The organism is Pseudarthrobacter sp. W1I19 (assembly GCF_030817835.1).
In the GTDB taxonomy this organism is placed as follows: Bacteria; Actinomycetota; Actinomycetes; order Actinomycetales; family Micrococcaceae; genus Arthrobacter.
On record NZ_JAUSZR010000001.1, the window covers coordinates 1,085,433 to 1,198,233 of the forward strand.

122 protein-coding genes and 3 tRNA genes (1 of these 125 running past the window's edge) are annotated in these 112,801 nt (G+C 63.2%); 76 read left to right on the forward strand and 49 right to left on the reverse strand.

All coding sequences use genetic code 11. From position 1 onward, the window contains the following. Together QF038_RS05055 and QF038_RS05060 are read right to left on the reverse strand one after the other, a co-directional pair. Positions 1-261, reverse strand: the 5' portion of a protein-coding gene (locus tag QF038_RS05055; protein WP_307609188.1) for a glutathionylspermidine synthase family protein. It extends 951 nt beyond the left edge of the window; the window shows 261 of its 1,212 coding nt (coding positions 1-261); it begins with the start codon at positions 259-261; the stop codon falls past the left edge of the window. Between the two features lie 2 nt (positions 262-263). Then, positions 264-917: a Tat pathway signal protein gene (locus QF038_RS05060; RefSeq protein WP_307609189.1), complete on the reverse strand. Its 654-nt coding sequence runs from the start codon at positions 915-917 to the stop codon at positions 264-266. Positions 918-1,112: 195 nt separating this feature from the next. On the opposite strand from QF038_RS05060, the gene QF038_RS05065 reads away from it, so the two are divergent. From QF038_RS05065 to QF038_RS05100, 8 genes are all read left to right on the forward strand, one after another. Then, positions 1,113-1,769 carry an MOSC domain-containing protein gene (locus QF038_RS05065; protein WP_307609190.1) on the forward strand — a complete coding sequence of 219 codons (657 nt, stop codon included), beginning with the start codon at positions 1,113-1,115 and terminating at the stop codon, positions 1,767-1,769. Between the two features lie 406 nt (positions 1,770-2,175). Then, a complete protein-coding gene (locus QF038_RS05070) occupies positions 2,176-4,317 on the forward strand; it encodes a DEAD/DEAH box helicase (RefSeq protein WP_307609191.1) in 2,142 nt (713 codons plus the stop codon). Positions 4,318-4,673: 356 nt separating this feature from the next. Continuing rightward, positions 4,674-4,745, forward strand: a tRNA-Thr gene (locus tag QF038_RS05075). Between the two features lie 61 nt (positions 4,746-4,806). Continuing rightward, a tRNA-Met gene (locus QF038_RS05080) sits at positions 4,807-4,880 on the forward strand. Positions 4,881-5,299: 419 nt separating this feature from the next. Continuing rightward, positions 5,300-7,570, forward strand: coding sequence for a phytase (locus QF038_RS05085; RefSeq protein WP_307609192.1), 2,271 nt, complete (start codon positions 5,300-5,302; stop codon positions 7,568-7,570). 182 nt (positions 7,571-7,752) lie between these two features. Continuing rightward, entirely contained in the window at positions 7,753-8,574 is an 822-nt protein-coding gene (yidC, locus tag QF038_RS05090) for a membrane protein insertase YidC (RefSeq protein ID WP_307609193.1), read from the forward strand. A 47-nt stretch (positions 8,575-8,621) separates the two neighbouring features. After that, entirely contained in the window at positions 8,622-9,179 is a 558-nt protein-coding gene (locus tag QF038_RS05095; protein ID WP_307609194.1) for a dihydrofolate reductase family protein, read from the forward strand. 17 nt (positions 9,180-9,196) lie between these two features. Further along, the gene (locus tag QF038_RS05100) at positions 9,197-9,853 is read left to right on the forward strand and encodes an SDR family oxidoreductase (RefSeq protein ID WP_307609195.1); all 657 of its coding nucleotides are present in this window, start codon (positions 9,197-9,199) and stop codon (positions 9,851-9,853) included. Here QF038_RS05100 and QF038_RS05105 read toward each other — a convergent pair. Next, positions 9,846-11,051, reverse strand: coding sequence for an ROK family protein (locus tag QF038_RS05105; RefSeq protein ID WP_307609196.1), 1,206 nt, complete (start codon positions 11,049-11,051; stop codon positions 9,846-9,848). The two genes, QF038_RS05100 and QF038_RS05105, sit on opposite strands and share 8 nt — an antisense overlap. A gap of 96 nt (positions 11,052-11,147) precedes the next feature. Between QF038_RS05105 and QF038_RS05110 the strand changes: the two genes are divergently transcribed. The 10 genes from QF038_RS05110 (at position 11,148) to QF038_RS05155 (ending at position 20,425) form a co-directional block, all read left to right on the forward strand. Continuing rightward, entirely contained in the window at positions 11,148-12,860 is a 1,713-nt protein-coding gene (locus QF038_RS05110) for a glycoside hydrolase family 13 protein (protein ID WP_307609197.1), read from the forward strand. 31 nt (positions 12,861-12,891) lie between these two features. Continuing rightward, positions 12,892-13,833, forward strand: a complete 942-nt coding sequence (locus QF038_RS05115) for an aldo/keto reductase family oxidoreductase (RefSeq protein WP_307609198.1) — start codon at positions 12,892-12,894, stop codon at positions 13,831-13,833. 166 nt (positions 13,834-13,999) lie between these two features. Then, positions 14,000-14,863: a CoA ester lyase gene (locus QF038_RS05120; protein WP_091414960.1), complete on the forward strand. Its 864-nt coding sequence runs from the start codon at positions 14,000-14,002 to the stop codon at positions 14,861-14,863. A gap of 30 nt (positions 14,864-14,893) precedes the next feature. Continuing rightward, the gene (locus QF038_RS05125; RefSeq protein WP_307609199.1) at positions 14,894-15,826 is read left to right on the forward strand and encodes a DUF2797 domain-containing protein; all 933 of its coding nucleotides are present in this window, start codon (positions 14,894-14,896) and stop codon (positions 15,824-15,826) included. Positions 15,827-15,846: 20 nt separating this feature from the next. Further along, positions 15,847-16,071 (forward strand): DUF3188 domain-containing protein, encoded by a 225-nt coding sequence (locus QF038_RS05130; RefSeq protein WP_307609200.1) that lies wholly within the window; start codon positions 15,847-15,849, stop codon positions 16,069-16,071. 57 nt (positions 16,072-16,128) lie between these two features. Beyond that, positions 16,129-16,590, forward strand: coding sequence for a MaoC family dehydratase N-terminal domain-containing protein (locus tag QF038_RS05135; RefSeq protein ID WP_307609201.1), 462 nt, complete (start codon positions 16,129-16,131; stop codon positions 16,588-16,590). 2 nt (positions 16,591-16,592) lie between these two features. Continuing rightward, positions 16,593-17,030 (forward strand): MaoC family dehydratase, encoded by a 438-nt coding sequence (locus QF038_RS05140; RefSeq protein ID WP_307609202.1) that lies wholly within the window; start codon positions 16,593-16,595, stop codon positions 17,028-17,030. Positions 17,031-17,070: 40 nt separating this feature from the next. Beyond that, a complete protein-coding gene (locus tag QF038_RS05145) occupies positions 17,071-18,138 on the forward strand; it encodes a UDP-N-acetylmuramate dehydrogenase (RefSeq protein ID WP_307609203.1) in 1,068 nt (355 codons plus the stop codon). Between the two features lie 26 nt (positions 18,139-18,164). After that, positions 18,165-19,295, forward strand: a complete 1,131-nt coding sequence (locus QF038_RS05150) for a winged helix DNA-binding domain-containing protein (protein ID WP_307609204.1) — start codon at positions 18,165-18,167, stop codon at positions 19,293-19,295. Positions 19,296-19,462: 167 nt separating this feature from the next. After that, the gene (locus QF038_RS05155) at positions 19,463-20,425 is read left to right on the forward strand and encodes a type IV toxin-antitoxin system AbiEi family antitoxin domain-containing protein (RefSeq protein WP_307609205.1); all 963 of its coding nucleotides are present in this window, start codon (positions 19,463-19,465) and stop codon (positions 20,423-20,425) included. 84 nt (positions 20,426-20,509) lie between these two features. On the opposite strand, the gene asd is transcribed toward QF038_RS05155, so the two are convergent. The 13 genes from asd to QF038_RS05220 all read right to left on the reverse strand — a co-directional run bounded on the left by asd (position 20,510) and on the right by QF038_RS05220 (position 32,965). Beyond that, positions 20,510-21,640, reverse strand: a complete 1,131-nt coding sequence (gene asd / locus QF038_RS05160) for an aspartate-semialdehyde dehydrogenase (RefSeq protein ID WP_307609206.1) — start codon at positions 21,638-21,640, stop codon at positions 20,510-20,512. A 107-nt stretch (positions 21,641-21,747) separates the two neighbouring features. After that, positions 21,748-21,978 carry a hypothetical protein gene (locus tag QF038_RS05165; RefSeq protein ID WP_307609207.1) on the reverse strand — a complete coding sequence of 77 codons (231 nt, stop codon included), beginning with the start codon at positions 21,976-21,978 and terminating at the stop codon, positions 21,748-21,750. A gap of 246 nt (positions 21,979-22,224) precedes the next feature. Beyond that, complete coding sequence (locus QF038_RS05170; RefSeq protein WP_307609208.1) at positions 22,225-22,485, reverse strand: hypothetical protein; 261 nt, start codon at positions 22,483-22,485, stop codon at positions 22,225-22,227. A 116-nt stretch (positions 22,486-22,601) separates the two neighbouring features. Further along, positions 22,602-23,252 carry a hypothetical protein gene (locus QF038_RS05175; RefSeq protein ID WP_307609209.1) on the reverse strand — a complete coding sequence of 217 codons (651 nt, stop codon included), beginning with the start codon at positions 23,250-23,252 and terminating at the stop codon, positions 22,602-22,604. Positions 23,253-23,284: 32 nt separating this feature from the next. Then, the gene (locus tag QF038_RS05180) at positions 23,285-24,223 is read right to left on the reverse strand and encodes a hypothetical protein (protein WP_307609210.1); all 939 of its coding nucleotides are present in this window, start codon (positions 24,221-24,223) and stop codon (positions 23,285-23,287) included. A gap of 125 nt (positions 24,224-24,348) precedes the next feature. Next, positions 24,349-24,567, reverse strand: coding sequence for an NF038396 family protein (locus QF038_RS05185; RefSeq protein ID WP_307609211.1), 219 nt, complete (start codon positions 24,565-24,567; stop codon positions 24,349-24,351). 2 nt (positions 24,568-24,569) lie between these two features. Further along, positions 24,570-25,154 carry a dihydrofolate reductase gene (locus QF038_RS05190; RefSeq protein WP_307609212.1) on the reverse strand — a complete coding sequence of 195 codons (585 nt, stop codon included), beginning with the start codon at positions 25,152-25,154 and terminating at the stop codon, positions 24,570-24,572. Then, a complete protein-coding gene (locus tag QF038_RS05195; protein WP_142060494.1) occupies positions 25,151-25,954 on the reverse strand; it encodes a thymidylate synthase in 804 nt (267 codons plus the stop codon). Before QF038_RS05195 ends, QF038_RS05190 begins: the two co-directional genes overlap by 4 nt. A 215-nt stretch (positions 25,955-26,169) precedes the next feature. Further along, entirely contained in the window at positions 26,170-27,807 is a 1,638-nt protein-coding gene (locus tag QF038_RS05200) for a hypothetical protein (protein WP_307609213.1), read from the reverse strand. Between the two features lie 82 nt (positions 27,808-27,889). Next, positions 27,890-28,858 carry an NUDIX hydrolase gene (locus QF038_RS05205; RefSeq protein ID WP_307609214.1) on the reverse strand — a complete coding sequence of 323 codons (969 nt, stop codon included), beginning with the start codon at positions 28,856-28,858 and terminating at the stop codon, positions 27,890-27,892. A 10-nt stretch (positions 28,859-28,868) separates the two neighbouring features. Beyond that, complete coding sequence (locus QF038_RS05210) at positions 28,869-31,118, reverse strand: RNA degradosome polyphosphate kinase (protein WP_307609215.1); 2,250 nt, start codon at positions 31,116-31,118, stop codon at positions 28,869-28,871. Positions 31,119-31,247: 129 nt separating this feature from the next. Next, positions 31,248-32,216, reverse strand: coding sequence for a mycothiol synthase (gene mshD / locus QF038_RS05215; RefSeq protein ID WP_307609216.1), 969 nt, complete (start codon positions 32,214-32,216; stop codon positions 31,248-31,250). Between the two features lie 50 nt (positions 32,217-32,266). After that, positions 32,267-32,965 carry a response regulator transcription factor gene (locus QF038_RS05220; protein WP_142060488.1) on the reverse strand — a complete coding sequence of 233 codons (699 nt, stop codon included), beginning with the start codon at positions 32,963-32,965 and terminating at the stop codon, positions 32,267-32,269. A 339-nt stretch (positions 32,966-33,304) separates the two neighbouring features. Here QF038_RS05220 and QF038_RS05225 point away from each other — a divergent pair, with 339 nt between their 5' ends. From QF038_RS05225 to QF038_RS05250, 6 genes are all read left to right on the forward strand, one after another. Beyond that, a complete protein-coding gene (locus QF038_RS05225) occupies positions 33,305-34,072 on the forward strand; it encodes a permease (protein ID WP_307609217.1) in 768 nt (255 codons plus the stop codon). Positions 34,073-34,240: 168 nt separating this feature from the next. Beyond that, positions 34,241-34,849: an FABP family protein gene (locus tag QF038_RS05230; protein WP_050054283.1), complete on the forward strand. Its 609-nt coding sequence runs from the start codon at positions 34,241-34,243 to the stop codon at positions 34,847-34,849. Between the two features lie 32 nt (positions 34,850-34,881). Beyond that, on the forward strand, positions 34,882-35,622 hold the full coding sequence (locus QF038_RS05235; protein WP_091415009.1) for a flavodoxin family protein: 741 nt from the start codon (positions 34,882-34,884) through the stop codon (positions 35,620-35,622). 133 nt (positions 35,623-35,755) lie between these two features. Continuing rightward, positions 35,756-36,838: a folate-binding protein YgfZ gene (locus QF038_RS05240; protein ID WP_307609218.1), complete on the forward strand. Its 1,083-nt coding sequence runs from the start codon at positions 35,756-35,758 to the stop codon at positions 36,836-36,838. Beyond that, on the forward strand, positions 36,838-37,293 hold the full coding sequence (locus QF038_RS05245) for an ankyrin repeat domain-containing protein (RefSeq protein ID WP_307609219.1): 456 nt from the start codon (positions 36,838-36,840) through the stop codon (positions 37,291-37,293). The genes QF038_RS05240 and QF038_RS05245 overlap by 1 nt, the downstream gene beginning before the upstream one ends. A gap of 48 nt (positions 37,294-37,341) precedes the next feature. Further along, positions 37,342-38,856, forward strand: coding sequence for a DHA2 family efflux MFS transporter permease subunit (locus tag QF038_RS05250; protein ID WP_307609220.1), 1,515 nt, complete (start codon positions 37,342-37,344; stop codon positions 38,854-38,856). On the opposite strand, the gene QF038_RS05255 is transcribed toward QF038_RS05250, so the two are convergent. The 5 genes from QF038_RS05255 to QF038_RS05275 all read right to left on the reverse strand — a co-directional run bounded on the left by QF038_RS05255 (position 38,818) and on the right by QF038_RS05275 (position 42,990). Further along, positions 38,818-39,534 (reverse strand): GNAT family N-acetyltransferase, encoded by a 717-nt coding sequence (locus QF038_RS05255; RefSeq protein WP_307609221.1) that lies wholly within the window; start codon positions 39,532-39,534, stop codon positions 38,818-38,820. The genes QF038_RS05250 and QF038_RS05255 overlap by 39 nt on opposite strands. A gap of 63 nt (positions 39,535-39,597) precedes the next feature. Next, entirely contained in the window at positions 39,598-40,623 is a 1,026-nt protein-coding gene (locus QF038_RS05260) for an ATP-dependent 6-phosphofructokinase (protein ID WP_091415021.1), read from the reverse strand. A 182-nt stretch (positions 40,624-40,805) separates the two neighbouring features. Further along, the gene (locus tag QF038_RS05265; protein WP_091415023.1) at positions 40,806-41,063 is read right to left on the reverse strand and encodes a PspC domain-containing protein; all 258 of its coding nucleotides are present in this window, start codon (positions 41,061-41,063) and stop codon (positions 40,806-40,808) included. Between the two features lie 3 nt (positions 41,064-41,066). Then, positions 41,067-41,366 (reverse strand): hypothetical protein, encoded by a 300-nt coding sequence (locus QF038_RS05270; RefSeq protein WP_170850644.1) that lies wholly within the window; start codon positions 41,364-41,366, stop codon positions 41,067-41,069. A gap of 1 nt (position 41,367) precedes the next feature. Continuing rightward, complete coding sequence (locus tag QF038_RS05275; RefSeq protein WP_307609222.1) at positions 41,368-42,990, reverse strand: PspC domain-containing protein; 1,623 nt, start codon at positions 42,988-42,990, stop codon at positions 41,368-41,370. Positions 42,991-43,114: 124 nt separating this feature from the next. On the opposite strand from QF038_RS05275, the gene QF038_RS05280 reads away from it, so the two are divergent. Then, the gene (locus QF038_RS05280; protein ID WP_307609223.1) at positions 43,115-44,572 is read left to right on the forward strand and encodes an ATP-binding protein; all 1,458 of its coding nucleotides are present in this window, start codon (positions 43,115-43,117) and stop codon (positions 44,570-44,572) included. Further along, a complete protein-coding gene (locus tag QF038_RS05285) occupies positions 44,569-45,258 on the forward strand; it encodes a response regulator transcription factor (protein ID WP_307609225.1) in 690 nt (229 codons plus the stop codon). Before QF038_RS05280 ends, QF038_RS05285 begins: the two co-directional genes overlap by 4 nt. An 81-nt stretch (positions 45,259-45,339) precedes the next feature. Here the strand turns inward: QF038_RS05285 and QF038_RS05290 are convergent, their stop codons facing one another. Further along, positions 45,340-46,557 (reverse strand): pyridoxal phosphate-dependent aminotransferase, encoded by a 1,218-nt coding sequence (locus QF038_RS05290; protein ID WP_307609226.1) that lies wholly within the window; start codon positions 46,555-46,557, stop codon positions 45,340-45,342. 278 nt (positions 46,558-46,835) lie between these two features. On the opposite strand from QF038_RS05290, the gene QF038_RS05295 reads away from it, so the two are divergent. The 9 genes from QF038_RS05295 (at position 46,836) to rplL (ending at position 53,413) form a co-directional block, all read left to right on the forward strand. Then, positions 46,836-46,908: transfer RNA gene (locus QF038_RS05295), tRNA-Trp, on the forward strand. A gap of 83 nt (positions 46,909-46,991) precedes the next feature. Next, entirely contained in the window at positions 46,992-47,276 is a 285-nt protein-coding gene (secE, locus tag QF038_RS05300; RefSeq protein ID WP_307609227.1) for a preprotein translocase subunit SecE, read from the forward strand. 114 nt (positions 47,277-47,390) lie between these two features. Next, positions 47,391-48,221: a transcription termination/antitermination protein NusG gene (gene nusG, locus QF038_RS05305; protein ID WP_307609228.1), complete on the forward strand. Its 831-nt coding sequence runs from the start codon at positions 47,391-47,393 to the stop codon at positions 48,219-48,221. A 128-nt stretch (positions 48,222-48,349) separates the two neighbouring features. After that, a complete protein-coding gene (rplK, locus tag QF038_RS05310) occupies positions 48,350-48,781 on the forward strand; it encodes a 50S ribosomal protein L11 (protein WP_003803853.1) in 432 nt (143 codons plus the stop codon). Positions 48,782-48,966: 185 nt separating this feature from the next. Further along, the gene (rplA, locus tag QF038_RS05315; RefSeq protein WP_307609229.1) at positions 48,967-49,674 is read left to right on the forward strand and encodes a 50S ribosomal protein L1; all 708 of its coding nucleotides are present in this window, start codon (positions 48,967-48,969) and stop codon (positions 49,672-49,674) included. Positions 49,675-49,820: 146 nt separating this feature from the next. Then, positions 49,821-50,954: a GNAT family N-acetyltransferase gene (locus tag QF038_RS05320; protein WP_307609230.1), complete on the forward strand. Its 1,134-nt coding sequence runs from the start codon at positions 49,821-49,823 to the stop codon at positions 50,952-50,954. A gap of 7 nt (positions 50,955-50,961) precedes the next feature. Next, complete coding sequence (locus QF038_RS05325) at positions 50,962-52,080, forward strand: GNAT family N-acetyltransferase (protein WP_307609231.1); 1,119 nt, start codon at positions 50,962-50,964, stop codon at positions 52,078-52,080. Positions 52,081-52,376: 296 nt separating this feature from the next. Further along, positions 52,377-52,958, forward strand: a complete 582-nt coding sequence (gene rplJ, locus QF038_RS05330) for a 50S ribosomal protein L10 (RefSeq protein WP_307609232.1) — start codon at positions 52,377-52,379, stop codon at positions 52,956-52,958. A gap of 77 nt (positions 52,959-53,035) precedes the next feature. Beyond that, entirely contained in the window at positions 53,036-53,413 is a 378-nt protein-coding gene (gene rplL, locus QF038_RS05335; protein ID WP_013601842.1) for a 50S ribosomal protein L7/L12, read from the forward strand. 130 nt (positions 53,414-53,543) lie between these two features. Here rplL and QF038_RS05340 read toward each other — a convergent pair whose 3' ends face one another. Continuing rightward, positions 53,544-54,029 (reverse strand): aminoacyl-tRNA deacylase, encoded by a 486-nt coding sequence (locus QF038_RS05340; protein WP_307609233.1) that lies wholly within the window; start codon positions 54,027-54,029, stop codon positions 53,544-53,546. Beyond that, entirely contained in the window at positions 54,029-55,228 is a 1,200-nt protein-coding gene (locus QF038_RS05345; RefSeq protein ID WP_307609234.1) for an acetyl-CoA C-acetyltransferase, read from the reverse strand. The genes QF038_RS05340 and QF038_RS05345 overlap by 1 nt, the downstream gene beginning before the upstream one ends. 487 nt (positions 55,229-55,715) lie before the next feature. On the opposite strand from QF038_RS05345, the gene rpoB reads away from it, so the two are divergent. The 7 genes from rpoB (at position 55,716) to QF038_RS05380 (ending at position 68,430) form a co-directional block, all read left to right on the forward strand. Beyond that, positions 55,716-59,225: a DNA-directed RNA polymerase subunit beta gene (gene rpoB, locus QF038_RS05350; protein ID WP_307609235.1), complete on the forward strand. Its 3,510-nt coding sequence runs from the start codon at positions 55,716-55,718 to the stop codon at positions 59,223-59,225. A 143-nt stretch (positions 59,226-59,368) separates the two neighbouring features. Further along, positions 59,369-63,268, forward strand: a complete 3,900-nt coding sequence (locus tag QF038_RS05355) for a DNA-directed RNA polymerase subunit beta' (RefSeq protein WP_091415054.1) — start codon at positions 59,369-59,371, stop codon at positions 63,266-63,268. Between the two features lie 455 nt (positions 63,269-63,723). After that, on the forward strand, positions 63,724-64,098 hold the full coding sequence (gene rpsL, locus QF038_RS05360; RefSeq protein WP_011692814.1) for a 30S ribosomal protein S12: 375 nt from the start codon (positions 63,724-63,726) through the stop codon (positions 64,096-64,098). 1 nt (position 64,099) lies between these two features. After that, positions 64,100-64,570 (forward strand): 30S ribosomal protein S7, encoded by a 471-nt coding sequence (gene rpsG, locus QF038_RS05365; protein WP_026531948.1) that lies wholly within the window; start codon positions 64,100-64,102, stop codon positions 64,568-64,570. Positions 64,571-64,639: 69 nt separating this feature from the next. Then, the gene (fusA, locus tag QF038_RS05370) at positions 64,640-66,754 is read left to right on the forward strand and encodes an elongation factor G (RefSeq protein WP_307609236.1); all 2,115 of its coding nucleotides are present in this window, start codon (positions 64,640-64,642) and stop codon (positions 66,752-66,754) included. A 261-nt stretch (positions 66,755-67,015) separates the two neighbouring features. Beyond that, positions 67,016-68,206: an elongation factor Tu gene (gene tuf, locus QF038_RS05375; protein ID WP_163161890.1), complete on the forward strand. Its 1,191-nt coding sequence runs from the start codon at positions 67,016-67,018 to the stop codon at positions 68,204-68,206. Positions 68,207-68,304: 98 nt separating this feature from the next. Beyond that, complete coding sequence (locus QF038_RS05380) at positions 68,305-68,430, forward strand: hypothetical protein (RefSeq protein ID WP_255470686.1); 126 nt, start codon at positions 68,305-68,307, stop codon at positions 68,428-68,430. Positions 68,431-68,443: 13 nt separating this feature from the next. Here the strand turns inward: QF038_RS05380 and QF038_RS05385 are convergent, their stop codons facing one another. Next, positions 68,444-69,880: a GH1 family beta-glucosidase gene (locus QF038_RS05385; protein WP_307609237.1), complete on the reverse strand. Its 1,437-nt coding sequence runs from the start codon at positions 69,878-69,880 to the stop codon at positions 68,444-68,446. A gap of 385 nt (positions 69,881-70,265) precedes the next feature. Between QF038_RS05385 and rpsJ the strand changes: the two genes are divergently transcribed. The 31 genes from rpsJ (at position 70,266) to QF038_RS05540 (ending at position 88,677) form a co-directional block, all read left to right on the forward strand. Then, entirely contained in the window at positions 70,266-70,574 is a 309-nt protein-coding gene (gene rpsJ / locus QF038_RS05390; protein ID WP_043119398.1) for a 30S ribosomal protein S10, read from the forward strand. A 17-nt stretch (positions 70,575-70,591) separates the two neighbouring features. Further along, positions 70,592-71,242: a 50S ribosomal protein L3 gene (gene rplC, locus QF038_RS05395; protein ID WP_013601833.1), complete on the forward strand. Its 651-nt coding sequence runs from the start codon at positions 70,592-70,594 to the stop codon at positions 71,240-71,242. Positions 71,243-71,246: 4 nt separating this feature from the next. Beyond that, a complete protein-coding gene (gene rplD / locus QF038_RS05400; RefSeq protein WP_307609238.1) occupies positions 71,247-71,870 on the forward strand; it encodes a 50S ribosomal protein L4 in 624 nt (207 codons plus the stop codon). Further along, positions 71,867-72,172: a 50S ribosomal protein L23 gene (rplW, locus tag QF038_RS05405; protein WP_102975110.1), complete on the forward strand. Its 306-nt coding sequence runs from the start codon at positions 71,867-71,869 to the stop codon at positions 72,170-72,172. Before rplD ends, rplW begins: the two co-directional genes overlap by 4 nt. A gap of 29 nt (positions 72,173-72,201) precedes the next feature. Then, positions 72,202-73,041, forward strand: a complete 840-nt coding sequence (gene rplB / locus QF038_RS05410; protein WP_009358305.1) for a 50S ribosomal protein L2 — start codon at positions 72,202-72,204, stop codon at positions 73,039-73,041. A gap of 12 nt (positions 73,042-73,053) precedes the next feature. Beyond that, positions 73,054-73,335: a 30S ribosomal protein S19 gene (gene rpsS, locus QF038_RS05415; RefSeq protein WP_003803803.1), complete on the forward strand. Its 282-nt coding sequence runs from the start codon at positions 73,054-73,056 to the stop codon at positions 73,333-73,335. Between the two features lie 38 nt (positions 73,336-73,373). Then, positions 73,374-73,739 (forward strand): 50S ribosomal protein L22, encoded by a 366-nt coding sequence (gene rplV / locus QF038_RS05420; protein ID WP_009358304.1) that lies wholly within the window; start codon positions 73,374-73,376, stop codon positions 73,737-73,739. After that, positions 73,740-74,573, forward strand: coding sequence for a 30S ribosomal protein S3 (gene rpsC / locus QF038_RS05425; protein ID WP_091415061.1), 834 nt, complete (start codon positions 73,740-73,742; stop codon positions 74,571-74,573). It abuts the gene before it with no gap. After that, positions 74,574-74,990 (forward strand): 50S ribosomal protein L16, encoded by a 417-nt coding sequence (gene rplP, locus QF038_RS05430; protein ID WP_050054315.1) that lies wholly within the window; start codon positions 74,574-74,576, stop codon positions 74,988-74,990. It begins immediately after the preceding gene. A gap of 2 nt (positions 74,991-74,992) precedes the next feature. Beyond that, on the forward strand, positions 74,993-75,322 hold the full coding sequence (rpmC, locus tag QF038_RS05435) for a 50S ribosomal protein L29 (RefSeq protein WP_018760452.1): 330 nt from the start codon (positions 74,993-74,995) through the stop codon (positions 75,320-75,322). Next, entirely contained in the window at positions 75,319-75,624 is a 306-nt protein-coding gene (gene rpsQ, locus QF038_RS05440) for a 30S ribosomal protein S17 (protein ID WP_091415064.1), read from the forward strand. Before rpmC ends, rpsQ begins: the two co-directional genes overlap by 4 nt. Positions 75,625-76,105: 481 nt before the next feature. After that, complete coding sequence (gene rplN / locus QF038_RS05445) at positions 76,106-76,474, forward strand: 50S ribosomal protein L14 (protein WP_009358299.1); 369 nt, start codon at positions 76,106-76,108, stop codon at positions 76,472-76,474. Between the two features lie 3 nt (positions 76,475-76,477). Further along, positions 76,478-76,840, forward strand: a complete 363-nt coding sequence (rplX, locus tag QF038_RS05450; RefSeq protein WP_013601824.1) for a 50S ribosomal protein L24 — start codon at positions 76,478-76,480, stop codon at positions 76,838-76,840. Continuing rightward, positions 76,840-77,421 (forward strand): 50S ribosomal protein L5, encoded by a 582-nt coding sequence (gene rplE, locus QF038_RS05455; protein ID WP_050054317.1) that lies wholly within the window; start codon positions 76,840-76,842, stop codon positions 77,419-77,421. The genes rplX and rplE overlap by 1 nt, the downstream gene beginning before the upstream one ends. A gap of 89 nt (positions 77,422-77,510) precedes the next feature. Then, on the forward strand, positions 77,511-77,909 hold the full coding sequence (gene rpsH / locus QF038_RS05460) for a 30S ribosomal protein S8 (protein WP_079596674.1): 399 nt from the start codon (positions 77,511-77,513) through the stop codon (positions 77,907-77,909). A gap of 18 nt (positions 77,910-77,927) precedes the next feature. Next, a complete protein-coding gene (gene rplF / locus QF038_RS05465; protein ID WP_050054319.1) occupies positions 77,928-78,464 on the forward strand; it encodes a 50S ribosomal protein L6 in 537 nt (178 codons plus the stop codon). Positions 78,465-78,466: 2 nt separating this feature from the next. Then, complete coding sequence (gene rplR / locus QF038_RS05470; protein WP_091415067.1) at positions 78,467-78,850, forward strand: 50S ribosomal protein L18; 384 nt, start codon at positions 78,467-78,469, stop codon at positions 78,848-78,850. Continuing rightward, positions 78,847-79,569, forward strand: a complete 723-nt coding sequence (gene rpsE, locus QF038_RS05475; RefSeq protein WP_307609239.1) for a 30S ribosomal protein S5 — start codon at positions 78,847-78,849, stop codon at positions 79,567-79,569. Before rplR ends, rpsE begins: the two co-directional genes overlap by 4 nt. A 2-nt stretch (positions 79,570-79,571) precedes the next feature. Then, positions 79,572-79,778 (forward strand): 50S ribosomal protein L30, encoded by a 207-nt coding sequence (gene rpmD / locus QF038_RS05480; protein WP_142038794.1) that lies wholly within the window; start codon positions 79,572-79,574, stop codon positions 79,776-79,778. 2 nt (positions 79,779-79,780) lie between these two features. Further along, on the forward strand, positions 79,781-80,272 hold the full coding sequence (gene rplO / locus QF038_RS05485) for a 50S ribosomal protein L15 (protein WP_307609240.1): 492 nt from the start codon (positions 79,781-79,783) through the stop codon (positions 80,270-80,272). Positions 80,273-80,486: 214 nt separating this feature from the next. Beyond that, positions 80,487-81,797: a preprotein translocase subunit SecY gene (gene secY, locus QF038_RS05490; RefSeq protein ID WP_307609241.1), complete on the forward strand. Its 1,311-nt coding sequence runs from the start codon at positions 80,487-80,489 to the stop codon at positions 81,795-81,797. A gap of 5 nt (positions 81,798-81,802) precedes the next feature. Next, complete coding sequence (locus tag QF038_RS05495; RefSeq protein WP_307609242.1) at positions 81,803-82,372, forward strand: adenylate kinase; 570 nt, start codon at positions 81,803-81,805, stop codon at positions 82,370-82,372. Between the two features lie 69 nt (positions 82,373-82,441). After that, the gene (gene map / locus QF038_RS05500) at positions 82,442-83,269 is read left to right on the forward strand and encodes a type I methionyl aminopeptidase (protein WP_142057507.1); all 828 of its coding nucleotides are present in this window, start codon (positions 82,442-82,444) and stop codon (positions 83,267-83,269) included. A 79-nt stretch (positions 83,270-83,348) separates the two neighbouring features. Next, positions 83,349-84,344 (forward strand): P1 family peptidase, encoded by a 996-nt coding sequence (locus tag QF038_RS05505; RefSeq protein WP_307609243.1) that lies wholly within the window; start codon positions 83,349-83,351, stop codon positions 84,342-84,344. A 172-nt stretch (positions 84,345-84,516) separates the two neighbouring features. Then, the gene (gene infA, locus QF038_RS05510; protein WP_009358723.1) at positions 84,517-84,738 is read left to right on the forward strand and encodes a translation initiation factor IF-1; all 222 of its coding nucleotides are present in this window, start codon (positions 84,517-84,519) and stop codon (positions 84,736-84,738) included. 70 nt (positions 84,739-84,808) lie between these two features. Continuing rightward, positions 84,809-84,922: a 50S ribosomal protein L36 gene (rpmJ, locus tag QF038_RS05515; protein ID WP_009358722.1), complete on the forward strand. Its 114-nt coding sequence runs from the start codon at positions 84,809-84,811 to the stop codon at positions 84,920-84,922. A gap of 174 nt (positions 84,923-85,096) precedes the next feature. After that, positions 85,097-85,471, forward strand: coding sequence for a 30S ribosomal protein S13 (gene rpsM / locus QF038_RS05520; RefSeq protein ID WP_003803743.1), 375 nt, complete (start codon positions 85,097-85,099; stop codon positions 85,469-85,471). 68 nt (positions 85,472-85,539) lie between these two features. Then, entirely contained in the window at positions 85,540-85,941 is a 402-nt protein-coding gene (gene rpsK / locus QF038_RS05525; protein ID WP_018760435.1) for a 30S ribosomal protein S11, read from the forward strand. Between the two features lie 131 nt (positions 85,942-86,072). Beyond that, on the forward strand, positions 86,073-87,083 hold the full coding sequence (locus QF038_RS05530) for a DNA-directed RNA polymerase subunit alpha (RefSeq protein ID WP_013601812.1): 1,011 nt from the start codon (positions 86,073-86,075) through the stop codon (positions 87,081-87,083). Between the two features lie 71 nt (positions 87,084-87,154). Beyond that, on the forward strand, positions 87,155-87,751 hold the full coding sequence (gene rplQ, locus QF038_RS05535; protein ID WP_307609244.1) for a 50S ribosomal protein L17: 597 nt from the start codon (positions 87,155-87,157) through the stop codon (positions 87,749-87,751). Between the two features lie 32 nt (positions 87,752-87,783). Continuing rightward, the gene (locus QF038_RS05540) at positions 87,784-88,677 is read left to right on the forward strand and encodes a tRNA pseudouridine(38-40) synthase TruA (protein ID WP_307609245.1); all 894 of its coding nucleotides are present in this window, start codon (positions 87,784-87,786) and stop codon (positions 88,675-88,677) included. Positions 88,678-88,740: 63 nt separating this feature from the next. Here the strand turns inward: QF038_RS05540 and QF038_RS05545 are convergent, their stop codons facing one another. Beyond that, complete coding sequence (locus QF038_RS05545) at positions 88,741-90,408, reverse strand: ATP-binding protein (protein ID WP_307609246.1); 1,668 nt, start codon at positions 90,406-90,408, stop codon at positions 88,741-88,743. Positions 90,409-90,663: 255 nt separating this feature from the next. On the opposite strand from QF038_RS05545, the gene QF038_RS05550 reads away from it, so the two are divergent. Beyond that, positions 90,664-91,455, forward strand: coding sequence for a response regulator transcription factor (locus QF038_RS05550; protein ID WP_307609247.1), 792 nt, complete (start codon positions 90,664-90,666; stop codon positions 91,453-91,455). An 11-nt stretch (positions 91,456-91,466) separates the two neighbouring features. Here QF038_RS05550 and QF038_RS05555 read toward each other — a convergent pair whose 3' ends face one another. From QF038_RS05555 to QF038_RS05650, 20 genes are all read right to left on the reverse strand, one after another. Next, complete coding sequence (locus tag QF038_RS05555; protein ID WP_307609248.1) at positions 91,467-91,931, reverse strand: Hpt domain-containing protein; 465 nt, start codon at positions 91,929-91,931, stop codon at positions 91,467-91,469. A gap of 93 nt (positions 91,932-92,024) precedes the next feature. Beyond that, positions 92,025-92,909, reverse strand: coding sequence for a type II secretion system F family protein (locus QF038_RS05560; RefSeq protein WP_307609249.1), 885 nt, complete (start codon positions 92,907-92,909; stop codon positions 92,025-92,027). A gap of 7 nt (positions 92,910-92,916) precedes the next feature. Then, the gene (locus QF038_RS05565) at positions 92,917-93,849 is read right to left on the reverse strand and encodes a type II secretion system F family protein (protein WP_307609250.1); all 933 of its coding nucleotides are present in this window, start codon (positions 93,847-93,849) and stop codon (positions 92,917-92,919) included. Positions 93,850-93,855: 6 nt separating this feature from the next. Then, complete coding sequence (locus tag QF038_RS05570; RefSeq protein WP_307609251.1) at positions 93,856-95,409, reverse strand: CpaF family protein; 1,554 nt, start codon at positions 95,407-95,409, stop codon at positions 93,856-93,858. Further along, entirely contained in the window at positions 95,409-96,605 is a 1,197-nt protein-coding gene (locus QF038_RS05575; protein ID WP_307609252.1) for an AAA family ATPase, read from the reverse strand. The genes QF038_RS05570 and QF038_RS05575 overlap by 1 nt, the downstream gene beginning before the upstream one ends. Further along, entirely contained in the window at positions 96,602-97,372 is a 771-nt protein-coding gene (locus QF038_RS05580; RefSeq protein WP_307609253.1) for a Flp pilus assembly protein CpaB, read from the reverse strand. The genes QF038_RS05575 and QF038_RS05580 overlap by 4 nt, the downstream gene beginning before the upstream one ends. A 41-nt stretch (positions 97,373-97,413) precedes the next feature. Next, entirely contained in the window at positions 97,414-98,448 is a 1,035-nt protein-coding gene (locus QF038_RS05585; RefSeq protein WP_307609254.1) for a pilus assembly protein TadG-related protein, read from the reverse strand. Continuing rightward, on the reverse strand, positions 98,436-98,825 hold the full coding sequence (locus QF038_RS05590) for a TadE family protein (protein WP_307609255.1): 390 nt from the start codon (positions 98,823-98,825) through the stop codon (positions 98,436-98,438). Before QF038_RS05590 ends, QF038_RS05585 begins: the two co-directional genes overlap by 13 nt. 108 nt (positions 98,826-98,933) lie before the next feature. Next, positions 98,934-99,173 carry a Flp family type IVb pilin gene (locus tag QF038_RS05595; protein ID WP_307609256.1) on the reverse strand — a complete coding sequence of 80 codons (240 nt, stop codon included), beginning with the start codon at positions 99,171-99,173 and terminating at the stop codon, positions 98,934-98,936. 264 nt (positions 99,174-99,437) lie between these two features. Next, the gene (locus QF038_RS05600; protein WP_307609257.1) at positions 99,438-99,650 is read right to left on the reverse strand and encodes a Flp family type IVb pilin; all 213 of its coding nucleotides are present in this window, start codon (positions 99,648-99,650) and stop codon (positions 99,438-99,440) included. An 8-nt stretch (positions 99,651-99,658) separates the two neighbouring features. After that, positions 99,659-100,465 (reverse strand): type II secretion system F family protein, encoded by an 807-nt coding sequence (locus QF038_RS05605; RefSeq protein ID WP_307609258.1) that lies wholly within the window; start codon positions 100,463-100,465, stop codon positions 99,659-99,661. A gap of 76 nt (positions 100,466-100,541) precedes the next feature. Beyond that, positions 100,542-101,414, reverse strand: coding sequence for a type II secretion system F family protein (locus QF038_RS05610; RefSeq protein ID WP_307609259.1), 873 nt, complete (start codon positions 101,412-101,414; stop codon positions 100,542-100,544). An 80-nt stretch (positions 101,415-101,494) separates the two neighbouring features. Continuing rightward, on the reverse strand, positions 101,495-102,901 hold the full coding sequence (locus tag QF038_RS05615) for a CpaF family protein (protein WP_373461518.1): 1,407 nt from the start codon (positions 102,899-102,901) through the stop codon (positions 101,495-101,497). 53 nt (positions 102,902-102,954) lie between these two features. Beyond that, a complete protein-coding gene (locus QF038_RS05620; RefSeq protein WP_307609260.1) occupies positions 102,955-104,154 on the reverse strand; it encodes an AAA family ATPase in 1,200 nt (399 codons plus the stop codon). Beyond that, positions 104,151-104,912, reverse strand: a complete 762-nt coding sequence (locus QF038_RS05625; RefSeq protein ID WP_307609261.1) for a Flp pilus assembly protein CpaB — start codon at positions 104,910-104,912, stop codon at positions 104,151-104,153. Before QF038_RS05625 ends, QF038_RS05620 begins: the two co-directional genes overlap by 4 nt. Positions 104,913-104,932: 20 nt before the next feature. Further along, a complete protein-coding gene (locus QF038_RS05630) occupies positions 104,933-105,934 on the reverse strand; it encodes a TadE/TadG family type IV pilus assembly protein (protein WP_307609262.1) in 1,002 nt (333 codons plus the stop codon). Next, positions 105,922-106,320 (reverse strand): TadE/TadG family type IV pilus assembly protein, encoded by a 399-nt coding sequence (locus QF038_RS05635; protein ID WP_307609263.1) that lies wholly within the window; start codon positions 106,318-106,320, stop codon positions 105,922-105,924. Before QF038_RS05635 ends, QF038_RS05630 begins: the two co-directional genes overlap by 13 nt. 82 nt (positions 106,321-106,402) lie before the next feature. Continuing rightward, the gene (locus tag QF038_RS05640) at positions 106,403-106,603 is read right to left on the reverse strand and encodes a Flp family type IVb pilin (protein WP_307609264.1); all 201 of its coding nucleotides are present in this window, start codon (positions 106,601-106,603) and stop codon (positions 106,403-106,405) included. Positions 106,604-106,631: 28 nt separating this feature from the next. Further along, a complete protein-coding gene (locus QF038_RS05645; protein ID WP_307609265.1) occupies positions 106,632-106,832 on the reverse strand; it encodes a Flp family type IVb pilin in 201 nt (66 codons plus the stop codon). Positions 106,833-107,110: 278 nt separating this feature from the next. Beyond that, positions 107,111-107,776, reverse strand: coding sequence for an A24 family peptidase (locus tag QF038_RS05650; RefSeq protein ID WP_307609266.1), 666 nt, complete (start codon positions 107,774-107,776; stop codon positions 107,111-107,113). Between the two features lie 292 nt (positions 107,777-108,068). Between QF038_RS05650 and rplM the strand changes: the two genes are divergently transcribed. Continuing rightward, positions 108,069-108,512 carry a 50S ribosomal protein L13 gene (gene rplM, locus QF038_RS05655; RefSeq protein ID WP_015937805.1) on the forward strand — a complete coding sequence of 148 codons (444 nt, stop codon included), beginning with the start codon at positions 108,069-108,071 and terminating at the stop codon, positions 108,510-108,512. Positions 108,513-108,550: 38 nt separating this feature from the next. Continuing rightward, positions 108,551-109,054 (forward strand): 30S ribosomal protein S9, encoded by a 504-nt coding sequence (gene rpsI / locus QF038_RS05660; RefSeq protein ID WP_307609267.1) that lies wholly within the window; start codon positions 108,551-108,553, stop codon positions 109,052-109,054. Positions 109,055-109,158: 104 nt separating this feature from the next. Here the strand turns inward: rpsI and QF038_RS05665 are convergent, their stop codons facing one another. From QF038_RS05665 to QF038_RS05675, 3 genes are read right to left on the reverse strand one after another with little or no spacing between them, the layout of a single operon-like run. After that, positions 109,159-111,153: a glycosyltransferase family 39 protein gene (locus tag QF038_RS05665; RefSeq protein WP_307609268.1), complete on the reverse strand. Its 1,995-nt coding sequence runs from the start codon at positions 111,151-111,153 to the stop codon at positions 109,159-109,161. Further along, positions 111,128-111,307 carry a hypothetical protein gene (locus QF038_RS05670; protein ID WP_307609269.1) on the reverse strand — a complete coding sequence of 60 codons (180 nt, stop codon included), beginning with the start codon at positions 111,305-111,307 and terminating at the stop codon, positions 111,128-111,130. Before QF038_RS05670 ends, QF038_RS05665 begins: the two co-directional genes overlap by 26 nt. Next, positions 111,304-112,542, reverse strand: a complete 1,239-nt coding sequence (locus tag QF038_RS05675; RefSeq protein ID WP_307609271.1) for a bifunctional glycosyltransferase family 2/GtrA family protein — start codon at positions 112,540-112,542, stop codon at positions 111,304-111,306. Before QF038_RS05675 ends, QF038_RS05670 begins: the two co-directional genes overlap by 4 nt. Positions 112,543-112,801: the final 259 nt, after the last annotated feature.

The window sequence follows — 112,801 nt, forward strand, 5'->3', positions numbered from 1 at the left end:
TTCCAGGGCCTGCGGGCCGATCCCAATGTCCCCCATGGCCCCGGTGGCCAGGAACCGCGCAGCCTCCAGGCACATTTTGTGCATCTCTTCGGCGGTTAGCTCGAGGGCTTCCACCTCGTCCATGGTGAACTCGTAGTACGCGGACTCGTTCCAGTACTCGATCTTCCGCCCGTCGTCCATGGTGGTGGTGGAGAACACCAGGCCCTGTTCCTCGATCCTTTGCTTCCACCCGGGCCTGGGCTCGGACAACTTCCGCTTCACGCCTAACCCCCCGAGACTTTGCCGCCGCCGCCACTGGTTCCGCTTTTCGCGGTAGTGCCGAATCCGCCCCGGCTCACAGTGCCGCCCTGGGTGCTGTACCCCGTGGACGCCTTCGCGCCGCTGGGCACCGTCCTGGTGTAGTTGGGCGAGGTGGAGCGGTTCTGCCCCAGGGACGGGACATAGGCGCCGCGGGAGAAGAAGTACCAGGCGTAGATCCCGCCGCCCCTCCCTGCGGAGCTGTTGCAGTTGGTGTCCTCAACGCGCTCGCCGGTTTCGTCGTTGAAGCAGACCTGCGCGTATTCGGGGTCGTCCTGGTTGCTGGCCACGACGGCCGTGAGGGTTCCGGCGAGCAGTGCCGTGACGCCGAGTCCCACCACCACGGTCCGCCGCTGGGAGCGCTTCTTCCGTGCGGCGGTCTCGTTGAGCTGCTTTTCGCGGTCCCGGGCGAACGGGTCCACCGGGGTGACGGGCTGGTTCAGGAGGTCGGGACGCAGTTCAGGCTTGGGAACCTGCCAGGGGGGAGGCTTGGGCGCGCCCTCGCCGGGAGCATCGCTCGGCTGGCCCGCCGCTTTGCCCGGACCTGCACCGCCGCCGCCGTCCGCGCCTTTGCCGGCGTGGCGTTGCGGCTCGTGCTCCGGATCTTTGTTCGGGTCCATGGCGTCCCCCTCAGTAGTCCACGTGAATTGGGCACAGCGCTGCACCCCCAATTGCAATCCTCGAATCAGCGTAATCCCTGGCGGCCCCGGCTGACCCAACCGGCTCGCAATTAACGTCGCAACGCCCGTTTCGCAGCGTTAAATGCGGGTCACTTGGGTGGAGGGACCCGGCGTCTGCACCCCTACACTGGTGCCATGGAAACCGCCTCAGTACTTGCCGTCTGCCGTGTCCACCAGCTTGTCCCGGACTCTTCGAACGTGGGAGTCACGGCTATCGACAAGCGTGCGGTGGACGGGCCGGTGAAGGTGCACAGGCTGGGCCTCCAGGGCGACATCCAGGCCAACCGCGTCCATCACGGCGGACCAGACCAGGCAATCTACGCCTACTCCCAGGCCGACGCCGACTACTGGGCCGCGGAACTGCAGCGCGAGCTCCCGCCCGGGATCTTCGGCGAGAACCTCCGTGTGGACGGGATCAATCCCACCCACGCTGTCATAGGGGAACTCTGGAAGATCGGTCTGGACGTGGAGGTTGAGGTCACCTCGCCGCGCACGCCCTGCGCGACGTTCCAGCGGCGGATGGCGGAGCCGCAGTTCGTCAAGCGGTTCACTGGCGAAGGACGCGTGGGCGCCTACCTTCGCGTTATCAAGGTGGGCACCATTAGGGCGGGCGACCACATCCACAAGCTGTACGTTCCGAAGCACGGGGTTACGGTGGGCAAGTGGTTCAGCGAGCCGGACCTTGAGTCCATGGAGGCGTTGAAGGACGCCGACGCCGACGGCGAGATCCGCCTTCAGCAGCCCGAGTTCAGGAAGAAATTCGAAGCATTGGAGCGGCAGCTGGCGCGGTAGGCGCCCGTCGCCGCGGCCGGACGGTGAGGCATGTGCGCAAGCTCACCGCCCGCCGTCGTACACTCAATTTCCGCTGCGGCACCTGCGTACCTTACACTTGAAACATCCCCCACTCCGGAAATCCCTTATTCCTGCCCAATTTTTGAGGCAGGACTGGCAAGTGTTGGGGCCCGCAACTGTGATGCGGGCATTTTCATAGGGAGAGCCGGCTAAAGAAAACGCTGTACAGACTGCTGGGATAGCAGCCAAGAGATGCAGCGCGAAGTCCTGCCACGGGATTGCGAAAGCGCCGGACTTCTGTGACCGGCCGGTCAACGTTTGCCCGGCATCCACGGCACACGTACTGCGGCTCCGCTCACCTCGGGTAGTGCCGCCTGGCCCCCTATGGATGAGGAATATCTTCCCTATGCCCGAAAATCAAAACGAAACCATCGACGCCCGGAACACCGGCGTCGAGACCGCAGCCGTCGAATTCACCGAGGCCGCTATCCCCGCTGCAGAGCCTGTTGAGCCCGCAGCCGAGGCTCCGGCAGCTGAAACTTCCGCAGTGGAAACTCCGGCAGCCGAGGCTCCCGCCGCTAAGGCGGAGGAATCCGAAGAGGACGGCGTACGCTTCGCCGATCTCGGCATCGACGGCCGCGTCCTGGCAGCCCTGCAGGATGTTGGCTACGAGAAGCCCTCGCCCATCCAGGCGGCCACCATCCCGCTGCTGCTCGAAGGCCGCGACGTGGTGGGCCTGGCCCAGACCGGCACCGGTAAGACTGCAGCATTCGCAGTACCGGCACTGTCCCGCCTGGCCGAACTCCACGATCTCAATGGCCCGTCCCGCAAGACGCAGGCCCTGGTGCTGGCCCCCACCCGTGAGCTCGCGCTCCAGGTGGCCGAGGCCTTCACCTCCTACGCCAAGCACATCGATGACTTCACCGTCCTGCCCGTGTACGGCGGCTCCGCTTACGGCCCGCAGCTGGCCGGCCTGCGACGCGGCGCCCAGGTGGTTGTTGGTACCCCCGGCCGCGTGATCGACCACATCTCCAAGGGTTCGCTGGACCTGTCCGAGCTCCAGTACCTGGTGCTGGACGAGGCCGACGAGATGCTGCGCATGGGCTTCGCTGAAGACGTGGAGCAGATCTTCCAGCAGACCCCGTCTGATCGCCAGGTTGCGCTGTTCTCGGCCACCATGCCGAGCCAGATCCGCCGGATGTCCAAGCAGTACCTGAACAACCCGGCCGAGATCTCGGTGAAGTCCAAGACCACCACCGGTGCCAACACCCGCCAGCGGTACCTGCAGGTCATGGGCCCGCACAAGCTGGACGCGATGACCCGCATCCTCGAGGTGGAAGAGTTCGACGGCGTTATCGCCTTCGTGCGCACCAAGATGGCCACCGAGGACCTGGCTGACAAGCTGAAGTCCCGCGGTTTCCAGGCTGCAGCGATCAACGGTGACATTCCGCAGCAGCAGCGTGAACGCACTGTGGACGCGCTGAAGGAAGGCCGCATCGACATCCTCGTGGCCACCGACGTCGCCGCCCGTGGCCTGGACGTGGAGCGCATCAGCCACGTGATCAACTACGACATCCCGCACGACACGGAGTCCTACGTCCACCGCATTGGCCGCACCGGCCGTGCAGGCCGTTCGGGTGACGCCATCCTCTTTATGACGCCGCGGGAGAAGTACCTGCTGCGTTCCATTGAGAAGGCCACCCGCCAGCCGGTGGAGCAGATGCACCTGCCGACGGCCGAGACCGTGAACACGCTGCGCCTGGGCAAGTTCGCCGAGCGCATCACGGAGACCCTGGCTTCCGAGGACGTCGCCCCGTTCCGCGACCTCATCGCCTCCTACGAGGAAGAGCACAACGTTCCCGCTGCGGAGATTGCTGCTGCCCTGGCGGTTATGGCGCAGGGCGGCCAGCCGCTCCTGGTCAAGGAACTGCCGGCAGCTCCCGAGTTCCAGAAGCGCGAGCGCTCCAAGGACGGCTTCGGTTCCCGTGGGCCTACCCGTACGCTCACCGAGGGCAATGCCACCTACCGGATCGCCGTGGGGCGCCGCCAGCGCGTTATGCCCGGTTCCATCGTGGGCGCCATCGCCAACGAGGGCGGCATCTCCTCCGCGCAGATCGGCGGCATCGACATCCGCTCGGACCACTCCCTGGTGGAGTTGCCGGCGGACCTCAGCCCAGAGCAGCTGCGTGCCCTGTCCCGCACCCGGATTGGCGGCGAGCTGATCCACCTCGAGCTGGACAACGGCCGCAAGCCTTCCGGTGACCGCAGTGCCTACCAGGGCAACCGCGGCGGTGACCGGGGCGGCAACTTCAAGGGCAGCGGCGGGTTCAAGAAGGAATTCCGGAAGAACGACGGCGAGCGCGGCTCCGCGGACCGCGGCGGCCGCTCGTACAGCGAGCGTTCGGAGCGCAGCTTTGGTGCCGACAGCGGTGCCAGCCGCGGCCAGGCCAGCGACTCCCGTTTCGGCGGCCATGGAGACGGCTCCCGCAAGCCCCGCCACGGCAACGAGGGCGGCCAGCGCGACTTCAACCGCAAGGGCAAGTGGTAAACCCGTCAGCCTCTGACTGACGCGTTCCCCTGGTGGGCCGGCTTTCGAGCCGGCCCATCGGCGTTTAACGGGCTTGGAGTTTTTGTCCAGATATGGAGACTTCCGCGCGACGGAAACCTGCATATCTGGACAAAAACTCCGGGCGGGTGTGGGACTGGACACATCGGGGCCTTCGAACGGCGCCACAACCTGCCGCAGCCCTGGTCCCCGCGCCTCCCAGCCCGCCCGTGGATCCCAGCAACGGCGCGGAAAATGAAGGACATCGCGTGGCGAAAAGCAAGTGTTGCACCCCTCCGGAACCGCGCCGGAGCCCGATTTGTTGGTGGTGAAATCTTCCGGTAGAGTATTTACTCGTTGCCCCCCTAGCTCAGTGGTAGAGCGCGTTCTTGGTAAGAACGAGGTCACCGGATCGATTCCGGTGGGGGGCTCTGGATGAGGGCCTGTGTCAAGGCGGTTTTGACCGGCTTGATGCAGGTTTTTCTCATTCGTGGCGGTGTAGCTCAGTTGGTTAGAGCGCACGACTCATAATCGTGAGGTCGGGAGATCGAGCCTCCCCACCGCTACAGGCTAAGCCCCCGGAATCCCCCGAGATTCCGGGGGTTTTCCTGTTTGTAGGCAAGCCCCCTCCCACACACTCGTTTTGCCCTAATGCCCGTATTGTGCGCTTTGCCATGCCCCCTAAATCAAGTGAGGACCTTACCCTTGGCTTGCCCGGGTACTAGCATTCGAACTGTCGCCCCGCCAGTCGTTAGTTAGAGGGGCGTACGACACTGCCAACAGACCTCGAGGCCCGTTCATCAGCACAGCAATGGTCGCTGTGCCTCCCGCCCGGCAAGTTCCCGGCGCACCTGGCTCATTTGAGATTTCTAGACATCGGAACGCGATGAATCCGCTGAAAACAACGACGAAGCAACAGAATTCCCCAACGGACCGGCGCCGCGGCCGAATGTTCGGCGGCCGGCCATGGCAACTCCCAGGCTTGATGCTCACGTCGAAGTTTGCTGCCGTGCTGGCGGTGGCCGGGCTGATCGTCGGGCTCACCGCTCCGATCGCGAATGCGGCCGTAGTCCAGGTGGCTGCAACGGTCGAAACGGCCCCGATACCCGGAACGCCGGACGCCGCGGACGACCCGGCCATCTGGATCCATCCCACCGACCCGTCGAAGAGCACCATCATCGGCACGGACAAGAGCAGGGACGGGCACGGTCTCGTCGTCTATGACCTGTCCGGACGGCAGTTGTTCTACTATCCCGACGGGCGGATGAACAACGTTGATGTCCGCTACAACTTCCCTCTCGGCAGCAGCCGCGTAGGCCTGGTCGGTGTCTCGAACCGGGAACGGAGCCTTGACTTTTACAAAGTCAACGATTCGGACGGCTCGCTGACCAAGGCCGGCAGCTTCTTGCCCACCGCCAGCATTGCGACACCCCGTGGGTTCTCCTTCTACCACTCCCCGGACACCGGCAAGTACTTCGCCTTTGTCACGGATGTCGGCAAGGTGGAGCAGTGGGAACTTGACGGGTCCACGGGATCAGTCAAAGGCCGGCTCGTGCGCAGCTGGACGGTGAGCGGTCCTGCCCACACCGAGGGCCTGGTGGCCGATGACGAGATGAAGCGGATCTACATTGCGCAGGAGGACATCGGCGGAATCTGGCGCTACGGAGCAGAACCCGGGGACCCGACCGCCGGAACGAGAGTTGTCAGCACCACCGAGAACGGCGGCGACATCATCCAGGACATTAAGGGCATCAGCATTTACTACGGAGGCGGGGGCGCCGGCTACCTGCTGGCGGCCAGCCAGGGCTCCAACCGATTCCACATCTATAGCCGCGATGACAACCGACCGCTAGGGGCGTTCGCCATCCCCGCCGGGAACGGGATCGATGCTGTCACCGGTATGGACGGGATAGACGTCACCAACTTCGGCGTCGGCGGTCCCTTCCCTCAGGGCTTCTTCGTCACCCAGGACACTGCCAACGAACAACGCCAGAACTTCAAAGCGGTGCCGTGGCAGTCCATCGCGGCCGCCTACTCACCTGCTCTGCTCGTTGATGCGGCTTACGATCCGCGCAAAATTGGAGCCGGAACCGCAACGCCCACTCCGCCTGACACCACCATCACGAGCAAGCCGGCCAACCCGACGACCTCAACATCGGCCCAATTCAGCTTCACCTCGACATCGGCCAGCGCGACCTTCGCCTGCGCGCTCGACACCACATCGTTCACAAATTGCGTAACTCCGGTCTCCTACTCCGGGTTGGCGAGTGGCACGCATACCTTCCAGGTTCGTGCCTCTGACCAGAACGGCGTTGACGCGACCCCCGCGGCCTATACATGGACCGTGGGCACCACGCCTCCGCCTACAGACACCACGCCCCCTGAGACGGCGATTAGTTCAGGACCACCTGCAACAACGACATCGACCAGCGCCTCCTTCGCCTTCACCTCGAGTGAAGCCAATTCGACCTTCCAGTGCAGCCTCGACGGTGCTCCGAGCGCGGCATGCACCTCGCCCCAGACCTACACTGGCTTGTCCACCGCATCCCACACATTCGCTGTCGCGGCTACCGATGCAGCCGGTAACGCCGATGCCACACCGGCGATTCAGACCTGGACCGTCGCACCCAGTGACCCCGGCGGCAGTAGCGGCATCGTCCGGGAGTCGGTGAGTCAGTCGGTGAACACCACGGCAACCACCACACTCACGGTTCCCAAGCCGGCCAATGTCGCCCAAGGTGATCTGCTCGTCAGCTGTCTCGCACTGAATGGCGGCACAGTCGCAGCGACCGGTGTGCCTGCCGGCTGGACACGGATAGCAGCCGTGACCGCCATCGCAAACCCGAAAGTCTACGGCTACTTCAAGGTGGCCACGGCGTCCGAGCCTGCGAGCTATTCCTGGATGACAACTTCGACGACGAGCGGCGCGGGTATCGCGAGATACTCCGGCGCCTCAGGGCTCGACGGGGTCGCCACGTCGGCGTCAGGCGCTGCAGCATCCTCGGGAACCGTCCCAGCGGTAACAACCACGGCCGCCAACGCGATGCTCGTCGGATGCGTAAGTGTCAACTCCAGCTCCGTGACCCTCACTTCACCAGCCGGGATGTCCCAGGCAGTCGAGGCCGGTGCCCGCCGCTTCGAAGTTGCCGACGGCATCCAGGCTACTGCCGGACCAAGCGGGGCGAAGACGTGGGCCTTCAGTGCCGCCCGGGAGTGGGCCGGCTGGATGGTGGCGCTTCGACCCAAGACGCCGTAACTGCAGTTGGCCCCCTGGAATTCACTAAATTCCAGGGGGCTTTCTGTTTCTACGCATGCTCAAAGCAGCAACCAATAGACTTCCGGGACAGCCGGGGCGGAAAATTCTGCCCGGGCCAGCACCTGCGTGACAAGCTCCCCGTTTCGCCGTAGCTTTGCGGCATCTGAGGGATGGGGAAACGTATGGGCTTTCTTGACGAAATCATGGTTCCGTTCCGGTGGCTGGTGTCCGCCATCATGGTTGGGTTCCATGACGGGCTGGGCGCCTTGGGCATGCCGGCGGCCAGCGGCTGGACGTGGACCCTGTCCATCATCGGGCTGGTACTGGTGATCCGCGCCGCCTTGATTCCGATTTTCCTGCAGCAGGTGAAAGCCCAGCGCCGGATGCGGCTGCTGCAGCCGGACCTGATGAAGCTGCAGGAAAAGTACCAGGGCAAAACAGACGCGGTCTCCCGCCAGGCACTGGCCCAGGAACAGATGGCACTGTACAAGAAGCACGGGACCAACCCCTTCTCGGCGTGCCTGCCCCTGCTGATCCAGCTGCCCTTCTTCCTCGCGCTGTTCCAGGTCCTGTCCGGCATCAGCACACTTGCCCGCCAGGGCCAGGGGATTGGTGCCATGAGCCGGGACCTGGTGGTGCAGTTCGACCAGTCCGGCATCTTCGGCGCCCCGCTCACTGCATCGGTACTGCACGGCGGCGGGGACCAGGCCGCCGTCGTGATCCTGACCGTCCTGATGATCCTTGCCATGACCGCGGCGCAGTTCCTCACCCAGAGGCTGATCCTCGCCCGGAATGCGTCCACGGGCACCCCGGAACCGCCCTTTATGCGGCAGCAGAAGATCCTGCTCTACAGCCTGCCGCTGGTGTTCGGCCTGGGCGGCATCCTCTTCCCCATCGGCGTCCTGATCTACTGGACCGTTACAAATATCTGGACCCTGGCCCAGCAGTTCTTAGTCCGCGAGCGGCAGCCCGCCGCCGGTGACGGCCGGCCGGACGCATCCTAGGGAGCCCGGCCCTTACGCAAAGCCACCCGCACCGGCAGAATGGGCGGATGGGCCAGCTCATCTACTCCGGCATCACCTCTTTGGACGGCTACCTCGCGGACAGCCAGGGCAACTTTGACTGGAGCGCGCCGGACGAGGAAGTCCACGCCTTCGTGAACGACCTGGAGCGCGGCGCCGGCACGTACCTGTTCGGGCGGCGCATGTACGAGGTCATGTCCGTATGGGACACGATGGGCGTGCCCGAGGATCCGCCGGTCATCCAGGATTTCGCCCGGATCTGGCGCGGGGCAGACAAGGTTGTCTACTCCTCTTCGCTCGCCGATGCCACCACCGCCCGTACCCGGGTGGAGCGCAGCTTCAACCCTGATGCCGTTAGGGAGATGAAGGCCGGCACGGACCGCAATATCGGCATTGGCGGTGCCACCCTCGCAGCCGCCGCGCTCCGTGCCGGGCTGGTGGACGAATGCCAGATCTTCGTCAACCCGGTGGCGGTGGGAGGCGGGTTGCGGTACCTGCCCGACGGAGTCAACCTGCGGCTCGACCTCCTCGACGAGCACCGGTTCGGCAACGGCGTGGTGTACCTCCGCTACCGCTGCCTGGGCTAAAGGGCAGAATGGGGGACATGACACGCATCGCAATCATCGGCGGCCACGGCAAAGTGGCCCTCCATCTGTCCACCCTGCTGGCGGAAGAAGGCCACGCCGTCACCTCATTCATCCGCAACCCGGACCATGCCACCGACGTTACGGAAACGGGCGCCACGCCGGCGGTCCTTGACGTGGAGAATTCGACGACGACGGCCCTCGCCGACGCGCTGCAGGGCCACGACGCCGTGGTCTGGTCCGCCGGTGCAGGCGGCGGGAACCCGGAAAGGACGTACGCCGTGGACCGGGATGCGGCCATCCGCTCCATGGACGCGGCAGGGCAGGCCGGCGTCAACCGCTACGTGATGGTGTCCTACCTGGGCGCCCGCAAGGACCACGGCGTGCCGGCGGACCACGGCTTTTTCGCCTACGCCGAGGCCAAGGCAGCGGCGGACGAATACCTCCGCGGCACCGGCCTTGCCTGGACCATCCTGGGTCCGGGTGCACTCACGGACAAGCCGGGCACAGGCATGATCACTGTAGACCCTGATCCTGCGGGGGAGCGGGCAACGTCGCGCAGCAACACTGCCATCGTGGCGGCAGCGGTGCTGGACCTGCCGCAGACGGCAGGGAAGACCATTGAGTTCTGCGACGGTTCGCTGCCTGTGGCCGCGGCGCTGGAGTCGCTTAGCTGAGCGGTGCCGCCAGTGCCAGGTCCAGGGAGTGCTTCTCCACGTAGTCGAGGGCGGCGCGGACAGCACCCACGGTGACAATCGAGTCGCCCAGCGGTGAGACCGCCACCCTCGGGGGTGTGGCTGTGAGCTCAGTCAGCCGCCGGCCGATCGGTTCCAGCAGCACGCCGGCGGAGTTGGCCACTGCGCCGCCGATCACCACCAGCTCCGGGTTCAGCAACGTGGATACCGCACCAATGATGCGGGCCATCCTGTCCGCCAGGCGGTCCAGGATGCCCAGTGCCACTCCATCGCCGGCAGCGGCGGCAGCGAACACCTGCTCTGCCTCGGCCCCGCCGGGGGCAAACGAGCGAAGGGACGTCCTGGCGTTGCCGGCCAGCGCCTCGGCGGCCCAGGTTCTGGCAAGGCTCGCGATCCCGAAGGTGTCGCCCACGCCTTGGACGTGCTCGAGGAACGCGAGTTCGCCGGCGCCGCCGCGGCTGCCGTGCAGCAGCCGCCCGCCGTCGACCACTCCCGCACCGAATCGTTCGCTGGCAAGGATTACCACGACGTCGTCGATTCCCGCGGCCGCGCCCTGCCACCGCTCGCCCAGGGCGGCAAGGTTGGCGTCGTTTTCCAGCAGCACCGTCCAGCCGTGGCGGTCCCGCAGCGCCGACTTCAGCCCGACGTCGAACAATCCCCAGAAGTGCTGGGCGGCCAGCACGTCCCCGTTGCGGTCCACCGGCGCGGCGATGCCGGCGCAGGCGGCGAGCACGGCTTCGGGGGAGGCGCCCACCTGGTCCAAGGCCGCAAGGGCGGCCCGATCTATGACTGAGATGCGCTCTTCGGCGGAGATTTCCGCTTCCGCAAACGGCTGGCTTGACCGGCCGAGCGTTTTCCCCCGAAGGTCGGATACCACCACTGTTGCCTTGGACACGCCCACGTCCATCCCGAGGACGTAGCCGGCGCGCTCGTTGAGCTCGAACCGCCTGGCCGGGCGCCCCTTCTGGTATTCGCCGAAGGCGCGCTGGTTCTCCAGTTCCCGGATCCAGCCCCGATCCTTAAGGTCTTCGCAGACGGCGATAGCGGTGGCCCGCGTCAGACCGGTTGCTTCCATGACCTCGGTGACCGTGACCACGGTGGCGGAGCGCATGAATTCCAGGACTGCCCCGGCGCTCACCCGGCGCAACAACTGCGGGGTGGCAGTGGTGGTTTCAGCCATGCTGTTGACCTTTCTGCGGATTGCGCCAGATAATACTTGGGCAACTAAATTTAGATTCAAAATAAATATAGTCGACAAGAAGCAAAGGATCACCCCTTGTCCACCACCGCCACCCTGGCAACCCTGTCCGATTCCGACCGCCTGGCCGATCCGAACTGGTGGCGCCAGGCTTCCGTCTACCAGATCTATCCGCGCAGCTTCGCCGACTCCAACGGTGACGGCATCGGCGACCTCAAGGGCATCACCTCCAAGGTGCCCTACCTGAAATCGCTCGGGATCGACGCCGTCTGGCTGAGCCCGTTCTACCCCTCGGCATTGGCTGATGGCGGCTACGACGTGGACGACTACCGCGACGTGGACCCCAAGCTGGGAACCCTGGCGGACTTTGACGAGATGGCCAAGGCGCTGCACGACGCCGGCATCAAGCTGATCGCGGACATCGTGCCCAACCACTCCTCGAACAGGCACCAGTGGTTCCAGGAGGCCCTCGCCTCACCCAAGGGTTCGCCCGCCCGCGACCGCTACATCTTCCGCGACGGGAAGGGCCCCAACGGCGAGTTCCCGCCGTCGGACTGGGACTCAGTGTTCGGCGGACCGGCCTGGGAACGGATTACCGAACCCGACGGCACCCCAGGGCAGTGGTACATGCACATCTTCGCCAAGGAGCAGCCGGACCTGAACTGGTCCAACCGGGAAATCCGTGCGGACTTCCTCAAGACCCTGCGCTTCTGGTCCGACCGCGGCGTGGACGGCTTCCGCGTGGACGTGGCGCACGCCCTCACCAAGGACCTCACCGAACCGCTGCTCTCCAAGCTGGAACTGAGCGCCGCGAACACCGGCGTGGACGGGTTCGACGACGGCACGCACCCCTTCTGGGACCGGGACGAAGTCCATGAAATCTACGCCGAGTGGCGCGAGGTGTTCAACGAGTACAACCCGCCGCGCACCGCCGTCGCTGAAGCATGGGTCCACGCCACCCGCCGGGCCCGCTACGCCAGCCCGCAGGGACTCGGCCAGGCCTTCAATTTCGACCTCCTGCAGGCCGACTTCGACGCCGCCGAGTACAAGGAAATCATCACCCGCAACCTCGCCGAGGCCGCCGCCACCGGAGCCTCCTCCACCTGGGTGTTCTCCAACCACGACGTGGTCCGCCACGCCACTCGCTACGGCCTGCCCCAGGTCTCCAAAGGCAAGGCCGGCAGCAAAGGCCAGGACGGCAAGGACTGGCTGCTCGCCGGCGGGCCCAAGGAGGAGCTGGATGTGGAGCTCGGTGAACGCCGTGCCCGCGCAGCCACACTGCTGATGCTCGCCGTGCCGGGCTCGGCCTACCTGTACCAGGGCGAGGAACTGGGCCTGCAGGAAGTCGCCGAGATCCCCGAGTCCGAGCGGCAGGACCCTTCCTTCTTCCGCAACAAGGGCGTGGAGATCGGCCGCGACGGCTGCCGCGTCCCGCTGCCCTGGAAGGTTGAGGGAACCTCCTTCGGCTTCGGCGACGGCGGTGCGCACCTGCCCCAGCCCGACTGGTTCAGCAAGTATGCCGTGGAAGCGCAGGACGGGACCCAAGGCTCCACGCTGGAGCTCTACCGCAAGGCCCTGAAGCTCCGCCGCGAACTGCTGACCGGCGAGGAGCTGGAATGGGTGGAGACCGGCAGCCCTGACGTCCTGCACTTCCGCCGCTCCAATGGCTGGCAGTCCGTCACCAACTTCGGGAACACCGCCGTCGGCCTGCCTGCCGGCCAGGTCCTGATCACCAGCGCGCCGCTTGAAGACGGCAAGCTGCCCGCCAACACCACTGCATGGCTGCGCTGATGTCCGGCAGGCGCAAGGGGCGGCCCGCCTGATGCAGGAACTCATCTATGGCTGCATGGGCCTGGGCGGCAGCTGGTCCAACGAGCCGCATGCCGGTGAGCACGTGGACGAGGCCGCTGCCGCCATCGAGGCGGCCCTGGACGCCGGGATCACGCTGTTCGACCACGCGGACATCTACCGCAGCGGCAAGTCCGAGGCCGTCTTCGGCGAGGTGCTGTCCGCCACGTCCGGGCTCCGGGACAGGATCCGGCTGCAGACCAAGTGTGGAATCAGGCTGAACGAACGCGGCCTGCAAACGCACTACGACCTCAGCCGCGAATCCATCCTGGAGCGGGTAAACGAAAGCCTGAAGCGGCTGCGGACGGACTACGTGGACATCCTCCTGCTGCACCGCCCGGACCCCCTGGCGGACCCCGCGGAGGTTGCCGCCGCCGTCGGACAACTGATGGTCGAAGGCAAGGTCCGGCAGCTGGGCGTATCCAACATGTCCGGGGCGCAGATTGAGGCGCTGCAGGACCGGCTGGAAACCCCGGTGGTGGCGAACCAGCTGGAAATGAGCCTGCTCAAGCGGGCCTGGCTGGAAAGCCAGGTGCTGGTAAACCATGCCGAGCACCTGGACTACAGCTTCCCGCACGGCACGCTGGAGTACTGCGTCCGCAACTCAATAACCCTGCAGGCCTACGGCTCCCTGGCGAGGGGCCTCTACACGGGCGCGGATCCTGACAGCCAGACGTCCGACGAGGCGGCCACGGCCGGGCTGGTGGCCGAACTGGCGGGGGAGTACGGCAGCTCCGGGGAGTCGGTGCTGCTGGGGTGGCTGATGAAGCACCCTGCCGGCATTGCGCCGGTGATCGGAACGGTCAACCCTGGGCGCATCCGTGCTTGTGCCGATGCGGCCCGCGTGGCTCAGGCCATGAGCCGGGCGGACTGGTACAGACTCTGGGTCACTGCGCGGGGCAGCAACATCCCCTGACCACCCCCAATTGAGTAGCAGCAGGTGCCGTTATGCAGCCTCATAACGGCACCTGCTGCCAGCGGCATCCGCAGAGGCACTGTCATATCCCGTTTAGTTCGTATTGATCCTCACAAGCGGGCCATTTTCAGGGGCATCACCGTTGCGGGCCGGATACGGTAGATACATGACGTCTACCATCGCCACCGAGACCGTAAGGCCGGAACGCAATATCCCAGCAGAGATCGCCCGCTCCTGGCTCCTCGTGAATGCCATGAAGACCGAGCTGTTTGACCAGTCGGCCGTTTCCCGCGCTGACTCCATCATCCTGGATATTGAAGATGCCGTGGACCCCTCGCAGAAGGACCACGCCCGCAACAACGTCATCGATTGGCTGACCTCCGGAGGCAAAGCCTGGGTCCGCATCAATGACGCCACCAGCCCCTTCTGGGCTGACGACCTCGCGGGCCTCCGCGGCACCCCGGGCCTGCTCGGCGTGATGCTCGCCAAGACCGAATCCGCGGACCAGGTCACCGAGTCCTACCACCGCATGGATGGCAAAACCCCCGTCATTCCGCTGGTGGAGTCCGCCGTAGGCATTGAGGAAGCCAACAACATCGCCAAGGCCCAGGGTGCTTTCCGCCTCGCCTTCGGCTCCGGTGACTTCCGCCGCGACACGGGCATGGCCGCCACCGCCGAGGCCATGGCCTACCCCCGCGCCAAGCTCGTCGTGGCCAGCCGGGTGGGCAACCTCCCGGGCCCCATCGACGGCCCCACCGTCGGTACCAACCACCCCATCCTGCGCGAGCAGACCGGCATCACCGTGATGATGGGCATGACCGGCAAGCTGTGCCTGGCCATCGACCAGACCCCGGTCATCAACGAGGTCATCAGCCCCACGCCGTCCGACGTCGCCTGGGCCACCGACTTCATGGCCGATTTCGAGGCCAACGGACGGGTCATCCGTGACGGCTCAGACCTGCCCCGCCTGGGCCGCGCCGAGAAGATCATGAAGCTCGCGGTAGCCTTTGGGGTGCAGCCCGCGCTCTAGCACCCGCAGATTTTGTTTTCAGGAGACCCCGTGACCGATACGCCCTATCTGGTCCACGGGGTCTTTTGGCCTGCGGCCGAAGATTCCGCCAGGGGCGCGCCTCCTGTCCTGCGGCTGCAAACCCAGGACGGCACCTTCCGTGAAACAGCGCTCGACGACGGCACCCGGCTGGGTTTCCGGCTCGCCGCGGAGGGGAAGTCCTGCCTCGGGCACCACCGCGTGCACGGACCCGGCCTCCGAGACCACGTGCTGTGCAGGAACCAGTCGCCGTCTGCCCGCGGTCACCAGTGCGAGCGGTGCTTTGTAGCGGACGACTTCCGGCTGATGCACGACTTTCACCGTGGCGGCGGCGTTCCGCCCGGGCTGCGAAGCTACCTCATGCAGCCACATTGGCTGTATGTGGCCACTTTCGCGAACGGGGCCAGCAAGGTGGGGACAGCGTCGGACCTGCGCAAGTGGCAGCGGCTCGCCGAGCAGGGCGCCGTGGCCGCCAGTTACATTGCCCGCGCTGCCGACGGGCGGGTGGTGCGGATCCTGGAGGACCTGGTCACGCGCGACGGCGGCCTGCCGCAGCAGGTGCGCTCAGCCGCCAAGGCTGCCGCCCTGGCCGCACCGGCGCCCCCAGAACAGCTCACCGCCCACAACACGGCATTGGCGGACGAAGCCCGCCGGCTGCTGTCCCGGGCGGATGAAGACGGCTTTGAGGTGGTCGCAGAAACCTGGAACAGGCCGCAGCTGGCGGGAAGGTTGTGTTCCGAATCCGCCCGCCACACGTACCCTCACGCACTGAATGCCGGCGCGCATGGCTTCACGGTCCGGTCCGTCTGCGGCAGTTTTGTGCTTGCCGCCCTTGATGACAGCGGCCTCGAGTTCGTGCTGGACCTGGGACAGCTGAAGGGCCGCACCATCGAACCGGGTGAGCACACCTCCGAGGTCCCGGCGGTCCAGGAAGCGCTGTTCTGAGGCCCCGGTAGACTGGCAACGTGCTGAACGAATTCTGGGCCACCGCGCCAACCCGCTACAAAGTCCTGGTTTTCAGCGCCATGGGACTGATCGCCGTCGGCATCATTTTGAACCTCATTGGCAACACCAGCGGCAACCAGGCGCTGGCCATGGCCTCGCTCCCGCTGATCGGGCTGGGACTTGTCCTGCACATCGCCGGCATCGTGGTCCGCGGCCAGGCCATCCGGAAGAATCTCCGCCGGTAACCATTCGGGCCGGACCCCTTTTCTGCCGCCCAACAGCCGGACGATAGGCTTGAGCCCATGACTATCAATCCGGACCTGCAGGGCAGAAGCTACCCTGCCGCAGAGGTGTACGACGTCGGCCGCGAGAAGATCCGCGAGTTTGCCCGCGCCGTAAAAGCAACCCACGCTGCACACTTCGATGTGGACGCCGCCAAGGCACTGGGCCACGCCGACCTTGTTGCCCCGCCGACGTTCGCCATCATCATTGCCCAGCGCGCCGACGCCCAGCTCATCGAGGACCCGGAAGCCGGGATCGACTTCTCGCGCGTCGTCCATGCCGACCAGCGCTTCACCCACCACCGCCCCATCTTCGCCGGCGACCGGCTGGTCGCCGAACTGCACGTGGACGGTGTCCGGGCCATGGGCGGGGGAGCGATGATCACCACCCGCTCCGAAATCTTCACCCTCGGCGCGGACGAATCCCGCGAGCCGGTCACCACCACCACGTCATCCATCCTGGTCCGCGGAGAGGGACAGTAACCATGAGCCTCAGCATCCACGAACTCAGCCCCGGTCAGGAGATCGGCAGCCGCACTGTCGAGGTCACCCGCACCGACCTGGTCAAGTACGCCGGCGCTTCCGGTGACTTCAACCCGATCCACTGGAACGAATCCTTCGCCACCGGGGTTGAATTGCCCGGCGTCATCGCCCACGGCATGTTCACCATGGGCTCCGCCGTGCAGCTGGTCACCGACTGGGCGGGTGACCCGGCCGCCGTCGTGGATTTCCAGACCCGCTTCACCAAGCCCGTCCTGGTCACCGACACCACGGGCACCGACCAGCCCGGCGCCACCATCGAGGTCAGCGGCCTGATCGGAAAGCTCGACGCCGAGGCGAACACGGCCCGTATCGACCTCACAGTTGTTTCGGCAGGCCAGAAGGTCCTGATGAAGGCCCAGGCCGTCGTCAAGCTCAGCTGAGCCGGAAAGCGGGGCACACTTTCGGCGATAGGGTTGTCTGGTGACTTCCACCCTGCTTTCCCAGCTCACCACGGCCGCTGTCGGAGGCCCCGCCGGCACCTTCATCGAGGCCCGGACCGAGGCTGACATCATCGATGCCGTCCGTACAGCGGACGCGGCGGGGGAGCCGCTGCTCATTATCAGCGGCGGCTCCAACCTGCTGATTTCCGACGACGGATTCCTTGGCACCGTCGTCAGGATCGCCTCAGAGGGATTCACCGTCAACGCCGAGGACTCCTGTGGCGGGGTGGCCGTGGTGGTGCAGGCGGGCCACAACTGGGACAAGCTCGTGGAGCACGCCGTCCTTCACGCCTGGTCCGGCATCGAGGCGCTGGCGGGCATCCCGGGCTCCACCGGGGCGACTCCCGTGCAGAACGTGGGCGCCTATGGTTCGGACGTTTCGCGGACCATTGCCGCCGTGCGGACCTGGGACCGCGAGCGGAATGCCGTCAAAACCTTCACTAACTCGGAGTTGAAGTTCGGCTACCGGGACTCCATCCTGAAGCAGACCACCATCAACGGCTCACCCCGCTACGTGGTGCTGACGGTGGAGTTCCAGCTGCCGATCGGGCGCATGAGTGCTCCCATCCGGTACGCGGAGCTTGCCCGCTCGCTGGGGGTGGAACAGGGAAAGCGTGCCTACGCCACCGACGTCCGCCGGGAAGTGCTGCGGCTGCGTGCTTCCAAAGGCATGGTGCTGGATCCGGCAGACCGCGACACCTATTCCACCGGTTCGTTCTTCACCAACCCAATTGTCCCGGCGGAGGTGGCCGAGGCTCTGCCGGAGGGCGCGCCGCGTTATCCTGCCGGCCAGGACGGGCTGGTGAAGCTTTCCGCCGCCTGGCTGATAGACCAGGCCGGCTTTGGCAAAGGCTTTGGGCTGGAGCCTGGCAGCGTCAGCGGCGGCCGGGCGTCCCTGTCCACCAAGCACACCCTGGCCATCACCAACCGCGGCTCAGCCAAGGCAGCTGATGTGGTGGCGGTGGCCCGCGAGGTGCGTGCCGGCGTCGAACGTCGTTTTGGCATTGAACTCCACCCGGAACCGCTGCTGATCGGGCTGGAGCTGTAGCCCGGGCCTGGCCATAGGATGGGGCCATGGCTGCGAAGGTGGGGTTCCGTCTTGACGATCGAACGCTGGGCAGGCTTCGGCTGGTGTCCCAACGGCTGCTCCCGCTCCCGGGTGTTCCCCGGCAACCGCATAACCCTGATTCAATAGCTGACACGGTCCGCTGGATGACAGCCATGCAGGCCCAGGACCTGCAGGCGGCACTCTGGGCTGTGGGCGCCAGGGTTCCCGGGGCGGGTGTGGCCGATGTCCGTTCCGCCCTTGATTCCGGTGCTGTGGTCCGCTCGTGGCCCATGCGCGGAACACTGCACCTGGTGGCGCCGGAGGACCTGCACTGGATGCTGGACCTTACGGCGGAGCGGCTCACCAAAGGCATTGCGGGCCGGCATCGCGAATTGGGCATTTCCTGGGCTGACGTCGAAAAGTGCCGCGACCTGGCGCTGGAGTACATCGCTGCAGGTGGTCCTGCCGGCCGGGCTGCCCTTTTCGAGGTTTTCGACGCCGCCGGGCAGCCTACCCAGGGCCAGCGTGGCATCCACATCCTGGGGACACTGTGCCGGCATGCCTGGCTGGTGCTCGGGCCGCTGGCGGGAAACCAGCAGTTGTTTGCCTCCTTCGATCAATGGATCCCGGACTCGCGCCGGATGGAACGGCTTGAGGCCATCGCCGAGTTCGCGCTGCGGTATTTCCAAAGCCATGGCCCCGCCACCATCCGGGACTTCGCCTGGTGGACGCAAATCCCGCTGACCGAGGTCCGGGCGGCTTTTGAGGGCATTAAGGACAAGCTGGTCAATTTGGAGTTCGGGGGCACCAGCTACTGGCTGTCCCCGGAGACAGCGTCATTGCTCGACGGCGGCGTGCCCGGACAGCGGTCCGTCCTCCTGCTTCCGGGCTTCGACGAGTTTGTGCTGGGTTACCAGGACCGCAGCCTTGTCCTGGCCCCCGAGCACGCCGACAAAATCGTCCCCGGCGGCAACGGCGTCTTCAAGAAAACGCTGGTGGCCGGGGGAGAGGTGATAGGCACGTGGGCGCGGGCAGGCACGGGCGCGGGAGCCGCCGTCGTGCCTGAACTCTTTGATGACGGCAAGCCTCTGGGGCCTTCTGCCCAGGCCGCCTTCGCCCGTGCAGCCCAACGCTACCTCGCGTTCCTGGGGACCTAAGTCAAAAGAGGCGCCAACCCGCGCGCGGCCCTGGGCCGCATAAACGGTGCTGGGCAGGACCGCTTGAGCGGGGCACCGCCGCTGCTGCACATTTACGGGTACAAAAGTTGTCCACACCCGGCAGCCCGCGGGTTCCTTACGGGCGGACCACATCGAAGTATTGGTCCATGAAGCCCGAGCAAACCCGGCAATTGATAGAGGACCGCTGGCCGTCAAAGCCCCTGGCGTCCACCACGCAGCTCAAGGAAGCCGGCATCGGGGACCGGCTCCTGACTGCAGCGGTGCGGCACGGAGTGGTAATTCGAGTGCGTCGTGGCGCCTACGCCCGGAGCTTGTACTGGAATGGGCTGAAGCCGTGGGCACGGGACGGACTGCTCGTCCATGCCCACCACCTCTCCACCGGCGGGACTGCGCTGTATAGCCACGTGAGTGCAGCGCGGCTGCATGAGTGTCAGGTGTGGAATGCGGGACCACTGATCCACGTCACCACCAGCTACGCGAATTCCCGGGCAAGCGCAGGAACGGACGTCAGGACGCACCGGGCGGGGCCCCGCGAGAGCGACACCACCACATTCTTGGCTCCCTACGGAAGAATAATCAGGGCAACCAGCCTGGAAAGGACTGTGCTGGACTGCGCGCGGATCCTGCCGCTCGAACAGGCGGCCGTGATCGGTGATCATGCACTGCGAAAGGGGGCCAAACTCGCTGAAATCCAGCGGCTTCTCAACATCGGTCCGGAAAAGCGAGGGAGCCGGAAGGCCCGTATCCTGCTGGACGCGCTGGACGGACGGTCCGAATCTGCAGGGGAGACCCGGACGAGGCTTCTGCTTCATGCCTTAGCTATTCGCAGCTTCATGCCCCAATGTGAAATTCGAACTGCTTCCGGGCTGTTCCGAGCAGACTTCGCTGATCCTAAGGCGAGGACCATCATCGAGTTTGACGGCGCCGGAAAGTATACGGAGTACCGGCCCACGGAAGAAGTCCTCCCTGCCGAACGCCGGCGGGAGAACGCGCTGATTGAAGACGGCTGGCTGGTACTTCGGCTGCAGTGGCATCACCTTGACCGGCCTGCGGAGTTGAAGCTCCGCCTGCAGGCTATAACGGAGCGCTCCCGCCGGATGTCCGCCTGACACAAGAGCGGCCCCGCCCCGCATAACCGGTGCCGGGCAGCAACGGTTGTGCGGGTCAGGGCCGCTCGTAGGGAACCTTGAGGACTACAGGTTCCCCGTGGCGATGTTGAGCATGCGGCGCAGCGGCTCGGCGGCGCCCCAAAGAAGCTGGTCGCCCACGGTAAAGGCGCTGATGTACTGCGGGCCCATCTCCATCTTGCGGATGCGGCCCACGGGGATATCCAGGGTGCCGGAGGCGGCGACGGGGGTGAGGCCGGCCATGGAGGCTTCCTTGGTGTTGGGAACCACCTTGGCCCACTGGTTGTCCTCGTCCAGCAGCTTTTCGATCTCAGCGACGGACAGGTCCTCGCGCAGCTTGAGGGTCAGTGCCTGGGAGTGGGAGCGCATGGCGCCGATGCGGACGCAGAGGCCGTCCATGATGACGTGGTTCTCGTCTGAGGTGCCCAGGATCTTGTTGGTCTCAACCCCGGCCTTCCACTCTTCCTTGGACTGCCCGTTGCCCAGGTCAGCGTCGATCCAGGGGATCAGGGAGCCGGCCAGTGGGACACCGAACTGGGTGGCATCGATGTCTGTGCGCTGGTGGGCCAGGACCTTGCGGTCGATGTCCAGGATGGCCGACGCCGGGTCGTCCAGTTCCGTGCTGACTTCGGCGTTGAGCGTGCCGAACTGGCTGAGCAGCTCGCGCATGTGCCGGGCGCCGCCGCCGGAAGCAGCCTGGTAGGTCATGGAGGTGCCCCACTCCACGAGGTTGTTCTTGAACAGGCCGCCAAGGCCCATCAGCATGCAGGAGACAGTGCAGTTGCCGCCGATGAAGTCCTTGGTGCCGTTGACCAGGCCCTTGTCGATGACGTCGCGGTTGATCGGGTCCAGGACGATGATCGAGTCGCCGTTCATGCGCAGGGTGGAGGCGGCATCAATCCAGAGGCCGTCCCAGCCCCGGCTGCGCAGCTCGCCGTGGACCTGCTTGGTGTAATCGCCGCCCTGTGCGGTGACGATAATAGGCAGCTTGGCCAGCGTTTCGACGTCGAACGCGTTTTCGAGCTTGCCGGCGCCATCGGCAAAGGAGGGCGCGGCACCTCCCGCGTTGGAGGTGGAGAAGAACACCGGGTTGATGTTGGCGAAGTCGCCCTCGTCCTGCATGCGCTGCATAAGGACGGAACCGACCATGCCGCGCCATCCGACCAGGCCGACGGAAGGGGTAGCTGCTGTAGTCATTCGTACAGTTTAGACTTCGGAACCGGCACGGCGCAGTCGGTTACGTCACGCCTGGATGGAACTGACGACCCGGGCGGCCATGACTGCTTGCCCGTGCCCGGCCGGCGTCACTGTGAAACGTGCCCCGCCCCTGGCTCGGGTGCACCCCGTTCTCGCCGCAGCTTCTTGGCCCGGTATTCGTACCTTGCCATGCCAAAGGTGTACCAGGCGCCGAATCCACCCAGCGCGATAGGAAACAACGCACCCCATTCGAGACCGTCATCGTGCGCCAACGGCATAAAGAGCATCACCGCAGAGCCCAGGAATACCAGCGCCATAAAAGCAGAAACGATCCCCATGCCCCACCATGTTCTGACTTGGGCTTGGCCCCGGCCCGGTGAGAACCCGATCTCATCAGGAGGATAGCTGTGGAGTTCACCGGTGTCGGTCCTGCGGAGCACCCGCTTTTCGCCCCGGGCGGGCGCTTCCTTGTTCGGCGTATACGGCGTCGTTGTGACGCTCCCGCTGGAGGTCGTGGCTCAGTCTCGACTCCTATCAAATTTCCCTAGTTCTGGTACTGCTAAAAGTCCGGCCTCGAAGCGTGATCAGGACTTTTTCGTATGGACCTGACCTCGGGCTTTTTCTGCCCGTTCGCGCAGCCAGCGCCGGCGACGGCCGGCAATAATGAACGCCCAGATGGCGCCCCCCAGAACAAGTACCGCCATGATGCCGGAATAAACGGACGCGTCGGGCTCTGATTCTGCGGCCGCCACGGCCAGGAAGACCATAAGTCCTGACAGGATTACCAAGACCACTCCAACGGCGGTGATAGCCCCCGGACTTTGCAGCGGCGTTACGGCAGCCATCGAGTACCCTTCAGGCACACCCCCCGGCCCGTACTCTTCCTCGTACTGGCGCACATTGAAGCGGCTGGGATCATATGGAGTTCCGTCAGGCCGGCGGAACGGGGGGCGGTCAGGGTTCATCGGTTTTCCTCTCCCAGGAGTTTTTCGGCCAGCAGAGTTTCCACCTCGGGCATGCTCAGGGTCCCAGGCAAGGGGACAGCGCGTTCGTCGCCACTACTTAAAGCGGCCTCCCATCTTTCCCCGGAGGCCCGGAGAACAACATTCCGTGCAACGACGTGGTCTGTAACGGACGAGATCACAACTTTTGCGTTTTTGGAGCGGGAGCAGTGTTCGGCAGCGGCCAGGGCCAAGGTTGCTGCAGCGCTGTGATTCGCCATCTGAACCTGCGCGAACCAGCCGCCGAGTCCGCGCGGCTGGAGGAACGCCCCCAAGTCTGGCGCATGCACGAAGACTGCGGCCTGGGGTGCCTCGTCAGAAAGGAATGACATGTTGGTCCATCGGTAGGCGTGGCCAAATGCGTAAGACACAGCAAGCGCCAGCCCGGTAGGTACCAGTTCGTCATCCCTAAGCTTCAGCTGCTGGCGCGCCAGCAGCGACGATGTGCCCGCCAGCCGCATGTCGTCGCTCGTAGAGGGCCATGGCAGCATCAGTGCGTCGGCAGATTTTTGGGTGCTGCTGGTGTCATAGCAGCCCAACAGGTACAACAACTCGGCAATCCCGTAGCCTGCCGGCAAAAGGCTGGCGTCCTCTATCGTCCCAGTGCTCATGTATCACTTTCCCCTAACGCCGCTAGTTGTACTCACCAATTCCACGGAAGGATTTTGGCCGGATCCTTTATGACAGCGCTGGCACCTTCACCGACCTTGTCAGCGACCCACCCCACGCCGTCAGCTATTTTTTCCCTGTTTTCCCAAACCGCAACTCCCACGTTGGCAGCGATCAGGAATGGCTGCTGAGGGCCAGGGAACATAGCAGCTACCCCCAGTGCAGCCTTCGTGGTGCTCCATGCCGCATCGCCGTAGTCGCCTTTGACCGCACTATTGATGGCGCTGCCGGCATCAATAGCTGCGCCCACTCCGCCTAAAACGTTTCCGAAAGTCTTGAGGCCCTTGAGAGCCGCAAATACCTTATCGCCGCCTTCGGCAAGGTCCGCGGCTTTATCAAGCGCCGTAGCTGCCTTCGTGAACAATGGAGAATTGAGCGCGTCCCAGTACTTGTTGCTGGTGCCGGCGAAATTGAAGGCGTTATGCCAACTTGCAAGCTCGGTACCGCCCTGAAACGGCAGGCTCACCGTTCGAAGCGTATCCGGCACGACCTTGTAAACGTCCCACGGCTTCGACACGTACGAATCCCACCAGGTGTCATCTTCCTCGTGCTCCCAGAAATACGGGTCCCGTTCGGAGCTGACGGTCGATGGTGAAACTGCTGGTGCTGCAACGAGGTGTGGCCCAACAGGAGCGCTTACAGACACGCTTCCGGCGTCGCTCGCCGTCTCCTGCTGGCTGGCGTTCTCCAGGAGCTTTTTCGACTCCTGCTTCAGCGCGAAGGCAGCCTGCTGGAGCATCGCCCGGTGGCTGCCGTTCCAGTCGGACCGGAACGCAACGGCGTCCTGGCCCTTCCACGACGTGGTGCTGTTGATGTGGCTTGTCAGCTGCGTGGATTGTTGCAGCAGCAGATCCGCCGTCCTGCCGAACTGCTGCGCCAGCGTCCGCAACTCGGTAACGTCCGCGCCCCACAAATTTCCTGCCACCCGGCAATCCCCCCGATATTCGACCAGCGTCTTTCAAGCCGGAACCCAGCCCAGCCTAGTAGCAACACGCTGCGGCTGCGATGGGGTGTCCTCCCCATGTGCAGCACCAGGTGCTAGCCGCGCTCGGAATCCTCCAGCACGGCTGCCTTGCGGGCCCGCAGCGCGAAGAAGGCGCCGAAGGCGAACACCTGTGTCACCACCACCAGCACGATGGCCCCGGCGATTTTGTTGCCGCCCAGGATCATGGTGAATCCTACGATGGCGGACAGCAGCGCCAGCAGGGGCAGCAGCATGTAGCCCAGCACAAAGAGGGTTTCGGGTTTCTTTAACATTCCTAGCCCTCAGTCCGTGACCATTTGGTGAATCGGTAGCGGGTGCCGTTGGCGGCGGTCAGCCAGCCGTCCGGCGGGACGGATGCGGAAGCCTCCCACCCAGTGCCAAGCTCGGGGGCGAAAGTGTCGCCGTCGGCATTGACGTCGATGGTGGTGACCACCGCGACGTTCGCAAGTTCGGTGGATTGGCGGAAAATTTCTCCGCCGCCCAGGATCCAGACGGTCCCGCCGCCGTCCACAAACTGGGACTCAAGCAGCGCGTCATCAAGGGAAGGAACCACGACGGCGCCCTCCGCCTCAGGGGTCCCGGCCCAGCTTTTTTGCCGGGTGATCACGATGTTGGTGCGGCCGGGCAGCGGACGGAACTTGTCCGGGAAGGAAAGCCACGTCTTGCGGCCCATCACCACCGGGTGGCCCATGGTGAGCCGGTTGAAGTGCTTCAGGTCCTCGGGCAGGTGCCAGGGCATGTCGCCGTCCTTGCCGATGACGCCGTCGGGCGTCTGCGCCCAGACCAGGCCCACGCCGGTCACCGAGGCGGCCAGCTCTTCCGTGAAGGACTGCGGATCAGTGGCTTTCTCCGCGCTCATACGGCGATCGGAGCCTTGATCGTGGGGTGGTGCTGGTAGCCCACCACTTCGAAGTCCTCCAGCGTGTAGTCGAAGATCGAAGCCGGCTTGCGCGTGATCTTGAGCTGCGGGTACTCGTACGGCTCCCGTTCCAGCTGCTTGAGGACCTGGTCCATGTGGTTCTCGTAGATGTGCACGTCGCCGCCGGTCCAGACGAATTCGCCGGGCTCCAGTCCCACCTGCTGGGCCACCATGCAGGTGAGCAGCGCGTAGGAGGCGATGTTGAACGGGACGCCCAGGAACATGTCCGCGGAGCGCTGGTACAGCTGGCAGGACAGTTTGCCGTCCGCCACGTAGAACTGGAAGAACGCGTGGCACGGGGGCAGCGCCATGTCGTGGAGTTCGGAGACGTTCCACGCGGACACGATGTGCCGCCGCGAGTCCGGGTTGGATTTCAGGTTCTCCACCAGTTCGGCGATCTGGTCGATGTGGCCGCCATCGGGTGTGGGCCAGCTGCGCCACTGCACGCCATAGACAGGGCCGAGATCGCCGTCGGCGTCTGCCCATTCATTCCAGATGGTGACGCCCTGGTCCTGCATCCACTTGATGTTGGTTTCGCCGCGCAGGAACCACAAAAGCTCCACCGCCACGGACTTGAAGTGGACCCGCTTGGTGGTGATCAGCGGGAAGCTTTTTGAGAGGTCAAAACGCATTTGGCGCCCGAAAACGCTGGTGGTTCCGGTCCCGGTACGGTCCGATTTGTGCGTGCCGGAAGCCAGGACTTCGCGCAGGAGGTCTTCATAAGGCGTTGGGATGCTCACGCCACAAGTCTACTTTGGATGATGCGAAGAGCAGCCCAGGCAGCACGGCGCCGCTCAGCTGCCCTGCCCGGCCCGCCCTCAACGTGACGCTCGACGACGTCCGTTGCCGCACGAGGGGACGTCGGCCCGGTCCGGGCTCACGGGCGGGGGCGAGATCACGTCGCCTTCCCGCCGTCGTCCCCCAACCAGGCGCACAGGGACTGGGACCGCCGCGCTCATGTGACCGGTTCCCGGACCGCTTGCCTACCTGCGGCAGGGGTGCGGGCAAAGCTGCGGACGGGGATGACGGCGATCACCACGCCTGTTGCTGTGAGCAGGGCGCCCACTGCCCCGGATGCCTCCCAGAACCAGCTCCACGGGACCGGCTCCAGGCTGACTGCCCTTCGAACAGCCGGTCCAGCGAACAGCAGCAGCACGCCTGCCTGCACTGTGAAGCAGGCCGCAAGCGCGCGGACCATCCGGTGTATGGTGATGGCGCGGAGGGCAGCATCGAGCCCCGGAACCACGGCCGGAATTCCCCGGCGCAGCCGCGCAGCCGCCAGGGGCAGCAGGGACACCGCGCACACCGCTGCCCCTGCCCAGGCGGTCCCGGGCCACGCGGGCGCCACGTCTGCTGCTGCCTCGGCGGTGGCGGTCAACACAACCGCCACAACGAGCACCGCGAATGCCCCGACTGCGGTGCTGAGCAGTGCCGGGCTGACTGATTGCAGCGGCCACGTGCGGGGCGCATCAGGCGCTCCATGATTGCGCTGAAGGAGCAGTTCTCCTGCTGCTGTGGCAACCAGGACTGACGACGCCGATACCGCCACAGCGAGGGCGGGGTGCCCTGTGGCGATTCCCGGGATCATCAGCACGAGCGCCGCCGGAACCAGGGCCGCCAGTCCCAGCGCTGCTCCAAGCGATACCAAGAGCCGGGTGGCGGGATGGGTTGCCGCTTCCGGGGCACCCCGCGGGTCCAGGCCATTGCCGGCCCGGGCAGCGGGAAGCTTGGGTGGTGCCCACCACCACATGGCCAGCAGGATGCCCAGCCCGACCACGCCGGCGGCGTTCGTCCAGCTCCCGGAAACGCTGGAAGGATCCGGCCGGGCGGCGTGGTTGCCTGCAATGGCCGCCAGGCCCGCCGCCACGGTGGCGACAGTGCGAAGAAGCCGGTTCATGGCTATGGTGCGCAGGAGGTCATTGTCTTCGGAGGGCAGCGACTCAAGCTGCCGTCGTCGCGAGATCAGCGTCAGGACGGCCAGGGTTCCCATAGCAAGGATGATCAACGCAACGCCCAGACAGGCCGCGAGTTCGAAACCGGGAATGCGGCCATCTCCGCCATAGGGGATACATCCATTGGGGCCATCGGGGCGTGACCCCCACTGGACCGGTGCGAACCCTGGCAGTGCGGCCGTCCAGCTAATCTGTGCTGCCGCCAAGGCGAAGACCACCAGAACAGTCCAGGCGAGCCGCCGTGGGAGGAAATCCCGCATCTTCCGCACCTCCAGCGTCACCGGCTGCTGCGGCAGCCTTGGCCGTGGGTAACTCAGTTGGCCGATGGCGTGAACAGCCAGGCAGCCCAGGACGGGCCACGCCAATGCCTGGATGATGTCGGCCGGGCCGGTGAGCGGCCGGGCTGCAGAACCTACGGGAAGGATTCCGGCGTTTCCCGCCGGCTGCAGCGAGCTGGCCAGCCAGCCCAGGACCCCTACCCATAAGGCATGCCGGGAAGCTGTAGCAGCAGAGACTTGATTGCCGTGTTCGCGGACCACCCAGCGAAGCAGAAAATAAACCCCGGTTGCCAGAAGGAGCGGCCAGAGGAGGGCCAGGGGCGGGACGTTGCTGAAGACGGCAACCACCTCTGAACCAGGCACATTTCCCCCAAAATCGTGCATCAATCTACTGAGTGTTTGATACAAACCGTCCGGGGTCAAGCGCGGCTCTCAGCGCCGCCGGTCAGTCGTCGAAAGGCCTGAACTGCTCGACGGCGACAATCCGGTTTGTGGCGCCCGGCGCCACATGGCACACCACCAGTTCGCCGGGGGACAGGTATGGTTCGCTGGCCGGCAGGAGTGCGGCCAGTTGCTGCGGCATGTGTTGGGCCAGCTGCCCGAACACGGTGGGCAGCGCCGGGCGGTGGGTGCAGACAACCACCGGCCGCTGCTTATCAAACAGGGCCTCGACCACGGCAGCGGTTTTCTTCGGGTTCCGCTGATGCCGCTGTTCCGTCAGGGCTTCCGACAGCTTCACTTTGGGACTGGCCACCTTGGCGTAGGGCGCTATGGTTGCCACACAGCGGAGCCACGGGCTGGTGACCACCCGCGGTGGCTTCCACGCCTGGAGAAGCCGGCCCACGGCCTGCGCCTGACGGGTTCCGGTGGCGGCCAACGGGCGCTCACCTTCCGCCTTGGACCAGGACGAGCGGGGTTTCGCCTTGGCGTGGCGGAGCACCAGGAGCGGCCAGGTGTTCAGCTCGCCGCGCCCATGGGCGTCCTGCAAGTATTCGAGCGGTGCGACGTCGGAGGGGTTGGACAACAGCCGGGCCGCCTTCTCCGGGGCGCACCACATCACACTGTCCACCTCCTTGCCGTCGGGAACCAGTTTGTCGCCGTTGACCCTGACGGCCCAGTAGTGGACCACCTTCAGGCCGGACGCCACGTGGTAGTGGATCGGGGGCAGCGGTATGCCCAGTGAGGCGGACAGGCCAATCTCTTCCCACACCTCACGGATGGCGCACTCAGGGATGGTCTCGCCGTCGTCTATCTTGCCTTTGGGCCAGGACCAGTCGTCATAGCGCGGGCGGTGGATGAGGAGGACCTCAAGCTGGTCTTTGTTCAGCCGCCAAGGCAGCGCACCGGCAGCCGTGACGGCTACCGGTTCGCCTGGGTGGTCTGTCTGGTCTGCTACGAGTGCGTCGCTCGACAAAACCGCGCCCTTACCGTCGGCTCAGGCTGCGTTGCCGTGGCCGCGATGCCAGCAGGAAGGACTGGACGTCCTCAAGGGGCCTGCCATCGTCGCCCAGATGGTGGCGCGTCCACCTGCCCTCGTTGTCCAGATGCCAGCTGGCGGTTTCGGGCGCCATATAGCGCTTCATCAGGTCCAGGACATACTGGATGTCATCAGCGCTGGCCAGCTGGACCAGGGCCTCCACCCGGCGGTCCAGGTTGCGGTGCATCATGTCCGCCGAACCGATGTACACCACCGGATCCCCGCCGTTCACGAAGGCAAACACACGGGAGTGCTCGAGGAACCTGCCCAGGATGGAGCGGACCGTGATGTTATCGCTGAGCCCCGGCACGCCCGGGCGCAGCGAACAGATGCCGCGCACCACAACATCCACCTTCACCCCGGCCTGCGAGGCCCGGTACAGCGAGTCGATAATAGCCTCGTCCACCATGGAGTTGACCTTGATCTGGACGCGGCCCGGCAGCCCGGCACGGGCGTTGCGGATCTCGGTCTCAATCCTGTCGATCAGCCCGGAGCGAACCGAACGCGGGGCGACCAGAAGGCGCTTGAAGGTCGACTTGGGCGCATAGCCGGAGAGCTGGTTGAACAGCTTGGACAGGTCCTCGCCCACCTGGTCATTGGCCGTCAGAAGGCCGAGGTCCTCGTAATAGCGGGCCGTCCGCGGGTGGTAGTTGCCGGTTCCGATGTGGCAGTAGCGGCGCAGCCCGTCCACTTCCTGGCGCACCACCAGGGAGAGCTTGCAGTGCGTTTTCAGGCCCACGATGCCGTACACCACGTGCACGCCTGCCTGCTCCAGCTTGCGGGCCCAGGAGATGTTCGCCTGCTCGTCAAACCGGGCCTTGATCTCAACCAGCGCGAGGACCTGCTTGCCGGCCTCGGCCGCATCAATCAGGGCGTCCACGATGGGGGAATCGCCAGAGGTGCGGTACAGGGTCTGCTTGATGGCCTGCACCTTGGGATCCGCTGCCGCCTGCTCCAGGAACGCCTGCACAGAGGTGGAAAACGAGTCGTAGGGGTGGTGGAGCAGGATGTCCCGGCGGCGCATGGCCGCGAAAACGTTGGCCGCCTTGGACGTCTCGGACTCGTTGAGGTACCGGGAGGTATGCGGGACGTGCTTGGGGTAATGCAGGTCCGCGCGGTCAATGCCGGCAATGACGGACAGGCCGCGAAGGTCCAGCGGGGCGGGGACCGAGTAGACCTCGGACTCTTCAACGCCCAGCTCACGGATCAGCAGCGCCCGGATGTTGGGGTTGATGTCGTTGGTGACCTCAAGACGGACAGGAGGGCCGAAGCGCCGGCGCAGGAGCTCCTTTTCCAGTGCCTGCAGGAGGTTCTCGGCGTCGTCCTCTTCGACCTCCACGTCCTCGTTCCGGGTCACCCGGAAGGTGTGGTGCTCCAGGACCTCCATCCCGGCAAACAGCTTGTCCAGGTGGACGGCAATAACTTCTTCAAGCGCGATGAAGCGGGCCACCCGGCCAGCCACGGCCCCGGCCCGCGGGCCGTCAATGGAGATCAACCGCGGCAGCTGGTCCGGGACCTTCACGCGGGCGAAGAGCTCTTTGTCGCTCACAGGGTTCCGGACCACCACGGCGAGGTTCAGTGAAAGGCCGGAAATGTAGGGGAACGGGTGCGCCGGGTCCACGGCCAGGGGCGTGAGGATGGGGAACACTTTTTCGGCGAACATCTGGCTGAGCTGCTGCTTGGCGGCATCGTCGAGTTCATCCCAGTGCATGAGGTGGATGTGCTCATAGGCCAGGGCCGGGCGGATCTGCTCCGCGAAGACCTGGGCGTGGCGCTGCTGGAGCCGGTGTGCTTCCTCACCGATCTTTTCCAGCACCTCCACCGGGCTCAGGCCAGCGGGGGAGGGGACGGCCAGTCCCGTGGCGATGCGACGTTTCAGTCCCGCCACACGGACCATAAAGAACTCGTCCAGGTTGGAGGCGAAGATGGAGAGGAAGCTGACGCGTTCCAGCAGGTGCAGCGTAGGGTCCTCGGCCAGTTCCAGGACGCGGGAGTTGAAGCTGAGCCAGCTCAGTTCACGGTCCAGGAAACGGTCCGGCCGGATATCCCCGTCGGGCTCCAGGTTGGGTGCAAAGTCGGGGATGTCTATCCGGTCCTGCGTGGCCCGCGCTGCAGGAACCTCCGAGGAGCCGAAGCGCGCGCGCACCGGAACTGGAGTCTCTTGGGACGTGGCTGCTCCGGAAGGTTCCGGGTTCATGGCATCTCCTTTACCTGGCGCTTGATGCTGCCGTTTCCGGCCGGCGCGGTTCTGTTTCAACCTTACAAGCATTCAATGCGGGAAGGCCCTTGATTTAGCGTCCCAGGACCCCGGGGTCAGGCGATTGGACTAACCGGCCGCCGGGCCGTACATCACGTCCATGTCCCAGCGGGTAAAGCCCAGCCGCCGGTACAGGGCAACCGCCGGCGCGTTATCGGCGTCGACGTACAGCATGACGGCGTGCAGCCCCAAGGACTGCAGGTGCTTGATGCCCGCCACCGTGAGGGCCTTGCCCAAACCCGATCCCTGGGCTTCCGGGGTCACGCCCACCACGTAGATCTCGCCCACGGCGGGGTGGGTTCCGTGCCGGGGATGGACCTTGGTCCAGTGGTAACCCAGCAGCCGGCCGTCCCGGCCAACCGCCAGGAGGAAGCCCGCCGGATCGAACCAGGATTCGGCCATGCGGGCATCAAGGTCCGCCCGGGTGAGGCTGCCCTGCTCCGGGTGGTGCGCGAAGGCGGCGCGGTTGGCCGCCAGCCAGGCCTCCTCATCCTGCCCCGGCACAAACGCGCGGATGCGCACCCCGTCCGGGAGGACGACGTCGGGAAGGTCCGCCGCCGTCGTCGTCATCCGCATCTTCCACAGTTCACGCACGGGCACGTAGCCGTAGCGGGCGGCAAGATCCGCGGCCGCCTCGTGGTTGCCGTGGGACCAGGCCCTCAACCCGGCGAACCCCCGCCGGTCGCGCAGCACGCCTACCAGGCGGTCCGCCACGCCCTGGTTGCGGTAACTGGGATGTACCGCGATCTCCACCACCCCGGTTCCATCCGGCTCTTCCACCACAGCGGCGAACCCGGCCAGGTCCTGGCCGGAGGAGGGATCCGAGTCTTCATCCGGGGCGTACAGGGCCAGGGTCAGCACGTTGTGTTCGTTGGAATCCGCGGCGCGCATGCTGATCAGGGTCTGTTCGGAAATGGACGGGTTACCGTCCGACTCTTCCGCCGCTGCCAGGAGGTTGCGGCAGTCTTTGAGCAGCTGCTGGTCAACCCCGCCTTGGACTGCATGGACGGGCCACTTCTCAGGGTGTGCTGGAGTCATGAAGCAAGGCTATACGCCGATGGCCGCAGACGGACTGCCGTGGAGCCGGTTCAGGCTTCCGTCAGCTCGTCTTCCTGCTGCCGTACCAGGGTGAGCCGGTAGCCGACGTTGCGGACAGTGCTGATGAGGTTTTCGTGGTCGGCGCCCAGCTTGGCCCGCAGGCGCCGGACATGGACGTCCACCGTGCGGGTACCGCCATAGTAGTCGTAGCCCCACACCTCGGTGAGGAGCTGCTGGCGCGTGAACACGCGGCCCGGGTGCTGCGCCAAGTACTTCAGGAGCTCGAACTCCTTGAACGTCAGGTTCAGCGGCGCGCCGTTCACCCGGGCGGTGTAGCTCGCTTCGTCGATGACCACCCCTGCAGCCCGGATCTCTGACGGCGCGTCCTCCTGGTCCGGGACGGCCCGGGCGACGGAGAGCCGGATACGGGCCTCCACTTCGGCGGGGCCGGCGGACTCGAGCACGATGTCGTCAACGGCCCAGGCAGAGGAAACGGCGGCCATGCCGCCTTCAGTCAGGATCAGCACGAGCGGTGCACTGAGGCCGGTGGCCTTCAGGAGCTGGGTGAGGGACCGGGCACCCACAAGGTCCTTGCGGGCATCGAGCAGTACGATGTCGCAGGGATCGGTCTCCAGCAGTGCTGTGGGCTCGGCGGGGAGGATGTGCACCCTGTGGTTCAGCAATTCCAAGGCAGGCAGGATGTCCACCGAAGAACCGGTGCTGTTCGTCAATAACAGGATGTGCGACATTGTTCCTCCAAGGGCCGTCCGCGCATCGTTGGGCGACTGAACCGGATTCTCACCGGCCGGTACTGGCTCCCCGCCCCGGTTTTGGGCCACTGCCATCCGCAATGATCCGGCTACCCCGGCAGGGAACTTAGCTGAGCCTTGAGTATACCCGGCGGGTCCGCCAGCGGCATGGATTGGCTTCGGACCACGGTACGTTTTGCGACATATCCGGTTCATATAAGGCAGGATTGGGGCAGGGCTGGATGCCCTGGCACTGAGGGCGGGCGCCGCCTTCCAACGTCAACGCAGGATGGGATGCAGCGCAGTGAGTGCACAGACTAAGCCCCGGCCGGGATCCGAATGACGGCGGAACTTCAGGCACCCGCGCGCTCCCTGGGTTCATGGACCATTGGCGTGGCGGGCCTTGCCGGACTGGCAGCGATCGTTGGCGGGGTCTATGCGTCCCGGGAGGCCCTTGTGGCCGTTGCAGTGGCCATCGCAGCCGGTGTTGGCATCGGCTGGCCGCATTTCCTCCGGATTCCCGCCAAGAAGACCCTCGCCGCCGTGATTGGCCTGGCCGGCGCCGGATCCGCTGTGGCCGCCGCCTACGCGCCCGCTCCCGGGTTCCTGGATTGGACGCCGCCCTTTATTGCGCTCGGAATCATGGCGGTGTTTGTAGTGCAGCTCATCCGCGGGACCGGTCAGGCGCAGCGGCTGGAGTCCACCCTCGGATGTTCCGTGGGAGTGCTGCTGTCCTGTTTGGGCGGCGGGTGGATCGCCGGTGCAAGGTTCAACGGGGTCCGCGAGATGCTGCTCGTGGCGGCCATCAGCGCGGCGGTTGCCCTGCTGGCGGGGCTGATCCGCTGGCCGGACAGCATCGTGGCTCCCCTGGGGATTGTCCTGGCCGGACTTGCCGGGCCGCTTGCCGGACTGGTTCTTTCCGACATCGCCGTGCTCCCGGCCGCGATTTTCGGTGTGGTGGTGGGTGCTGTGCTCGTGAGCTTCCGCCGTCTTGTTACCCTGCGGGGGGCGCCCCTAAATGTTCCTGCTGCCCTTAGCATGGGGCTGGCGCCTGTTTCGGCAGTAGGTTCTCTGGCCTACTTCATAGACAAACTACTCATCTACTAACGGTTAGGATGGCATCATGTCCGTACTTGCTTTTGAAATTTTCTTCCTTGTCCTGCTCGGCATCGCCAGCCTGTCCATGGCGTGGTTTGCCGGCTTTGTGGTCTACCGCCTCTTCAAAGGCCAGAAGTAGACCCTTTCCGGAGCTAGCCGTTTTCCGAGGTAATTGCTGTGCCGATTGATATTCCCACAGATCTGACTCCAGAACTTGTCCCGCTTTCCTGGCTCATTGGTGAGTGGGAGGGCCGCGGCCGGCTGGGCAGCGGGGACGAGGACTCGGAGCACTTCCTGCAGCACGTGTCGTTCACGCACAACGGGCTGCCGTACCTGCAGTACCGTGCGGAGAGCTGGCTGACGGACGACGACGGCACGCGGCTGCGGCCGCTGACGGTCGAGACCGGCTTCTGGGCACTTGAGCGCAAACAGCTGGATGCCGACGGCGGCCCCGGCCTCATTCCGGCAGACATTGTGCCGGCGCTGAAGAGCGCAGACGAAGTGGAAGCCCTGCGCAACAGCGAGGGCGGCTTCGACATCTCCGTGTCCATTTCGCACCCTGGGGGCATCTCGGAGCTGTACTACGGGCAGATCAAGGGTCCGCAGATCCAGCTCACCACGGATATGGTGATGCGCGGAAGCCATTCCAAGGACTACAGTGCTGCCACGCGGATCTTCGGACTGGTGGACGGAAACCTGCTCTGGCGCTGGGATGTGGCGGTTGGCGGCAAGGAAGGCAAAGGGCTTGAAGCCCATGCGTCTGCCTTCCTCAAAAAAGTATCCTGACCACCCCAGAGGAACGAAGGAAGGGCGCGGCAATGGAGGATCCCGGGAACCTGCAGGCGCCGCGGCACGGGCGGGATTACAGCGACCTGAAGGCCGTTTTCTTCAACGGGACCCTCAAGAGATCACCGCAGACCTCCAACACTGACGGCCTGATCACCATCAGCCGTCTGATCATGGAAAAGCAGGGCGTCAGCACACGCGTGATCCGCACCGTGGACCATGACATCGCCAGCGGCGTGTACCCGGACATGACCCAGTACGGCTGGCCCACGGACGAATGGCCCCAGCTGTATCCGGCGGTGCAGGAAGCGGACATCGTGGTGGTGGCCGGGCCCATTTGGCTCGGCGACAACTCCTCCCAGACCAAGAAGCTCATCGAACGCCTTTACGCCCACTCCGGCGAACTCAACAGCAAGGGCCAGTGGGCGTTCTACCCGAAGGCGGGCGGCTGCCTGATCACGGGCAACGAGGACGGCATCAAGCACTGCGCCATGAATGTCCTGTACAGCCTGCAGCACATTGGCTTCAGCATTCCACCGCAGGCGGATGCCGGCTGGATCGGGCCTGTTGGTCCGGGCCCGAGCTACCTTGACGAGGGCTCCGGCGGTCCCGAAACCGACTTCACCAACCGGAACGCCACGTTTATGACCTGGAACCTCCTGCACCTGGCCCGGATCCTCAAGGACGCCGGCGGATACCCGGACTACGGCAATCTCCCCAAGGAATGGGCCGCCGGAACACGCTTCGATTTTGAAAACCCGGAATACCGCTAGCCACTCCGGCCGGTGGTTGGGCGGCCGCAGGCCGTCCGGTGGTTGAGCTTGTCGAAACCTCTGGATCTTCACACGCTCGATCAGCGCCAAGCCAACCCGGAATACTCCCTGACTAAAGGACGTTGCCCCCAGTATGACTACTCCCAGCCCCCTGTTGTCGCGCCCCGGAGCCGTTGAGGCGGCCGGTGCGGATGCCGGCGTCGCGGCCCACTATGGCGAGCCGCTGCGCGAGCAGCGCGCCCTCGCAGCCGGTACCGCCGTCGTCGACCTCTCCTCCCGCGGCGTGGTGACGGTCACCGGGCCGGACCGCCTGAGCTGGCTCAACACTCTGTCCTCCCAGCAGGTCAGCGGCCTGCAGCCGGGAGAGTCCAGCGAGCTGCTCCTCCTGAGCGTGCAGGGCAGGATTGACTTCGACGCCCGGGTGATTGACGACGGCGGGTCCACCTGGCTGATCGTGGAGGGCTCCGAAGCTGCCCCGCTGGCGGAGTTCCTCAACAGGATGAAATTCATGCTGCGGGTGGAGATCGCCGACGTCTCGGCCGACTGGGCCGTAGTGGGGAGCACCAGGGCTGTTCCCGAGTGGTCGGAACGGCTTGTCTGGCAGGACCCGTGGCCCCATGTATCCGCAGGCGGGTACTCCTACGCAACGGTTGCAGAGGAAAACCATCCCGGGCTCGAGCGCCCGTGGTTTGAATACCTGGTTCCTGCCGCCGGGCTGGAAGATGCTTTGGACGGGCGCGCCCTGGCCGGGGTCCTCGCCGCCGAAGCCCTGCGCGTGGCTGCCTGGCGTCCCCGCATCGGTGCCGAAACGGACGACAAGACCATCCCGCACGAACTGGATCTCCTCCGCACCGCAGTCCACCTGGCCAAGGGCTGCTACAAGGGCCAGGAAACCATCGCGCGCGTGCACAACCTGGGACACCCGCCGCGGCGGCTCGTGTTCCTCCAGCTCGACGGCTCACAGCACACGCTGCCCGAGGCCGGCAGCCCGGTCCTGGTGGGGGAGCGGAAGGTGGGAGCGGTGACGTCCGTGGCGCAGCATTACGAGATGGGCCCGGTTGCCCTGGCAGTCATAAAGCGTTCAGTGGCGGCGGATGAAATACTGACGGTCCTGGACGGGGACGAGCCGTACCCTGCCGCCCAGGAACTGATCGTTGCCCCGGACGCCGGCCAGGTGGTGGGGCGCCAAACCGGATTCCTCAAGGGGCCACGCTGATGACTGACAACGCCGCTGTACCGTCCAACCCTGCACCGTCCAACCCTGTACCGTCCAACTCTCCCGGGGCCAGCGGTGGTCCCGACGATGAAACGCTTGCCTTGGCGCACACGCTCTTCCAGGCAGCCAGGGAGGGGGACTCGGCTTTGCTGGGCGCGTATCTCGACGCCGGCGCTCCCGCCACCTTGACCAACGAGGCTGGCGATTCCCTGTTGATGCTCGCCGCCTACCACGGCCACGCAGAGACTGTTCAGCTGATCCTGAAACACGGCGCCGAGGCGAATACCGCCAACGACCGGGGACAGACCCCGCTGGCCGGAGCCGCGTTCAAGGGCTACACCGATGTTGCCCGTGTCCTGCTGGACGCCGGCGCAGACCCGGACGCGGGATCACCGTCGGCCCGAGCCGCCGCCCAAATGTTCGCCCGCACGGAGATCCTGAATCTCCTGGGCTAGGATCACCGGGTCCCGCCCGGCCGCAACACCCTGACGAAAGATGCCCGAGTGGAAAACGTAGCAAAGCCCTGGCCGGCCCTGTGGTCCCTGGTGATCGGGTTCTTTATGATCCTGATCGACAGCACCATCGTGTCCGTGGCCAACCCGCGGATCATGGAAAGCCTGGATGCGGACATCAATGCGGTCATCTGGGTGACCAGCGCCTACCTGCTGGCCTACGCAGTCCCGCTGCTGATCACGGGCAGGCTCGGCGACCGGTTCGGGCCCAAGAAGCTCTATCTTCTGGGCCTTGTGGTGTTTACGCTGGCCTCGCTGTGGTGCGGACTGTCCGCCAATGTCGAGACCCTCATTGCGGCACGGGTGCTGCAGGGCCTTGGTGCGGCAATTATGACTCCGCAGACCATGGCCGTCATCACGCGGATCTTTCCGCCGGACAGGCGCGGGGCGGCAATGTCCATCTGGGGAGCAACCGCCGGTATGGCCACGCTTGTGGGGCCGATCCTGGGCGGCGTCCTGGTGGACGGCCTTGGCTGGGAATGGATCTTCTTTATCAACGTCCCGGTCGGCGTAGTGGGCTTTATCCTCGCCTGGCGCAACGTCCCCGCCCTCAGCACCCATCCGCACCGGTTCGATATCCCCGGCGTCCTGCTCAGCGCCGTCGGACTCTTCCTGCTGGTTTTCGGCATCCAGGAAGGCGAGACATACAACTGGGGCACCATCACAGGGCCTGTGAGCGTATGGGGCCTGATCATCGCGGGCATCGCCGTCCTGGTCCTGTTTGTCCTGTGGCAACGCTTCAATAAGGGCGAACCGCTGTTGCCGCTGGCCCTCTTCCGGGACCGGAACTTTTCCCTTGCCAACCTTGGAATCACCCTGGTGGGCTTTACGGTGACTGCCTTCACCCTGCCGCTGATTTTCTATTACCAACTGGTCCGTGGCCTCACGCCCACCCAGTCAGCCCTCCTGATGGTGCCCATGGCGCTGATCTCCGGTGGTCTGGCGCCCGTGGTGGGGAAGATCGTGGACCGGGTCAACCCGAAGTATCTCGCCGCTGGCGGTTTGACCCTGATGGCTGTGTCGCTGATCTGGAACTCGGTCCTGATGCAGCCGGACACGCCCATTTTGATGTTCCTGCTGCCCAGCGCCGTCCTGGGACTTGCCAATGCGGGCATTTGGGCGCCATTGAGCACCACCGCCACCCGCAACCTGCCACCGCGCCAGGCCGGTGCCGGTTCGGGGGTCTACAACACCACACGCCAGTTCGGGGCGGTTCTGGGCAGCGCTGCTATCGCCGTGCTGATCCAGTCCCGGCTGGCTGCCGAGCTTCCCACGGGCGGACCGGGCGGAGCTGCCGGCGAGGGCATGGCGTTTTCGGGCAGCCTGCCGGAGGCCCTCCACAGCGGATTCGCGACGGCGATGGGCCAGTCCATCCTGCTGCCCGCCGGAGTGATCCTGGTCGGGGCAGCAGTGGCACTGTTCTTTGCCAAGCCGCAGCCGGTTCAGGGCTGGGGCAGCGCCACCCCGTCAGCCAAGGTGGACGCTGGTCTGGATTCCGCCGGCTGACAGGCCGAGCTTCCGGGCCAGCGCCAGGGATCCGGTGTTGCTCACGTCGGTGCGCCACTGCAGCGTCAGCCCTGCTGCCAGGGCTTCATGGGCGGCAATGGACACCGCGAGCGAGCCCAGGCCGCGGCGCCGCCACTCCGGGTCCACCAGGACCCCGAGGTGCGCCAGCAGGCCCACCCACTCAGAGTAGGCGCCGCAGGCGAGGGGCACGCGGCGGCCTTCCTCCTCATGGACGATGGTGTAGCGGTTCTCGAGGTCCGAAAGGCCCACCTCGTTCACATCGTCCGGCGGGCAGCGGCCCTCCAGCTCAATCGCTTCCGGATTGCCGTGCGAGACGGTCATTTCTTCCGAGGGCTGCTTGAGCGGCAGGTCATCCGCGAAAAACAGCGCCGCCGCACCCAGTCCGTGGCCGCCGTGGGAGCGGGTGAGCGTCAGCAGCGTGACGTGCTGGGCCATCTCCTCATCCGGGATGCCTGCGGCAGCGTCAATGATCCACTGCGGACCAACCAGCGCCGAACTGCCAAAGAGCCGGACGAACTCGACGGTCCGGGCTGATTCGTCGGCGCGGACAATCCGCTCGCCGGAGGCCAGGGCAGAACTGAAAGCGTCGTCGTCCAGTCCCAGGCGCCGTGCCCACGCAAGCTGGATGATGGCGGCGGAACCGGGGTCAAGTGTCATAACCCCAGCCTAGGGCGGTCACGCGGCGCCGCCGGGCAGGACACCTCAGCTGAACAGGACACCTCAGCCGAAGAGGACAGCAGCTTCGTCGTAGCGCTTCTGCGGAACGGTCTTCAGCTGGCCCAGGGCCTCCTGGAAGCCCACATGCTCGATGTCCGTGCCCTTCAGTGCCACCATGGTGCCCCAGTAGCCTTCGACCACGGAATCGATGGCTGCCATGCCCAGCCGGGTGGCGAGAACCCGGTCGAAGGCCGACGGCACGCCGCCACGCTGGATGTGGCCCAGGATGGTGGCGCGGGTTTCGATGCCGGTACGGGCTTCGAGCTCAGGCGCGAGCTGGTCCGCGATGCCGCCCAGCCGGGGCCGGCCGAAGGTATCCAGGCCCCGTTCGGAGTGCGGGGTTTCCATGTGCTCGGGCACGAAGCCTTCAGCGACCACTACCAGCGGTGCGCGGCCACGGGCGTGGGCTTCATTCACCCATTCGGTGATCTGCTCGATGCTGACCTTCTGCTCCGGGATGAGGATGGCGTGCGCGCCCGCTGCCATGCCGGCGTGAAGGGCGATCCACCCCACGTGCCGGCCCATCACCTCGGCAATCATGCAGCGGTGGTGTGATTCGCCCGTGGTCCGCAGCCGGTCGATGGCCTCGGTGGCGATCTGTACAGCGGTGTCGAAGCCGAAGGTGTAATCGGTGGCGTCGAGGTCGTTGTCCACAGTCTTGGGGACGCCCACGATCTTCAGCCCTGCGTCAGTCAGGCGCTTGGCCGCGGCCAGCGTTCCCTCACCGCCGATAGCAATGATCGCGTCGATGCCGAGGCGGTCCATGTGCTCCTTGATGACCTCGGGCCCGCCGCCGTTTTCAAAGGGATTGGTGCGGGAAGTGCCCAAAATGGTGCCGCCCTGCTTGGCGATGCCGCGGACCATGGTGCGGGGGATATCGATGATGTCGCCCTCCACTACGCCGCGCCAGCCGTCAAGGAAACCCACGAATTCGTGACCGTGGATGGCAATGCCTTTGAGGACGGCTCCGCGGATCACGGCGTTCAGTCCGGGGCAGTCGCCACCGCTGGTGAGGATTCCAATTTTCATGTCTCTGGCTCAAATCCTGGGGAGAAGGTGTACAGGCAGAGCGCCACGCTGAGCTCACATAGAGTCTAGTGGGGGGTGTGGGGTACGACACAAACCGGTTACATTGCCGCCGCCGCGCGAAGTCCCAGGGAACGCAAGAGGCTCCCGCTCCAAAAGAGGAGCGGGAGCCTTTGCCTGTGTCGCTACGGACGGTTGATGGACCGCCGCTCAAGGAATGTCTGGAGCGGGATGACGTTGCGCTGGTCCGGCAGGACCACCCAGGCCAGGAGGTAGAAGATGACGGCGGGTCCGGGGAGCAGGCAGAAGACCAGGAAAGCGATCCGTACGAAGGCCACGTCCACGTTCAGCTTGGCTGCGACTCCTCCCAGTACCCCTCCGAGCCAGCGTTCCGGTCCGCGTTTCAGGCCAAGGCCCCTGACGATGCTGAAAAACTTGTCCATGGGTCAAGACTTCCGTGTTGAGGAGCTGTTGTCACGTTTCCGGGCGGAGAGGAGGCCGCCCACCACCAGGGCCGCGCCGGCGCCTATCATCAGGCCGATCAGGACGTAGGTCCAGTTCAGGGTGACGATGCCGAGCTGGGCGATGATGATCAGGGCGGCGAGGGCCAGGACGATCAGGCCCCACACCACGGTGCCCACTCTCGCCCCTGCTGCCGGGGCACCAGAGGCGCCTGCCGCCGTCGTGCTTCCCGGGACGTATGGATCCGGAACATACGGGTCCGGGGCCGGATTGTTGGTGCTCATCTCAGTTGCCTTCCTCGATGGTGATGTTGCTGAAGGCGCCGTCGATCTCGATGATCAGGTGGCTGCCGGGCTGGTCGCTGTTGTAGCTGCTTTCCCTGGTGGTGACACCGCCACGGTTGCCGCCGCTTTCATGGATGTTCCCCATGGCCATGTCCGCCTTGATGTCCACGGGCATTTTGTCAGGGATGACGATGGTCACGTTGCTTGCCGCGATGTCGAGCGGAACCACCACGTCGGACGCCAGCGGGGCCTTGCCGTCCAGCTGGGTGAGGTCGACGGTGCCGCGGCTGCCCGCGACGTCAAGGCCGTTGCGGGCATCTTCGATGCTCGACGGGCTCCAGTTCAGTTGCTGGAACCGCATCCGGTCGCCGTTGTTGCCCACCACGTTGAAGATGCCGCCGACGATGAGCGCTGCCACCGCGAAGAACGAGAGGATACCGGATGTCCTGCCGCGCAGGCCCATCATGAGGATCCCGAGGCCGAGGACTGCTGCCGCGCTGGCCCAGGCGATGGCGTTGGCGGAGTCGCCCAGGTTGATGATGCGGGTGACATCCAGCGCCTTGAGTCCGGCACCTACCAGCAGGGCGCTGCCGGCAACGATCGCGACGGCGGGAGCACCGGGACCAGCGGGACGCACCTTGGGTGCCGGCGGTGGGCCCTGGGGCGGCCGCGTGTTGTCCCAGCCGCTGCCGCCGGAACCGCTGCCGCCGGAACCGCTGCCACCGTAAGCACCGCTGCCGTACCCGCTGCCGTTATAGCCGCTGCCGGACGGGGTGCCGGTGGACGTGCCGGAGGAACTGCCGCCGTAGGGGCTGCCGGTGAAGGGACCGGTGCCCGCGACGTCGGAGTAGGGAGGAGTTGTTGCGGTGGGGAAACCCGCCGCGTATGCATTAGTGCCTGCCGCTGCTGCGCCGGCCGGGACGCCGGCTGCTGCCTTGTTCCGCCGAACCAGGTAATAGATCAGGTAGATGGCGCCGCCCACCCAGAAGATGGTCCAGAGGAAGGCGCCGAATCCATGGTTGCCCCAGCCCCAGAAGCCGCCGCCCAGCCCGCTGAAGCCGAGGATGGTGGCGATCAGGGAACCCGTCATGCCGCTGGTCCAGCGCCCGGCGCCGGCTTCCTGGACGTGGATCCGGCCGTCGGGCTCAGGCAGGAATGCCCACGCCAGGCCATAGAGGAGGACGCCGATCCCGGCGAAGAGCGTCAGGACGATGAAGACGCCGCGGATGATCAGCGGGTCGATGCCCAGGCGATGGGCAATGCCGCTGGAGACGCCGCCGATCCAGCGGTCCTGGCCACGGCTGATGCCGTGGCCGCGGACCCAGCCGAAGAAGTCTCCCTGCTGGTCCGGCATTCCGGCATATGCGTAGCTCCCGGAGGTCGGGGCGGAATACGGGCCGGCCGAGGGGCCGGTGTAGGGGCCGCTGGAGGTGTCCTGGGTGGATCCGCTGGTGGACGCGCGGCCGGGTTCGCCCGTGGATTCATTAGCTGATTCCTGCACCGGCTCCTGGCCCTGCGAGGAAGAGGAAGCCGCTGGCAGTGGCTCTGTGGGGTGTGTGTTGTCCCGTTCGGGAAGGGGCTCCGTCGGTTGGCCGTCATCAGGGGTGGGGGTTTGCGAGTTCATACCTCGATCCTTCCGTCTGCGGCGATTCCGCTCTACTGGGGGACACCCTGAACGGTCCCTGAGTGGCCCCCGGTTCAGGCCGGAACTGGGTCCGGGCAACCCTGATCCGTGTTTGGATTGATCCATGACAACCGCCCCCATCCGGCCCCCGCTGGTCCGGCGCAGCGACCGCTTTATCGCGGGCGTCTGTTCCGGCCTTGCCGCGCACCTGGGCTGGCCGGTCCGCAATGTGCGGGTGGGCATGGCCCTGGCGACACTGGCGGGCGGCGCCGGCCTGGTCTTTTACGCGTGGCTGTGGATCATGGTGCCCACGGCGGATGAAAGCGCCCGGCGGCAGGCCCGCCGCCCGGCGTCGCCCATTGCTCCGGCCGTGAGCCAGGATCATGTCCATGCCCCTGGCCGGACCGACGTTCCGCACAGCGTCCCCGGTTCGGTCTGGGCGGCCGGGCCGGGCCTTCCACCTCTTGGTAGTGTCCCGACGGCCGGCCCCGACACGTTGCCACTTTCCCCGGGCGACCCGTCCTACGCCGGGCTGGGGGACAAGGTGGCGAACGCGCATCACGCAGCGCGGCCCTGGTTCCGGGACATGCGGTACGGCAAGGAAATCCTGCTCGGCGTCGGGCTGCTGCTCGTCGCGGGCATCCTGATCGCCCAGATCCTCGGCGTGGATGTTCCGCTGGGCACCCTGATTCCGGCGGCGGCGGTACTTGGCGGGGCCTCCATCGCCTGGATGCAGCTGGATGAGACCCGGCGCGCGGGCCTCGTGGACAAAACCAAAGCCGACCAGGCCGGTGGCTGGGCCCGGCTCGCCGCAGGATTGGCGCTGGTGGTGGCCGGCGTCCTGGTGATGGTGTCCGGCTCCGGCTCCTGGGAACAGACCTGGCTGGCGTTGCTGGCCTCGGTGGCTGTCCTTGGCGGCGTGGTGCTGGTACTGCTTCCCTGGGCGCTGAAATTCTGGCGCGACCTTGAGACGGAGCGTGCAGGCCGGATCCGGGAAACCGAGCGGGCGGAGATCGCGGCCCACCTCCATGACTCCGTGCTCCAGACCCTGGCCCTGATCCAGCGGCGGGCGTCCAACGAGCACGACGTCGTCCGGCTGGCACGTGCCCAGGAGCGTGAGCTGCGGGGCTGGCTGTTTGCCGATCCGGAGAAGGATGCCGGGCAGCTCTCGGACCGGATCAAGGCAGTTGCTGCGGAGGTGGAGGACCTGCTGGGCAATGCGGTGGAGGTGGTGACCGTGGGGGACACCGAAGTCACTGAGGGCCATGAGGCCCTGATCCAGGCCAGCCGTGAGGCAATGCTCAACGCCTCCCGGCACGGCGGCGGGACCGTCTCGGTTTACCTGGAGGTTTCGGGCGGCCGCGCCGAGGTGTTCATCAAGGACCGTGGCCCGGGCTTCGAACTGCAGCGCGTGCCTGAGGACCGGCTGGGCGTCCGGGAATCCATCATTGGCCGGATGAACCGCCATGGCGGCACTGCCACCATCACCAGCACTACAGACGGCACCGAAGTGCGGCTCGCCTATCCGGCAGCCGCCCCGCAGGCCGAGAAGCAATCCTCGAGCACGGAAGGCAAACCATGAACACCACGCAGGGAGCCGGAACGGGGCCCGTCCGGCCGGCCACACCAGTCCGGGTAGTGATCGTCGACGATCACGCGATCTTCCGCTCGGGCCTGAAGGCGGACCTTGATCCGAGTATCCACGTGGTGGGGGAAGCAGCAACGGTGGAGCAGGCCATTGCCGTGATCGCCCGGGAGCGGCCGGAGGTGGTGCTGCTGGACGTCCACCTGCCCGGCGGCCTCGGCGGTGGAGGACGGGAAGTCATCGCCGGCTCCGCCGCGCTGCTGTCCAGCACCAGGTTTCTTGCGCTCAGCGTTTCAGACGCCGCGGAGGATGTTGTGGCCGTGATCCGGGCGGGAGCCCGGGGTTATGTCACCAAGACCATCTCCGGGAAGGAAATCACCGATGCCGTATACCGGGTGGCCGGAGGAGACGCCGTCTTCTCCCCGCGCCTTGCAGGCTTCGTTCTTGACGCCTTCGGCACCGCCCCGGCAGACATCGCCGACGACGAACTGGACAGGCTCTCAGCCCGCGAACTCGAGGTCATGCGGCTGATAGCCCGCGGCTACAGCTACAAGGAAGTGGCCAAAGAACTTTTCATCAGCATCAAGACGGTGGAAACCCATGTTTCCGCAGTGCTCCGCAAACTCCAGCTCTCCAGCCGCCACGAGCTCACCAAGTGGGCCGCCGAGCGCCGCCTCCTCTAAAACCAAAGATGCGCTATCACTTTTGGTCCTCAACCGCGCTGGATAGCGACCAAAAGTGATAGCGCATCGGGTGGAAGCGTCCTACTGGGCCTTGCCCAGGAAGTCCTGCAGCCGCTGCACACCGGTAGCGAGGTCTTCATCGCCCAAGGCATAGGAAAGGCGGAGGTAGCCCGAGGGCCCGAACGCCTCACCCGGAACCACTGCCACCTCAACCTCGTCCAGGATCAAGGCAGCCAGCTCGGCGGAGGTCTGCGGTGTGGAGGTGCCGGACGCCGTCGGGAATTCCTTACCCAGCAGCGCGCGGACGTCCGCGTACACGTAGAAGGCACCTGTCGGCGTCGGGCATTCCACGCCTTCGATGGCGTTGAGCCCGGCAACGATGGCCTTGCGGCGGCGGTCGAAGGCCACCTTCATCTCATCCACGGCGGTCAGCGGCCCGGACACGGCCGCGAGGGCGGCGATCTGCATGATGTTCGAAACGTTGGACGTGGCGTGCGACTGGAGGTTGGTGGCGGCCTTGATGACGTCTGCCGGGCCGATCATCCAGCCCACGCGCCAGCCGGTCATGGCGTAGGTCTTGGCCACTCCGTTCAGGATGACCACCTTGTCGCCCAGTTCCGGTGCGGCGGTAGCGATGGAGGTGAAGGGAACGCCGTCGTAGGTCAGGTGCTCGTAGATCTCGTCCGTGACAACCCACAGGCCCTTGGCGGCGGCCCACTTGCCGATCTCCGCCACCTGCTCCGGCGAGTAGACCGAGCCGGTGGGGTTGGACGGCGAGACGAACAGCAGGATCTTCGTTTTGTCGGTGACCGCGGACTCAAGCTGCTCGACGGTCACCAGGTAGTCCTGCTCGGGGCCGGCGAAAACCTCAACGGGCACACCACCGGCGAGCCGGATTGCTTCCGGGTAGGTAGTCCAGAACGGGGTGGGGACGATCACCTCATCGCCCGGATCCACCAGCGTGGCGAACGTGTTGTAGACGGCCTGCTTGCCGCCGTTGGTCACCAGGACCTGGGAAGGGTCGACGGCGTAGCCTGAGTCGCGCAGGGTCTTCTCGGCGATGGCTTTCTTCAGCTCGGGCAGCCCGCTGGCGGGGGAGTAGCGGTGGTACTTCGGCTGGCCCGCCGCTTCGATGGCCGCCTGGACGATGTAGTCCGGGGTGGGGAAGTCCGGCTCGCCGGCGCCGAATCCAATAACCGGCCGGCCTGCTGCCTTCAGCGCCTTCGCCTTGGCATCAACAGCAAGGGTGGCGGATTCGGCAATTGCGGATATGCGCTTGGAAACGCGGGCGGCAGACATGGCAGGTCCGTTCTTCGCTTGCAGCCCGGAGGCTGGAATGTGGGATTCGACGAGTTCTACTCTATGCTGTTCACCGGACCCTCCGGGTTGCCGGTTTTGAATGTGACTGCCTTGCAGCCCGCTTCAGGCAAAGGCGTCGGGAAGGGCCGGAAATGGGCCGGTTCGACGAACGCGAAGTTGTTGCGTAGACTGGTTCACCGGTGTTGAAAACACGGATGATGACGTGCGCCCCAGTGCAAGCTGGCGGTTCGTTGTGGTCAGGGTGAGATTCACTCCATAGGGTAGTGGCGCAATTGGTAGCGCAGCGGTCTCCAAAACCGCAGGTTGCAGGTTCGAGTCCTGTCTGCCCTGCGCAAGCTGTCCCGGGCGAAAAGCCCGGGGCAAGCGCAGCAACCATGGTTCTGATCAGGGCCGGGTAATCCAACATTGCAAAGATGAGCGAGGACCAGGTGACCGAAACAGCTGCCAGCAGCTCCAAGGGCCGCCCAGCTAAGAAGGACGCCAAGGCAAACTTTTTCGCCCGCATTGCACTCTTTGTCCGCCAGATCATCGGCGAACTGAAGAAGGTTGTTGCACCAACCCGCAAGGAACTGATCAATTACACGCTCGTGGTGCTGGTGTTCGTGGCCATCATGATGGTCATCGTCAGCCTGCTGGACATCGGTTTCGGAACTGCTGTCGGTTGGATCTTCGGCGGTACCGGCCCCACGGACAGCTAAGGCTGAACCATCCGCAGCTGCGTGTTCCATCCGGGAAAACCGGAGGGAAACACCGGTGTGCGGAATTGAGCCATTTAAATAGGCATGTTAGGCAATGAGGAAGCAGGAGACCAAGTGTCTGAGCAGGAGCTCGAGGTAACCGAGACTGAGCTGGAAGAGTCCGCGGACATCACGGCAGAAGCCGGTGACGAGTCTGAGGTTGATTCCTCCGCGCCCGAAGCCAGCGACGCCGATTCCGACGACGACGCCGACTCTGATGACTTTGACGCAGAGTCCGATGACGAGGCCGGCTCTGAGGAAGAGTCCGCCGACGCCCTCGCCGCTGCCGCAGCCAAGGCCGACGTTGACCCCGCCGAGGAGTTCAAGGCCAAGCTGCGCCGTCAGGAGGGTGACTGGTACGTCATCCACTCCTACGCAGGTTACGAAAACCGCGTGAAGGCCAACCTGGAGACCCGCATCCAGACCCTGGACATGGAAGATTACATCTTCGAAATCCAGGTGCCCATGGAAGAAGTCGTTGAGATCAAGAACGCCCAGCGCAAGGTCATCAACCGCGTCCGCATCCCCGGTTACGTCCTGGTCCGCATGGACCTGACGGACGCCTCCTGGGGCGCCGTCCGGCACACCCCCGGTGTTACCGGCTTCGTGGGCAACGCCCACAACCCGGTCCCGCTGCGCCTGGACGAGGTCTTCTCCATGCTCGCCCCGGTCTTCGAAGAAGAGCAGGCCGAGAAGGGCAAGCCGGTCAACAAGCAGAACCAGGCTCCGGTGGACGTGGACTTCGAAGTTGGCGAGTCCGTCATCGTCAAGGAAGGTCCCTTCGAGACCCTTCCCGCCACCATCTCCGAGATCAAGGTCGAGTCCCAGACCCTCGTGGTCCTGGTTTCCATCTTCGAGCGCGAAACGCCTGTCACCCTGGCGTTCAACCAGGTCACCAAGATCTGATGTCCCAAGAATTCGTTCCGGCGCTGCCCGCTTAGCAGCGCCGGAACGGCCGGCCGCCTTGCCATGGCGGCCAAAAACCTGAGGCACGCTCCTGTGTCCCAGGACGTTATTGAGAGAAGGACCCTACATTGGCTCCCAAGAAGAAGGTCACCGGCCTCATCAAGCTGCAGATCCAGGCAGGTGCCGCTAACCCGGCTCCGCCGATCGGTCCTGCGCTTGGCCAGCACGGTGTCAACATCATGGAATTCTGCAAGGCGTACAACGCTGCGACGGAAGCCCAGCGCGGAAACGTCATCCCCGTGGAAATCACGGTCTACGAGGACCGTTCCTTCACGTTCATCACCAAGACCCCGCCGGCTGCAGAGCTCATCAAAAAGGCTGCAGGCGTCGCCAAGGGTTCAGCTACCCCGCACACCGTCAAGGTTGCCAAGCTGACCCAGGCCCAGGTCAACGAGATCGCCTCCACGAAGATGGAAGACCTCAACGCCACCAGCCTGGAAGGCGCAGCAAAGATCATCGCCGGCACCGCCCGCTCCATGGGCATCACGGTCGAGGGTTAGTCGTACCCGTAGCCTCTGAACCGGGCTCGGGAAACCGATCACGACGACGGGCGGCACCGCCGGGACACCGGCACCACCAAAATTGAAATGTTGGACATCCGGCACGGATAACGGGTCGGAGCACCAACTGTGGCAGGGCCCAGCGCGGTCCGCAGACCACAACTGCACAAGGAGAAACAAGCAGCATGGCAAAGCGCAGCAAAGCATATGAGGCAGCAGCCGCCAAGATCGACGCGGAGAAGTTCTACGCACCGTTCGAGGCAGTGACGCTGGCCAAGGACACCAACCCGTCCAAGTTCGACGCCACCGTTGAGGTTGCATTCCGCCTCGGCGTGGACCCCCGCAAGGCTGACCAGATGGTCCGCGGCACGGTCAACCTGCCCCACGGCACCGGTAAGACCGCCCGCGTCCTGGTTTTCGCCACGGGTGACAAGGCTGAGGCAGCAATCGCTGCCGGCGCCGACTTCGTTGGTTCCGATGACCTGATCGAAAAGATCGCCGGCGGCTGGACCGACTTCGACGCCGCCGTCGCCACCCCTGACCTCATGGGCAAGGTTGGCCGCCTCGGTAAGGTCCTGGGTCCGCGTAACCTGATGCCGAACCCGAAGACGGGCACCGTGACCCCCGATGTCACCAAGGCCGTCAACGACATCAAGGGTGGAAAGATCGACTTCCGCGTCGACAAGCACTCCAACCTGCACTTCATCATCGGCAAGGTGTCCTTCGACGCCATCAAGCTGGCTGAGAACTACGCGGCAGCTCTGGAAGAGGTGCTTCGCCTGAAGCCGTCCGCTTCCAAGGGCCGCTACATCCAGAAGGCCACGGTTGCCACCACGTTCGGTCCCGGCATCTCCGTCGACCCGAACGTCACCAAGGTTCTCGTCGAGGCCTAAATCCTCGTCTGAAGCTCCTGCCGCGGATTTCTGCGGCAAACAAAACCGCCCGGCACCTGCCGGGCGGTTCTTGTTTTAACTGGCGGTTTCATGTTGCCCGTGGGAACGTATCCAGACGGGGCGGGTTCGACGCCTAAGCTATGGAAATGGGCGAACCGGATCCGCACCCATCCGCAGCGGAAAACGCAGCACTGACCATAGCCGCCGTCGAGGTGCCGCCGGCTGCCGGGTCTGAACCCGGGGGAGCACAACCCAGTGCCGGGTTCCAGGCGTGCCACGCACTGCGGGTGGCCCACGAACTGGCCCTCTGGGGCAACCTTGACCGCTGCCCCACCTTGCCTGAGGCATTGGAGTACTGGCGTGGCAACGACTACGAGGAACGGCACCTCTACCTGGCCCGGCTTGGATCTAAAACCGTGGGGCTGTGTTCGGTGACGCTTCCGTTGCGCGAGAACACCCACACCGCCGGAATTGACGTCCTTATCGCCCCTGCCCATCGCCGCCAGGGCCTGGGCCGTGCTCTCCTGGCCCACGCCGAAGCCGTTGCCAGGGCACGGGGCAGGACCTCCCTGGATGCCTATCATGAGGTACCGCTGCAGGGTCCTGACGGCGGCTCCCTGCTTCCGGCCAAATCAGGGGTGGGCAACCTGCCCGTGAATGATCCGGCCGTCGCCTTCGCTGTTGCCACCGGTTATGAACTGGAGCAGGTGGAACGCTCCAGCCGCCTGGAGCTGCCCGTGCCGCCAGAGGTGCTGGACCGGTTGGAAACCGGGGCCTCAGCGAAGGCCGGGGAGTACACCTTGACCGGCTGGGATGACACCTGCCCCGAGGACCTGGTGCAGGCCTATGCCCGGCTCAAGGCAACCATGAGCACAGACGTTCCCATTGCCGGTCTGGACTGGGAACGCGAGGAGTGGGATACGGCAAGGGTCCATGAGGAGGAGCAGACGCTTCTACGCGGCGGGGTCCAGTCCGCCGTCACTGCTGCAGTGCACCGGACCACGGGAGAACTGGTGGCCTACACCGTCCTGAACTGGCGCCCCGGAGTCCCGGATTCCGTAGCGCAGCAGGACACCCTGGTGACCAAGGAACACCGCGGCCGGCGCCTGGGCATGCTGGTGAAAATAGCAAACCTGCGGCGGGCACAAGCGAGATGGCCGTCGGCGCGTTCGGTCCTGACATGGAATGCCAACGAAAACCAACATATGCTGGCCATAAATATCGCACTTGGATTCAAACCTGCAGGTTATGAAGGCGAGTGGCAGAAACGGCTGGGATGATGCGCCTATGGCAAGAGACGTAAAGATCGAGCAGCTTTGGATTCCCGACTCACTGGACGCGCCGGACGCAGCTGACTTCCTGGCCGCCGTCGAGGTGGGCCGGAAAGTCCGCATGCAGACCTGGGGGAGCGATGACCTCGCCTACGGCCCTTTGGAGAAGCTGCTTGAGTTCCAGGACCCCTACGAGCGGCAGCTCATTCTCGTGGCCAAGGTGGACGGGGAGATAGTGGGCACTGTCGATATTGCCCTGCCCCTCACTGACAACCTGGACCTGGCGGAGTTCACCCTTGACATCCTCCCCGAGTTCCAGCGCCAGGGTGTGGGCCGGCGGCTGCTGCAGGCAGCTGAACAGCTGGCCCGCGAGGAGGGCCGCACCATGATCCTGGTGGACACCAACCACCCGGGCGCGTCCCTGCATGAATTTGAACGTGCCCAGCTGGTCCCCGGCACAGGGCAGGGCTTCGTACCGCTGGAAAGCCGCGAAGTGGAGTTCGCCCAGCGCACCGGTTACACGCTGCAGCACATCGAGCAGTTCAGCTCCTGCACGTTGCCGCTGGACACCAAGCTTGTGGCCGACCTGCAGGCGGAAGCGGATGAGGCCAACAACGGGCGGTACCGGCTGCACCACTGGACGGACCGCTGCCCGGAGCAGTGGCTGGAAGCCGTCGCGGCCTTGGAGAACCTGGCCGGGGCCGACGTCGATCCCGCCTTGGATGCGCCCGTCGAGCAGGAGATGGTGTTCGACGGCGCCATCCTCCGGGAGGCCGAAGAAGTCGCCATTGCCCAGGGCAGGCGGACCGTGGTCACCGCCGTCGAACACCTCGCCACCGGAACCTTGGTGGGCCTGACCACCATCACCGTGCTGGCGCACCGCGCCGACGTCGTCTTCCAGGACGACACCCTTGTCCTGCAGGAACACCGCGGCAACAAGCTGGGCCTGTTGATCAAGGTGGCCAACATGGAGCGGCTCACCGAGCAGTTCCCGGACGCGCGGGTCATCTACACCTGGAACGCCCCGGAGAACCGGTACCTCCTGACGGTGAACAAGCAGCTTGGCTTCCAGACAGCCGGCGTGACCGGCATCTGGCAGAAGGAGCTTCCGCACCTGCACACCAGCACCAGCTGACGCCCCGATTTGGCGCTCTCGTGGCTCTCCCGTAGACTGGGATGACCAAAGACCGTCGGTTGTTGGAAATCCACTCTCTCGAGCATTGCTCAACTCTGCAGTTGTGCGCGGGAGAAGCAGTGGGTTTCTGGACGAAGGACCCTCAACGCAGGGCGGCCGGCGCAGGTGAACGAAGCAAAGCTCCATGGACTGATCCGTGTTGAGCCAAGCCCCGTGCATCTGCGCGGGGCGTTTTTAGTTTTAGCTCTCTTGAGCGGGGACCGTCGCATACCGGCACTATCCCCGGAAGGAGGGTTATGGCAACGCCTACCAAGGTTTCAGCAGTAGCTGAGATCACTAACGATTTCAAGGAATCGAACGCCGCTGTCCTGACCGAATACCGCGGGCTCACCGTTGCACAGCTCAAGCAGCTGCGTGTTTCTCTCGGCCAGGACACCAAGTTCGCGGTCGTCAAGAACACCCTGACCGCCATTGCAGCCAAGGAAGCCGGTGTTGAAGCATTCAACGACCAGCTCTCCGGCCCCACTGCAATCGCGTTCATCAAGGGTGACGCAGTTGCCGCTGCCAAGAGCCTGACGGATTTTGCCAAGACCAACAAGCAGCTTGTCATCAAGACCGGCTACTTCGAGGGCAAGGCTCTGAACGCCAGCGAGGTTGCTGCCCTGGCAGCACTCGAGTCCCGCGAGCTGCAGCTCGCCAAGGTTGCAGGCGTCCTCAAGGCCCCCGCTGCCGCAGCTGCACGCATCATCGACGCACTGCGCCTCAAGCTTGAAGAAGAGAACGGTGCACCGGCAGCTGCCGAGGCGCCCGCCGCTGAAGAAGCACCTGCCGCAGAAGCTGAGGCCCCGGCCGAAGCTCCCGCAGCTGAAGAGAACTAAGACTCTTCACCCCACCAGACTCCGGTGTGATGCCCGGCCCCGCGCCGCAGAACACCACAACAGGAAGGACGCCTACCATGGCGAAGCTCAGCAACGAAGAGCTCATTGAAGCTTTCAAGGAACTGACCATCATCGAGCTCTCCGAGTTCGTCAAGCTCTTCGAAGAGACCTTCGAAGTTACCGCTGCTGCTGTTGCAGTTGCCGGCCCCGCCGGTGGCGCAGCTGCTGAAGAGGTTGAAGAGAAGACCGACTTCGACGTCGTCCTCGAAGCAGCCGGCGACAAGAAGATCGCAGTGATCAAGGAAGTTCGCGCCATCACTTCCCTGGGCCTGAAGGAAGCAAAGGACCTGGTTGACAGCGCTCCCAAGGCTGTCCTCGAAGGTGCTACCAAGGAAGCTGCCGAGAAGGCCAAGGAGCAGCTCGAGGCTGCAGGCGCCACCGTTACCCTCAAGTAACAACGCCTTTTCCTGGGAAAGCCCCGTCCACGTTTGTGGGCGGGGCTTTCCTGCTTTTCCCCACTGAGTCGCCGTTGACGGCGTGAAAAAACGCGGTTTGACGACGCTAACTGTCAGTCAGTTGGGCGGCTCAGGCAGGGTCGCTGATATCCGCGACCACAGCGCCCAGCGCACCGGTGAGGGCATCCGCGTCCACAAAAGCGCTGTAGCCGTGCGCTCCGGCGCCCATCGAGATCCTCCGGCCGGTGATGGTGGCGTCCGCATAGACCGGCCAGCTGTTGGTGCTGCCCAGCGGGGTGATGGTGCCGCGTTCGTAGCCGGTGGCATCCAGCGCCACATCAGCCGGAGGCAGGGAGAGCTTGTTGACGCCCACGAGGGTGCGCAGCTTGGGCCAGGAAATCTGGCGGTCGCCTGGAATCAGCGCGAACAGGAACGAGCCGTCCTTGTGCTTGACTACCAGGGACTTCACAATGTCCGACGGCGTGATCCCCAGGATGCCGGCTGCCTCCTCCAGGCTTTTGGCGGCGGGCCTTTCCACAACCTCGACCTGCAGGCCGCGGGCCTCGGCGTCGGCAAGGAACCTGTCCGTGCCGGTGCCGGGTGCTGTGTTTCCCATCAGTCGCGGTACAGCAGGAGCGCCTCGCCCTGCCCGCCGCCGCCGCACAGCGACACCGCGGCCTTGCCCTTTCCGCGGCGCTTGAGTTCGTGTGCGGCATGGCCTGCCAGGCGCGCGCCGGATGCTCCGATGGGGTGGCCCAGGGCGATGGCCCCGCCATGGATATTGCACTGCTCCAGGGGGTAGTCCAGGTCCTTCAGTGACTGGACCGCCACGGAACCGAAGGCTTCGTTGATTTCGATGAAGTCCAGCTCTGACGTGCTCCAGCCCGCACGCCCCAAAGCGTTCTGGATGGCGTTGGACGGCTGGGAGTGCAATGAATTGTCCGGGCCTGCAACCTGCCCGGGCTTGCCCACAACCGCCAGGTATTCCAGCCCGTGTTCTTCCGCATAGGCCCGGGAGGAGAGGACCAGGGCGGCAGCACCATCTGACAGGGGAGAGGAGTTGCCGGCGGTAATGGTGCCGTCGGTGACGAAGGCCGCGCGGAGTCCGGCCAGCGATTCCACCGAGGTGTTGGGGCGGACGCCCTCGTCGGTGGAGACCACCAGTGGATCCCCCTTGCGCTGCTTGACGCTGATGGGCGCGATTTCGTCGTCGAACGTTCCGTTCTTGGCTGCCAATGCTGCCCTCTGGTGGGACTGTGCGGCCACGTTGTCCTGGGAGGTCCTGTCGATGCCGAGCGTGAGGTTGCGGGTTTCGGTGGACAAGCCCATGGATTGGCCGTCGAACGCATCGGTCAATCCGTCATGGGCCGCCGCGTCCAGTGCCTGGATGGAACCGTATGTCCAGCCCTGCCTGGACCCAGGCAGTAGATGCGGTGCCCGGGTCATGGATTCCTGTCCGCCGGCCACCACCACAGAGGCCTCTCCACCACGGATCATCCGGGCGGCGTCGATGACGGCCGTCAGCCCCGAAAGGCACACCTTGTTCACGGTCACCGCCGGAACGTCCCAGCCGATGCCGGCGCCAATGGAGCTTTGCCGCGCCGGATTCTGCCCGGCACCGGCCTGCAGCACCTGGCCCATGATGACCGCCTCCACCTGGCCGGCGTCCACGCCGCTGGCCTTGAGCGCCGCCTTGATGGCATGCGCCCCGAGGTCGACGGCGGTGAAGCTCGCCAGTTGCCCGTTAATCCGGCCCTGCGGTGTGCGTACTGCTGCGAGAATGACAACATCAGTGTTGTCCGCGGAGTTGCCCATGTTTATCTCTCCCGATCTGATTCCGGTGGTAGGCCACCAAGGCTACCGTGACGCTGCTCACCCAACTATTCAAACGCCCGGGCCAGCACAAGCATTCCTAAGGATGGTTGCTGCGTCCTGCAGCTGGCAGCCGGACCATTGGGCCGCCGTCGTCCTTCTTAGAAGCGGCAGAGGCAAGGCACTGCCGCAGCACCCACTCCGGAGCCGGGAAAACCAGTGCTTGCAATCGGGCCGGATGTGGGGTAGACATGTAGGTTGTTTTGCCGTATCGTAGATATTTGCGTCTTCCCTGTTTACCTTCAGCCTTCATATAGCGGTGGGCTTTCGCCTGGCAGCTGGCAATCAACGTGCCGTCAACAACGTCACAGGATTATCGGCACCGGCCCCGGGTCATATAGCGGAACCGGATGGTAGCACTGCGGAGTCATTCCGCAGGGTGCAGCGGGGGAGATCTGAAAACGCCTGAAGGTCTGTGGAAGGATCCCTCTTGGTCGCCTCGAGCACCTCTAATAACGAAACCGCTAACACCGCCGACAGCACTGATGGTGCCACTCGCCGGCTCTCATTCGCAAAGATTCACGAACCTCTTGACGTTCCGAATCTGCTTGCCCTCCAGACGGACAGCTTCGACTGGCTGGTCGGGAACGAACGCTGGCAGGCACGCGTAGCCAAAGCTGTCGAAGAAAACGATCTCAGCGTCGCCACCACGTCCGGCCTCTCGGACATCTTCGAAGAGATCTCCCCGATCGAGGACTTCCAGGGCACCATGTCCCTGAGCTTCTCCGATCCGGAGTTCGCTGACCCCAAGTACACCATGGCCGAATGCAAGGACCGGGACGCTACGTACTCGGCTCCGCTGTACGTCAAGGCCGAGTTCATGAACAACAACACGGGCGAAATCAAGCAGCAGACCGTGTTCATGGGCGACTTCCCGCTGATGACCGAGAAGGGTACCTTCGTGGTCAACGGCACCGAGCGTGTCGTCGTCTCCCAGCTGGTCCGTTCCCCGGGCGCCTACTTCGAACGCGCCGCTGACAAGACCAGCGACAAGGACATCTTCACCGCGAAGATCATCCCGTCCCGCGGCGCCTGGTTCGAGCTTGAGATCGACAAGCGCGACCAGGTCGGCGTCCGCCTTGACCGCAAGCGCAAGCAGTCCGTCACCGTGCTGCTGAAGGCCCTCGGCTGGACCGAAGGCCAGATCCTCGAAGAGTTCGGCCAGTACGACTCCATGCGGGCAACCCTGGAGAAGGACGCCACCGAGACCCGCGAAGACGCGTTGCTGGACATCTACCGGAAGCTGCGCCCGGGCGAGCCGCCCACCGTCGAGGCTGCCCAGTCCCTGCTGGACAACCTGTACTTCAACTCCAAGCGCTACGATCTGGCCAAGGTTGGCCGTTACAAGATCAACCGCAAGCTTGGCATCGACCGTTCCCTTGGCGACAAGGAAGCTTCGGTCCTGCACGTTGAAGACATCGTTGCCATGATCAAGTTCCTCGTTGCGCTGCACGCCGGCGAGAAGACCATCAAGGGCACCCGCGACGGCCAGGAAGTGGACCTGCGCGTCGAAATCGACGACATCGACCACTTCGGCAACCGCCGCATCCGCGCCGTCGGCGAGCTCATCGAGAACCAGGTCCGCACCGGCCTGTCCCGCATGGAGCGCGTTGTCCGCGAGCGTATGACCACCCAGGACGTCGAGGCCATCACGCCGCAGACCCTGATCAACATCCGCCCCGTGGTGGCAGCCATCAAGGAGTTCTTCGGAACCTCCCAGCTGTCGCAGTTCATGGACCAGAACAACCCGCTCTCGGGCCTGACCCACAAGCGCCGCCTGTCCGCGCTTGGCCCCGGTGGTCTGTCCCGTGACCGCGCCGGCATGGAAGTCCGTGACGTGCACCCGTCCCACTACGGACGCATGTGCCCCATCGAAACCCCTGAAGGCCCGAACATTGGCCTGATCGGTTCGCTGGCATCCTACGGACGCATCAACCCGTTCGGCTTCATCGAGACCCCGTACCGCCTGGTCAAGAACGGCGTCGTTTCCGACGACGTCCAGTACCTGACGGCCGACGACGAGGCTGAGGTGCTGATCGCCCAGGCCAACGCGCCGCTGGACGAGAACAAGAAGTTCGCCGAGGACACCGTCCTGGTCCGTGCCCGTGGTGGTGGAGGCGAGCCCGTCCTCGTTCCGGCCGAGGACGTCGAGTTCATGGACGTTTCCCCGCGCCAGATGGTGTCCGTGGCAACCGCCCTGATCCCGTTCCTCGAGCACGACGACGCCAACCGCGCACTCATGGGTGCCAACATGCAGCGCCAGGCCGTGCCGCTGGTCCGTTCCGAGGCTCCCTTCGTGGGCACCGGCATGGAGCGCGCAGCCGCCGTCGATGCCGGTGACGTTGTCATCGCGAAGAAGGCCGGTGTGGTCACCGAGGTTTCCGCCGAGCTCGTCATCATGCTCAACGACGACGGCACCGAGACCAACTACCGCATCAACAAGTTCGCCCGCTCCAACCAGGGCAACTGCTACAACCACCGTGTCCTGGTGAACGAAGGCCAGCGCCTGGAAGTTGGCGGCATCATCGCCGACGGCCCGGCAACGGACCAGGGCGAGCTCGCCCTCGGCAAGAACCTGCTCGTGGCATTCATGTCATGGGAAGGCCACAACTTCGAGGACGCCATCATCCTCTCGCAGCGCATTGTTGCCGAGGACGTTCTTTCCTCCATCCACATCGAGGAGCACGAGATCGATGCCCGCGACACCAAGCTTGGTGCCGAGGAAATCACCCGTGACATCCCCAACGTGTCCGAGGAAGTCCTGGCAGGCCTGGACGAGCGCGGCATCATCCACATCGGTGCCGAGGTTGAAGCAGGAGACATCCTGGTCGGAAAGGTCACCCCGAAGGGTGAAACCGAACTGACCCCGGAAGAGCGCCTGCTGCGCGCTATCTTCGGTGAGAAGTCCCGCGAAGTCCGCGACACCTCCCTGAAGGTGCCCCACGGCGAGTCCGGCACGGTCATCGGCGTACGCGTCTTCGACCGCGACAACGACGACGAGCTGCCCCCGGGCGTGAACCAGCTGGTCCGCGTCTACGTGGCTGCCAAGCGCAAGATCACCGACGGCGACAAGCTCGCCGGCCGCCACGGCAACAAGGGTGTTATCTCCAAGATCCTCCCCGTTGAGGACATGCCCTTCCTTGCCGACGGCACCCCCGTTGATATCGTCCTGAACCCGCTGGGTGTCCCGGGCCGTATGAACGTGGGACAGGTGCTCGAAACGCACCTCGGCTGGGTTGCCAAGACCGGCTGGAAGATCGAAGGCGAGCCCGAGTGGGTCAAGCAGCTGCCGAACCTGCCGCGCGAGAGTGGCCAGACCACTGTTGCAACGCCGGTGTTCGACGGCGCCCGCGAAGAGGAAATCACGGGCCTGCTGGACTCCACCAACGTGACCCGCGACGGCGAACGCCTGATCAACTCCTCCGGCAAGACCCGCCTGTTCGACGGCCGCTCCGGTGAGCCGTTCCCGGATCCGATCTCGGTCGGCTACATGTACATCCTGAAGCTCCACCACCTGGTGGATGACAAGATCCACGCGCGCTCCACCGGCCCGTACTCCATGATCACGCAGCAGCCGCTGGGTGGTAAGGCACAGTTCGGTGGCCAGCGCTTCGGTGAAATGGAAGTGTGGGCGCTCGAAGCTTACGGCGCGGCCTACACGCTCCAGGAACTCCTCACCATCAAGTCCGATGACATCCATGGCCGCGTGAAGGTCTACGAAGCCATCGTCAAGGGCGAGAACATCCCCGAGCCGGGCGTTCCCGAGTCCTTCAAGGTCTTGATCAAGGAAATGCAGTCGCTGTGCCTGAACGTGGAAGTCCTCTCCACGGACGGAACCACAATTGAAATGCGTGACTCTGATGACGCAGTCTTCACGGCTGCGGAGGAACTGGGTATCGATCTGTCCCGTGCAGAGCCCAGTTCCGTAGAAGAGGTCTAGCAGGTGAGGTACGACGCCGGGTGACCGCCCGCCGTCGTACCTTGCCTCCCTCTTTCCGTAACCAAGGGTGCCTGGTGGTTGAGCTTGTCGAAACCCCGCACCAAGACTTCAGAATTTAGAGAACAAGAGAGAACAGGGACCATATGTCCAGCGAATCCTCCTTCGGCCTCATGCAGATCGGCCTCGCCACCGCGGAAGACATCCGCGGCTGGTCTTACGGCGAGGTTAAGAAGCCGGAAACCATCAACTACCGCACGCTCAAGCCCGAGAAGGACGGCCTCTTCTGCGAGAAGATCTTCGGCCCGTCCCGGGACTGGGAATGCTACTGCGGCAAGTACAAGCGCGTGCGCTTCAAGGGCATCATCTGCGAGCGTTGTGGCGTTGAGGTCACCCGCGCAAAGGTCCGCCGTGAGCGCATGGGCCACATCGAGCTCGCCGCTCCCGTCACGCACATCTGGTACTTCAAGGGTGTTCCGTCCCGCCTGGGCTACCTCCTTGACCTGGCACCGAAGGACCTCGAAAAGGTCATCTACTTCGCCGCCTACATGATCACCAGCGTTGACGAGGCTGCCCGCCACGAGGAACTGCCCAACCTTCAGGTTGAGCACGACATCGAGAAGAAGCAGCTCATCGACAACCGCGACTCCGATATCGCGGCGATCGCCCGCGACCTCGAAGGCGAGATTGCCCGCCTCGAGGGTGAAGGCGCGAAGGCTGCCGACAAGAAGAAGGCCCGCGACTCCGCCGACCGCCAGATGGCGAACGTGCGCAAGCGTGCCGACGCCGACATCGAGCGCCTCGAGCAGGTCTGGGACCGTTTCAAGAACCTGAAGGTCGCCGACCTCGAAGGTGACGAAGGCCTGTACCGCGAGCTGCGCGACCGCTACGGCATGTACTTCGAAGGCTCCATGGGTGCCGAAGCCATCAAGAAGCGCCTTGAAAGCTTCGACATGCAGGCCGAGTCCGACCTGCTGCGCGACATCATTGCCAACGGCAAGGGCCAGCGCAAGACCCGTGCCCTCAAGCGCCTTAAGGTGGTCAACGCGTTCCTGACCACCAACAACAGCCCGCTTGGCATGGTCCTTGACGCCGTCCCGGTGATCCCGCCGGAACTGCGCCCCATGGTCCAGCTGGACGGTGGCCGCTTCGCGACCTCCGACCTCAACGACCTCTACCGCCGCGTGATCAACCGCAACAACCGCCTCAAGCGCCTGCTTGACCTGGGTGCTCCGGAGATCATCGTCAACAACGAGAAGCGCATGCTTCAGGAAGCTGTTGACAGCCTCTTCGACAACGGCCGCCGCGGCCGTCCGGTCACCGGACCGGGTAACCGTCCGCTGAAGTCCCTGAGCGACATGCTCAAGGGCAAGCAGGGCCGTTTCCGCCAGAACCTCCTCGGCAAGCGCGTGGACTACTCCGGCCGTTCGGTCATCGTCGTCGGCCCGCAGCTGAAGCTGCACCAGTGCGGCCTGCCCAAGCAGATGGCGCTGGAGCTCTTCAAGCCGTTCGTGATGAAGCGCCTGGTTGACCTCAACCACGCCCAGAACATCAAGTCGGCCAAGCGCATGGTGGAGCGTTACCGTCCGCAGGTCTGGGACGTGCTCGAAGAGATCATCACCGAACACCCGGTGCTGCTCAACCGTGCACCTACCCTGCACCGCCTCGGCATCCAGGCGTTCGAACCGCAGCTTGTTGAAGGCAAGGCCATCCAGCTTCACCCCCTGGTGTGTGGCGCCTTCAACGCTGACTTCGACGGCGACCAGATGGCAGTCCACCTGCCGCTGAGCCCGGAGGCCCAGGCCGAGGCCCGCATCCTGATGCTGTCCTCGAACAACATCCTGAAGCCCTCTGACGGACGCCCGGTCACCCTGCCTTCGCAGGATATGATCATTGGCCTGTACCACCTGACCACCAAGCGTGTCGGTTCGGCCGGCGAAGGCCGCATCTTCGGTTCGGTTGCCGAAGCCATCATGGCGTTCGACGCCCGCGAGCTGCACTTGAACTCGCAGGTCAAGATCCGCCTCGAAGGTTTCGTGCCGTACGCCGGCTGGGAAGCTCCGGAAGGCTGGGAGCAGGGTCAGCCCGCACTCGTCCAGACCTCCCTGGGCCAGGTTCTCTTCAACGAGACCCTGCCCGAGGACTACCCTTGGGTTGAGGCTGTTGCCGACAAGGGCGAACTGTCCCGCATCGTCAACGACCTCGCCGAGCGCTACCCGAAGGTTGTCACCGCGGCAACGCTGGACAACCTGAAGGATGCCGGTTTCTACTGGGCCACCCGGTCAGGCGTCACTGTCGCCATCTCGGACATCGAGGTTCCGGCCGCAAAGCCGCAGATCCTCGCCGGTTACGAGGAGCGCGCCGCCAAGATCCAGGGCCAGTACGACAAGGGCCTGATCGACGACGACGAGCGCCGCCAGGAACTGATCGAGATCTGGAACAAGGCTACGAACGAGATCGCCCAGGCGATGCGTGACAGCCTGTCGCCGATGAACACCATCAACCGCATGGTGTCCTCGGGTGCACGTGGTAACTGGATGCAGGTCCGCCAGATCGCGGGTATCCGTGGCCTGGTGGCCAACCCGAAGGGTGAAATCATCCCGCGTCCCATCAAGTCCTCCTACCGGGAGGGCCTGTCGGTGCTGGAATACTTCATCGCCACCCACGGTGCACGTAAGGGTCTGGCTGACACCGCGCTGCGTACCGCCAACTCGGGTTACCTGACCCGTCGTCTGGTGGACGTCTCCCAGGACGTCATCGTCCGCGAAGAGGACTGCGGCACCGAGCGTGGCCTGGTCACGCCCATCGCCGTCGCCGATTCCAATGGTGAGCTGGTCCTGGACGAGAACGTCGAGAACAGTGCCTACGCACGTACGCTCGCCGTCGACGTCGTGGACTCCGAGGGCAAGGTCCTCGCAGCCGCCGGCACCGACTGCGGTGACGTGGTGATTGACGAGCTGTTCAAGGCCGGCATCACCGAGGTCAAGGTCCGGTCCGTACTCACTTGTGAGTCCAGCGTTGGTACCTGTGCCCTGTGCTACGGCCGTTCGCTGGCCACCGGCAAGACCGTGGACATCGGCGAGGCCGTGGGCATCATCGCCGCACAGTCCATCGGTGAGCCCGGTACCCAGCTGACCATGCGTACGTTCCACACCGGTGGTGCTGTTTCCGCCAGCGGTGGCGACGACATCACCCAGGGTCTGCCCCGTATCCAGGAGCTCTTCGAAGCCCGTACTCCGAAGGGTGTTGCACCGATTGCAGAAGCAGCCGGCCGCATCACCATCGAAGAGTCCGAGCGGCAGATGCGCCTGGTCATCACTCCCGATGACGGAACCGAAGAGATCGCCTACCCGGTCCTGCGCCGTTCACGCCTGCTGATCGAGGATGGCGACCACGTCACCGTCGGCCAGAAGCTGATCAACGGACCGGTCGATCCCAAGCAGGTCCTGCGCATCATGGGTCCGCGTGCGGCACAGAAGTTCCTGGTGGACGAAGTCCAGGGCGTGTACCGCAGCCAAGGCATCGGTATCCACGACAAGCACGTCGAGGTTATCGTCCGCCAGATGCTGCGCCGCGTCACGGTCATCGAGTCCGGCGAATCGGACCTGCTCCCCGGCGAGCTCGCCGAGCGCAGCCGTTTCGAGGAGGCCAACCGCCGCGTTGTGTCCGAGGGCAAGACTCCGGCTTCCGGACGTCCCGAGCTCATGGGTATCACCAAGGCGTCCCTGGCCACCGAGTCCTGGCTGTCCGCTGCTTCCTTCCAGGAGACCACCCGCGTCCTGACGCAGGCGGCCATGGAAGGCAAGAGCGACCCCCTGCTCGGCCTCAAGGAGAACGTCATCATCGGTAAGCTGATCCCGGCCGGCACGGGCCTCCCGCGCTACACCGAGGTCACCGTGGAGCCCACTGAAGAAGCAAAGGCCAACCTGTTCACAGGCCCCAGCGCGTTCAGTGACTTCTCGTACGACACGCTGGGCGGCGACGGAGCTCCTGAGTTCCACGCCATCCCGCTGGATGACTACGACCTGGGCAACGATTTCCGCTAAGGAAATTCCGCCGATTGGCTGAAGGCCCCGGCCCCACATTTGTGGGGTCGGGGCTTTCCCCTTTGCCCAAGTGACTCGCAGCTAACGTCCTCATTCGCCCGTTTCACGACGTCAACTGCCAGTCAGTTGGGGGAGAAGCCCCCGATTAAGGCATGGAGACCGTCCATGCTAGACTTGTTACCAATTGTTATTGTGGCAGTGGATGAGTGCGCCGGTTCCAGCTGAAAGGCTGAACCAGAGCGACGTTTCCGGTTTGCAGGGTTCTTGTGCAACGTATGCCACATTTTTGCATGCCTAGGGACTGTTGGACGGAAGTCCTGCCCTGAGAATGCGATCCGACTATTAAGGCTTCGCCTTCGCCGCCCTGGAGATCTTCTTCGAGGCCCGGGCGGCGGGGCAACGCAACAAGAGAGTGGCCGGAAGCGGCCGCTCCGGATAAAACGGAGAACACGAGAGTGCCTACGATTAACCAGCTGGTCCGAAAGGGCCGCACGCCGAAGGTCAAAAAGACCAAGGCTCCTGCGCTGAATGGCAGCCCCATGCGCCGCGGTGTTTGCACCCGCGTCTACACCACCACCCCGAAGAAGCCGAACTCGGCTCTGCGTAAGGTGGCACGTGTGCGCCTCAACGGCGGCGTCGAAGTAACCGCCTACATCCCCGGTGTGGGACACAACCTGCAGGAGCACTCCATTGTGCTCGTCCGCGGTGGTCGTGTGAAGGACCTCCCGGGTGTCCGCTACAAGATCGTCCGTGGCGCCCTCGATACCCAGGGTGTCAAGAACCGTAAGCAGGCCCGCAGCCGCTACGGCGCAAAGATGGAGAAGAAGTAATATGCCTCGCAAGGGTCCGGCCCCCAAGCGGCCGCTCGTACTAGATCCCGTTTACGGCTCCCCGCTGGTTACCCAGCTCATCAACAAGGTGCTCGTTGACGGCAAGAAGTCCACGGCAGAGCGTATCGTCTACGGTGCCCTCGAAGGCGCACGCGCCAAGTCCGGCGGCGACCCCGTAGCAGCCCTTAAGAAGGCCATGGACAACGTCAAGCCTTCCCTCGAGGTCCGCTCACGCCGCGTCGGCGGCGCCACCTACCAGGTTCCGGTTGAGGTCAAGCCGGGCCGCTCCACTGCACTCGCCCTGCGCTGGCTGGTCGGCTACTCCAAGGCCCGCCGCGAAAAGACGATGACCGAGCGCCTCCAGAACGAAATCCTGGATGCCTCCAACGGTCTCGGTGCCGCTGTGAAGCGTCGCGAAGACACCCACAAGATGGCCGAGTCCAACAAGGCCTTCGCACACTACCGCTGGTAATACTCCCCGGGCGCCGCCGGCTCAACCGAGCCGGCGGCGAACGTGTAGTCCATCCCAAAAGGAGACCCCGTGGCACAGGACGTGCTTACCGACCTTAGTAAGGTCCGCAACATCGGCATCATGGCCCATATTGATGCCGGCAAGACCACCACCACCGAGCGCATCCTGTTCTACACGGGTGTGAACCACAAGATCGGCGAAACGCACGACGGCGCTTCGACCACCGACTGGATGGAACAGGAAAAGGAACGCGGCATCACCATCACGTCTGCCGCCGTGACCTGCTTCTGGGAAAACAACCAGATCAACATCATCGACACCCCCGGCCACGTTGACTTCACCGTTGAGGTTGAGCGCTCCCTGCGCGTCCTCGATGGCGCCGTTGCCGTGTTCGATGGCAAGGAAGGCGTTGAGCCGCAGTCTGAGACCGTTTGGCGCCAGGCTGACAAGTACAACGTTCCGCGCATCTGCTTCGTCAACAAGATGGACAAGCTCGGTGCCGACTTCTACTTCACCGTAGACACCATCATCAGCCGCCTCGGCGCCAAGCCGCTGGTTATGCAGCTGCCCATCGGTGCCGAGAACGACTTCATCGGCGTCGTGGACCTGCTCTACATGCGCGCACTGGTGTGGCCCGGCGATGCCAAGGGTGACGTGACCATGGGTGCCAAGTACGAGATCCGCGAGATCCCGGCTGACCTCCAGGAAAAGGCCGAAGAGTACCGCGCGAACCTCGTTGAGACGGTCGCAGAGTCCTCCGAGGAACTCATGGAGAAGTACCTCGAGGGTGAAGAGATCTCGATCGACGAGCTCAAGGCCGGCATCCGCAAGATGACGATCAACTCCGAGCTCTACCCGATCTTCTGCGGTTCCGCGTTCAAGAACCGTGGCGTGCAGCCCATGCTCGACGCCGTTGTGGACTACCTGCCGAACCCGCTCGACGTCCCCCCGATGGTCGGCCACGATCCTCGCGACGAAGAGAAGGAACTGACCCGCAAGCCTTCTTCCGAAGAGCCGTTCTCCGCACTGGCCTTCAAGATTGCTGCGCACCCGTTCTTCGGCCAGCTCACCTTCATCCGCGTGTACTCCGGTCACGTGGAAGCAGGCGCCCAGGTGGTCAACTCCACCAAGGGCAAGAAGGAGCGCATTGGCAAGCTGTTCCAGATGCACGCCAACAAGGAAATGCCCGTCGAGGGCGCTACCGCCGGCCACATCTACGCAGCCATCGGCCTGAAGGACACCACTACGGGTGACACCCTGTGTGATTCCAACAACCAGATCGTGCTCGAGTCCATGAGCTTCCCGGAGCCCGTGATCTCGGTTGCCATCGAGCCGAACACCAAGGGTGACCAGGAGAAGCTCTCCACGGCCATCCAGAAGCTCTCCGCTGAGGACCCCACCTTCCAGGTGTCCCTCAACGAAGACACTGGCCAGACCATCATCGCCGGCATGGGCGAGCTCCACCTGGACATCCTGGTGGACCGCATGCGCCGCGAATTCAAGGTCGAAGCCAACGTGGGCAAGCCCCAGGTTGCTTACCGCGAAACCATCAAGCGCGCCGTCGAACGCCACGATTACACGCACAAGAAGCAGACCGGTGGTTCAGGTCAGTTCGCAAAGATCCAGATTGCGATCGAGCCGATGGACACCTCCGAGGGCGAGCTGTACGAGTTCGAGAACAAGGTCACCGGTGGCCGCGTTCCCCGCGAGTACATCCCGTCCGTTGACGCCGGTATCCAGGATGCGTTGAACGACGGCGTCCTGGCCGGTTACCCGGTTGTGGGCATCAAGGCAACGCTGATTGACGGCGCCTACCACGATGTCGACTCTTCGGAAATGGCGTTCAAGATCGCCGGCCGTATGGCTTTCAAGGAAGCCGCACGCAAGGCGAACCCGGTTCTGCTCGAACCGCTGATGGATGTCGAGGTCCGCACCCCTGAGGAATACATGGGTGAAGTTATCGGTGACCTCAACTCCCGCCGTGGCCAGATGCAGTCCATGGAAGATGCACAGGGTGTCAAGGTCATCCGTGCGCACGTCCCGCTGTCCGGCATGTTCGGATACATCGGCGACCTGCGCTCCAAGACCCAGGGCCGCGCTGTGTACTCCATGACGTTCAACAGCTACGCCGAGGTCCCGAAGGCTGTTGCCGACGAGATCATCCAGAAGACCCGCGGCGAATAGTCTTCGGACTTCGCAGCGAACAAACTCGGGTGCGCTTGCCGGTTTCGGAAAGCACAGCCGGTGCAGGTGGCCGGGCACGGTCGGATTCGTCCGGTCAAGCCGGTTCCCGGCCATCTGCACGAACAGGCTTTGGGGACTAGTATTAGTTCCTGAATCTGCAATTTCACCAATCCAAAGCCCCCCAAGTAGACTTACCTGAGTTTCTGCCGCGACAAGCGCGGTTGAAGGGTATGTCATTTGAAAACGTTCTAGGAGGAACCTGTGGCAAAGGCAAAGTTCGAGCGGACTAAGCCGCACGTTAACATCGGCACCATTGGTCACGTTGACCACGGTAAGACGACGTTGACGGCCGCCATTTCCAAGGTGCTGTACGACAAGTACCCGACTCTCAACGAGAAGCGTGACTTCGCGTCGATTGACTCTGCACCTGAAGAGCGTCAGCGCGGCATTACCATCAACATCTCCCACGTTGAGTACCAGACCGAGAAGCGCCACTACGCACACGTAGACGCTCCGGGTCACGCTGACTACATCAAGAACATGATCACCGGTGCTGCCCAGATGGACGGTGCAATCCTCGTGGTTGCCGCCACTGACGGCCCGATGGCACAGACCCGCGAGCACGTCCTGCTCGCCCGCCAGGTTGGTGTTCCCTACCTGCTGGTCGCCCTGAACAAGTCCGACATGGTTGACGATGAGGAACTGCTGGACCTCGTTGAAATGGAAGTTCGTGAGCTCCTGAGCTCGCAGGGCTTCGATGGCGACGAAGCACCGGTTGTCCGCGTTTCCGGCCTGAAGGCCCTGGAAGGCGACCCCGAGTGGGTCAAGTCCGTTGAGGACCTGATGGCTGCTGTTGACGAGTCTGTTCCGGACCCCGTACGTGACCGTGACAAGCCGTTCCTGATGCCGATCGAGGACGTCTTCACCATCACCGGCCGTGGAACCGTTGTTACGGGCCGCGCCGAGCGTGGAACCCTCGCCATCAACTCCGAGGTCGAGATCGTCGGCATCCGCCCGGTCCAGAAGACCACGGTTACCGGTATCGAGATGTTCCACAAGCAGCTCGACGAAGCATGGGCCGGCGAGAACTGTGGCCTCCTGCTCCGCGGTCTGAAGCGCGATGACGTAGAGCGTGGCCAGGTTGTCGTCAAGCCGGGTTCCATCACCCCGCACACCGACTTCGAGGCTAACGTCTACATCCTCTCCAAGGACGAAGGCGGACGTCACAACCCGTTCTACTCCAACTACCGCCCGCAGTTCTACTTCCGCACCACGGACGTAACCGGCGTTATCACCCTGCCCGAGGGCACGGAAATGGTTATGCCTGGCGACAACACTGAGATGACCGTTGCGCTCATCCAGCCCATCGCTATGGAAGAAGGCCTCGGCTTCGCTATCCGCGAAGGCGGCCGCACCGTTGGTTCAGGACGCGTTACCAAGATCAACAAGTAATTCTTGTTGAACTAAAGAACGGCTCCGCTGCATCTGCAGCGGGGCCGTTTTTGCGTTGACCGCCCCTGATATGGTTGCTGGACCGAAAGGAGTTCACCATGGGATGGCTTATCTTCCTGATCATCGCGGTTGCGGTGGTGGCCGGCGTATTCTGGGCCAAAAAGCACTTCCGCCACGAGATTGACCGCGCCAAGCGGATCAACCGGGCGAACAAGAACCAGTAGAAGGGCGGCGCGGTCAGCCGTGCAGCGCCCGCCGGGCCTTGCCCAGCTCCTGGTACCAGTAGAACGACTGCTTGGGCGTCCGCTCGAGGGTCTCGAAGTCCACGTGCACCAGGCCGAACCGCTGCGAGTACCCGGCGGCCCATTCAAAATTGTCCATCAGGGTCCACACGTAGTAGCCCCGCAGGTCCACACCTGACGCAGGGCCCCCGGGAGACGTCGCGTCCAGCGCGGCCCGCAGGTGCGAGGCAAGGTACTGCACCCGATCCTCATCCTGGAGCGGGCCGGACACCTGGTCAGGTTCTGGGAAGCTCGCTCCGCCTTCTGTGATGTATACCGGCGGCAGCGCGTCCCCGTAGCGGTCGTGGAGTTCCTTCAGGAGGACGCCCAGGTGGTCGGGCGCCACCGGCCAGCCGAACCCTGTGCTGTTGTACTCGGGATATCCCACTTCGTGGAAGGGCAGCCGCGCTACGGCCTTGTGCGTGTTGGCCGGAATAGGCGTTACCCCACGTCCCAGTGCGACTTTTACCGGGAAGTAGTAATTGAGGCCGTAGAAATCCAGTGGCTGGTGGATGGTCCGCAGGTCGGCATCGGAGATCCGCCCGATGGAACGCAGCCACGGCCTGGCATACAACGGCAGGCTGGGGTATTGGCCCAGGAGCACGGGGTCGGCGTAGATCCTGTTCATCAGCAGGTCGTACATCCTGGCCACCAGCCTGTCGCCGGGCTTCCTGCTGGCCGGACGGACAGGAGAGTGCAGATTGGTGACTCCCACATCCCCCTTGACGCCGGCGGCGCGGAGGGCCTGTGCGCCCAGCCCATGGGCAAGGAGCTGGTGGTGGATGGACGGAAGGGCGTCAAACATCAGGGCATGGCCGGGGGCATGGACACCCAGGGCGTAGCCGTTCAACGTCACTGAAACTGGTTCGTTGAGCGTGACCCACTGCGCCACACGGTCCCCGTAGCGCTCCCCGGCGGCAGCGGCGTAGTCACCAAAGCGTAGCGCCGTTTCCCGGTTCATCCAGCCGCCGCTGTGTTCCAGGGGCAGGGGAGTGTCCCAGTGGTAGAGCGTGGCCATGGGGGAGATCCCGGCTTCCAGAAGCTGGTCTATCAGCCGGTCGTAGAAATCCAGTCCTTCTGCGTTGAAGCTTCCGCGGCCGTCCGGCTGGATCCTCGGCCAGGACAAGGAGAAACGGTAGGAGTCCACGCCTAACTCCTGCAGCAGGGCAATGTCCTCCGGCAGGCGGTTGTAGTGGTCGCAGGCCATGGCGGGAGAGTGCCCGTCCATGATGGCGCCGGGCTTCTCGGCAAAGGCGTCCCAGCCGGACGGTCCCCGGCCTCCCGCGGTAAGGGCTCCTTCGATCTGGAAGGCGGCGGCTGCGACGCCTAAAGTGAACGACGGCGGCATGCGGCTGGCCAGTTCGGTCACGGATTCGGTGCTTTCCAGCGTCATGCCCCTATCATCCGTTCCGGGGTAGCCGTTGGCAATGACCCCCCCCAGCGGCCCCCGGCGTAGGCCCAATTCGCATCTGGGGCTAAATTCCGGCATACTAGATGAGTTGTTCAAGCGCTTCTTCGTGTCCCGATCCGGATAATGCCGGGTGCCAGGGTCCAAGTGGAAGACCAAACATAACCCACCCCCATGGAATTGCGGATTTGTATGCGTGCCAAGCGCGACACGCCCGACCGCGGGGGTCGGTTGCGCCGGCAAGGTGAGGAACCCGGATTCATCCGGATTCAGTTTGTGCGGCGGGTGGTAGTTACGACTTCAAATGCTTCGGCAGCCATACAACACGTAAGTAAACAGAGCAGCATTTACTGAAAGAGAGTCAGGCGACATGGCGGGACAAAAAATCCGCATCCGGCTGAAGTCATACGACCACGAGGTCATTGACACTTCAGCACGGAAGATCGTTGAGACGGTCACGCGCGCAGGCGCAACGGTAGTGGGCCCTGTGCCGCTGCCGACGGAGAAGAACGTGTACTGCGTTATCCGCTCTCCGCACAAGTACAAGGACAGCCGCGAGCACTTCGAAATGCGCACGCACAAGCGTCTTATCGACATCATCGATCCCACGCCGAAGGCTGTTGACTCGCTCATGCGTCTCGACCTGCCGGCTGACGTGAACATCGAAATCAAGCTGTAGGGAGGTGCTGAGAGACTATGACCGCAACCCGTAACGTAAAGGGCCTGCTGGGCACGAAGCTCGGCATGACCCAGGTCTGGGACGAGAACAACAAGCTCATCCCCGTCACTGTGGTCCAGGCAGATTCGAACGTCATCACCCAGCTGCGTAACGCAGAAGCTGATGGCTACGTAGCCGTTCAGATCGGCTACGGCCAGATCGATCCCCGCAAGGTCACCAAGCCGCTGGCTGGTCACTTTGAAAAGGCAGGCGTCACGCCTCGCCGCCACGTCGTCGAACTCCGTACCGCAGATGCTGCTGAGTACGAGCTGGGCCAGGAGCTCTCCGTAGAGGTCTTCGAAGCCGGCCAGAAGATCGACGTCATCGGCACCACCAAGGGTAAGGGCTTCGCCGGTGTTATGAAGCGTCACGGCTTCCACGGCGTTGGAGCTTCCCACGGTGCCCACAAGAACCACCGTAAGCCCGGTTCAATCGGTGGCGCATCCACCCCGAGCCGCGTCTTCAAGGGCATGAAAATGGCCGGCCGCATGGGCGCCGTTCGTCACACCACGCTGAACCTCACGGTCCACGCGGTTGACGTCGAGAAGTCGCTGCTCCTTATCAAGGGCGCCGTTCCCGGCGCCCGCGGCCAGGTCGTCCTCGTACGCACCGCCGTGAAGGGAGCCTAGTTCAATGGCTAACACTGTCCAGGTTGACCTGCCTGCAGAAATCTTCGACGTTCAGACCAACGTGCCGCTGCTGCACCAGGTTGTCGTTGCTCAGCTTGCTGCTGCTCGCCAGGGTACCCACAAGACCAAGACCCGCGCTGAAGTTTCCGGTGCAGGACGCAAGCCGTTCAAGCAGAAGGGCACCGGCCGCGCCCGTCAGGGTTCCATCCGTGCTCCGCACATGACCGGCGGTGGCATTGTCCACGGTCCCACCCCGCGTGACTACAGCCAGCGCACCCCCAAGAAGATGATTGCTGCTGCACTGCGCGGCGCATTGTCTGACCGGGCACGCAACGGCCGCATCCACGTTGTCGCCGAACTGGTTGAAGGCGACAAGCCGTCCGCCAAGACTGCACTGGCAGCGCTGCGCGGCGTGTCCGACCGCAAGAACCTGCTGGTCGTCATCGAGCGCGCCAACGACGTTGCTGCACTGTCCGTGCGCAACCTCGCCGGTGTTCACGTTCTGTACGCAGACCAGCTGAACACCTACGACGTTCTCGTGTCTGATGACGTTGTCTTCACCAAGGCTGCCTACGAAGCATTCGTTGCCGGCAAGGCAGTGGCAAAGAACGAGGAGGATGCCAAGTGAGTGCAGCCACCATCAAGGATCCCCGCGACGTCGTGCTTGCACCCGTCGTGTCGGAAAAGAGCTACGGCCTGATCGACGAGGGCAAGTACACCTTCCTGGTGGACCCCCGTTCGAACAAGACCGAGATCAAGCTGGCCGTGGAGAAGATTTTCTCCGTCAAGGTCGATTCGATCAACACCATCAACCGTGCCGGTAAGCGCAAGCGCACCAAATTCGGATGGGGTACCCGCAAGAACACCAAGCGTGCGATTGTCACCCTCAAAGAAGGCACTATCGACATCTTCGGCGGTCCGCTCTCGTAGCGGAGACCACTTTAACGAGGAAATAAATTATGGGAATCCGTAAATACAAGCCGACTACCCCGGGCCGTCGTGGCTCGAGCGTAGCGGACTTCATTGAAATCACGCGGTCGACGCCGGAAAAGTCGTTGGTACGTCCGCTGCCCAAAAAGGGCGGCCGTAACAACACCGGTAAGATCACCACCCGTCACAAGGGTGGCGGACACAAGCGCCAGTACCGTCTGATCGACTTCCGTCGCCACGACAAGGACGGCGTTGACGCCCGCGTTGCTGAAATCGAGTACGATCCGAACCGCACGGCTCGCATCGCCCTCCTGCACTACGTTGATGGCACCAAGCGTTACATCATCGCCCCGAACAAGCTGTCCCAGGGTGACTTCGTAGAGGCCGGCGCCAACGCTGACATCAAGCCTGGCAACAACCTGCCCCTGCGCAACATCCCCGTGGGTACCGTTATCCACGCGGTGGAACTGCGTCCGGGTGGCGGCGCCAAGATGGGCCGTTCCGCTGGTGCGTCCATCCAGCTCGTTGCCAAGGAAGGCCGCTTCGCCCAGCTGCGTCTGCCCTCCGGTGAAATCCGCAACGTTGACGTGCGCTGCCGCGCAACCGTCGGCGAGGTGGGCAACGCCGAGCAGTCGAACATCAACTGGGGCAAGGCCGGCCGTATGCGCTGGAAGGGCGTCCGCCCGACCGTCCGTGGTGTCGCCATGAACCCGGTTGACCACCCGCACGGTGGTGGTGAGGGTAAGACGTCCGGTGGACGTAACCCCGTCAACCCCAACGGTCAGCGCGAAGGCCGCACGCGCCGCCCCAACAAAGAGAGCGACAAGCTTATTGTTCGTCGCCGTCGTACTGGCAAGAACAAGCGATAGGAGCCTGGACACATGCCACGCAGCCTGAAAAAAGGTCCTTTCGTTGACCAGCACCTCTTTGTGAAGGTAGCCAGGGAAAACGAAAAGGGCACCAAGAACGTCATCAAGACCTGGTCCCGCCGTTCGATGATCATCCCCGACATGCTCGGGCACACGATCGCCGTACACGACGGACGCAAGCACATCCCGGTGTTTGTCACTGAGTCGATGGTCGGGCACAAGCTCGGCGAATTCGCTCCCACGCGGACATTCCGCGGCCATGTCAAGGACGACCGTAAGGGCAAGCGCCGCTAGGCGCCTGCACTTACGTCAAAGACGAGAGAAGGAAAGCAATGGAAGCCAAGGCAATTGCGCGTCACATCCGCGTAACGCCTATGAAGGCCCGGCGCGTCGTCAACCTTGTTCGTGGATTGCAAGCGAATGAGGCTCTGGCAATTCTGAAGTTTGCCCCGCAGGCAGCTTCGGAGCCGGTATTCAAGGTAGTTCAGTCGGCAATCTCCAACGCCCGGGTCCTCGCGGACCGCGACGGCGTGGCGTTTGACGAAGGCGACCTCATCATCAGCGAAGCGTTTGTTGATGAAGGCCCGACCATGAAGCGGTTCCAGCCGCGTGCCCAGGGTCGTGCATTTCAGATCAAGAAGCGCACCAGCCACATCACCGTGGTAGTCGCTACCCCGGAGAAAGAGGAGGCTCGCTAAGTGGGACAGAAAGTAAACCCGCACGGGTTCCGACTCGGCATCACCACCGATCACGTATCGCACTGGTTCGCTGACAGCACCAAGGCCGGCCAGCGGTACAAGGACTTCGTTCGCGAAGACATCCGCATCCGCCAGCTCATGTCCACGGGCATGGAGCGCGCCGGTATCGCTAAGGTTGAGATCGAGCGCACCCGTGACCGTGTCCGCGTGGACATCCACACGGCCCGCCCGGGCATCGTCATCGGCCGCCGTGGAGCAGAAGCAGACCGCATCCGCGGCGAGCTCGAAAAGCTCACCGGCAAGCAGGTTCAGCTGAACATCCTCGAGGTCAAGAACCCCGAGATGGAAGCACAGCTTGTGGCCCAGGGCGTTGCTGAGCAGCTGACTTCACGTGTGGCTTTCCGCCGCGCCATGAAGAAGGCCATGCAGTCCGCACAGCGTGCAGGTGCCAAGGGCATCCGTATCGCCTGCTCCGGTCGACTGGGTGGCGCTGAAATGTCCCGCTCGGAGTTCTACCGCGAAGGCCGTGTGCCCCTGCACACCCTCCGCGCGAACATCGACTACGGCTTCTACGAAGCCAAGACCACCTTCGGCCGTATTGGCGTGAAGGTCTGGATCTACAAGGGTGACGTCACCGCCAAGGAACTGGCCCAGCAGGCCGCTTCCGCCCCGTCCCGTGGCCGCGGTCCGAGCGACCGTCCGGGCCGCCCGGGTGGCGCTGACCGTGGTGACCGCCGCCGTCGCAACGACCGTCCGGCCGCCGAAGCAGCTCCCGCTGCAGAGGCTCCGGCAGCTGAAGCTGCTGCTCCCGCAGCAGAAGGAGGACAGGCTTAAATGCTTATCCCACGTCGAGTCAAGCACCGTAAGCAGCACCACCCGGGTCGTTCCGGCGCTGCTACGGGCGGCACCAAGGTCACTTTCGGTGAGTACGGCATCCAGGCCCTGAGCCCGGCATACGTCACGAACCGTCAGATCGAATCCGCCCGTATCGCGATGACCCGCCACATCAAGCGTGGCGGTAAGGTCTGGATCAACATCTACCCGGACCGTCCCCTCACCAAGAAGCCTGCCGAGACCCGCATGGGTTCCGGTAAGGGTTCACCGGAATGGTGGGTCGCAAACGTCAAGCCGGGCCGGGTTCTCTTTGAGATCTCCGGCGTCGAAGAATCGGTAGCACGCGAGGCCCTGCGCCTGGCAATCCACAAGCTCCCGTTGAAGGCACGCATTCTGCGTCGCGAAGGTGGTGAATAGAAATGGCAGTAGGATCCAAGGATCTGGCTCCCGCACAGCTGGACGGTTTCGACAACGAGCGTCTCGTTGAAGAACTCCGCAAGGCCAAGGAAGAGCTGTTCAACCTGCGTTTCCAGTCCGCCACCGGACAGCTGGAGAACCACGGCAGGCTGCGCGCGGTAAAGAAGGACATCGCGCGCATCTACACCGTTCTCCGTGAGCGCGAGCTGGGCATTCGTGCTGAGGTTGCCGCACCTGTTGTGGAAGCCAAAGAAGAGAAGAAGTCCAAGAAGGCTGCAACCAAGAAGGCCGAGAAGGCTGAAACGGTTGAGACCGAGGAGGATGCCAAGTGAGTGAAAAGGACCAGAACGTGACGGAAACTGCTACCGCAGCCACGGCTGAGCAGCGCGGTTACCGCAAGACGCGTCGCGGCTACGTGGTCTCGGACAAGATGGAAAAGACCATCGTTGTCCAGGTTGAAGACCGCGTGAAGCACGCGCTGTACGGCAAGGTCATCCGCCGTACCTCCAAGGTCAAGGCACACGACGAAGAGAACACCGCCGGCATCGGCGACCTCGTTGTCATCGCCGAGACCCGTCCGCTGTCCGCCACCAAGAACTGGCGGCTCGTGGAAATCCTCGAGAAGGCCAAGTAGCAACTGCTGCTTAGCCGGAAGCCCCTGCTCCTTTGGAGCGGGGGCTTCCTCGTTTAACCGGCGCCTCCCGTCACGCCGGGCTCGCTTTTGGTGGGCGGACGAGGACGGCGCCGCGGCTTTCCGGGGGAGTGGCACCTGAGGCGGGCCAAAAGGCTGCCGTACGTGACGCCGTCGCCCGTCTTGCCGGGGAGCTCACGCGGTGATACGGGGATGGGCGGAAAACGTGCTAAGATTTTGAGTTTGTATGGCGCCTTTCGCGCGCCGTCATCAAACCTCGTAAACAAGCGTGCCAAGGCATAGTGCCCCCTTGCGCCCGGGATCGTTCCGGACCGGATGGGAGCAACTGCTGTTGGCACGGGAGTTTAGGCCTGGTCTGGCAAAATCCAGGCAGGTCAAGAGACACCCCGATCAACCGTTCCGCAAGGCTCATTCCGTAGGAAGATTTTCGGTCTGAGAACCGGCGCGACGCAAGGAGTAAATAGTGATTCAGCAGGAGTCGCGACTCAAGGTCGCCGACAACACGGGTGCTAAGGAAATCCTTACCATTCGCGTTCTCGGTGGATCCGGCCGTCGCTACGCAGGCATCGGTGACGTCATTGTCGCCACCGTCAAGGACGCAATCCCGGGCGGCAACGTAAAGAAGGGCGATGTTGTCAAGGCAGTCATCGTCCGTACCAAGAAGGAACGCCGCCGTGCGGATGGTTCCTACATCAAGTTTGACGAGAACGCAGCTGTGATCCTGAAGGGCGACGGTGACCCCCGCGGTACCCGTATCTTCGGACCGGTTGGTCGTGAACTGCGTGACAAGAAGTTCATGAAGATCGTTTCTCTGGCTCCGGAGGTGCTCTAGTCCATGGCTGCAAAGATCAAGAAGGGTGACCTCGTTCAGGTCATCACTGGCGCCAAGGCTGAGCGCGGCGGCGACCGCGGCAAGCAGGGCAAGGTCCTGCGCGTGTTCACCGACACCAACCGTGTGTTGGTTGAAGGCATCAACCGCGTAACCAAGCACACCAAGGTCGGTCAGTCGCAGCGCGGCACCAAGACCGGTGGCATCGAGGTTGTTGAAGCCCCGATCCACATCTCCAACGTGGCACTGGTTGACCCGTCCACCAAGAAGCCCACCCGCGTTGGCTTCCGCACTGAAACCGTTGAGCGCAACGGCAAGCAGCGCGAAGTGCGCATCCGCGTGGCCAAGAGCTCAGGGAAGGACATCTAATGACTGAGACTCTCGAGACTCCGGCAACGAAGATCGTTCCTCGTCTGAAGACCAAGTACGCCGAATCCATCAAGAGCACGCTCATTGAGGAATTCAAGTACGAAAACGTCAACCAGGTTCCCCGCCTCGTGAAGGTCGTTGTGAACATGGGTGTTGGAGATGCCGCCAAGGACTCCAAGCTGATCGACGGCGCTGTCCGCGACCTCACCCAGATCACCGGCCAGAAGCCGCAGGTAACCAAGGCCCGCAAGTCGATCGCACAGTTCAAGCTGCGCGAAGGCATGCCCATCGGTGCACACGCTACCCTGCGTGGCGACCGCATGTGGGAATTCCTGGACCGCCTGGTCACGCTCGCACTGCCCCGTATCAGGGACTTCCGCGGCCTGTCCGGCAAGCAGTTCGATGGCAACGGCAACTACACCTTCGGTCTGACCGAGCAGGTTATGTTCCACGAAATCGACCAGGACAAGATCGACCGCACCCGCGGTATGGATATCACGGTTGTTACCACTGCAAAGACCGATGACGAAGGCCGCGCGCTGCTCAAGGCGCTTGGTTTCCCGTTCAAGGCCGAAGACTAATCTAACTACGTAAAAGGTCCGGCGGTACGGCTCCCACTTGTGGCAAGCGGCACCGCGGAAACCGTTATGAGGAAGGGCAAGAGCCCACAATGACAATGACAGATCCTGTCGCAGACATGCTTACGCGTCTGCGCAATGCAAACTCGGCATACCACGACACCGTGTCCATGCCGTACAGCAAGCTCAAGGCACGCGTCGCCGACATCCTGAAGGCAGAAGGCTTCATCGCCGGCTGGAAGGAAGAGGACGCTGAGGTTGGCAAGAAGCTGACCATCGAGCTCAAGTTCGGACCGAACCGCGAGCGTTCCATCGCTGGCGTTCGCCGTATCTCCAAGCCGGGCCTGCGTGTTTACGCAAAGTCCACCAACCTGCCGCACGTGCTCGGTGGCCTGGGTGTCGCAATCCTGTCCACCTCTTCCGGCCTCCTGACTGACAAGCAGGCCGGCAAGAAGGGCGTGGGCGGCGAAGTCCTCGCGTACGTCTGGTAACGGGAAAGGAAGAGAATAATGTCACGTATTGGACGTCTCCCCATCACCGTTCCTGCCGGCGTTGAGGTCAAGGTTGACGGCTCTGTCGTCAGCGTCAAGGGATCCAAGGGCGAGCTGAACCACACTGTGGCCAGCCCGATCGAGGTCACCCTGGATGCAGACACCCTGACTGTCGCCCGCCCGAACGACGAGCGCGCCTCCCGCTCTCTCCACGGCCTGACCCGCACCCTGATCTCCAACATGATCGAGGGCGTCACCAAGGGCTACGAGAAGAAGCTTGAAATCGTCGGTACCGGTTACCGCGTTCAGGCCAAGGGATCTGACCTTGAGTTCGCTCTCGGCTTCAGCCACCCGGTCAATGTCTCCGCACCGGAGGGCATCACCTTTGCAGTTGAGACCCCGACCAAGCTCTCTGTTTCAGGTATCAACAAGCAGCAGGTCGGCGAAGTTGCTGCCAACATTCGCAAGCTGCGGAAGCCGGACCCCTACAAGGGCAAGGGCATCCGTTACGCCGGCGAAGTCATCCGCCGCAAGGTCGGAAAGGCTGGTAAGTAACCATGGCCATCTCAATTAACAAGAAGCGTACGAACAAGAGCAAGTCTGCTTCGCGCAGCCGCCGCCAGCTTCGTATCCGTAAGCGCATCTCCGGTACGGCTGTACGTCCTCGTCTGGTCGTCAACCGTTCCGCACGCCACGTATTTGTCCAGGTTGTCGATGACAGCATTGGCCAGACCGTAGCGAGCGCCTCCACTCTGGAAGCCGACCTTCGTGCATTCGACGGTGACAAGACTGCCAAGGCCAAGCGCGTTGGCGAACTCGTCGCAGAGCGTGCCAAGGCTGCCGGTATCGAAGCTGTTGTCTTCGACCGCGGTGGTAACAAGTACCACGGCCGGATCGCCGCCGTCGCTGACGGTGCACGTGAAGGTGGGCTGTCACTGTGACGGAAGCAAACAAGGAAAAGGACACTGTGTCTGCAGATCAGAAGGCTACCGAAACCGTAGCTGCCGCTGAGACCACTGCTCCCGCAGCTGCTGACGACCGCCGTGGCGGCGCTCGTCGCGGCGAGCGTGGCGACCGTGGCCAGGGCCGCGGCGACCGTGGTGGCCGTGGTGGCCGCGACGGCGGCCGTGAAGCCGAGAAGAGCCAGTTCGTAGAGCGCGTTGTCACCATCAACCGCGTCTCCAAGGTGGTCAAGGGTGGTCGTCGCTTCAGCTTCACCGCCCTGGTCGTCGTCGGTGACGGCAACGGCATGGTCGGCGTTGGCTACGGCAAGGCTAAGGAAGTTCCTGCCGCAATCGCGAAGGGCGTTGAAGAGGCCAAGAAGTCCTTCTTCCGCGTTCCCCGCGTTGGCAGCACCATCCCGCACCGCGTCCAGGGTGAGGCTGCTGCAGGCGTTGTTATGCTGCGTCCGGCTTCCGCTGGTACCGGTGTAATCGCCGGTGGCCCGGTCCGTGCAGTACTGGAGTGCGTGGGCATCCACGACATCCTCTCCAAGTCGCTCGGTTCCTCCAACGCCATCAACATCGTTCACGCGACCGTTGATGCCCTGAAGCGCCTCGAAGAGCCGGCAGCAGTGGCAGCACGCCGCGGCCTGCCCCTCGACGAGATTGCTCCGCCGGCACTGGTGAAGGCCCTCCTGGCTTCGAAGGCGGGTGTCTAGTTATGGCTAAGAACCTGATTCCCTCCGACGCCCAGTTGGAGATCACTCAGATCAAGTCCGCCATTGGCGGCAAGCAGAACCAGCGCGACACCCTGCGGTCCCTCGGCCTGAAGCGGATCGGACACACCGTTGTCCGCACCGCCGACGCCGTCACCGTTGGAATGCTCAACACGGTTCCGCACCTGGTACAGGTAGAGGAGGCGAAGTAACAATGGCAGAGAACACTCCTGAAAAGGCACAGAGCGCCGCTGCTGAGAAGCAGAACGCACTGAAGGTTCACCACCTGCGTCCCGCCCCGGGTGCAAAGACCGCCAAGACCCGCGTTGGTCGTGGTGAAGCATCCAAGGGTAAGACCGCTGGTCGCGGTACGAAGGGTACTGCAGCCCGCTACCAGATAAAGGCTGGCTTTGCCGGCGGCCAGCTGCCGCTGCACATGCGCCTGCCCAAGCTGCGCGGCTTCAAGAACCCCTTCCGCGTTGAGTTCCAGGTCGTGAACCTGGACAAGCTCAACGAGCTGTTCCCGGAAGGTGGCGCAGTCACCGTCGAGAACCTGGTCGAAAAGGGTGCCGTTCGCAAGAACCAGCCCGTCAAGGTGCTGGGCACCGGCGACATCACCGTCAAGGTAGACGTCACCGCCCACGCATTCTCGGCCAGCGCCGCTGAAAAGATCGCTGCAGCAGGCGGAAGCACCACCGCTCTCTAGAGCCGGTGGGCGAAAGCCCGTTGTTGAACTCCCGGTACCGGGGCCAAGGCCCCGGTACCGGGAGTTTTTCACATCCGCCGGGCGTGTTTTTCCCGCCTCCTGGCGCACGCGGACTTCCACGGATTGTTCGCATGGCGCATCCAACCGTTAGACTCGGTTGTTGGGATTCTTAGATCCCCATCACACACTCTTATCCACATCACCAGGAGGACGCTTGCTTAGCGCATTTGGCCGGGCCTTTCGCACGCCTGATCTGCGACGCAAGTTGTTGTTCACGCTGGGAATCATCACCATCTTCCGCTTGGGCGCATTCATTCCCTCGCCAGGTGTGAACTACCAGAATGTCCAGCAATGCTTGCAGAACGGTCAGACCGCAGGCGGCCTGTACCAGCTCGTTAACCTGTTCAGCGGCGGCGCGTTGCTCCAGGTGTCCATTTTCGCGCTGGGCATCATGCCGTACATTACGGCCAGCATCATCGTCCAGCTGCTTCGGGTGGTCATTCCCCGTTTCCAGGAGCTCTACGAAGAGGGCGCCGCGGGCCAGTCCAAACTGACCCAGTACACGCGGTACCTCACTATCGCCCTGGGCCTGCTCAACGCCACCACGCTGGTTTCCCTGGCGCGGTCCGGCCAGCTCCTGCCCGGCTGTGCACTGCCGATCATTCCTGATGACAGCGTGATCACCACCATCCTGATCATCATCACCCTGACAGCCGGCACCGGCCTGATCATGTGGATGGGCGAGCTCGTCACCGAGAAGGGTGTGGGCAACGGTATGTCCCTGCTCATCTTCACCTCGATCGCAGCCCAGTTCCCCACCTCGCTGGGCGCCATCTGGACCTCGCAGGGCCCGGGAACCTTCTTCATTGTCCTGGCCGTAGGCCTGCTGACGGTGGCCCTGGTGGTGTTCGTTGAGCAGTCGCAGCGCCGGATTCCGGTGCAGTATGCCAAGCGGATGATCGGCCGCCGCACCGTGGGAGGTACCAGCACGTACATCCCCATCAAGGTCAACATGGCCGGCGTTATCCCCGTTATTTTTGCTTCCTCCATGCTTTACCTGCCTGGACTGATTTCCCAGTTCAACCAGCCAAAGCCGGGCGAGCAGCTCCAGCCGTGGGTCGAATGGATCAACAACAACCTGACCCGCGGCGACCACCCGATCTACATGGCGATCTATTTCGTCCTGATCGTGTTCTTTACCTACTTCTACGTCGCGATCACCTTCAACCCTGAAGAGGTCTCGGACAACATGAAGAAGTACGGCGGCTTCATTCCAGGTATCCGCGCCGGTAAACCGACCGCTGACTACCTGCAGTACGTGCTCTCCCGGATCACGCTGCCCGGTGCCCTCTACCTGGGCTTCGTGGCACTGATTCCGCTGGTGGCACTGGTACTGATCAACGCAAACCAGAACTTCCCGTTCGGTGGCACCTCGATCCTGATCATGGTGGGCGTTGGCCTGGAGACCGTCAAGCAGATTGATGCGCAGCTACAACAACGTCACTACGAAGGGCTTTTGCGATGACGAGAATGCTGATTATTGGACCTCCCGGTTCCGGAAAAGGAACGCAGGCGGAGCGGATTTCAGAGCGCCTCGGCGTTGTGGCCATCTCCACCGGCGACATCTTCCGTGCAAACGTGAAGGGCGAAACACCGCTTGGCATCGAAGCCAAGAAGTACATGGACAACGGGGACTTCGTTCCGGACAGTGTCACCAACAAGATGGTGCGTGACCGCCTGAGCGAGTCCGACGTCGAAAACGGCTTCCTGCTGGACGGTTACCCGCGCACCACGGCGCAGGTTGACTACCTCGACGAGATTCTCGCCAAAGGCGACGAGAAGCTCGACGTCGTCCTGCAGCTGACTGCCGACGACGAGGAACTGGTCCACCGGCTCCTGGGCCGGGCCAAGGAAACGGGCCGGAGCGACGACAACGAAGCCGTCATCCGCCACCGCCTTGACCTGTACCACGAGCAGACCGAGGCAGTGGTGGCCAAGTACGCCGAGCGCGGCATCCTCACCCAGGTGGACGGCATTGGGCCGATCGACGAAGTGACGGACCGCGTGATGCAGGCCATTAAGACCGCACAGGCGGCCTGATCCAGGCAAGTTTTTCCGAGGCTCCTCCCGGTACACGGGAGGAGCCTCAGCCATTTGAAAGGAAGCACCATGGCCTTTGGCCAGCCCCGCATCGAATACAAAACCAACGCCCAGATGCGCACCATGCATGAGGCAGGCCTGGTCCTGAGCCGTGCCCTGGATGCCGCTGTTGCAGCCGCCGTCCCGGGCGTCACCACCAAGCACCTGGACGACGTCTTCGCCGCTGTGCTGAACGAGGCCGGCGCCAAGTCCAACTTCCTCGGCTACCACGGGTTCCCGGCCACCATCTGCACCTCCGTCAACGAGGAAGTAGTCCACGGCATCCCCGGCAGCCGGGTCCTGAACGACGGCGACATCATCTCGATTGACGGCGGTGCTATCGTAAACGGCTGGCACTCCGACTCAGCCCGGACAGTCATCGTGGGCACCGCCGACCCCGAGGACCAGCGGCTTTCGGACGTGACCCATGCAGCCCTGTGGCGGGGGATCGCCGCGCTGGCCACCGGTAAGCATGTGGGCGATATCGGTGCCGCCATCGACGACTACGTATCCTCCGTGCCCGGCAAGCCCCTGGGCATCCTCGAGGACTACGTGGGCCACGGCATTGGCTCCGAAATGCACATGGCGCCGGACGTCCTGAACTACCGCACCAGCCACCGCGGGCCCAAGATCCGGCCGGGCCTCTGCCTGGCGATCGAGCCCATGCTGGTCCGCGGCGGCATCGACACCGCCGTGCTGGAGGACGACTGGACCGTCATCACCACCGACGGCGCCCGCTCCTGCCAGTGGGAGCATTCCGTGGCAGTCCACGAAAAGGGCATCTGGGTGCTTTCCGCGCCCGACGGCGGTGCGGAGCACCTGGTGCCCCTCGGCGTCACCCCGGTGCCGATCCCGTAGGTTCGCGGTGATTGAGCTTGTCGAAATCCCGTCACAGGTTTCGACAGGCTCAACCACCGGGCACGGCAGAATGGGGGCCATGGGAGCAATCACCGACGTGCCCGGGATCAGGGTTGGCCACGTACAGAAAACCGACGACGGCTGGCTGAGCGGGGTAACCGTGATCCTGCCGCCGCCGGGCACCATCGGATCAGTTGACGTGCAGGGCGGCGGGCCGGCCACCCACGAAACGGACGCGCTCGATCCCACCACCTTGGTCAGCGCTGTTGATGCCGTGGTCCTTACCGGCGGGAGCGCCTATGGGCTGGCTTCGGCAACGGGCGCCCAGCTGTGGTGCGAGGAGAACGGCCGCGGTTTCGCGGTCCCCGGGGGAGTAGTGCCCATCGTCCCTGCGGCCGCGATTTTTGACCTGGGCCGCGGCGGCGACTTTGCGCGACGCCCGACGCCGGACATGGGCTACGCGGCAACCGCCGCTGCTGCCGCCGAGAAGGACGGGCACGACGTCGGACGCGGCAACGTGGGCGCCGGCACCGGAGCAGTCATCGCCCGGACATACAAAGGCGGGGTAGGTACGGCATCGGTCACGCTCGATAACGGCGTGGTGGTCGGGGCAATCGCCATAGTCAACGCGCTTGGGCTCCCGTTCGGCACGACGACCCGGCAGGCGGAGCCCGGCAGCGTGCGTCTAAGCGAGGAACGAGCGAGCACGCCGAGGGCTTCGGCTGGTGGGGCGGAACCCAGCCGCGGCGCCCCGCTAAACACCACGCTCATCGTCGTCGCCACCAATGCCGTTCTGGATGTGGCCGAGTGCAAGCGGACTGCTTCTGCTTCGCATGCCGGGATTGCCCGGGCACTAAATCCCTCACACACCCTTGGTGATGGGGACACAGTGTTTTGTTTGGCGACCGGTGAGGTGGCACTCGATCGCTCGGACGAAGCTGCCCGGCAGATCAGCCTCATAACGCTGCAAAGTGCGGCAGCCGACGTCGTCCGTTTGGCCATCCTCGATGGCGTGGCCAGCGCCCGGGCCGTGAGCACCCCGGCGGGGGATTATGGTGTGTACGGCACCCGGTAGGTTACTATGGCCGATTTAACTTTTACGGCGATACAGAGTAGTGTTGTTTGTTGGTTGTCTGGACTGCCACGCCCTTTTGGGGCCTGAAGCTGACAATCGATCCAACAAAAACGTTCGTGGTCATGCCCGGTGCAATCCGGCGGGACTGCGGCAACAACAGTTAGCGGAGGGTATGGCCAAGAAGGACGGGGTCATTGAGATCGAAGGCGTTGTGACTGAGGCGTTGCCTAACGCGATGTTTCGTGTTGAGCTCACCAACAAGCACATCGTACTGGCACACATCTCTGGAAAGATGCGTCAGCACTACATCAGGATTCTCCCTGAGGACCGCGTAGTGGTGGAGCTGAGCCCGTACGACCTCACCCGTGGTCGTATCGTCTACCGCTACAAGTAAATTGCTGGGCGGCCTCAGTGCGAACTGAATGCCGCTCCAGTTGACCAACTGTTACACGCAAAGGAATGCCATGAAGGTCAAGCCGAGCGTCAAGCAGATCTGCGAAAAGTGCAAAGTGATCCGCCGTAATGGCCGGGTCATGGTGATCTGCGAGAACCCGCGCCACAAGCAGCGCCAGGGCTAATTCCCTTCACCGGGAATTCCTGGGTTGCTAACCCACGCAAGTAAATAAAGGCAGCACAAGCTGATCTGGGACGTATGGAGCCCGGACAGCTAACCCCCGGTCGGAGGCTGGGGCCGCATGGAACATGCGGGTGTACTGCCTACGACCTCCGGTTTATCAAGGAGTACTGCCACTATGGCTCGTCTCGCTGGCGTAGACATTCCCCGCGAAAAGCGGCTGGAAATTGCGCTTACTTACATCTACGGCGTGGGCAAGACCCGTGCACACGAAACCCTGGCTGCCACTGGCATCAGCGCTGACGTTCGCGTCAAGGACCTGACTGATGCCCAGCTGGTTGAGCTGCGTGACTACATTGAAGGCAACTACAAGGTTGAGGGTGACCTTCGCCGCGAAGTAGCAGCAGATATCCGCCGCAAGGTTGAGATCGGCAGCTACGAAGGCCTGCGCCACCGCAAGGGCCTGCCCGTACGCGGACAGCGTACGAAGACCAACGCCCGTACCCGCAAGGGCCCGAAGCGCACCGTCGCCGGCAAGAAGAAGGCACGCTAAACCTCATTCGCCTCACGGCAATGAGGGAAGCGATCGCTTTCCCCCAATAACTTTCTGTAGGAGAAATAATGCCCCCGAAGACTCGTGGCGCGGTTCGCAAGCCGCGTAAGAAGGACAAGAAGAATATCGCGCTTGGCCAGGCGCACATCAAGAGCACGTTTAACAACACCATCGTTTCCATCACGGATCCGTCGGGCGCTGTTATCTCTTGGGCTTCCTCAGGTGAGGTTGGCTTCAAGGGCTCGCGTAAGTCCACCCCGTTCGCTGCCCAGATGGCTGCCGAGGCTGCTGCAAAGCGCGCCCAGGAGCACGGCATGCGCAAGGTTGACGTTTTCGTGAAGGGCCCCGGCTCGGGACGCGAAACCGCGATCCGTTCGCTGCAGGCTGCCGGCCTCGAGGTTGGCTCCATCCAGGACGTCACCCCCGCCGCCCACAACGGCTGCCGTCCGCCGAAGCGCCGCCGCGTCTAAGGCTTCCAGCGCCGCTTGAGCTTGCCCGGACCATCGATGGCCCGGGCAAGCCCAGCGCGTTAAGTCTTCAGACCGAATTTCCACCACCTGTGTTGCGTCATATAGCGGATGCTCGCCGAAAGGAAACCTAAGTGCTCATTGCACAGCGCCCCACCCTCTCCGAAGAGGTAGTCTCCGAAAACCGTTCGCGTTTCATTATTGAACCGTTGGAACCGGGCTTCGGCTACACCCTCGGAAACTCCCTCCGCCGTACCCTGCTCTCCTCCATCCCCGGCGCTGCTGTAACCAGCATCCGGATCGATGGCGTGCTGCACGAGTTCACCACGGTTCCGGGTGTCAAGGAAGATGTCACTGAGATCATCCTGAACATCAAGAGCCTGTCGGTTTCCTCCGAGCACGATGAGCCGGTTGTTGCTTACCTGCGCAAGCAGGGCCCCGGAGTCGTCACCGCCGCGGACATCGCTCCGCCGGCCGGCGTCGAATTCCACAACCCGGATCTGCACATCGCCACGCTGAACTCGAAGGGAAAGTTCGAACTCGAACTGACCATCGAGCGCGGCCGCGGCTACGTTTCGGCAGCTCAGAACAAGTCCGGCGACGCAGAGATCGGCCGTATCCCGGTCGACTCCATCTACTCGCCGGTGCTGAAGGTTACTTTCCGCGTGGAAGCAACCCGTGTTGAGCAGCGCACCGACTTCGACAAGCTGATTGTCGACGTCGAGACCAAGCAGGCCATCGCCCCGCGCGATGCTGTTGCTTCCGCAGGCACCACCCTGGTGGAGCTCTTCGGTCTGGCACGTGAGCTGAACACCGCAGCTGAAGGTATCGAGATCGGCCCGTCGCCCACCGACGCTGCCCTGGCAGCCGACATGGCACTGCCGATCGAGGATCTGGACCTCACCGTCCGTTCCTACAACTGCCTCAAGCGTGAGGGCATCCACACCGTGGGTGAACTCGTTGCCCGCTCCGAGGCTGACCTGATGGACATCCGCAACTTCGGTGCCAAGTCCATTGACGAGGTCAAGGCAAAGCTGGTTGAACTGGGCCTGTCCCTCAAGGACTCGCCTCCCGGTTTTGACCTCGCAGCACGCGCCGCAGCAATCGAAGAGGACGACGCCGCCTTCGGCGACGACGAACTCTAAACCAGACCTTGGCCGGCGGGCAGGCACCATGGTGTGCAGGGCCCACGGCTTCCATTTGAGGAGAAACAATTATGCCTACCCCCACTAAGGGTCCGCGCCTCGGAGGCGGCCCGGCTCACGAGCGCCTCATGCTCGCGAACCTGGCAGCATCCCTGTTCGAGCACAAGCGGATCACCACCACGGTGACCAAGGCCAAGCGCCTGAAGCCGTACGCAGAGCGCCTGGTGACCTTCGCCAAGCGTGGCGACCTCGCTTCCCGCCGCCGCGTGCTCGGCCTGATCAGCAACAAGGGCGTCGTCCACGAGCTGTTCACCGACATTGCCCAGGCAGTGGAGAACCGCGACGGCGGCTACACCCGCATCACCAAGATCGGCAACCGCAAGGGCGACAACGCTCCCATGGCTGTCATCGAACTGGTTCTCGAGCCCGTTTCCGCCAAGCAGGCTGTTGTAGCTGAGGCTACCGCGGCTGCCAAGCGCGATGCAGAGAAGGCTGCCCCGGCCGCCGAGGAAGCTCCCGAGGCTGAGGTCGTCGAGACTCCTGCTGCTGATGAAGCTCCGGAGGCTCCCGCCGCTGAAGAAGCTGCAACCGAAGAGGCTGCTACCGAAGAGGCTCCGGCCGCTGAGGAAGCTGAAGCTCCGGCAGCCGAAGAGAAGGACGCGAAGTAATTCGCTGATTTTCTTCGCATAGACTTGAGTCTATGAACGACCAAAAACCCGCGGCCCCCGTATTGGGGGGCGGCGGGTTTTTGCGTGTCCGGCTGGATTTGTCGTACGACGGCGGCCCCTTCAGCGGGTGGGCCCTGCAGCCGGGCCTGCGGACCGTCCAGGGCGCCCTCGAAGAGGCCCTGCAGCTGCTGGTCCGGCGCCCGGTCCGCGTGACGGTTGCCGGACGCACCGATGCCGGCGTGCATGCCCGGGGCCAGGTGGTCCACCTGGACCTCACCGAAGCCGAGTGGCAGGGACTGCCGCGCGGGCACGAACTGGATCCCGCCGTCGCCATGCTCCGAAGGATCCGCGGCGCCCTCAGCCGCATCCTCGGCGACCTGACCGGGGCAGTCGAGGTGCACCGCATCTCGCTGGCGCCGGAAGGTTTTGATGCCCGGTTTTCGGCGCTCTGGCGGCGGTACAGCTACCGCATCGCGGACGGGCCTGCGCTCTGGGATCCGCTGGGCCGGTACTCCACCCTGTGGCACAAAAACCCGCTGGACGTCTCCCTGCTGAACGAGGGCGCCTCGAAGCTGCTGGGGCTGCAGAACTTCCTGTCCTTCTGCAAGCCGCGCGAAGGTGCCACCACCATCCGGGAGCTGCAGCGTTTTGAATTCGCACGGGGGGAAGATAGTGTCATTGTGGCCACCGTCCAAGCGGACGCCTTCTGCCACAACATGGTGCGCGCCCTGATCGGCTCCGCCCTGTACGTGGGCGAGGGTGTGGAGGAACCGGGCTGGTTGCATGAGCGGTTGCTCGCGCAGAAACGCGACGCCAAGTCCGTGCTGGCGGCGCCCCACCCGCTGGTGCTTGAGGAAGTGGCTTACCCGTCCAACGACGAACTCCTGGCCCGCGCAGAACTCACCCGGGCGCTGCGGGAGTACTAGAACGCCGGTGGTTGAGCCTGTCGAAACCCGAGCTCAATCACCGGTGGTTCAGCTTGTCGAAACCTAGAACGCGGGCGGGGGGCCCTCTGCCGGCAGGGTCAGGGTGAACGTGCTGCCTTGTCCCTCCCCGCTGACGCAGGAGATCTGTCCGCCGTGTCGTTCCACAATTATCCTGGTGATCGACAGGCCGAGCCCGGCGCCGCCGATGGCCGCGTCCCGGGCGGAATCGGTCCGGAAGAATCGCTTGAAAACCCTCTCCCTGTCCTCGCTGCTGATGCCCATCCCGGTATCGCTGACGCTGAGCTGGACCCATTCGCTGGTGCTGCGGGCGCTGATACGGACGTTGCCGCCGCCTGGGGAGTACTTAATGGCATTTGATACCAGGTTGTCCAGGGCCTGGCCGATCCGGAGCGGGTCCGCGTACGCCCACAGGGGCGAGGGGACATCGGTTGAAAGGTGGATGTTCGCCAGCTCGGCCTGGGCCTGGGCTGAGCCGATGGTGGTTTCCACGAGGCTCGCCAGGTCCGTCCGTTTGGGGTGGACATTGAGTGCCGCCGACGCCGACGCCGACAGGTCAGCGACCAGTGCCAGCAGCCGCTCGGCGTTCCGCTGCACCACCAGGAGACGCTGGGCCACTTGCGGCGGCAAGGCCGCTACGTCGTCGAGCACCAGGTCCACGTTCCCGATGATGGAGTTCAGCGGCGTCTTGAATTCGTGGGTCACGTTGGAAACCAGTTCGTGGTTGGCTGCCAGCGCCTCCACCCAGCCGGTCACGTCAGTGTAGACAACGACGGCGCCGGTTAGCTGGCCGTCCTCACTCACCAGTGGGCGGGCTGCTGTGGACACTGCGCGCTGGTCAGCTCCCTCCCCGGCCCACACCAGATAGTCCGCGAAGGACTCACCGGCTATGGCCCGGCTGATGGGCCGCTTCTCCGCGGGTATTAGGGTCCGCCGGTCGGGTCCGAAAATCAGCTGGTGGCCCTGCCCGGGAACGGCATCGTCGGCGCGGGTGGCCTGGCGGAAGTTCCGCTGCCGGCTGTTGGAGACCAGAAAGTGGCCGGACCGGTCGACGGCGGCGATTCCGACGTCGGTGGCGTCCAGGACCGTCTCCAGCAGCTTTTCCCGCTCCCTGCTCTTGCGCAGCAGTTCGCGCAGTTCCCTGTCCTTTGCGGCCAGCTCACGCTGTTGCAGCCGGACATTCATGCTCGCGAACCTGATGGCCAGGGAGACGGTGAGCATCATCAGGGGAAAGAGGAAGGTGGTGGTGATGTCCGAAGCCGTCAGGTTGGGGAAGCGGCCTGCCCACGAAGGAACCATGATCAGCATGGGGCCGAGGAAACTCAGGACCAGGCTGCTGCGCGCAAGCATGCCGGAGGCGGACAGCCAGATGACGGGGAACACTGCCAGGACCGCGAGGCCGGGGAGGAGTGGGGCGGCACCATTCCGGAGCAGGGCGATCGCCAGGAAGTCCAGGACAGGGATCAGGAGGTACGGGGGGTGCGCCAGCCGCTCCCATGGGACCAGGAGGCAACACAGGAAGAGCGCGACGGAAAGCAGGATTCCCGCCATGTACAGGGGATGGTAAAGAAGAGTGGGCCAGGCAAACGGAGTGGCTATGGCAAGGGCCACCACGATCAGAGTCAAGGGCAGTTGGCACAGGGCCACTTGGGAGCGTGGCCCAAGCCGCTGGAAAATCCGTGCGGATCGGCGGGGAAAGAGGCGGTCAGCCATGAACTATGCCTGTGCCATGCCGGACAATAATGAGACTTCCCGGCGCAGGTGCATACAAATTCCTGCAAGGCACCTTGGCACACATCCTCTCTGACTCGTAATCCACATGTTCTGTCATAATAATTGACTTTTCAAATGCATAGTTGAAACAGGTGTCATCAGCCTCGGTTGCTTGTAGCGTATAAAGGGTTGGAGCGGGAATGGCATTGGCGCTGGGCCAATGGGGGGCCATGACCGCCTGGCGCAGGGATATCAATGGACGATCTTGGTGTGGCTGTAGTTATCGAAGACGATGCCGATGTGCGAAACCTCCTGGAAGGAGTGTTGAGCCAGGCCGGCTTCGAGGTGCATACAGCAGTTGACGGACGGGCCGGCGTGGAAGTGGTCCGTATGAAGCAGGCCAACGTGGTGACGCTGGACATCGGGCTGCCGGACATCGACGGCCTCGAGGTGTTGCGGCGCATCCGCAACTTCAGTAACGCCTACGTAGTGATGCTCACCGGCCGCACTGAGGAGCCGGACCTGTTGTCCGCCCTTAATGCCGGTGCCGATGACTACATTGCCAAGCCGTTCCGGCCACGGGAGCTGCGGGCCCGCGTGTCGGCGATGATGCGCAGGCCCCGGCATGAGATCACAGGACAAAAGCCTGCTTTGGCTGGGTGGGGAGCCGCCCCCGCAGCTCCAGCCCATCCCGACGACGCGGCAGTTCTGCACCACAACGGCCTGGAACTGAACCACCGCACGCGCACCGTGGAAATCAACGGGGAACCGCTTGGCCTCACCAGAAGCGAATTCGATTTGCTGCACGTGCTCCTGCGGGGTGGAGGGGCTGTATGTACGCGTGCGGACCTGGTGCGGGCTGTCCGCGGAGACTTCTATGACGAAGACACGTACATCAGCGAGGCTGACGAGCGGGCTGTTGAAGTTCACATTGGCAACCTGCGGCGCAAGCTGAAGGAGGACCCCGTCGCACCCCGCTGGCTCCAGACTGTCCGCGGTGTGGGTTACCGGCTGGCGCCCAGCAGGCAGGACGCGGCGCAGGGCTGACTTGGGGTCGCTCAGCCGTTCTTGAGGATGTACGTGGACTGGAGCTCGGACACTGTTTGTACCCCGTCCTGGGCAACCCGCGCCATCAGGACCTGTCCCCGGCCGAAGTCACCCTGCCGGATGAGCGTCTCCAGCAGCTCCGCAAGTTTCGCCAGCCGCACTCCTCCCACCATCGCTGAGCTGATTTTCAGGCTGATGGCGGCGTCCAGGGCGGATTCGCTGTCCTGGCTTTGGACAGCGGCGGCCAGCCGGGCGCAACGCTGGTCCCACATGGCCGCATAATCCCGGGCAAACCGCTGGGCGAGCCCGGAGCCGGCCAGTTCGTCTTCGAGCTCCTCAAGCACGGCGGCGTCAACGAGCGGCAAGAGCCCGGCCGCTTCCTGCGAGAGGACTGAACCGGTAAGTGCTGTGATCCCGGGCTGCGGAGGTTCCGCGGCTGTGCTCCTGTCGCTGGAGCCGGGATCTGGACTGTGCATTCTTCAAGGCTACTTCCTGGAATTCGATGGTTGTCCTATTTCGGGTGATCCTGTGTAAACCTTGAGGGATCCTTGGGGCTGGTTCTGGGGCCCCTATTGTCCGCTGAATGTCGCGATGGTGTTGATGACGGCCGGTCCGAGAATTGCGATGAACAGCACCGGGAAAATGAAGAACAACAGCGGGAACAGGATCATCACCGGAAGTTTCATGGCCTTTTCTTCAGCGCGCTGGCGGCGCTTTACGCGCATGACTTTCGCCTGGACCCGGAGGACACGGCTGATCGCGATGCCGTACGTGTCCGCCTGGACCACTGCCTGCACAAAGCTGCGAAGCTCCGGGATGTTGGTCCTCTCGGCCAGGGCGAGATAGGACTCGCGCCGGCTGCGGCCTACCTGCATGTCCTGCAGGGTCCGCACCAGTTCCTCGGCCAGGGGTCCCTTGCCGTTGTCGCCGGCGCGGGCCATGGCGCCCTCGAAGCCCAGGCCTGCCTCGACAGAGATCAGCATCTGGTCCAGGGTGTTGGCCAGTTCCAGCTGGATGACTTTCTGGCGTTCCAGTCCCTTGCTGTAGAGCAGGAGGTCCGGGATGAAGTAACCGAGGAACAGCAGGAACAGCCCCGCCAGTTTCATGATCGGAGTGGTGCCGACGGCGCTCAGGTAGAGGCCGAGGAAAGCGCCGGCGACGCCGAGGGCAATCTTTCCGGCAAGAACCTTTTCCAGCGGCATGGAAAGGGGCCGGCCGGCGAGTGACAGCAACCGGTCGAGCTTGCGGACGTATGCCGGGGGAGTCAGCTGGTAACCGATTCCGGCCACAATGCCAGCCTTCTTCTTCCCGACCATCTCGACTGCAGGGCGGCCCCGCGTAAGGATAGCCATGGTGGCGGTCCGGGCCTTCCGGTCAACCGAGAGGATAGACCAGGTCAGATAACCGATGGGGACCGAAACAAGCAACAGCGAGGAAATTATCAGCGGACTCATGATCGCCTCAGAACTTCAGATCGATTATTTTGCGCATCCACAGGCTGCCGATTGTCATGAGCACAACGGACCCGCCGATCATGCCCCATCCCAGCGGATGAGTGAACATCGAATCCATGTAGGCGGGATTGACCGTCATCAGCATCAGTACGATGCCGAAGGGCATGGCGATGAGGATATAGGCGGAGAACTTTCCCTCTGCCGCGAGGGACTTGATGTGCCCCTTGATCTCGCTGCGTTCGCGGATTGTTTCGTTGACCTGGTCCAGCACTTCTGCCAGGTTGCCGCCCACTTCCCGGTTGATCTGGATGGCCTGGGCAATCCAGATGAAGTCCTCGTTCCGCATGCGCTCAGACGTGTCAGTCAGGGAAGCCAGCAGATCGCGGCCCAGGCTTGTCTCCGTGATGACCCGTCGCATTTCTTCTGACGTTGGACTCTGCGACTCGGCCGCCGCGGCGTCAATGGCGCGGAGGATGCTGTGGCCGGCGCGGAGCCCGCCGGAGAGAAGTTGAAGCGTGTCGCCAAGCTGGCTGTCGAACTTGGACCGCCGCCTGCCTGCCAGGAAACCGAGCACAAGGTGGCCTACGAACGGCGCCAGGATAAACAGCAGGACGGAGACCGCAGGTACGCCGATCACCATTCCCACCAGTGCGCCCACGATGGCACCGGCGATGACCAGCACCAAGTATTCAGCCTGGCTGAACCTGACACCGGCATTTTCCAACGCGTCGCGGTTATAGAGCCGGACGTTTCGGGTTGCCAGGAACCGGTCCAAGGCACCCACCGTCGCGTCAGCGAGCCGGGTGAGGTTCGACGGCGGATCGGCCTGAAAGGGCCGGCGCCTGTCGAGAGCGATGGCGGGAGTGCGCGGCAGCACCAGCGCCACACCCACCATGATGGGGGCGAGGAACAGGAGGGTGGCTCCGATAACGATCAACATGTGGTCTTAGGCCTTTCCGCTGCCGGCTGGGTTCGCACCAGCCGGAGCAGCCCCTGACTGCGTGGCGAACACTGACGGTGACACATGGATGCCGAGATCTTCGAAACGGTCGATGAAGCGCGGCCGGATGCCGGTGGCCACGGGCTTGCCGAGGAAGCGCCCGTGCTGGTCGACGCCGGCGGAGTAGTCGAACACAAACGCGTCCTGCAGGGTCACGATGTCCCCTTCCATACCTTGGACCTCAGTTACATGGGTTATCCGGCGGGACCCGTCACGCAACCTGGAAATTTGGACAATCAGGTTCACCGCGGAGGCAATCTGCTCGCGGATGGCTCGGAGCGGCAGGTCCATGCCTGCCATGAGGACAAGGGTCTCCAAGCGTGCGACGGCGTCCCGGGGCGAGTTTGAGTGCACGGTGGAAAGCGAACCGTCGTGGCCGGTGTTCATGGCCTGGAGCATGTCCAGGGATTCGCCGCCACGGACTTCGCCTACCACGATGCGGTCGGGGCGCATACGCAGTGAGTTCCTCAGAAGCTCGCGGATGGTGACCTCACCCTTGCCCTCGGTGTTCGGGGGACGGCTCTCCAGCCGGACCACGTGGTCCTGCTGGATCTGAAGTTCCACAGCGTCCTCGATGGTGACGATTCGTTCGTCCGAAGGCAGGAAGGAGGACAGCACATTGAGAAGTGTGGTCTTGCCCGTGCCTGTACCGCCGGACACGATGATGTTGAGTTTGGCTTTGACACAGGCATTAAGCAGCTCCGCCATCTCCGGCGTCAGCGTTCCGAAATCGATGAGGTTCCGCACCGTCAGCGGAGTCTTGCTGAACTTTCGGATGGTCAGCGATGAGCCGCCCACCGCCAGTGGCGGAATGACGGCGTTGACGCGCGAACCATCCTCGAGGCGCGCATCCACCAGGGGCGAGGACTCGTCAATTCGCCGGCCCACCTTGGACACAATGCGTTCAATAACCTTGCGAAGATGCTGCTCAGAGCTGAACCGGGTGTCCGCGAGTGTGAGGTGACCCTTCCGTTCGACGTAAATCTGGTCCATGCGGTTGACCATGATTTCAGTGACGGCCGGATCATCGAGCAATCGCTGAAGTGGGCCGTAGCCCAAAACGTCATCGGCCACGTCCTGCACCAGCCGTGTGCGTTCCTCAGGGGAGAGCGGGACCTGTTCAGCGTCGATGATCCGCGTAAGCTCATCGCGGGCAGTTGACTTCAGCTCATGCTCAGTGATGGCGGAGTCGTTGAACCGGGCGCCCAGATGTTCAAACAGGGCCGTCGCAGCCCGTTGCTTAAGTGCTGCGAAAACATCGACGGGTTGCTGGAGTTTCGGCTTCGACTCTTCAAAGTGCGCGCTGGCGGGCGCAACGGCGGCGGCAGCCGGTGCCGTCGTCGTCCGCTCTTCCGAGGACTGTTCCGCCCACTGCACGCGTTGGGCCGGAACCTGGGGAGGCGGCACGTCGCGGGTCGGAGCCGAGGCCTTGGCAGAGGCGGGGCTGGGAAGCGGCTGTGTTTTCGCCTGGGCGGCGTTGATGCGCTCTGAGAGTTTCACTAGACCACGACCCTTCGGTGCAGTTTGCGCTGGGATTTTGCCCGCCACGAGGGGTTGAACCGCTCCACGAGGTGGCTAAGCCCCTTTACCGCCGGGTCCTTTACCGGCTCTTGGAGGACCGGGATTCCCCGGTTTGTGGACAGGGCAACGGCGCGCGAGCGCGGGATGCTGACATCAATGGGTGCCCCGATGGTTGATTCGAGGTCCTGGACGGTGAGCCCGTTCTTGGAGTCAGCCATGTTGAGCACCACGTGGCGGGTATCGGGAACGATATCCAGCTGGCGCAGGATATCCAGGCCGGAACGAAGGCCGCGCACGCTCGGGATGTCCATGCCGCTGACCCAGACCACGTCGGTGCACTTTTCCATGGCTGCCAGCCCGATCTCGGGCAGTCCCGGCGCGGTATCCACCACCACGTACTGGAACTGTTCTGACAGCTGTTCGATCAGCCGGCTGATCTGGTCCGGAGTGATCTCGTCAGCATCGACAGGGGTGGGGGGAGCGCAAAGGGCATAGATGCTGCCTGGATGCACCGTGAGGAAGGCCTTGAGGACCAGGGAATCCTGGCTGGCGGCCGGAGACACGGCGTCCGTCACTGTGTGCTCCGGGTCAAGGTAGAGCCCGGAGGCCACATCCCCGAACTGGAGGTCGAGGTCAACAATGACAACGCTCATCGGGGCGATCTTTCCCAGCCCGATGGCGATGTTGGTTGCGATGGTGGTTTTGCCCACGCCGCCCTTGGGCGAGAAGACGCCGATCACCAGTCCCTTGTTGCCCTCAGCGGCATGCTGAGGCGCCAGCGGGCGGTGCCGGCTGACGAAGGACTGGCTTGCCCGCTCCAAGACGACACGCAACTGGGCGGCGTCCGAATCTGGGGCAATGATGTCCTTGATGCCCGCCCGCATCGCGTGCAGAAGGAAGTCGGTCTCCGGCTCGGCAGCCACAACCACGCCCAGCTCGGGGGAGCTGACGTTCAAGACGGTGGCGAACCGAAGTGCTTCGTCCAAAGGAACCTCAGGGCCCAGAATCAGGACCTCAGGCTGCTCCTGGTCCAGGCTCGCGAAGAGCTGGTGCGGGTCCGCGGGCAGCAGGCTGGTGAAGAACGTCTGGACTCCACCATGAAGGCCTCCTGCAACGGCTTGGCGCAAACGGGCGTCGAAGCTGGTGTCGGGAGTGATAAGGACGAAGCGGCTCACTTGTATAGGTCCTGCCGGGTCATGACGCGCGGCCCGCTGTCCTGGGCGTCGAGTGGTTCGCGGCTAAGCCACAACGAAGCGTACTCGGCTGCGAAAACGATCTTGTCGGAGTTGACGTCGTTGACGGCAACAGTGACCATCAACATTCCCGTTGGAAGGTTGACGTCGCGCGGATCTGGTTGGGCGGCATCGGTTGCGGCGGCACTCGGCTTTGCAGTTGTTGCTTCCGGTGCCCGCTGGACCGCGGTGACGAGTGCCTTGCGGATGGACAACTGGACGGTTTCTTTATCAGGCTTCGCCTCCAGCCCTCCATTCGGCAAGGAGATGAAGATGCCGACAGTGTCCCCCGCCTCAAGCCGGCCGCCAACGACGCGCTGCGGTTCAAGCTGGAACGAGACTTCCTGCAGCCCTGCCGGCACGGGTACCGAACCGGAGGTCTCCAGGTCTTCGGGTGATACCAGCCGTTCCGCCACGAGCTGTTCACCCGGCACAAGGTCTGCGGCAGCTACTTTTCCTGCCGCTCCGTCCAAGGTGTTGAGGGCTGTCTTCGCGACGGCGGTGCCCGGCAACTGCTGAAGGGACACGGAGGTCTTTAGAGTCTCGACCGAGGCGCCGGCCGGCACCGCTTTCTTGACCACGAGGACTTCCACGGGTTCGAGGTTCGCGACTGCACGCTGGTCTGCCCCCTGCGCGTAGGTCACCACAATGACTGCGCCGACGATGGCGAGCAGTACCGCCAATACACCAGCTAGCAAACGGGACTTCACTGATTTCTCCTGGATAGTTCAAGGATCATGGGTTGCACGGGCTAACGGAGTTCGACGACGGTCGCACCATCCGGGTTCACATCACCCAGGGTGTAGCCCTTTGCGAGAGAAACGTATTGGACGAAACTTCCGATAATGCCCCGGCAGGGCTCACGGCACTCCAGCGAGGCCGGAACGTCCGGTGTTCGGTTGCGGAAAGTGTAGGGAAGTCCAGTGTTGCCAACCTTCCAGCCTGCCACCTTGAATGCGGCGAAAGTTGTGAGCCCGAATACAGCGTTTGTTCCGGTGCCGGTCACTTTATTGAAAATCGGCAGCAGAACAATGACGTCCTTACCTGCGTTCATATCAGCTGCCCAGCCGTTGAGCAGGGCTTCGCAATTTGAGGGCGGATCAACGCCCGTGGATCCGCCGGCGGTGCCGGTGCTTGCCTTAATATCGATGAGCGCGCCGCACTGGCCGGGGTCCTGTTTGAGGCCGCCGAATCCGCCTTCAACCGCTGCCCCGGACGGCCCGTAGAAACAGCCCGGATTGGCTCCGGTTCCATGAAGGCGAAGGAGCTGCATAACGTCTTTCTGGCCCCGGACCTGGCAGATGGAGACCGTGATAGGAAAGACGGTTGGTCCTTTTTCCGGACTGCCCCAACCAACTGTTGACGGGGCATTGACTTCCGTGGTGTTGAAGCCCAAGGCGCGGGCAAGAAAGAGGGACACCTGGTTTGGGGCGTGGCCGGCTTCCTGGGAGCCGACGGTGGCTGTCACGGTGCGGCCGGTCTTGTTGAGCACTATGGACTTGATATTGCTCAGGCCGTCATTCGCGTTGCTGTTGGCCAGACTTCTCGCGAGCGAAGAGGTGTCTGAGCAGTTAGGGTCGCTTACGTTTTTCGCGCACTTTTGGGCGACCCCGAGGGCGGCAGCGTCCGCTCCGTTTCGGAGTTGAGCGCGCTCCGAATACAGCATGGCGACATCTACAGCCATGGCGCCGAAGCCCAACAGGACCACCAGCATAATGGCGACGATCACGCTAACGGCGCCGCGTTCGGCGTCGTTATTTTTCTTTCCAGGTGTCAGCCGCCGCACAGCATGGCTCCTTTGCCGGTCATCGTGAAAGGACCCGCTATTCCCGTCAAAGTCGACAGGGAGTAGGTGATGGTGATGGTCGCTTGGGGGCTGGTCCCGGTGCTAGCTGTGGAAGGGCATGGGGTCCCAAAAACTATGCTTGTATCCGGCAAACCGGGGTGTAGGGACACAGCCGCGGCTTTTGCTGCTGAACGTGCCGTTGCTTGGTTGCCCGTTATTGCCATCACTCGCACGCCTTCACGCGCAGCCGCCGAAAGCGAAGCTTGGGTGTTGTAGGCGCGGCTGAACTCAACAATGCCCAAAAGGAGCATGACCAGGACGGGCGCCACAATCGCAAACTCGACTGCAACGGCTCCTCGCTCGGATGCTCTGGACATGCTGCTGCCTTTCGGAATCACGGTTTACAAATGAAACAGTGGCGGCGGCAAGGCCGACGCCACTGTCATGGTTGCCCTCGAGCTAGGCCATCAGGGTGAGGTGGTTGGCTATGGAGTCGTTGCAGCGGCGCAGGTGCCCAGACCAGCTTTGGCACCGGCCGTGTAGGTGCCCTTGGTAATTGAGCACTGCACTTGAGTGAACATGTCGTCCAAGGTGCCGCCCAGAAGGGTGACAGCAACAATGATGACGACTGCGATGAGGCCAACCATGATGCCGTACTCAACGGCGGTGGCGCCCTTTTCATTGGTGTGGAGGCGGGTCACGATGTTGGTGTAGAGAGAAAGCATTTGAGACTCCTGAGCGAGTGGGAGAAGCTGGTCCTGCACCAGCTCTGAATCGAAGTTAGCAACGAAAACAGGGGCGAAGCCGGTATCTTGGAACATCCTTCGCAAACGCTTTCACCGCCGCACTTTTCCTGCGCTTTTGCTTGGTTTTCGCTGCGGTAATACTGAGTTTCGATTTTCCGGGCACACAAACGGACCCCCTCGGTTCTGGGTGCCGAGGGGGTCCGGTCCTTGGGGCGCCGAGCGGGCGCGAGGGGCATGGAACGTCTACGGGATGCCTAGTGCCGTTCTGATGCCAGTGGTGAGAAAGCCAAATGAGGAGTTCAGCGCGGTACCGAATAGACCCACACCAGCAACAATCACAATGGCAATGAAGCCGACCAGAAGGCTGTACTCAGTAGCCGTGGCGCCGCGTTCCTGGTTGCGGAAAGCCACGAGTTTTTCGGATGCGCCGTTCAGAAGCCGCGTCAGATGTTTCACGAATCCTCCTAGGAAAAGGCTGCAACGATGTTCATGACTGCCGGCCCCAGCAGGATGATGAAGAGGGTCGGGAAGATGAAGAAGATGAGCGGAAAAAGGATCTTTACCGGAATCTTCATGGCATGTTCCTCCGCTCGCTGACGGCGCTTAAGTCGCATCTCGTGGGCTTGGACTTTCAGAACTTTAGCGATGGCGATGCCGTACGCGTCTGCCTGAACAATGGCCCGGATAAAAGATCGCAGGTCCGGGACATCAACACGGTCGGACATCGAAAGGTAGGCCTCCTTCCGGGAACGTCCTACTTGCATGTCCTGCAAAGTCCGGGTCATTTCGTCCGCGAGTGGCCCGCTTCCATTCTGGGCCGTGCGGGCCATTGCAGCTTCGAAACCCAAACCGGCCTGCACGGAGATCAGCATTTGATCAAGGGTATTGGGCAGTTCCATTCTGATTTTGGCCCTCCGTTTCTCGGCATTGGTTCGCACCAGCAGATCCGGCGCGAAGTAGCCGAATGCAATTGCGGCGAGCAAAATGCCAAAACGAGCGGGTGCGGGGGATGCGAGGAAGAAGAACAAACCGAAAGCCGCTCCTCCAAGCGCCAACATGGGTTTGACGACCAGGAGGCGTTCGAGCGGCCACTCCTTCGGCCGTCCAACACCCGCAAGCTGCTTGTCCAACCAAGCCACGTAGCCAACTGGAGTGATTTTGCGGGCAATGGCGCCCGCATCTACAGAAAGACTTTGCTGGGACGCGTTCCTGGCCCTTTGTCCGAGGTTGGCCTGAATGTTGCGAATGGCAACCCTGTCGACAGCGAACACGGACCAAACCAAGTAGGAGACTGGGAGAACGATAGCCAGCATCGCGCCTAGTGCTATGGGTGACATATCATTGCTCCTAGTACTTGGGTTTGATCAAGCGGCTGAGCCAGAAACCGCCGGCGGTCAGCATGACGGCGGCGACTCCCAGCATCAGATAGCCGGGCACAGTGCTCGTGAAAGTCTTCGAGTACTGGGGATTGATAAAAATCAATGCGAAGAAGAGCACTACCGGAAGGCCCATGAGGACGCCGGCAGACATTTTGCCTTCAGCGCTCAGAGCTTTTACTTGCCGTCGGATCTGGTTTCTGTCGCGGATAGTTTCGCCTACGTGGTCCAAAACCTCAGCAAGGTCTCCGCCGACTTCACGGTGAATCTCAATGGCCTGCGAAATCCAGGAGAAGTCCTCACTGCCAGTGCGGGCGGACACGTCCATCATGGATTCGCCGAGGTCCCGCCCGATCCTGGTCTCGTTGACGATTCGGCTCAGTTCTTCGGACATTGGTGCATCAGATTCACGTGCTGAAGCATCGATGGCCCTGAGGAGGCTGTGGCCGGCACGCATGCTGCCGGTGAGCATCTGCAGCGTATCCGGCAACTGTTCGTCAAACTTGCTCTTGCGTCTTGACGTCAACACCGTGAGATAGGCGAGCATGGCCGCGGGGACGACCGCGAGTGCCAGGGTTGCGAAGAAAAGACCGCCCAACAAGAACGCAAGAACGGCGCCTGCCAGTGCGCCTGCCCCCATCATCAAGAGGAAGTCGGCTGGCTGAGCCTTCAGCCCGGCACGCTCGAGCCGTTCCCGGCTGACGAGGAAGTCGTTTTTCCCTTTCAACTTCTTGTTGATCGCGCCCACAGCGGTATCGGTGAGGAGGGTGAGCCTGGAAGCAGCGGCCGCGACGTCCGGCCGGCGCCTCTCTATCGGAATTAGGTGCTTGGATTTGAGGACCACTGTGAAGAGGAGGATTACTGCTGCGAAAAGCAACAGCACTCCCAACAGCATGGGTGCTACTGAGTCCTCTGGTACGGTCATCACCGACTCCTGACTGCCTGGGCACCGAACACGGCGGGAGAAATCTTGATGCCGAGTTCCTCGAACCTGTCGGTGAATCGAGGCCGGACTCCGGTGGGTATTGGCTTTCCCAAAAAGCGACCGTTGGCATCGATGCCAGCCGAGTAGTCGAAGACAAAGGCGTCTTGCAGCGTGACGATGTCTCCTTCCATCCCCTGCACCTCAGTTACATGTGTAACCCGTCGGGATCCGTCCCGGAGCCGGGAGATGTGCACGATGAGGTTCACCGCCGAAGCAATTTGCTCGCGAATGGCCCGCAGCGGAAGATCCATGCCGGCCATCAGCACGAGGGTTTCCAGACGCGCCACAGCGTCTCGTGGCGTATTCGCGTGAACAGTTGAGATCGAGCCGTCATGACCGGTGTTCATCGCTTGAAGCATGTCCAGCGACTCACCTCCACGGACTTCGCCAACAACGATCCGGTCAGGCCTCATACGCAACGAGTTGCGGACCAGGTCGCGGATTGAAACTTCGCCTTTTCCTTCGATGTTGGCCGGCCGGCTTTCAAGCCTGACGACGTGATCCTGTTGAAGCTGCAGCTCGACTGCGTCTTCAATAGTGACGATTCGGTCCGAAGCGGGGATGAAGGAAGACAGAACGTTCAACATAGTTGTTTTGCCTGTACCGGTACCGCCGGAGACGATGATGTTCATCCTGGCCAGCACACATGCTCTGAGGAGCTCCGCCATCTCGGGGGACAAGCTCCCGAAACCAATAAGTTTCTCAACCGTGAGCGCCTCTCGCGAGAATTTCCTAATTGTTAGGGAAGCCCCGTTCACAGCCAGCGGCGGGATGATGGCGTTGACACGGGAGCCGTCGGGGAGCCGGGCGTCAACCAGGGGCGAAGATTCGTCGATTCGGCGGCCAATGCGCGTGACGATGCGCTCGATAACCCGCCGCAGGGCGTCTTCGCTTGTGAACTTGGTATCTGTAAGGAACAGCTGGCCGTGGCGCTCCACGTAAATCTGGTCCGCCCGGTTCACCATAATTTCCGTGACGCTTGGGTCGTCGAGATAGCGCTGCATGGGGCCGTGGCCGAGGACGTCGTCAATGATCTCGCGGGTCAGTCGCTGGCGTTCACCCTGCGACAGGGGGACCTGTTCTTCGTCCACCACTGCCCGGAGTTCATCCTTGACGAACTGATGAAGCTCGGCTTCTTCCAATGAGGAGTCGGTAATCCGGGAACCTAGCCGCTCATACAACGCCTGGCTCGCCCGCTCCTTGAGCCCAGCCAGCGCTTCACTCGCACTTCCCTCTGTGAGCTGCACGTGTGTGGAAGCCTGAGACTGTTCAGCCGCTTGCGCTTTCTGGATGGTACCGAGCGTAGCTGCCGGCGCCTGCGGTGCCGAGAGCACGGGCTCGCTCACTTCGGGAGAGTTGCTTCCGTCGGAGCGCAGCTTGGCAAATCGGTTTGAGAGTGTCACTGCACTACCGCCCTTCGGTGGAGCTTCTTGCGGGGAGCTTCCCAGTTTGGTTTGAAACGCTCAACCAAGTGCCGAAGACCCTTCGCTACAGGGTCACGGCTTCCGTCCTGCAGAAGGGGAACCCCTTTGTTGGTTGAAAATGGAACTGTTCGTGAACGGGGAAGCACAATATCGACAGGAGCGCCGATTGTAGCCTCCACGTCCTGGACGGTAAGGCCCGTCTTGCGGTCAGCCATGTTGAGGACAACATGCCTGTTATCGGGGAGGAGATCGAGCTCCGAGAGGATCTGGAATCCTGTCCTGAGACCGCGGATGCTGGGGATGTCCATTCCGCACACCCATACTGCATCTGTTGCCTGCTCGAGGGTTGCCAGGACGTGCTCACCGAGCCCGGGGGCTGTGTCCACCACTACATACTGGAATTCAGCCCGCAACTGACGCAGGAGGTGGCTTACGTGTTCCCCCGTGATCCTGTCCATTTCGATGGGGTTGCGAGGGGCACACAACACGTAAATGTTGCCGGGATGAAGAGACAGATATGTCTTAAGGACCATAGCGTCCTGGCTCGCTGCTCCCACCACCGCATCGGTGATAGTGAAATCAGGGTCGAGCATAAGGCCGCTTGCTATATCACCGAACTGAAGATCGAGGTCCACCACCACTACGCTCATCGGAGCTATCTGGCCCAAACCGATGGCGAGGTTGCTGGCGATTGTGGTCTTGCCAACGCCACCCTTGGGTGACATGACTGCCACTACCCGGCCACCTTCGGTAGTTGGACGCTCTGCAGTATTGGGGCTCAGTCCACGCCTGCGCCCCGCGGCTGCCAGGCTTGCTCGCTCTACTAAGGCGCGGACCTGATCCATGTCAGCGGAAGGCGGGATGAGGTCTCGTATGCCGGAGCGCATGGCGTTCAAGGCCAGTTCGCCGTCGTCGTCCGCGGCCAGCACGATGCTGATTTCCGGGTACTGGAGGTCCATTACGGCGGCGAACTTGAGTGCCTCGTCCTGGGGCAAACCGGGTCCAAGGATCAGTACTTCGGGCGGTTCCCCGGCCTGCTGTCGAAGGATATCGTCCGGAGATTCCGGCAGGTATGCGGCTTGGAAGAACTGCAGCGATCCGCTAAGCGGAGCCACTGATGCCCGAACCTTCCGCTCGTAGTCCACGGACGGGGAAATCAATATGAAGCGGCTCATTTGAATACCTTTGTCTGATTGACAACACCGTTGGTGCCCTCAGTGGCATCAGCCGGCTCTTTGGAGAGATAGATCTTTCCGAACTCGGCCGCATACACCAGTTTCTCGGTGTCGACGGCGTCACGTGCGAAGGTGATCAGGTAGGCATCGCTGGAGGTTTGCGCGTCCTTGTCGGCGTTCAACGACCCTGTGGAGCTTGCCTGGGTGGCCTGGGCCTGAGTCTGAGCGGCCGCCCCCGAACTGAACTGGACCGCCGTCACCAAAACCTTGTGGAACGTCAGTTGGGTCCCATTTCCGCCAGCGTCTGCCATCGAGATGAAGACACCTACGGTATCGCCGGCCCGGATTTTGCCGCCCACCACTCGTTCAATTCCGAGTCGGAGGGTGATTTCCTGCAGTCCGGCAGGCACAGCGACACGTGCCGGGCCGAGGTATGCGTTCGCATCGACGAGCCGGCTGTTGAGCAGTTGCTCGCCAGGAACGAGGGCTACGGAGGTGACCATTGAACCCAATGTGCCCAAGTCCTGCACCCCGTCAGCTGCGACGGCAGTGCGCGGCACTGGCTTTGTGGTTACGTATTGCGATAGTTGACTGGCCGGCGTTCCCGCAGGCACCTCCTGTTTAACAACCAGGACGTCCTGAGTTTCCGTGTTCGCCAGGGCGCGGCGGTCGGCGCCCTGCACGTAATTGAAGAGAAGGACGGTGCCTATGATTGCGACAACCAATGCGGCAATGCCTCCCAGTAGGCGTGCTTTCATTACTTTCCCCTTAGTTGGAACTACTTGATGAGTCGGATTTCCGAGGTGCCGAGGTCCTCGCCGCCCGGAATGTAGTTTCCGGAGCTAATAACCGTGTACTTGACGAATTGACCGATAACGCAGCGGTCGTTGCCGCCCGTACAGGCCAGAGAACTTGTCATCCCGGGGTCGCTGCCGGTGTTGCGGAACTCGTAGACTCCGTTATTGCCGAATTTCCAGCCCCATATCTTGAAGGTGGCGTAACCGATGACATGGAAGGAGCCGCCCTGCCCGGTACCCGAAGAAGTGTCGAAAACGGGAAACTCGACCTTGACTTCTCCCCCTGCCAGAAGCGTCGTCTTCCAATTGCCAAGGATGGTGGCGCAGCCACTTGGAGGATTGTTGCCGGGGTCGGAGCCCATGTCGTTGGTGCCCACTTGGGTATTGGCGACACAGGGCGAATCTTCATCAAGCCAGCCCCAACCACCTGGAATCTGTGTACCGGAGGGGCCCGTGCACGTTCCCCCGGGCTTGTAGGACATTTTTTGGACCTCTGCAGTCTGGCTCCCTGAGGCCAGGTTGTAGCAGTTGTCCGATAAAGCCAGAGGGAAACCTGAACCGCTACCAGGCAAACCGGCACCTGCCGTCGCCTGGGCTCCCACAGTTACTGGGCCAGCGTTGATGGCATTTGCAAAAAGGTTGGTCAGGAAACTGGATGAACCGTTCTTGGTTGACGTTGTAACTGTCACTTGGCCGGGGACGGAAAGGTCTACGGAGGCGGTGCTCGCGGCATCATTGGAGTTCGAGTTTGCCAAGCCGTCAGCTAAGGCAGGAAGGCATGTGCCGTCTTTGCAACTTTTGGCGACAGCCAAGGCACCGGCGTCGGCCCCGTTCTGCAGCTGTGAGCGTTCAGCATAAATCTGGCCAACGTCAACTGCCATGGCTCCTGCGCCTATGAGAACAAGCATCATCACGGCGACTGTTACGCCCGCCGCTCCGCGTTCGCCTTCCGCGACCCTTGCCTTTTTAACTAGCCGCCACATTGCATGGCCCCTTTGCCTGTAACTGTGAGTGTGGACCCGAAGAAGCCTGTCAACGATGAGCCGTTGTACTTGACGGTCACAACGGCGGTCGAGGCCGGCGTTGCCGCTGGGCAAGTTGCCGCGGTGTAGTCGAAAGTAAGTAGCGAAGAGTTGATAGAAGGAGCCCCGGCCTTGCCGGCGGCAGTTGCCTTTGTCGCGTCCTTGGTGATGGCCATCGTCCGGGCAGCCTCGCGGGATGCCTGAGTCACCGACACCTGAATGTTGTAGGCGTTGGAGAACTCGACGATCGCGATGATCAAAGCGATAAGGATCGGAGCAACAAGGGCGAATTCGACGGCTACTGCGCCTCGCTCGTCATGCTTGCGAGTTTTATGGCTGCGTTTCAACGGGTCCCCCTGGACGGTTGCAGCGTGGACTTTAAGTGCGGTGTGCCGCGCTGTTGGGGCGCGGCACACCGTCTGGATCTTGCTACCAGGCGCCGACGGAGCCGGCGAGGTTGCTGAAGAACGTGTTCAGGTTTCCTCCGAACAGCGTTACCCCAGCCACTATCACGAGGGCTATGAGACCAACTAGGAGCGAGTACTCAGTCGCCGTTGCACCCTTTTCGTTCGAAAAGATCGCCCGGACAGTTGTTGCCAACTGCTGAAGAGTTGCCTTGAACTCAAGCATCTACTTGCCTTCCTGTCCGCGTTCGCTGCTACCAGGCGCCGACCTTGCCGGCGAGGCTGCTGAAGAAGGTGTTCAGGTTTCCGCCGAAAAGCGTCACGCCAGCAACAATCACCAGGGCGATAAGCCCAACGAGCAGCGAGTACTCCGTTGCAGTCGCGCCCTTTTCCGTGGAGAAGCGATCCTTGACGCCGGCAACAAAAGCCATCATCGAGACCATGAGAGAAGTCATTTTAGTTTTCCTTAATTCGGTGAAATGGATTGAATTTATTTCAACGAATTTCCAGCTGCCCCCATAATTCCTTAGCGGCTGGACTTCGCTAAGAAGAGATTGTCATTGGGGGCACATATGCAACAATGCGTAGTGGTACTCGACTTTTTCAACCGGCGTTAAAGCCACGTACTCGAACGGCAGAGTCAGTACTCAGAAAGCCAAGCATGTAGAGAAACCACTACTTGGACGCAGCGCGAACTTGACGGGGGAACGGGCCCGAAGATCGACGTGGAACGTTACTGGAGGAAGAATACGGCAACCGCAGTCGCGCCGAGCATTGAGGGGCCGTGAGCCACTTCTGTGGCTCGTTTCCTGCCCTTTCGGCTGAGAATCAATACCGTGAGTAAGCCGTTCAGGATGAAGCCCAAGAGTGCGCCGTAGAGCAGTTGGCTCCAGCCTAAGTACCCAAGGTAAAGGCCGACGGGGGCAGCGAGCTTCACGTCGCCCATTCCGATGCCCCCGGGAGAAATTAGCCCCAAAATAAGGTAGCCGACAAACAGAATGACTGCCCCAAGCGTCGCGCGCAGGAGGTCGTCAGTCTGCTTATCAAATATTCCGGCCATAAATATAAGTAAAAATCCACCCGCGAGCAGCATTAGTACGAGCGGGTTCGGCAACAAATGTAGTACGACGTCAATCCGGGCAAGCTGGATGCCAAGTACAGCCAGGAATATGAAAGCTGGCAGCGCTAAACTCGTTCCAAACTGCAAACTAAAGGCTATGCAGGCGACGCTGGTTAGAGCCGCCGTCGTAATTCGGAGGGGACGGGCCGGGAGGGGGCCCACTCTCGGAAGATGCTTGGCGATGAGTGCTTCGGCGACAGGGGAGAGGGCCAGGCCCAAGATGCCGGCACCGAGCGCCAGCAGCCACCCGGTAGAAACGTCATTACCCGTTGCAAACAAGATGACCCCCTGCGTCCATGCCGGCGGGAGCTGAGACGCCGTCCGGCTACCCCATTTTGACCCTGAACCCCCTAACGCGCTAATCTTGGTAGTCGTTGTGCGTGTCCTATTCCGATGGTGCGTGCCCGCTTGAGAATCCGGTTGCAGGATGACTACTCAACGTGCACATTCGGAACCTCAGGATGACTGGTTACATAGAGCCCTCACCTCTGTTCCGGTAGCGCGCAGACAGTAGGTGCACGAGCTAGTGACACCTAAACAAGAACGCCAGAACAAGAACGAGGCAAACACCGTGCGTACGTACACCCCGAAGCCCGGCGATATCAACCGCCAGTGGCACGTCATTGACGCCACAGACGTTGTCCTTGGTCGTCTTGCAAGCCAGACCGCAATCCTGCTGCGCGGCAAGCACAAGGCCACCTTTGCGTCCCACATGGACATGGGCGACTTCGTCATCATCATCAACGCTGAGAAGGTAGCCCTCACCGGCGCCAAGCTGGAACAGAAGCGCGCATACCGCCACTCCGGCTACCCGGGCGGCCTGACCTCCGTCAACTACGCGGAGCTGCTGGAATCCAACCCGGTCCGCGCCGTGGAGAAGGCCATCAAGGGCATGCTCCCCAAGAACTCCCTTGCTGCCCAGCAGCTGGGCAAGCTGAAGGTGTACCGCGGTGCAGAGCACCCGCACGCCGCCCAGCAGCCCAAGACTTTCGAAATCACCCAGGTCGCCCAGTAGTCCTGGCCACCAAACAACTTATCTATACAAGGAGAATCGTGGCTCAGAACGAAGAGACCACCGAGGCCGTCGCGGCCGAGGAAACCCTGACCAGCTACACCTCTGAAAGCTCAGCTGCCGAAGCTGCGCCCAAGAAGGAGCGCCCGGCACTGACCGTTGCCGGTGCTGCAGTTGGCCGTCGCAAGGAAGCCGTTGCACGCGTTCGCGTTGTCCCCGGTTCCGGCAAGTGGACCATCAACGGCCGCGCGCTGGACAACTACTTCCCGAACAAGCTGCACCAGCAGGACGTCAACGAGCCCTTCAAGATCCTCGATCTCGAAGGCGCCTACGACGTCATCGCCCGCATCCACGGCGGCGGCATCTCCGGCCAGGCCGGTGCCCTGCGCCTCGGCATCGCCCGTTCGCTGAACGAGATCGACGTCGAGAACAACCGCGCCACCCTGAAGAAGGCCGGTTACCTCTCCCGTGACGCCCGCGTCATCGAGCGTAAGAAGGCCGGTCTCAAGAAGGCCCGCAAGGCTCAGCAGTACTCCAAGCGCTAAACCCGCTTGCACGAAAAGCCCGTCCCGCCATTTGGCGGGGCGGGCTTTTTCTGTCGTCTTAGAATGTCGAGAATGCTAGAGCATCCGGGACTAAGGAGCCATCGTTACGGGCGGACATTGCTGTCCCTGTTTTCAAGACTCGCCTCTATTGGTTGTCTCAGGTCATAGACGATAGCTCCGTCGATCGTGGTGGCCTGATATCGGGATTTCACCCAGTCCGAGATCTGCATCAAGGTAGCGCTACGATCCGGTAGCTCCAAATGGTCCTGATGCCATACCAAGAAACAGATATTGCCGCGACTCACGTGATCTGTGAACTGACTCAAAGTTGGCGCTGGATCCATACCAGCAAACCCGCCGATGGGCATGACGGCTCGGGACGAGGCCAGCTGAAGCTTGGCCGCTGATTGAGAGGGATATGTTGCTGCTCCCCAAGTGCAGGTTGATGTGTCGTTTATCAGCTCCACCAGATTCGGTCCTGGATCGAAACCAAACCCAATGTCGTAGGCCCAACCGGGGTCTTTCCTGCTAACGCCATCGAGAAATCGGCTGATGCTCGTTGTACTTTTCGTGAGAGGACCGGACAAAGGATTCGAACCGCTGTGGGGCACTGCGGCTGTATATATCGACGTTGCCAAGGGGGCAGCGACAAGTCCGACCGCTGAAAGGGCGCATGCAGCTATGTTTAGCCACTGAACCGGTGGCGGCACGGCGAGCAAGGCGGCGCCGGCAAGGCCAGAAGCAAGCATCGAAGCGAGCAACAGCGGGGACCAGTCGGACACAGTGTTCATCAGTGCCCAAGCGACGAGTGTCCCGGCCGCTACAGTAAACGAGGCCGCCAACCTTGCCTTCTTCTTTGAATTCCAAACCTGGAGTGCCTCGACCCCGATTCCTATGATCAAGGCAAGAGGAGGCGCGAGCGTGGCGGTGTAATAGGAGTGGATGCCATCTCCCATGAACGAAAGCATCAGGTAAGTGGTTATGAACCAACCTGCAGAGAGGAGGACGGTCGCTTTCCTGCCTCGCGTGGCGGTAAGCCTTCGCCATCCCGCGGGAAGCCAAAAACAAGATAAAAGGGCGACCAGGAGTAGCCAACCTGCTTCCTGAGCAAAATTTCCGTTAAGAAGCCGAAGAAGGCCCTGATCGCTTTCGACGGATCTGAAGTGTGCAGGAATGAGGCTGACGGTAGGGTCCTTGGCGGCAGGTACCAGGCGGTTGAACCCGTTGTAGGCCAAGGTCAGTTGTAGAACACTGTTGTCCGTTGATCCACCAATATATGGGCGCGCAGCAGGTGGTACGAGTTCTACCACTGACATCCAGAGACCGCCAGCAAAAATCAAGGTGATCAACCCGATGCAGCAAGTGCGGATCTTCCGCCACCACGCCATGTGGCTGCATACCAGGAACGCGACCGCCAACGCGGGGAGGCTCAGCATAGCCTGCAGTTGCTTGGTCATGAATCCCAACCCAAGAATGAGTCCTGCATACGCGAAGTAGCGTGCTCGGCCTGATTCCACCGTGCGAACTACGAAGTACGCCGCAGCCACCATCAGCAGCAGCATCAGTGGATCGGGGTTGTTGTACCGCGACATCAGCGTGATGATCGGCGTCGTGAAGAAGACGATTGCAGCTGTCAAAGCAGCAATAGCAGAGAAATTTCGCCGCACGAGTAAATAGATGAGGAAAGTTGTCAGGACTCCCATGACCGCTTGAGGCAGGAGAATACTTTCTGGTGAAAGTCCAAACAGCCTGGCCGAAGTCCCCATAATCCATAAACTCAACGGAGGTTTATCGACCGTTATAGCATTTCCCCAGTCTGATGATCCGAAGAAAAATGCCTTCCAATCCATTGTGCTGGCTTGGACGGCGGCCGAATAAAAAGAATTTGCCCAGCCACTTATGCCAATGTTTGTAAAGTACAATATGGCATTGGACAGCAGCACAATCAACAGGGCCGGTCGTTCCCAGGCGGGTTGGCCCAGGGGTCTTTGCAGAAACGTTCGGACACCGGAGAGAATTCCCGAGTTGCTCCGCTGGTGTTGAGGATCGACAGTGGGCGCGGTTACTGAGCTGCTAGCGGAGATCGAAGATTTTGACATTGTCAACCGTCTGCTCCTTGAAGTTGTTCTGGACCCAGTCTGTGATCTGTAATGTTTCCGCGCTCAGTTCATTCCTGTCTAGGAGATCCTGCTGCCATATGAAGAAGCCGATGCGGTTGTCGGCCACGAGTTTCTGGAACTGAGCCAGACTCATCGCGCAGATTCCCCGGCAGGACGAAATGCCGCCAGGGCTGACCCTTCTTCACTGCGGCTGGCACGGAAGACCCAAAGTCGCAGGAGGACGAACCTCATCAACGTCGCGAAGATGTTGGCTGCAGTCAGGGCCAAAAGTTCCACATTCGGCGCTGCGTCTGGATTTGCGGCATGCAATAGCAGGAGGGAGGAGGACGTTATTGTCCACGCCAGTAAAAATACCAATAAGCCTTGGAACTGCTGTGTGAAGAGTTTGTCCGGCCCACTAATGCCAAACGTGAACCGGCGGTTGGCCGCTGTGTTACCTACTGCGGTCAAAAGCAGAGACAGGAAGTTCGCCTCCTGCGCGCCGAAGGGCCCCTGGAGAACGAGATACAGCAAAGCGAAAGCAAGAGTCGAAACCCCTCCCACCAGGCCAAAGCGCAACACTTGGCCAAAAAAGCTTGGCCGTCCCACTGGCACAATCGGCCGGCGTCCCAGTTCGGCGTATATTGCCTGAACTGGTATAACGCCCTTAACCAAGGACCCCATAACACGGACCATGCCCCGAAGATCGTCGAGGGCGGTCTGCTTGATGTCCACCCGGCTATCAGGGTCATCTACCCAATCGACAGGGATTTCATGAATGCGAAGACCTGAGCGTTCAGCAATAATCAGCAGTTCTGTGTCAAAGAACCAGCCGTTGTCCTCAACATGAGGGAGCAGGCGTTTAGCAACATCAGCCCGAATCGCCTTGAAGCCGCATTGGGCATCGGAAAAACGCACCTGCATCGTGCGGCGGAGAAGGAAGTTATAGGACCTGGAAATGAATTCACGTTTCGGGCCTCGACTCACCCGGGAGCTCTGCCCCAGTCGAGTGCCAATGGAAATATCGGAGTGCCCGGACAGAAGCGGAGCTACCAGAGGCGGCAAGGCTGCAAGGTCAGTGGACAGATCCACGTCCAAATATGCAAGAACCTTGGCGTCGGATGCGCTCCACGCGTCTCTCAGCGCGTATCCCCGTCCTTTGACCTCAAGGCGGCGGTATTCAACGTTCGGCATGTGCTCGCTGAGTCGAGCGGCAATCACCGGAGTCCGGTCGGTGCTTGCATTATCGGCGATGGTTATTTTCCACGTCGACGGCATTTCGTGCGTCAGATATTCGGCGAGCCTACTGATGCTGTTTTCGAGTACCGCTTCTTCATTGAAAACCGGTACTACAATTTCGAGCGCCAAGCCCCCATAGCTAGGTGTCATGCTTGGAATAGTAGGGGTGGCGAGAGTCGGAGGGCGAGGCTTTCTCCCAAAGACGAGTACTCATCAGCCGAAAACAGGTAGTCCCGATCCCAGCGGCACTGATGACCTAGCTAATTACCTATTTCTCTGGGTGGTGTACCCCAGTGACCGTTGCCGTTCGCGCAGCCAGAGGGCACCGCGAGAGCGCAACCATTTTTCCGCTGGCTTCTAAACGAACTCATGAAGGAGACCGGAAAGTGCGATCGCGGCATCGATGGCG

Bases quoted from the DNA above. Each gene is read 5' to 3' on its own strand.
- rplE (WP_050054317.1), top strand. From the start codon at position 76,840: ATGACTGAGACTCTCGAGACTCCGGCAACGAAGATCGTTCCTCGTCTG.
- QF038_RS05240 (WP_307609218.1), top strand. From the start codon at position 35,756: ATGACTACTCCCAGCCCCCTGTTGTCGCGCCCCGGAGCCGTTGAGGCG.
- QF038_RS05070 (WP_307609191.1), top strand. From the start codon at position 2,176: ATGCCCGAAAATCAAAACGAAACCATCGACGCCCGGAACACCGGCGTC.
- QF038_RS05255 (WP_307609221.1), bottom strand. From the start codon at position 39,534: ATGACACTTGACCCCGGTTCCGCCGCCATCATCCAGCTTGCGTGGGCA.
- rplB (WP_009358305.1), top strand. From the start codon at position 72,202: ATGGGAATCCGTAAATACAAGCCGACTACCCCGGGCCGTCGTGGCTCG.
- rplA (WP_307609229.1), top strand. From the start codon at position 48,967: ATGGCAAAGCGCAGCAAAGCATATGAGGCAGCAGCCGCCAAGATCGAC.
- QF038_RS05185 (WP_307609211.1), bottom strand. From the start codon at position 24,567: ATGTTAAAGAAACCCGAAACCCTCTTTGTGCTGGGCTACATGCTGCTG.
- QF038_RS05165 (WP_307609207.1), bottom strand. From the start codon at position 21,978: ATGGGGATCGTTTCTGCTTTTATGGCGCTGGTATTCCTGGGCTCTGCG.
- rplC (WP_013601833.1), top strand. From the start codon at position 70,592: ATGACCGCAACCCGTAACGTAAAGGGCCTGCTGGGCACGAAGCTCGGC.
- QF038_RS05620 (WP_307609260.1), bottom strand. From the start codon at position 104,154: ATGAGCCGCTTCATATTGATTTCCCCGTCCGTGGACTACGAGCGGAAG.
- QF038_RS05280 (WP_307609223.1), top strand. From the start codon at position 43,115: ATGACAACCGCCCCCATCCGGCCCCCGCTGGTCCGGCGCAGCGACCGC.
- rpsG (WP_026531948.1), top strand. From the start codon at position 64,100: ATGCCTCGCAAGGGTCCGGCCCCCAAGCGGCCGCTCGTACTAGATCCC.
- QF038_RS05555 (WP_307609248.1), bottom strand. From the start codon at position 91,931: ATGCACAGTCCAGATCCCGGCTCCAGCGACAGGAGCACAGCCGCGGAA.
- QF038_RS05225 (WP_307609217.1), top strand. From the start codon at position 33,305: ATGACGGCGGAACTTCAGGCACCCGCGCGCTCCCTGGGTTCATGGACC.
- rplL (WP_013601842.1), top strand. From the start codon at position 53,036: ATGGCGAAGCTCAGCAACGAAGAGCTCATTGAAGCTTTCAAGGAACTG.
- rpmC (WP_018760452.1), top strand. From the start codon at position 74,993: ATGGCAGTAGGATCCAAGGATCTGGCTCCCGCACAGCTGGACGGTTTC.
- rplD (WP_307609238.1), top strand. From the start codon at position 71,247: ATGGCTAACACTGTCCAGGTTGACCTGCCTGCAGAAATCTTCGACGTT.
- rpmJ (WP_009358722.1), top strand. From the start codon at position 84,809: ATGAAGGTCAAGCCGAGCGTCAAGCAGATCTGCGAAAAGTGCAAAGTG.
- QF038_RS05220 (WP_142060488.1), bottom strand. From the start codon at position 32,965: ATGTCGCACATCCTGTTATTGACGAACAGCACCGGTTCTTCGGTGGAC.
- QF038_RS05540 (WP_307609245.1), top strand. From the start codon at position 87,784: ATGAACGACCAAAAACCCGCGGCCCCCGTATTGGGGGGCGGCGGGTTT.
- QF038_RS05270 (WP_170850644.1), bottom strand. From the start codon at position 41,366: ATGAGCACCAACAATCCGGCCCCGGACCCGTATGTTCCGGATCCATAC.
- QF038_RS05210 (WP_307609215.1), bottom strand. From the start codon at position 31,118: ATGAACCCGGAACCTTCCGGAGCAGCCACGTCCCAAGAGACTCCAGTT.
- QF038_RS05100 (WP_307609195.1), top strand. From the start codon at position 9,197: ATGACACGCATCGCAATCATCGGCGGCCACGGCAAAGTGGCCCTCCAT.
- map (WP_142057507.1), top strand. From the start codon at position 82,442: ATGGCCTTTGGCCAGCCCCGCATCGAATACAAAACCAACGCCCAGATG.
- QF038_RS05115 (WP_307609198.1), top strand. From the start codon at position 12,892: ATGCAGGAACTCATCTATGGCTGCATGGGCCTGGGCGGCAGCTGGTCC.
- QF038_RS05340 (WP_307609233.1), bottom strand. From the start codon at position 54,029: ATGGGAAACACAGCACCCGGCACCGGCACGGACAGGTTCCTTGCCGAC.
- QF038_RS05640 (WP_307609264.1), bottom strand. From the start codon at position 106,603: ATGCTTGAGTTCAAGGCAACTCTTCAGCAGTTGGCAACAACTGTCCGG.
- QF038_RS05170 (WP_307609208.1), bottom strand. From the start codon at position 22,485: ATGGCTGCCGTAACGCCGCTGCAAAGTCCGGGGGCTATCACCGCCGTT.
- QF038_RS05675 (WP_307609271.1), bottom strand. From the start codon at position 112,542: ATGACACCTAGCTATGGGGGCTTGGCGCTCGAAATTGTAGTACCGGTT.
- rpsK (WP_018760435.1), top strand. From the start codon at position 85,540: ATGCCCCCGAAGACTCGTGGCGCGGTTCGCAAGCCGCGTAAGAAGGAC.
- rpsH (WP_079596674.1), top strand. From the start codon at position 77,511: ATGACAATGACAGATCCTGTCGCAGACATGCTTACGCGTCTGCGCAAT.
- secE (WP_307609227.1), top strand. From the start codon at position 46,992: ATGAGCGAGGACCAGGTGACCGAAACAGCTGCCAGCAGCTCCAAGGGC.
- QF038_RS05355 (WP_091415054.1), top strand. From the start codon at position 59,369: ATGTCCAGCGAATCCTCCTTCGGCCTCATGCAGATCGGCCTCGCCACC.
- QF038_RS05565 (WP_307609250.1), bottom strand. From the start codon at position 93,849: ATGTTGATCGTTATCGGAGCCACCCTCCTGTTCCTCGCCCCCATCATG.
- QF038_RS05665 (WP_307609268.1), bottom strand. From the start codon at position 111,153: ATGTCAAAATCTTCGATCTCCGCTAGCAGCTCAGTAACCGCGCCCACT.
- QF038_RS05545 (WP_307609246.1), bottom strand. From the start codon at position 90,408: ATGGCTGACCGCCTCTTTCCCCGCCGATCCGCACGGATTTTCCAGCGG.
- QF038_RS05135 (WP_307609201.1), top strand. From the start codon at position 16,129: ATGACTATCAATCCGGACCTGCAGGGCAGAAGCTACCCTGCCGCAGAG.
- rpmD (WP_142038794.1), top strand. From the start codon at position 79,572: ATGGCTAAGAACCTGATTCCCTCCGACGCCCAGTTGGAGATCACTCAG.
- rpsJ (WP_043119398.1), top strand. From the start codon at position 70,266: ATGGCGGGACAAAAAATCCGCATCCGGCTGAAGTCATACGACCACGAG.
- rpsS (WP_003803803.1), top strand. From the start codon at position 73,054: ATGCCACGCAGCCTGAAAAAAGGTCCTTTCGTTGACCAGCACCTCTTT.
- QF038_RS05595 (WP_307609256.1), bottom strand. From the start codon at position 99,173: ATGCTTTCTCTCTACACCAACATCGTGACCCGCCTCCACACCAATGAA.
- rplV (WP_009358304.1), top strand. From the start codon at position 73,374: ATGGAAGCCAAGGCAATTGCGCGTCACATCCGCGTAACGCCTATGAAG.
- QF038_RS05670 (WP_307609269.1), bottom strand. From the start codon at position 111,307: ATGAGTCTGGCTCAGTTCCAGAAACTCGTGGCCGACAACCGCATCGGC.
- QF038_RS05245 (WP_307609219.1), top strand. From the start codon at position 36,838: ATGACTGACAACGCCGCTGTACCGTCCAACCCTGCACCGTCCAACCCT.
- QF038_RS05175 (WP_307609209.1), bottom strand. From the start codon at position 23,252: ATGAGCACTGGGACGATAGAGGACGCCAGCCTTTTGCCGGCAGGCTAC.
- QF038_RS05105 (WP_307609196.1), bottom strand. From the start codon at position 11,051: ATGGCTGAAACCACCACTGCCACCCCGCAGTTGTTGCGCCGGGTGAGC.
- QF038_RS05190 (WP_307609212.1), bottom strand. From the start codon at position 25,154: ATGAGCGCGGAGAAAGCCACTGATCCGCAGTCCTTCACGGAAGAGCTG.
- QF038_RS05275 (WP_307609222.1), bottom strand. From the start codon at position 42,990: ATGAACTCGCAAACCCCCACCCCTGATGACGGCCAACCGACGGAGCCC.
- QF038_RS05590 (WP_307609255.1), bottom strand. From the start codon at position 98,825: ATGTCCAGAGCATCCGAGCGAGGAGCCGTTGCAGTCGAGTTTGCGATT.
- QF038_RS05140 (WP_307609202.1), top strand. From the start codon at position 16,593: ATGAGCCTCAGCATCCACGAACTCAGCCCCGGTCAGGAGATCGGCAGC.
- yidC (WP_307609193.1), top strand. From the start codon at position 7,753: ATGGGCTTTCTTGACGAAATCATGGTTCCGTTCCGGTGGCTGGTGTCC.
- QF038_RS05560 (WP_307609249.1), bottom strand. From the start codon at position 92,909: ATGAGTCCGCTGATAATTTCCTCGCTGTTGCTTGTTTCGGTCCCCATC.
- QF038_RS05320 (WP_307609230.1), top strand. From the start codon at position 49,821: ATGGGCGAACCGGATCCGCACCCATCCGCAGCGGAAAACGCAGCACTG.
- infA (WP_009358723.1), top strand. From the start codon at position 84,517: ATGGCCAAGAAGGACGGGGTCATTGAGATCGAAGGCGTTGTGACTGAG.
- QF038_RS05385 (WP_307609237.1), bottom strand. From the start codon at position 69,880: ATGACGCTGGAAAGCACCGAATCCGTGACCGAACTGGCCAGCCGCATG.
- rpsM (WP_003803743.1), top strand. From the start codon at position 85,097: ATGGCTCGTCTCGCTGGCGTAGACATTCCCCGCGAAAAGCGGCTGGAA.
- QF038_RS05495 (WP_307609242.1), top strand. From the start codon at position 81,803: ATGCTGATTATTGGACCTCCCGGTTCCGGAAAAGGAACGCAGGCGGAG.
- QF038_RS05060 (WP_307609189.1), bottom strand. From the start codon at position 917: ATGGACCCGAACAAAGATCCGGAGCACGAGCCGCAACGCCACGCCGGC.
- rplP (WP_050054315.1), top strand. From the start codon at position 74,574: ATGCTTATCCCACGTCGAGTCAAGCACCGTAAGCAGCACCACCCGGGT.
- QF038_RS05325 (WP_307609231.1), top strand. From the start codon at position 50,962: ATGGCAAGAGACGTAAAGATCGAGCAGCTTTGGATTCCCGACTCACTG.
- QF038_RS05345 (WP_307609234.1), bottom strand. From the start codon at position 55,228: ATGGGCAACTCCGCGGACAACACTGATGTTGTCATTCTCGCAGCAGTA.
- QF038_RS05150 (WP_307609204.1), top strand. From the start codon at position 18,165: ATGGCTGCGAAGGTGGGGTTCCGTCTTGACGATCGAACGCTGGGCAGG.
- QF038_RS05235 (WP_091415009.1), top strand. From the start codon at position 34,882: ATGGAGGATCCCGGGAACCTGCAGGCGCCGCGGCACGGGCGGGATTAC.
- rplF (WP_050054319.1), top strand. From the start codon at position 77,928: ATGTCACGTATTGGACGTCTCCCCATCACCGTTCCTGCCGGCGTTGAG.
- QF038_RS05265 (WP_091415023.1), bottom strand. From the start codon at position 41,063: ATGGACAAGTTTTTCAGCATCGTCAGGGGCCTTGGCCTGAAACGCGGA.
- QF038_RS05550 (WP_307609247.1), top strand. From the start codon at position 90,664: ATGGACGATCTTGGTGTGGCTGTAGTTATCGAAGACGATGCCGATGTG.
- QF038_RS05155 (WP_307609205.1), top strand. From the start codon at position 19,463: ATGAAGCCCGAGCAAACCCGGCAATTGATAGAGGACCGCTGGCCGTCA.
- QF038_RS05065 (WP_307609190.1), top strand. From the start codon at position 1,113: ATGGAAACCGCCTCAGTACTTGCCGTCTGCCGTGTCCACCAGCTTGTC.
- QF038_RS05290 (WP_307609226.1), bottom strand. From the start codon at position 46,557: ATGTCTGCCGCCCGCGTTTCCAAGCGCATATCCGCAATTGCCGAATCC.
- QF038_RS05645 (WP_307609265.1), bottom strand. From the start codon at position 106,832: ATGACTTCTCTCATGGTCTCGATGATGGCTTTTGTTGCCGGCGTCAAG.
- asd (WP_307609206.1), bottom strand. From the start codon at position 21,640: ATGACTACAGCAGCTACCCCTTCCGTCGGCCTGGTCGGATGGCGCGGC.
- QF038_RS05380 (WP_255470686.1), top strand. From the start codon at position 68,305: ATGGGATGGCTTATCTTCCTGATCATCGCGGTTGCGGTGGTGGCCGGC.
- QF038_RS05095 (WP_307609194.1), top strand. From the start codon at position 8,622: ATGGGCCAGCTCATCTACTCCGGCATCACCTCTTTGGACGGCTACCTC.
- rplX (WP_013601824.1), top strand. From the start codon at position 76,478: ATGGCTGCAAAGATCAAGAAGGGTGACCTCGTTCAGGTCATCACTGGC.
- QF038_RS05260 (WP_091415021.1), bottom strand. From the start codon at position 40,623: ATGAAAATTGGAATCCTCACCAGCGGTGGCGACTGCCCCGGACTGAAC.
- QF038_RS05630 (WP_307609262.1), bottom strand. From the start codon at position 105,934: ATGTGGCGGCTAGTTAAAAAGGCAAGGGTCGCGGAAGGCGAACGCGGA.
- QF038_RS05625 (WP_307609261.1), bottom strand. From the start codon at position 104,912: ATGAAAGCACGCCTACTGGGAGGCATTGCCGCATTGGTTGTCGCAATC.
- rplR (WP_091415067.1), top strand. From the start codon at position 78,467: ATGGCCATCTCAATTAACAAGAAGCGTACGAACAAGAGCAAGTCTGCT.
- rplJ (WP_307609232.1), top strand. From the start codon at position 52,377: ATGGCAACGCCTACCAAGGTTTCAGCAGTAGCTGAGATCACTAACGAT.
- QF038_RS05085 (WP_307609192.1), top strand. From the start codon at position 5,300: ATGCTCACGTCGAAGTTTGCTGCCGTGCTGGCGGTGGCCGGGCTGATC.
- QF038_RS05505 (WP_307609243.1), top strand. From the start codon at position 83,349: ATGGGAGCAATCACCGACGTGCCCGGGATCAGGGTTGGCCACGTACAG.
- mshD (WP_307609216.1), bottom strand. From the start codon at position 32,216: ATGACTCCAGCACACCCTGAGAAGTGGCCCGTCCATGCAGTCCAAGGC.
- rplQ (WP_307609244.1), top strand. From the start codon at position 87,155: ATGCCTACCCCCACTAAGGGTCCGCGCCTCGGAGGCGGCCCGGCTCAC.
- QF038_RS05285 (WP_307609225.1), top strand. From the start codon at position 44,569: ATGAACACCACGCAGGGAGCCGGAACGGGGCCCGTCCGGCCGGCCACA.
- rplO (WP_307609240.1), top strand. From the start codon at position 79,781: ATGGCAGAGAACACTCCTGAAAAGGCACAGAGCGCCGCTGCTGAGAAG.
- QF038_RS05120 (WP_091414960.1), top strand. From the start codon at position 14,000: ATGACGTCTACCATCGCCACCGAGACCGTAAGGCCGGAACGCAATATC.